The sequence below is a fragment of the Micromonospora sp. NPDC018662 genome, from assembly GCF_044391475.1.
Classification (GTDB): domain Bacteria; phylum Actinomycetota; class Actinomycetes; order Mycobacteriales; family Micromonosporaceae; genus Micromonospora.
On the sequence record NZ_JBISAC010000001.1, the window covers coordinates 902346 to 1017688 of the forward strand.

Sequence of the window (115343 nt, forward strand, 5' to 3'; positions counted from 1 at the left end):
CCCAGCGTGCGCGCGCACCTGCTGGAGACCGTCGCGTCGCCGGTGGGGCTGCGCGAGTTCCGCCCCGCGCACGTGGCCGAGCGGCGCGGCGGCGGCTACACGGTGCAGCCGTTGGCCGGTGGGCCGTACACGCTCTCCGGCCTGGCCGAGGCGAACGGCCTGCTGGTGCTCGGCGAGCGGGTCACCACCGCCGCCGCCGGCTCCACCGTGGACGTGTTGTTGCTGGACCGGCGTCGGTGATGTTCCGGCGGGCGCCGGGGTGGCCGGCGGTGCTGGTGGACGGTCCGGTGGTGCTGCGGCCGTACCGGCGTTCCGACGCGGTGACCTGGTCGACGATCCGGCGCGCGAACCGGGAGTGGCTGGCCCCGTGGGAGTCGCACGTGCCGGGCGGTTGGGACGCGACGAACTCGCCGGCCGCGTTCCGCCTGGTCCACGCCGACCAGCGGAAGTCGGCACGTACCGGTGACGGCATGCCGTTCGCGGTCTGCCTGCGCGAGGACGGGCAGGAGCGGCTGGTCGGGCACCTCAACGTGGGCAGCATCGTGCGGCGGGCGTTCTGCTCCGGGTACGTGGGCTACTGGGTGGACTCCCGGGTGGCCGGGCGGGGCGTGATCCCGACCGCTGTCGCGCTCGCCGTGGACCACGCGTTCGGCCCGGGTGGCCTGCACCGGATCGAGGTGAACATCCGGCCGGAGAACGTCCCGTCCCGGCGGGTGGTGGAGAAGCTCGGCTTCCGCGAGGAGGCCTACCACGTGCGGTACATGCACATCGACGGCGCCTGGCGGGACCACATCGGATACGCGATGACCGGCGAGGAAGTGGCCGCCGAGGGCGGTCTGCTGGCGCGGTGGCACCGCGTACGTGACAGCCGGCGCTGAGCCGTTCCGACCGTGACGCCCGGCGCGGCGCACGGTGAAGCGGGTCGGCGGCCCGTAACCTCAAGTAACTGCAAGCTGTGGCAAGCGCTGCCCGCCCGCATGATCTGCGCCGTTAACGAGAGTCGACGGAAGAAGTTGCGGCCGCGTGGCGCTCGCCCCGAACTTGGTGACGGGAGGGGTGAGGGTGCCGACGTCGGTGCTCCTCGCCGTCCTCGCCGCCGCCGGTCTGCTCGCTCTCGCTCCGGCGCTGGTCCGCCGGTACGACGCCACCGAGCGGCTGGTGGCGGAGCGGGCGCAGTCGACGGCGCGGGTGCTCCAGCGCCAGCGTCGTCGGCGCACCGTGCCCGGACGCCAGCCGGTGCATCCACCGCGTACCCTCGTCGTCACCTTGAGTGAAGATGCCGACACGGGCGGTCTGGCTCGTCCGGTCTCCGCGCCCCCCGTCCGGCGGCGCTCCGGCCGGCTCCGGCCCGTTTCGGCGGTCCCCGCGCAGTCCCGCCGACGGCACCCGCCCCGGCGCCGGCACACCCCGGCCGTCTACCGCCGACGTCGGGTGCTCGCCGCGCTGCTGCTGCTCAACCTGGTCGAGCTGGTCGGCGTGATGCTGGTCGGGCCCGGGTTCTGGATCAGCGTCTCGGTCACCGGCGCGCTGCTCGTCGCGTACGTCGTACACCTGCGGCAGCGGGCGCTGGCCGAGCGCCGGCGGCGGCGCGCGGACGCCCGGGAAGCGGCCTGGCTGGCCGCCCGCCAGGCCGAGGTGCGCCGCGAGCAGGCCCGGCGCGCGGCGGCCCGGCGGGAGGCACAGCGCCGGCTGGCCGCCCAGCGGGAGGCGGTCCGGCGTACCGCGATGGGCCTGGACCGGCCCGCGGACCTGCCGCCGGCCGCGAGCGGCGGCTCGGTGTCCTACCGGCGGGCCGGCGGCCTGCGCGGTCGTCCCTACCAGTCCGGCCGGGGCGCTTGACCGTCCTCGCCCCTGGCTTTTAGATCTTGGAAGATTTGGGCCCCTCCGGGGGCCGTTTCCTTCCAAGATCGCGGTGGGCGGCGGGGTGGTTCGCGTGGTGGGTGGGCAACCTGTTAGCCTTGTGCCGGCCCGCCCGGTGCAAGCCGGGTGGGACCGATGCTGGTTCGCCAGCGGAGGGGCTGTGGCGCAGACTGGTAGCGCACCTCGTTCGCATCGAGGGGGTCAGGGGTTCAAATCCCCTCAGCTCCACCCAGTTCGAAGGCCGTTTCCGCTCGTCGGAGACGGCCTTTCTCCGCATCATGGCGCGGGTGGGCCGGGTGAGGGTCAGTCGAACAGCCGGTCGAGCGCTTCCTGTTCGAGGTCGCGCCAGCGCTGGCAGTCCTTCAGCGCCTTGGCGATCTCCTTCTCGTCGAGGTGGTGGGCGCCTTCCTCGCGGATGCACGCGACGCTGAACGGGCCGCCGACCGACGGCGAGGTCTGCGCCAGCGCCTCCAGCACCCGCACCACGCCGTACTCGACGGCGCGCGTGGTCATCCGGAAGTGGGACAGCAGCGCGCCGGCCTGCTGGGCCATGGGCGCGCCGGAGCCGATGGCGTGGAAGCCCACGTCCTCGTAGCGGCCGATGAGCCCGTTGGGGTTGATCTCCACGATCCACGGCCCGCCCTGGCTGTAGCCGGCCGCGAGCAGGTACGCCGACACCCCGCCGCCGCTGCCCTCGCCGGGTACGTCCGGGATGTAGTTCGCATAGTGCTTCTTGAACACGGGCAGGACGCGCTCCTGCAACTCGTCGCCGATGTCGGGTGCTTCGAGGATGGCGGTGGCCGAGTCCTGGAGGAGGGGGCGCAGGTCGTTGAGCACTCCCCGCGCGCCGCTGCCGCCCCAGGCGGCGCAGGATCCCAGCGGGTGCAGCTTCTGGGCGGGGAAGCTCAGACCGCGGTCGCTCTCGGTGATCTGGGAGTCCGCGCCGATCACCACCCCGTCGCTGCAGACAACGGCGAGTACGACGGTCATGGGTCCTCCTGAGCAGGGGGTACGGGGTTGGGCCCGAGGTACCCGGCACCCCGCCCGCCTACACCCCGACAGGTGTCGGCCCGCCGTCAAGGCGTCGTCGCGCGTTCGGTCAAAGGCCGTCTCCCTCGTGGGAGACGGCCCTCTTCGACGGTGGGGTGAGCCAGGCGAGTGGTTGGCCGGTCAGTGCTGCGTCGGCGAGTCGCTGCGCGGAGGCGGTGGTGAGCGCGGCTCGACTGCTGTCGATCCACCGTTGGACGTTGTCGATGCCCTGGTGGCGGTATTCGACGGCTTGAACGAGGCATTCGAGTTTGTCGGCGTCCCGGGCGACAACGGCTTCGAGGGTTTCGCCGGCTTCGTACTCGGCTACGGCCGCAGTGATGGTGTCGGTGACGGCGGGCGGGCAGCCGGCCACCTGGTCTGCGGTGACTGCGGTATTCGGTGCGGCCTTGAGGTAGCGCTTGGCGATGTGTGGAATATCCGTGATGCGCGTTTCCTGAGTGTCGTGCAGAACGCAGAGCATGGTGGTCCGGGCGGGATCGGCTCCCTCCATGGCGGCGAGGACCATGCCGATCAGGGCGGTGCGGTGCGAGTGTTCGGCGATCGACTCGGGGTGCTTGACCCCGGCGAACCACCAGCCGGTACGAGCGGCGCGTTTCAGGACGCCGGCTTCGAAGATGAACCTCATCGCTGCGGCGTACTGGTCCTCGCTCATCTGCCCGTCCCTGTGCCGGTGATGCCCTCTGTACGCAGGCTGTAGACGACAGAGGTTAGTTCCTGGCGGGACTGCGCGGAGATCTGGGCGCTGTCGAGGACGGCGCCGGCACGGCTTGCGAGCACTTGTTCGGTCCTCGAGATGGGCGGCGCTCGGCGTCACGTAGCGTGGGCGTGGGTGTACCGTCCGATGTGGTGACCCGTTGGGGTGAAAGCTGGCGGGACCGCTGCCCAGTCCTCTACCTGGGAGTACGCCGTGTCGCCCATTGCTGACCCGCGCTTCGGTGCGGAGCTGCGCCGGCTGCGTACCGAGGCGCGGATCTCGCTTCGCGTTCTCGCGCAGGTGGTCTATCAGAGCAAGAGTCAGCTTCACGACCTGGAGGTTGGGCGACGGCGACCGAGCGAGGACATGGCGAGACGGCTGGATGACGCGCTCCACGCGGACGGCCGGCTGGTCGCGTTGGCGTGTCCGCCCGAGTTGCCGGAGGACGGTGCCCACCGCATTGCCTTCGCCGCTCGTCATCCCACCCGGACTGACCCGGCTACGGTCGATGCGCTCGCGGATCTTCTGGCCAGTCAACGCCGTCTTGACGATGTGCTTGGTGCTGCCGCTGTCATGCCGGCGGTCCGGGCGAACCTCGATCTCGTCAGCCACCTGGCCCGTGAGGCGCACGACGATCTGCGCGGCCGGCTGGTCGATCAGGCTGCGCAGTGGGCGCAGTTCGCCGGTTGGTTGGGTATCGCCGCTGGTGATCACAACTGGTCCCGGTACTGGCTGAATCAGGCGTTGGAGTGGACCGTGGAGAGCGGGCAGGACGCGTTGTTGGGCACGGTGCTGTCCTTTCGTGCCTATCTGGCCGGGCAGGTGGGGGACACCGGCACGCTGCTCGGAATGACCCGGGCGGCCCTGACCAAGCCGGGGATGTCGCCGGGGCAGTTCGCGTACGACCACTACCAACTTGCCCGCGCATGTGTCCTCGCTGACGATCGGCAGGCGGCGATCGACACTGCGGCGGCGGCCGACGAACGGGCGATAGCCGCCCTGGAACACAGGGGTGAGATGCCGCCGTGGGACTACTACCGCGACCGGGCGTTCTTCGACCTGGAGGCCGGCACCACTCGGGCCGCGCTTGGGCAGCATGAGCAGGCGGTGGCGTTGTTGACCGCCGGCCTCGACGGGTTGGACGCCGAATCGGCATCGGCCGACTGGACCGGCACCTATGTGTGCCATCTCGCCGGTGCGCAACTGGCCGTCGGTAAGCGGGACAGCGCAGCTCGGTCCGTGGAGCGGGCACGGTCGATCGCTGCCCGGAACCGGTCCGGTCGGTTGTCCGCTCTTGTCCGCCACCTGTCCGCGTCTGTGGACAACTGACCGGACGCGCCCTTCCTGGAACGTGATCGCCTGATCACCCGATGCTGTGACCAGCGGGTTCGCCATGCCCATCGGTATCGGTCAGGCATGACCCGCTTGGAGCCGGGTGCGGCGGTGTCGGTCCTTCCACGAGGACGCCGTCGTGCCCCTGCCAGCGGAGGTGGGCATGAGCGAGGCCCACGCCGACGATCCCGGCGGGGTCGGGTGCCGCTGGTGGAGGCGTACCGCGTGACGGCCGCGTTGCTGGTGAAGCTCGGTGCCCCCGACGTGGCGTGGCTGGCGGTGGACCGGGCGATGGCCGCCGCCACCGGTGACCGGGTGCTGGTGGCGGCCACTGCCGTGCAACTCGGTGAGGTGTTGCGCGCCTCGTCGCGGGCGCGGACGGCGAAGGCGGTGATGCTGGCCGCCGCGTACCGCATCGCCCCGCCGGTGGTCGAGTGCGGCGACCCGGCGGAGCTGTCGCTGTGCGGGACCCTGCTGGTGCAGGGCGCGCTGGCCGCTGCCCGCGACGGTGACGACCGCGCCGCCGCCGACCTGGTCGACGAGGCCGCGGAGATGGCGGCGCGGGTGGGGGACGGTCACGACCACCACCGGACCGGGTTCGGGCCCACGGCGGTCGAGCTTGCCCGGATCGCCGTCGCGGCGGTACGCGGTGACGCGGAGGAAGCCGTGACCCGGCACGAAGGGGTGATCACGCGGGACGGGTGGCGGTGGCTGGCCGCCGAGCATCGCGCCGCGTACCTGATCGACGTCGCCCGCGCGTACCTGCATGCCGGCGACGCGGTCGGTGCCGGCCGGATCCTGGTGGAGGCCGACCGGGTCGCACCGGCCGAGATCCGCCACCGACCGGGCGGCCGGGACGTCCTCGCCGAGGTTGCGCGTGATCTGCGCGCCCCGGCCACGCTCATCCATCTCGCCGCCGCGCTCGGGGTGGGCTGACCATGACCGCGCCGTTCCTGTCCCTGGCCCAGATCCGCAACCGGCTGGTCCTCACCGCCCGGTGGATCCTCCGCGATCACCGGCCCGGCTCCGACGGTCGCTGCCCGGTCTGCCGGACGGCGGGCTGCGCGGTGGCCGCTGCCGCCCATCGTCCTCCGCGCAGCCGTCTGCTGCCCGGGCTGGATCTCGCGGTAACGGCCTCGAATCGATTCGGGTCCTCCCGAGGAGCTCACGCATCAATACCTGCCGATTGACAATGTTTGGAATCCAAACTTACTCTCGCGCCGGGCGGGTGCGTGCCCCGCCTGACCCGTCCGCGCGCACACCACCACCCCGAAGGACCCACCATGTTCGGCTTCTTCCGTACCGCGAAACGGGCCCGACTACGTGTCGGCCTGGTCGCGGCCACCGCCGCGACGCTCGTGGCCGGCACCGCCCTGCTGGCGACCAACGCCCAGGCGGCGGCCGGCTGCCGCGTGACCTACACGACCACCAGCCAGTGGGCCGGCGGCTTCACCGCCAACGTCGACGTCACCAACCTCGGTGACCCGGTCAACGGCTGGACCCTGCGCTGGACGTTCCCGTCCGGGCAGCAGGTCACCCAGGCGTGGAACGCGACGGTCAGCTCCGCCGGCGCCCAGGCCACCGCCACCAACGTCAGCTACAACGGCGCGCTCGCCACCAACGGCAGCGTCTCGTTCGGCTTCAACGGCTCCTGGTCCGGCGCCAACACCGCGCCCACCTCGTTCGCGCTCAACGGCGTCACCTGCACCGGAAGCGTCGGCGGCACGACGCCGCCGCCCACCAGCACCACGCCCTCGCCGACCACCTCGCCGACCACCCGGCCGCCCACCACGCCGCCGCCGGCCGGCAACGCGATGGCCGCGGTCGCCGCCATGCAGCCCGGCTGGAACCTCGGCAACTCGTTCGACGCGGTCGGCGCGGACGAGACCGCGTGGGGCAACCCGCGGGTCACCGAGGCGCTGCTGGACAACGTGCGGGCGCAGGGCTTCAACAGCATCCGGATCCCGGTGACCTGGAGCAACCACCACGGTGGCGCGCCGAGCTACACCATCGACGCCGCCTGGCTGAGCCGGGTACGCGAGGTGGTCGGCTGGGCGCTCGCGGACGGCTTCTACGTCGTGATCAACATCCACCACGACTCGTGGCAGTGGATCAACACGATGCCCACCGACCGCACCACGGTGCTGAACCGCTACAACGCGCTCTGGACGCAGCTCGCCGCCGCGTTCCGCGACAGCTCGTCGAAGCTGGTGTTCGAGAGCGTCAACGAGCCGCAGTTCACCGGCAGCTCCGGTGACGCGCAGAACGCCACGCTGCTCAACGAGCTGAACACCTCGTTCCACCGGATCGTCCGCCAGTCCGGCGGCACCAACGCCACCCGGCTGCTCGTGCTGCCCACCCTGCACACCTCCGCCGAGCAGGCCCGGGTCGACGAGCTGGTCAGCACGTTCAACGCGCTGAACGACCCGAACCTGATCGCCACCGTGCACTTCTACGGCTACTGGCCGTTCAGCGTCAACATCGCCGGCGGCACCACGTTCGACGCCACCGTGCAGAAGGACCTGACCGACCAGTTCGACCGCGTCCACAACGCGTTCGTCTCGCGGAACATCCCGGTGATCATCGGGGAGTACGGCCTGCTCGGCTTCGACCGCCACACCGGCACCATCGAGCAGGGCGAGAAGCTCAAGTTCTTCGAGTTCCTCGGCTGGTACGCGCGCAGCCGCAAGCTCACCACCCAGCTCTGGGACAACGGCCAGCACTTCGACCGCACGTCCTTCGGGTGGAAGGACCCGGAGCTGTTCGCCCAGATCAGGTCGAGCTGGACCACCCGCTCCGGCACCGCGTCCAGCGACCAGGTGTACGTGCCGCGCACCGGCACGATCACCGCCAAGAGCCTGACGCTGAACCTCAACGGCACCACGTTCCAGGGGCTGCGGCAGGGCACCACCGACCTGGTCAACGGCACCGACTACACGGTCTCCGGCACCACGCTCACGCTGACCGCCCCGGCGCTGACCCGGCTGGTCGGCGCCCGCGCCTACGGGGTGAACGCCAACCTCCAGGCCCGCTTCTCCGCCGGCGTGCCGTGGCGGATCAGCATCATCACGTACGACCCGCCGGTGCTCGGCAACGCCACCGGCCCCACCAGCGGGTTCGACCTGCCGGCGCAGTTCCGCGGCGACCAGCTCGCCACCATGGAGGCGACGTACGCGGACGGCAGCAACGCCGGCCCGCAGAACTGGACCCCGTTCAAGGAGTTCGACGTGACCTTCGCGCCGAACTACAGCAGCAACACGATCACGCTGAAGCCGGAGTTCTTCGCCGAGGTCAACGACGGCCAGCGGGTCACCCTGACGTTCCACTTCTGGAGCGGCACGAAGGTGACCTACCACGTCACGAAGTCCGGCAGCACGGTCACCGGCACGGTCGGCTGACGACGACGGCGCGGCTCGCGGCGGTGGGCGTCGACACCGCCGCGAGCCGCCCCGGCATGGGAATCCCGGGCGGACCGATGACTTTCCGGGCCGACCACGGTCGACCGGAGCATGACCACACAGACACTTGACCTGCCCGACGTCGACCTCGTCTACGACGTGCACACCCCGGACACGACCACCCGCGGGCACCGGCCCCTCTTCATGATCGGCCAGCCGATGTGCGCCGACGGCTTCGGCGCGCTCGCCTCGTACTTCCCGGACCGGACCGTGATCACCTACGACCCGCGCGGGCTCGGCCGGAGCGTACGCCGGGACGGCCGTACCGACTCCGTACCCGAGGTGCAGGCCGCCGACGTGCGGGCCGTCGTCGATGCGCTCGGCGCGGGCCCGGTCGACATGTTCGCCAGCAGCGGCGGGGCGGTGACCGCGCTCGCCCTCGTCGCGGCGTACCCGGGCACGGTGGCCACGCTGGTGGCGCACGAGCCGCCGCTCGTCCCGCTGCTGCCCGACGCCGAGGCCGCCGCCCGGGCCATGGCGGCCTGCCAGGAGGCGTACCGGAAGAATGGCTGGGGCGCCGGCATGGCCGCGTTCGTGGCCATGACGTCGTGGCGCGGCGAGTTCACCGACGACTACTTCGCCCGGCCCGCGCCCGACCCGGCGGCGTTCGGGATGCCGGTCGAGGACGACGGCTCCCGGGACGACCCGCTGCTCTCCGAACGGTCGGCGGCGGTCATCAGGTACCGGCCGGACGTCGACGCGCTCCGCGCGACGCGGACCCGGCTCGTCATCGCGGTGGGCGAGGAATCGGCGGACACGTTCACCGGCCGCACGTCGGTGGCGACGGCCGAGCTGCTCGGCGGGCGGCCGGCGATCTTCCCGAGCCACCACGGTGGCTTCGTCGGCGGGGAGGGCGACTACGCCGGGCAGCCGGAGGCGTTCGCCCGCCGGCTGCGCGAGATCCTCGACGGACCGGGCTCCACGGGCGTCGCCGGGACTCAGACCCGGCGCAGCTCGGAGACCATCACCGGATAGGGGCCGGCCGGGGTGTCGGGGCCGGCCTGGTCCGCCGGGACCACGTTCTCCATCCGCAGCCGCAGCGTCGCCGGGTCGGCCGCGTCGAGCGTGATCCGCCACCCCCAACCGCCGGCGTACTCGGCGGCCAGCTCGACCACCGCCGGCCCGCCCGTCGCGCCGCTGAGGGTCATCGCGGTGGGCTGCTGGTGCCACGAGTCGCCCCACCAGGCGGCCAGCGAACCCGGCTGCTCGCCGACGGCGATCACGAGCAGGCCGTCCTGCGGCCCGTCGTCCGGATGCGCCCACGAGTACGCCACAGTGGTCAGGTGACCGCCGGCCGCGGTCGCCACGGTCAGCGTGGCCGGTGACTCGGCGAACGGCTCGGCCGGCAGCATTCGGAAACCGTTGGTGCCGGCCCAGGAACCGGCGGCGTCGGCGAGGATCACCGGCCCAGCATAGGGGCGCGAGGGCTGTCCCTCACGCCCCGTGCCGGCACGCCGGGGAGCCGTCAGTCGTCGCAGCCCACCCCGTCGCCGTCCCGGTCCAGGTCGTAGATGTCGCTGCCGATGACCCGGACCGGGCCGTCGACGTACGCGGGACCGTTGCCGCTGCCCCCGGAGCAGTCCACATCGCTCGCGATCGGCACGCAGGCCCCGCTGTAGTTCGGGTCGCACCTGCGGGTCTGCTTGGTGCCGACGGCGACCACCTGCGTGACCGGCTGCCGGGTGACCACCGAGCGGATCAGCTTCCGCGCGGTCGGCACGCCGTCGGTGACCGTCACCCGATAGGTCAGCGTGCGCACCCCGGCGACGCCGCGCGTGCGTACCTTCTTCGTCCCCTGCGGCAGGGTGGCGTCCTTCACCGTCCGGGTGGCGTAGGCGATCTTCGTGGTCGAGGTGACGGTCGTGGTCCGGACCTCGGGCGACGGTGGCGCGCTCGGGCTCGGGCTCGCCTCCGTCGGCGACGCGGCCGGGGGCGAGACGGAGGTCGCCGACGCGGCGACCGGCAGGGCCGGTGATGCCGCTGCCTCGACACCGGTCGTCGCGGACGTGGCCGGTGCGGCCTTCTTCCCGGCCGGGGCCGAGGGGGAGTCGCGGCCGGCGCCGATCGCCACGCCGCCGCAGCAGCACAGCACCAGCACGATCGAGGCCACGACCGCGACCTTCCCGCCACCGGGGAGCCGGCGCCACCAGGACTGCTTCGGAGCGGGGTACGCCGGGCTGTGCGGTGATGGGTTCGTCACGCACCACAGTCTGCTTGCGTACGCAACGATTGCCAGCGGTAAATCGGCGCGCTCCACATCGACGCTCCGACAGCGTCCGGCGACGACGAGTCGCGGGATTCGGACCACCCGGCGGGACCCGCCGGGCCGATCGGCCGGGCGCGACACTGCCATAGATCTTGGTACCTCGAGGGAGTGGCGGGACCACCCGAACGGCGTGGGGGCCGGTCCCGGGCGGGACCGGCCCCCACGTGCGGGGTCGCGCGGGGTCAGGGCTTCCAGGACCCGGCGGTACGCAGGTGGTGCTCGTACTCGACGACGCCGTTGCGGTCCTTGACGTCGAAGACGAGCTGACCGCTGCGCTTGGAGCCGACCGGCAGGTTGTTGCCGGAGGTCATCAGCTTGCCGCAGCCGGAGAACGCGCCCGCGATGCCGCTCTCCTCGGTGCCGTCCGCGCCCTTCCAGGTGAAGAAGAACGGGTTGATCGAGGCGGTGCCCTTGGTGACCTCGGCGGACACGTCGGCGATCAGGAACGTGCCGTTCTTCGGGCCGGACGCGTACTCCCGGCAGGCGGCGTCCTTGGTCCGGAAGTTGCCGACCGTGATCTCCAGCGTGCCCTCGTCGTCGCTGACGATCAGCTTGTCGCCGGCGGGCATGTTGAACGTCTCGTCGTCGGTCGTGCCCGGCTGCGGCGTGGCGGGCGGGGCGCCGGTCGGCGGAGGGTCGACCGGGTTGCTGTAGGTGATGCCCGGGGTGGGCAGCGTGTCGATCGCTTCCTTGGTCTTCTTCGCGCCGCTGTACAGCGCGAAGATGCCACCGCCGCAGCAGAGCAGCAGCAGGACCACCGCCACGATGCCGATCGTGAGCCAGACGTTGCGGCTGGACTTCTTCGCCGGCGGCCCGAACGGCTGCCCCGGGGGCGGCGGATACGGCCCGGGTGCCCCGTACGCCTCACCGCCCGGCGGCGGGTACTGCCCGCCCGGCGGCGGATACGGCGCACCGGACGTGGGCGGATACGGCGGCTGTGCGCCACCCGGCGGCGGGTAGCCGCCCGCCTGCGGGTACTCCCCACCCGGTGGCGGGTACCCCGCACCCGCCTGCGGGTACGCCCCGCCCGGCGGATACGGCGCGCCCGACGTCGGTGGCGCCGGCGGGAACGCCTCGGTGGACGGTGGCGGCGGGAACGCCTGGGTCGGCGGGGCGGGCGGGAACGCCTGGGTCGGCGGGGCCGGCGGGTACTGCTCGCCCGGCGTCGGCTGCGACGGGTAGGACGCCCCGAAGGCCGGCTGCGGCGGGAACGCCTGGGTCGGCGGCGCCGGCGGCCGCGGCGCCCCGGAGGTCGGCTGCGGCGGGAACGCCTCGGTCGCCGGGGCCGGCGGGAACGCCTCGGTCGGTGGGGTCGGCGGCTGCGGCGCACCCGAGATGGGGGCCGTCGGCGCGTCCGGGGCCGGCGGCGGCGCCCAGGGGCTGCCGGACACCGGCGGCATCGGCGCGGTGGGGAACGCCTGCGTCGGCGGTTCCTGCGGCTGCTGGTCCGGGTCCTGCGACCCGGAGGGAGGCTGAGGGTGGCTCACCGTACTCCTTGGGCACCTTCGGGAGATTTCAGTCGGGACGACGGTACAAGCCGGCCACAACGCCGCCGTCCGGCCCTCACCGACGTGCCAGGACGGCGGCGGTACGGATCAGGTCGTCGTCCACCGCGAACCGTCCGGTCATCGACGACGGCGGATCGGGCACCGGGGCGGCAGCGAGCCGGGCCGGTGCGATCTCCGCGTGGAACGTGCCCGCGTCGGGGTCGAGCGTGATCCGCGCGTCCGGGAAGCCGAGCCAGGTGCCGACGAGCGGGTACCAGACCTTGTAGACGGTCTCCTTGGCGCTGAACAGCACGGTCGGCCAGGGCAGCCCGGACGGCAGCCGGGCCAGGTCCGCCTCCTCGTCGGGGCGGCACACCTTCCGGCGTACCCCGGGGGTGAGCGGGCGGTGCCGCTCGGCGTCGATGCCGACCGCGCGGACGTCGGCGGCGTGGGCGACGGCCGCGGCGCAGTAGTCCCGGGTGTGGGTGATCGCCCCGACGACGCCGGCCGGCCAGACCGGGGCGCGGTCCGCGCCGGCGGGCACCGGCGTGGCCGGCAGGCCGAGCACGGTGAGCGCCCGGCGGGCGCAGACCCGGCCGGCGGTGAAGTCGCGCCGGCGGCTGGGCACCGCGCGGTCGCCCAGGGCGGCCCGCTCGGCCGGCAGCAACGCGCCGGACCAGTCGGCCGGGCCGGCCACCGCCACGGCGACGGCGGACGGCAACAAATCACGCACGAGCGTCAGTGGGTGACGGGAACACGCGGTGACCGTACCGTAACGGCGGAGCGCAGCGTGGCGCGGAAGGAACGTTGCGGGGGGAGGCAGCGTCGACATCGATGGAAGGAGTTGCCGATGGCCCCCGGTGTGGAGGCGTCGGAACCACGGTCCGGCGAGCACGTCCCCGTGACGCCCGACTGGACCTGCGGCTCGTGCGGCGACGACTGGCCCTGTGCCACCAAACGCCGGCACCTGCTGATCGAGTACCGGGTGGACCGGGCGTCGCTGAGCGTCTATCTCGGCTCCTGCCTGGCGGCCGCCACGCACGACCTGCGCACCGCGCCGGTCACCGCGTTGCAGGACCGGTTCATCGGCTGGGTGCCGCGCGGTCCGCGTACCGCCTGAGCCCCGCGCTTCCGGTGGCCGCCGCGTCGGGTTCACGGCGGCCACCGGAAGCGGTCTCAGCGGCGGCGGGGCCGCCGGGTGAGGGCGAAACCGACCACGCCGGCCACGGCGGCGAGCACCCCGCCCACGCTGGTCCACACCCAGCGCGAGCCGGCTTCGGGCAGCCAGCCGGTCAGGTCGGTCTCCTCCTCGGCGGCCGGCTCGGGCGTCGGCTCTGCGGTCAGCACCGTCCCGGCCCGGGTGTTCGGCACCAGCGGCGCCGCCAGCTCACCGTCGTCACCGGAAGCGCCGCCATCGTCGGTCACGCCGGCCAGCAGGTCCACCTCGATCGGCAGGCCCAGGTCCGGCTCGGGCAGGTCGGTGACGGAGAGCCGGACGTAGTAGGTGCCGGGCAGCGGGTCGCCGGACCACGGCTCGGCCCACGGCCGCACCCGGCGCAGCGTGCAGCCGAGCGTCACCCCGGTCGCCGCCGCGTCCGCGGTGGGGGTCTGCGCGCCGGCCGTGCACGCCTGCCGGCGGCGCAGCCCGTCGAAGACGTCGACCGTCCAGGTGGACGCGCCGGTGCGCGGCTTTCCGAAGGTGACCGTGACGCCGATCTCGTGCACCTGGCCGGCCTCGGCCCGGAACGACCAGTACAGGTGGTCGCCGGTCGAGGCGCCCACCCGTACCGGCTGGCCGGCGGTGATGGTCGTGGCGGTGAGGAACGAGGTGCCGGCCTTGGTCACGGTGGTCGCGCCCGGTGACGGGCTCGGCGCGGCGAGGGCCGCGCCGGGCGCGAGGGCGAGGCCGGCGGCGGCGGTCGCCGCGGCGACGCGGGTGAGGGTACGCATCCTCAGTTCTCCCTCCAGGTGGCGACCCACCAGCGGGTGAGCAGCCCGGCGACCAGCCCGGTGACGAGTCCGGCCAGGGTGAGCAGGAGCAGCAGGGCCCAGCCGCGGCCGAGGTCCGGCCCGTCCGGCGCGGGGGAGGCGGCGACCACGTCCACGGTCAGCTCCACCGGCATGCCCGGTTCGGCGCGGGTGCCGGCGCGGGCCGCGAAGGAGTTGCTGACCACCAGGCAGACGGTCCGGGTCGCGGACGTGCCGGTCGGGGTCGGCGTCGGGCTCGCCGCGTCCTCCTCCTCGGCGGCCGACCAGCGCAGGCCGGCCGAGACCACGTCGGTACGCCCGCTGCCGGCGTCGACGCCGCGCACCAGTTCCCGCCCGTCCGGCGCGGTGGCCCGCAGCAGCACGCCGTAGTCCGGGTTCACCGGCCGGTCCAGCGCGACGCTGACCGAGGCGCGCAGCTCCTGTCCAGGACGCACCGGCACCCGGTACCAGCGGTGCTCGGAGAACGCCTCGCGGTCGGTGTAGACGCCGGGGGCGAGCAGCGGCGCGTCCGCGCACGCCGCCGTGCCGCCGACCACCGCCGGGGCGACCGTGTACGTGTCGCGGGCCCGGTCGACCAGTTGCTTGATCCGGCCGGTCAGCTCGTCGGCGCTCTGCGCGGCGGTGTAGGTGCCGCCGGTGGCGCCGGCGATGCAGAGCAACTGCCGGCGTACCTTCTCGTCGGGGGCGAGGCCGAGCGTGTCGACCACCAGCCGGGTGCCCTGCGCGGCCAGCTCGCGGGCCACCTCGCACGGGTCGGGCGGGGCGCAGGTGTCCTCGCCGTCGGTGATCAGCACGATCCGGCGGGCGGTGCTGCCGGTGCCCAGGTCCTGCGCGGCGGAGCGCAGCGCCAGCCCGACCGGGGTGAAGCCGGTGGGGCGCAGCCCGGCGACGGCGGCCTTGGCCCCGGTCCGGTCCACCGGGCCGACCGGCACGATCTGCTGGGTGTCCCGGCAGCCCTGCTTCTTGTCCTTGCCCCGGTAGGTGGCGCCGAGCACCCGGATGCCGAGCTGCGTCTCGTCGGGCAGCCCGTCGACCACCTCGTTGAACGCCTGCTGGGCGACGCTGATCCGGCTGCGCCCGTCGATGTCACGGGCCCGCATCGAGCCGCTGACGTCGAGCACCAGCTCGACCTTGGGTGGCTCGGCGGCGGGTTCGGTGGTCTCGTCGTCGGCCCCGGCCGGGCTCGGACCGATCAGCGCGGTCGCCGCCAGCAGTCCCAACAGGACGGCCGTCGATCGTCTCTTGTTGATCACCGGGCGAAGTGTAGTGAGATCCACAGTGGAAGATCATCCGGGTGGGGGTCGGCCGGTGGGCCGGTCGACGATGATGTCGAAGTCGTAAGGTTCTCGGGGGATGACCCACCGTTAGCTGCCCGATGTAAACCTTTCGGGGGGTGGTGCGTCGGTCGGAAATCCGACTCGGCTGCACCCGTTGTGCGGTTGGCGCAGTGTGGTTAAGCTCTTCTTGCGCGCCCCAATCGCCCGCTTCCCCCGTGGCAGGCGATCGGGGCGCGCTTTTTTCTTGCCCCGGCCCGCCATGCAGATCGGCGGCGCGGACGCAATCGAATTACGGCCCGGTGGGGTGTCCCCACCGGGCCGTCGCGTGCGCGGCCACGCTCAGATCCAGCGACCGTCCAGCCACATCCGGGCGGACCAGTCCGCGTACGGCAGCAGCTTCCCCACGAAGATCGGATAGAAGTAGCCGAAACAGAGCGCGACCAGCAGCACGTAGGCGCCCGCGATGATGCCGCCCACCAGGCGGCGGTCACCGGTCTGCTCCTCGGTCGGCGGCGCGGACGTGCCGGTGACCGGCGCGGGGGTGACGATCGCGCCCAGCACGTAGACCACGGCGAGCACCAGGAACGGCACCGCCGGCGCGGCGTAGAACGAGAACATCGTCCGGCCGTCCAGGGCGAACCAGAACCAGGGCAGCAGCCCGGCGGCCGCGCTCAGCAGGATCGCCCCGGCCCGCCAGTCCCGCCGGGCCAGGCCCAGCCAGACGGTCGCGGCCAGCGCCGGCAGGAACGACCACCAGAGCAGCGGGGTGCCCAGCAGCAGCACCTCGGAGGCGCAGCTCGCCGCGCCGCAGTTGCCGTCGCCGGACCAGGAGAACGCCACCGGCCGGCCCAGCAGCAGCCACTGCCACGGCCAGGACTGGTATTTGTGCGGGTCGTCGAGCTGGGTGTGGAAGCCGTACGCGGCCTTGTGGTATTCCCACAGGTTGATCAGCGCGCCGATCACCGGCGTGTCGCTCAGGCCCTCGACGTTCGGGTAACGGGCGGCCAGGCGGTAGTAGCCGTCGTCGCTCAGCAGCCAGCCCGACCAGGTGGCCAGGTAGGTCACCACCATCAGCACGCCGGCCGCGAGCAGCCAGGGCAGCTCGTCGAGGACGGCGTCCCGCCACGGGTGGCGGACCCCGGCCGACCGGCGGACCCCGACCTCCCAGAGCAGCACCAGCAGCGCGAACGCCGGCACGAAGTAGAGCCCGCTCCACTTCACCGCGCAGGCACAGCCGAGCAGCACGCCGGCGAGCAGCCGCCACCACGGCCAGTTCCGCCAGCCCGACGCCGGCCGGCCGGCCCGCCCCCGCACCGTCGGGTCGAGCCCCGCCTCCAGCGCCCGCGCCCAGCGTCGCCGCCGGGCGTCCCGGTCGAGCACCAGCGCGCCGAACGCGGCCAGCACGAACAACAGCAGGAAGATGTCGAGGATCGCGGTGCGGGACAGCACCAGGTGGAAACCGTCCAGCGCGAGCAGCAGGCCCGCCGCGCAGCCGAGCGTGGTGGAGCGGAACATCCGCCGGCCGATCCGCACCAGCAGCAGCACCGACAGCGTGCCGCAGATTGCGGCGCCGAACCGCCAGCCGAACTCCGGGGCGGTGGTCATCAGGTGCCCCGGCACCGAGATGTTGGTCTCGGCGTCCTGGTAGCCGAAGGCCCACTCGCCGAGCCCGATCAGCCACTTGCCCAGCGGCGGGTGGACCACGTACGACGGGCCGTTGTCCTTGTAGTTCCACTCGACGCCACGGTCGATGAGCCCGTACGCGTCCTTGGCGTAGTAGGTCTCGTCGAAGATCTTGCCGGACGGGTGGCTGAGCCCGACGAAGCGCAGGATCGCGGCGATCGCCACCACCACGGCGGTGGCCAGCCACGCCTGCCCCCGCCCGAGGTGGTCGTCGACGGTGGCGAGCCGGCGTCGGACCGCGGCCGGGATTCCACCCCCGCCGTCATCGCCCGGCGAGCCGGCGGCCCGGTCGGTGGTGGAGGGCTCCTGTGCGGTCGAGGCACTCGTCACCCGGCGATCGTAGGCTGCGAGGGTGCCCGGTGGCGTCCATCGTCCCCGAAATTGGTACGACCATCGATGAAGGAGCGCACGCCGTGGGGGAAATGTCCGAGGTGGGACGGTTGGTGCTGCTCGGTGCGCCGCTGGGCAACCCGGCCGACGCGTCCGCCCGGTTCCGCGAGGTGCTCGCCACCGCCGACGTGGTCGCCGCCGAGGACACCCGCCGGCTCACCCGGCTGGCCCGCGACCTCGACGTCACCGTGCCCGGACGGATCGTCTCCTACTTCGAGGGCAACGAGGAACGGCGTACCCCGGAACTGGCCGAGGTGCTCACCGCCGGCTACACCATCGCCCTGGTCACCGACGGCGGCATGCCGAGCGTCTCCGACCCCGGCTACCGGCTGGTCCGGGCCGCGCTGGAGGCCGGCGTCCCGGTCACCGCCGCCCCCGGGCCGAGCGCGGTCACCACCGCGCTGGCGCTGTCCGGGCTGCCCTGCGACCGGTTCTGCTTCGAGGGCTTCCTGCCCCGCACCCCCGGCGCCCGCCGCTCCCGCCTGCGCGCGCTGGCCGGCGAGGAACGCACGCTGGTGCTCTTCGAGGCGACCCACCGGATCGCCGGGGCGCTCGCCGACCTCGCCGAGGCGTTCGGCCCGGACCGGCCCGCCGCGCTCTGCCGCGAGCTGACCAAGACCTACGAGGAAGTGGTCCGCCGACCCCTGGGCGAGCTGGCCGAGTGGGCCGCCGCCGGCGACGTGCGCGGCGAGATCACGCTGGTGGTGGCCGGCGCGTCACCGGAACCCGCCGCCCGGCCGGACGACGACACGCTGCGCGCCGCGGTCGACGGGCGCGAGGCGGCCGGGATGTCCCGGCGGGACGCGATCACCGAGGTCGCGACCGCGTACGGGCTGCGCCGCCGTGAGGTCTACGCCGTCGTGCACCGCTGAGCCTGGGCCTGGGCCTTGGCCTGGGCCTTGGTTAGGCGGGGGCCCCGCTTAACACCTCGCTGTTAAGCGGGGCCCCCGCCTCTACCGGAAGCGTTAAGCGGGGCCCCCTCCTTACACGCTCACCAGGCGGCGGTGAGGAAGCCGACGGTGATCAGCAGCGGGCCGGCCACGGCCAGGCCGACCGCCCAGCGCCGTTGCCGCGGGTCCGCCAACCGGGTCGCGCCGGTCCACCGGGCGATCCCGGCGGCGCAGCCCGCCACCAGCGCCAGCCCCAGCAGCCAGCGCAGGTGCCGCCCGACGCCCGAGTCGGCGTACGCGGTGGCGCCGCCCGGCCCGGTCATCCGGGCCGGCAGCGTGCTGCCGGTGGCGGTGTGCCCCGTCGGCACGCCGCTGACCCGTACGCCCTGGGCCTGGAAGCGGTCACCGTCGGCCTCGAAGATGCCCCGGCAGCGCTGGGTGAGTCCGCCGCCGACGCACTCGGTGATCATCACGGTGCCGCCGGTCGAGTGCCCCACCGCCAGCCAGAACGGGCCGGCGCTCACCCAGGCGAAGAACGCGGCGAGCAGGCTCAACGCCACCAGCACGGCGAGGCCGGTGGGCGGGTCCGGCGGGTGGACCGGGCGGGCCGTTTCCCGCCGGACGCGGATCCGGTCGGTCCGGCGGCGCGGCTCGTCGCGCAGCGGCGTGCCGTCCCAGTGCACCTCCTCGATCGGCGCCCAGCCGGTCGCCTCGTCGCCGGCCGGGGCGGACCGCCGCTGCCAGCGTGGCTGCCGGACCGGCACCCGGCGCGGCACGGCGTCCACCGGCGCGCCGGTGGTCGGCTCCACCTCCACCGGCGGGTCCGCCGGGTCGGCCCGGGGTTGCGGGGCGACCGGCGTGCCGCGCGCGGCGCGCGCGGACGCGGACGGTTCAGGCGCCGCTGGTCTGCTGGTCACGACGTTCATTCCACACCGGCATGCCGGGCCAGCCGGGCAGCTCAGGCCGCGTGTCGGCGACAAATCGGGCGTACGCCGGGCGCGCTCGCCCTATTGGTTCGCGGGCCGCCCGCGCCAATCACTAGGCTTGGCGCTCATGAGTCACGTTCTCGCCGCGGTCGCCTGGCCCTACGCCAACGGCCCGCGCCACATCGGCCACGTATCCGGATTCGGCGTTCCCTCCGACGTCTTCGCCCGGTACATGCGGATGGCCGGTCACGACGTGCTCATGGTCTCCGGCACCGACGAGCACGGCACCCCGATCCAGGTGCAGGCCGACGCCGAGGGGGTCACCCCGCGCGAGCTGGCCGACCGCTACAACCGGGTGATCGCCGAGGACCTCCGGGCGCTCGGCCTGTCGTACGACCTGTTCACCCGCACCACCACCCGCAACCACTACGCGGTGGTGCAGGAGCTGTTCACCGGGCTGCACCGCAACGGCTACATCGTCCCGAAGGTCACCACCGGGGCGATCTCCCCGTCCACCGGCCGCACCCTGCCGGACCGCTACATCGAGGGCACCTGCCCGATCTGCGGCTACGACAGCGCGCGCGGCGACCAGTGCGACAACTGCGGCAACCAGCTCGACCCGATCGACCTGATCGACCCGAAGTCGAAGATCAACGGCGAGACGCCGGAGTTCGTGGAGACCGAGCACTTCTTCCTCGACCTGCCCGCCCTCGCCGACGCGCTGCGGCAGTGGCTGGACACCCGGGAGGGCTGGCGTCCCAACGTGCTGCGGTTCTCCCGCAACCTGCTCGACGACCTCCAGCCCCGGGCCATCACCCGGGACCTGGAATGGGGCGTGCCGATCCCGCTCGACGGCTGGCAGGACCGCGCCGACAAGCGGATCTACGTCTGGTTCGACGCGGTGATCGGCTACCTGTCCGCCTCGATCGAGTGGGCCCGCCGCACCGGCGACCCCGAGGCGTGGCGGAAGTGGTGGTCGGCGGACGCCGAGGGGAAGGACGCGCTCGGCTACTACTTCATGGGCAAGGACAACATCGTCTTCCACTCGGTGATCTGGCCGGCGCTGCTCGGCGGCTACTCCGGCGCCGGCGCCCGCGACGGCGAGCCCGGCGCGCTGGGCCGGCTCAACCTGCCCACCGAGGTCGTCTCCAGCGAATACCTGACCATGGAGGGACGCAAGTTCTCCTCCTCCCGCAAGGTCGTCATCTACGTCCGGGACTTCCTGGAGCGGTACGACGCCGACGCGCTGCGCTACTTCATCGCCGTCGCCGGCCCGGAGAGCAACGACACGGACTTCACCTGGGCGGAGTTCCTCCGCCGCAACAACGACGAGCTGGTCGCCGGCTGGGGCAACCTGGTCAACCGGTCCGTCTCGATGGCGGCGAAGAACTTCGGCGCGATCCCGCCGGTCGACCCGGCCGGGCTCACCGACGCCGACCGGGCGCTGCTCGACGTCGCGCAGGCCGGCTTCGCCACCGTCGGCGACCTGATCGCCCGGCACCGGCAGAAGCAGGCCATCGGCGAGGCCATGAAGGTGGTCGCCGAGGCCAACAAGTATCTGTCCGAGCAGGCGCCCTGGAAGCTCAAGGGCGACGACGACAAGCCGCGGATGGGCACCATCCTGCACGTCGCGCTCCAGGTGGTCAGCGACGCCAACACGCTGCTCACCCCCTTCCTGCCGCACTCCGCCCAGAAGATCCACGAGCTGCTCGGCGGCACCGGCACGCACGCGCCGATGCCGGTGATCGAGGAGGTCGAGGACCTCGACGGCGGCCCGGCGTACCCGGTGCTGACCGGTGACTACACGGTCGGCGCGCGCTGGACGTCCGTACCCCTGGAGGCGGGTCGGCCGCTCGCGGCGCCCAAGCCGGTGTTCCGCAAGCTCGACCCGTCCATCGTCGACGAGGAACTGGCCCGCCTCGCGGGCTGACCACCGACGCGACGGCGGCCCCGGGGAACCCCCGGGGCCGCCCGTCGTCCGGGGTCAGGCCCGGGCCATGCTCGGCTTGCCGATGAACTCCATCAACGCGTTGTTGACCTCGGTCGGATGGGTCCACGGGATGCCGTGCGGGGCGCCCTTCAACGTGACCAGCTTGGCGTCGGACAGCATGTCCACCAGCCGCTGACCCGTCTTCGGGTACGGCAGCACCATGTCCTTGTCGCCCTGGATGATCAGCACCGGCACCCGGATGTTCGGCAGGTCGCCGCGGAAGTCGGTCTGCCAGGCGTCCACCGAGTCGTGGGTGCCCTTCGCGGACGCCTGCGCGCCGATCTGCCAGTGCGCGTGGTACGCCTCGTCGCTGACCAGCTTGCCCTTGTTCTCGCTGGCGTTGAAGAACGCGTCGCAGAACTGCGTCAGGTAGGCGAACCGGTCGGCGATGATCGCCTGCTGGAACCCGTCGAACAGGCTCTTCTCGACGCCCTCCGGATTGTCCGCGGTCTTCAGCAGGAACGGCGCCAACGGCGCCATCAGCACCGCGCGGTCCACCCGGTCCGACCCGTACGCGCCCAGGTAGCGGGTGACCTCGCCGGTGCCCATCGAGTGCCCGACCAGGATCGCGTTCCGCAGGTCCAGCTCGGTCATCAGCACGTCCAGATCGGCGGCGAACGTGTCGTAGTCGTAGCCGAACGCCGGCTGGGCGGAACTGCCGAACCCGCGCCGGTCGTACGTGATCACCCGATATCCGGCGGCGAGCAGCGGACCGCTCATCTTCTCCCAGGTCGCCCCGTTGAACGGGAAACCGTGGATCAGCACGATCGGCTGACCGGAACCGTGATCCTCGTAGTACAGGTCGATGGGTGCGGAGTTCTCCGTACCGACGGTGACGAAAGGCATGTCGGAATTCCCCCTCGCGTGGGTCTCGGACGCCCACGCCTTCCCGACCCGCCGCCGGCTATGCGTCGCGGCGTGGGTACGGCACGTCCACCACCCGGTCGTCGGTCAGCTCGCCACCCGGCGCCCACACCTCGTAGACACCCCGTTCGTGACACTGCGCCCCGGTCACCGCCACCGCGTCCGGATCCGGTCGTCGCAGCCGCAACCGCAGCCAGCCCGCCTCCTCCCGCAACACCAGACAGGGCACCCCGCGCCAGGTGGCCGTGCGCAGCCGCCGGGCCGCCGCGTCCACCGGATACCGGGCCGACCGGGTCATCGCCAGCACCCGGAACCCGCCGGGCTGGTCGGCCACCGCCTCGTACTCGGCCCCGGCGTACGCGCCGACCAGCCGGGTGGAGCGCGGCGCGTCACCGGTCGGCACGTACTCCTGGTCGGCCGCCAGCCCCGGCACCGCCGCCAGCAGGTGGCGCCACTGCGGGCCGGCCAGCCGCAGCCAGCCGCGCTGCTCCGCCTGATAGGTGTAGAGCACCACCTCCACCCCCTCCGCCGGGTAGGCGAGCAGCGTGGCGTTGGCCGGCATCGGCAGGTCGGCGAAGTCCCGGGTGACGAACTCCGGGACGAGCTGCCCGTCGCTCGGCACGAACCCGGTGCCCAGCACCGGCGGCCCGATCCGGTCGCGCGGCGGCAGGGCGGTCAGCCCGCGGTGCGCCGGGCCGACCGGGACGTCGTAGTCGGCCGGGTCGGCGGCCCGCCAGCGCAACGCGTACGCCACGTCGCCGCCCTCGGAGTCGCCCCGCAGCACCGCCAGCCCCGCCGGCGTCCGCAGGTGCGCCACGTCGTGCTCCCGGTAGCAGAAGCCGTGCGGCAACCAGCCCCGCACGTAACCGGCGAGCTGCCGGGCGGAGAGCACCTTCACCATCCGGGTGCCCGGCCGGATCACCGCCGACGCCCGCACCGCGGCCAGCGTCGGATCATCCGCCGCCGACGGCCGCTGGCTGAGCCGGTGCACGTACGCCCAGCCCCGGTCCCGGTGCACCGGCATCAGCAGCGGCGGGTCGGACTCCTCGGTCGGCTCGGCCGCCCCGTGCACCGCGTCCACCTCGGTCGCGTGCACGAACCGTCGCCACGGGTGGCCGCCCCCGGGCCGGGGACACCACTCGAAGCCGGGCGCCTCGTCGGCGCTGAACAGCTCGTACGCCGCGCCCCGGGCGAGCTCCTCGGCCGGGTGCACGCGCCCGTCGTACGTCACGCGCAACCCGGTCCGCTCGGAGGCGGCGCCGCCGGCGTGGTCGGTGACGGTCATTTCCGGGACGCTAGGCCGGCCAGATGTGGGGCGTGTGAACGGCCGGTGGCGGTCCGGGAACGCGGCCCGGCGCGGGTGTGTGATGCTGGCCGCGATGACCGAGCAGACCGAGACCCGCAAGCAGCGCGCCGCCCGCCGGGCCGGCGAGTTCCCGCCCGCCCCCGAGCCGCTGCCCGTGCCCGTGCTGGACAGCCACACCCACCTCGACATCACCGTCGGCGAGTACGGCACGCCACCGGGCGGCGCGGGCGGCGGCGACCCGGTCGCCGCCGCGATCGCGGTGGCCGCCGACGCCGGCGTGGACCGGCTCGTCCAGGTCGGCGTGGACGTCGCGTCGTCCGAGTGGAGCGCCGACGTCGCCGACCGGTACCCGGCGGTGCTGGCCACCGTGGCGCTGCACCCCAACGAGGCGCCCCGCCTCGGTGACCTGGACGAGGCGCTGCGCCGGATCGAGGCGCTGGCCGGGCAGGACCGGGTCCGTGGCGTCGGCGAGACCGGGATGGACTTCTTCCGCACCGGCGAGGCGGGCCGGGCCGCGCAGGAGGAGAGCTTCCGGGCGCACATCGCCATCGCCAAGCGCCACGGCAAGGCGCTCGTCATCCACGACCGGGACGCGCACGCCGACGTGCTGCGCATCCTCGACGACGAGGGCGCGCCGGACACCGTGGTGATGCACTGCTTCTCCGGCGACGCCGACTTCGCCCGCGCGTGCGTCCGCCGCGGCTTCCTGCTCAGCTTCGCCGGCACTGTCACGTTCGGCAGCGCCGCCGCGCTGCGGGAGGCCGCCGCCGTCACCCCGATCGAGCAGATGCTGGTGGAGACCGACGCGCCGTACCTGACCCCGATGCCGTACCGGGGCCGGCCGAACGCGTCGTACCTGATCCCGCTGACGGTCCGGTTCCTCGCCGACACCACCGGCACCGACCTGGACGAACTCTGCGCCGCCATCTCCGCCACCGGCGAGCGCGCGTTCGGCCCGTGGTGAAAGGATGCCCGGCGTGACCGGACTCCTCGGCCCGGCGGAGATCCGGGAACTGGCCGCGCGGCTCGGCGTCACGCCGACCAAGAAGCTCGGCCAGAACTTCGTGCACGACCCGAACACGGTGCGCCGGATCGTCACCACCGCCGGGCTGGCCCCGGACGACGTGGCGCTGGAGGTCGGGCCCGGGCTCGGCTCGCTCACGCTGGCGCTGCTGCCGGTCGCCGCGCACGTGCACGCCGTGGAACTCGACCCGGCGCTCGCCGCCGCGCTGCCCGGCACCGCCGACCGGTTCGCCGGCCCGGACGCCGCCCGGCTCACCGTGCACCCCGCCGACGCGCTGCGGATCGGCGCCGCCGACCTGGGCGACCCGGCGCCGACCGCGCTGGTGGCGAACCTGCCCTACAACGTGGCCGTGCCGGTGGTGCTGCACCTCCTCGCCGAACTGCCCACGCTGCGACACGGCCTGGTGATGGTGCAGAAGGAGGTCGCCGACCGGCTCGTCGCCGGTCCCGGCTCCAAGGTGTACGGCATCCCCTCGGTCAAACTCGCCTGGTACGCCCGGTCCCGCGCCGCCGGCAAGGTCCCGCCGAACGTGTTCTGGCCGGTGCCGAACGTCGACTCCGGGCTGGTCGCGTTCACCCGCCGGGAGCCGCCCCGCCCCGACGTGGCCCGCACGGCGGTCTTCGCGGTGGTCGACGCCGCGTTCGCCCAGCGCCGCAAGACGCTGCGCGCCGCGCTGGCCGGCTGGGCCGGCGGCGCGGACCGGGCCGCCGCGGCGCTCACCGCCGCCGGCGTGGACCCGGGCGCGCGCGGCGAGTCGCTCACCGTGGAGCAGTTCGCCGCCATCGCCGCGTCGGCCCCGGACGGCTCCGCCGGAGCCCAGTAGGCTGGCGCCGTTGCCCGACCCCGCCGAGGAGCTGACCGTGCAGAAGCCGTTCGACACCCGCCTTCGTCCACGGGAGCTCACCCGGTGACCGAGGCCTGGCGACCGGAGGACGAGGACGGGCAGCGGCGCGGGGCCAGCGGTCCGGTCAAGGTGCGGGTGCCCGCCAAGGTCAACCTGCACCTCGGGGTGGGGCCGCTGCGGCGGGACGGCTACCACGAGCTGAACACCGTCTACCACGCGATCTCCATCTACGACGAGCTGACCGCCCGCCGCGGCGACACGCTCGCGCTCACCATGGAGGGCGAGGGCGCCGGCGAGCTGGCCCTGGACGACACCAACCTGGTGCTGCGTGCCGCGCACGCCCTCGCCGGCTACGCCGGCGTCGCCCCGCACGCCCGGCTGCACCTGCGCAAGCACATCCCGCTGGCCGGTGGGCTGGCCGGCGGCAGCGCCGACGCGGCCGCCGCGCTGGTGGCCTGCGACGCGCTCTGGGGCACCGGCCTGTCCCGCGACGAGCTGGCCGGCATCGCCGCCGACCTCGGCTCCGACGTGCCGTTCCTGATCCACGGCGGCACCGCGCTCGGCACCGGCCGCGGCGAGGCGGTCAGCCCGGTGCTGGCGCGTCCCACCTCCTGGCACTGGGTGGTGGCCATGGCCGACGGCGGCCTCTCCACCCCCGCCGCCTACCGCGAGTTGGACCGGCTGCGTGACACCGGGGCCGCCGGCACGCCGCTGGGCAGCACCGACGCGCTGCTCGGCGCGCTGCGCCAGCGGGACCCGCGGGTGCTCGCCGCCACGCTCGGCAACGACCTCCAGGACGCCGCGCTCGCCATGCGCCCGGCGCTGGCCGGGACGCTCAAGGCCGGCGAGGCCGCCGGCGCGCTGGCCGGCATCGTCTCCGGCTCCGGGCCCACCTGCGTGTTCCTCGCCGCCGACGCCGCCGACGCGGAGCGGATCGCCGACGAGCTGACCGCCGCCGGGGTGTGCCGGGAGGCGCGGGTCGCCCACGGCCCGGTGCACGGCGCCCGGATCGTCTGAGGCCCCGTACCCTTGACCCAGGCGTCCCGGCCCCCGGGGCGCCTGAGTCATGAAAGGTGGGTCCGTGGCCAACATCGTCAACCTGGACCGGGTGTCCAAGGGGTACGGCGCCGCCGGGCCGCTGCTCACCGACGTCTCGCTCGGTCTCGACGACGCCGACCGGATCGGCGTGGTCGGCCTCAACGGCGCCGGCAAGTCGACGCTGCTGCGGATGCTCACCCGCACCGAGGAGCCCGACGACGGCCGGGTGACCCACCGCCGCGACCTGCGGGTGGCCTGGCTGCCGCAGCGCCTGGACCTGGCCGGAGACCTCACCGTGCGGGACGTGGTGCTCGGCACCGCGTGGCTCGGCGAGAGCATGGGCGCCGAGCACGAGTGGGCCGGCGACGCCGGGGTCCGGGCCATCCTCGACGGCCTCGGCATGCCCCACCTCGGTCTCGACGCCCCGGTCGGCACCATGTCCGGCGGGGAACGCCGCCGGGTCGCGCTCGCCGCGCTGCTGGTCCGCGACGCCGACCTGCTCGTCCTCGACGAGCCCACCAACCACCTCGACGTCGGCGGCGTCGACTGGCTGGCCCGGCACCTGGTCACCCGCAAGGGCACGCTCGTCGTGGTCACCCACGACCGCTGGTTCCTCGACGCCGTCTGCACCACCACCTGGGAGGTCGCCGACCAGACCGTCCGGGCGTACGAGGGCGGCTTCGCCGCGTGGACGCTGGCCCGCATCGAGCGGCAACGCATCGCCGCCGCCACCGAGGCCCGCCGGCAGAACCTGCTCCGCAAGGAGATCGCCTGGCTGCGCCGGGGCCCGCCGGCACGCACCTCCAAGCCCAAGTTCCGCATCGACGCCGCGAACGCGCTCATCGCCGACGTGCCGGAACCGCGCGACACCATGTCGCTGCAACGGCTCGCCACCGCCCGGCTCGGCAAGCAGGTGTACGACCTGGAGCACGTCACGCTGCACGCCGGCCCGAAGGAGATCCTGCGCGACACCACGTGGCAGGTCGGCCCCGGCGACCGGATCGCCGTCCTCGGCCGCAACGGCGCCGGCAAGACCACGCTGCTGCGGCTGCTCGCCGGCGTGACACGCGCCGACGGCGGGCGTTTCGCCGCCGGGCAGACCGTGCGGCCGGCGTTCCTCTCCCAGGAACTCGCCGAACTCCCCGGCCACCTGCGCGTGCTGGAGGCCGTCGAGGAGGTGGCCCGCCGGGTGCAGTTCGGCGACCGGGAGATCAGCGCGTCCCAGCTCGCCGAGATCTTCGGCTTCGACGACCGGCGGCTCTGGACCCCGGTGAGCGACCTGTCCGGCGGCGAGCGCCGCCGCCTCCAGATGCTGCGGCTGCTCGCCGGCGAGCCCAACGTGCTGTTGCTCGACGAGCCCACCAACGACCTGGACACCGACACGCTCGCCGCGCTGGAGGACCTGCTCGACTCCTGGCCCGGCACCATCGTGGTGGCCAGTCACGACCGCTACCTGATCGAGCGGGTCACCGACGTCGCGTACGGCATGTTCGGCGACGGGCGGCTCGTGCACCTGCCCGGCGGCGTCGACGAGTACCTGGCCCGCGCCGCCGCGGCCGGTGGCCCGGCGCCCGCCGACCTGACCCCGGGCACGGCCGCGCCGGCCCGCGACGGCATGTCCGCCGCCGAGGTACGCACCGCGAAGAAGGAACTCAACCGGCTGGAACGGCAGATCGCCAAGCTCGAACAGAAGGAGGCGAACCTGCACGAGCAGCTCGCCGCCAACGCCACCGACTACGCCCGCGTCGCCGAGCTGGACGCCCAGCTCAAGGAGGTGCGGGCCGAGCGGGACCGCACCGAGGAGACGTGGTTGGCACTGGCCGACGAGCTACCCGCCGGCTGAGGCGTGGGGGGTGTGCGGCGTCACTGACCGCCGTACGGGACAATCACCGGAGGAACCCTCATCCGAACGGTCTTGGAGACGCAGAGATGGCCCACACCCCCGTCAACCACCCCGCGCGGCCGATCTACCGGGCGATCGGCGGGCTCGTTGGTCTGTACTTCGTCGTCTTCGGCGGCCTCGGCATCATCGCCAGCGCCGGCAACGACTTCTTCGCGCAGGACGACACCAAGGTGCTCGGCCAGGGCACCAACATGGCCTACTCGTTGCTGTCGATCCTGATCGGCGTGGTGATCCTGGTCGGCACCGCGATCGGCCGCAACCTCGACGTCGCGATCAACCAGTGGCTGGCGTACACCCTGATGGTCGTCGGTCTGGCCGCGCTGGCGTTCCTCCAGACGGACGCCAACGTCCTCAACTTCTCGATCATGACCGACATCGTGATCCTGACCCTGTCGCTGGTGCTCCTGATGGTCGGCATGTACGGCAAGGTCGGCAGCACCGACGAGCAGGAGGCCTGGCAGAAGGCCCGCCTGGTGCTCTGATCCGATCTGTCCCGATGGCCCGGCGCGGTGCGCCGGGCCATCGGCGTTTTCCGGGACGGGAGCGGATGGCTCGGGCGACAATTGCCCCGAATCAGTCAGGCGACTGGAGGGCACCATGGCGCACTTCCCGGTGAACCACCCCGCGCGACCGCTCTACCGGCTGCTGTCCGGGCTCATCGGCCTCTACATCCTGGCCTTCGGCGTCTGGGGAGTGTTCGAGACCTGGGGTGACGGGTTGTTCAGCCGGGCGGACACCTACGCCCTCGGGCTGCGCACCAACCTGGCCTTCTCGCTGGTCTCGGTGGTCTTCGGCGCGGTCCTGATCGTCGGCGCGTCCCACCGCGACAACCTCGGGCACTACATGAACCTCACCGCCGGCGCGGTCTTCCTGGTCACCGGCATCCTGATGATGTCCGTGCTGCAGACCTCGGCGAACTTCCTGAACTTCTCGATGTCCACGGTCATCGTGTCGCTGCTGTTCGGGCTGATCCTGCTCGCCACCGGGCTCTACGACAAGGTCGGGCCGCCCGAGCACGCCGAGGAGGAGCGCCGCCGCCGCTACCACCCGCTCGCCGGGGGGAACCGCTAACCCGTGATCGGGCCGGGCTTCGACGCCAGGTGCGACAGGCCGTTCCAGGCCAGGTTCACCAGGTGCGCCGCCACCGTCTCCTTGCGTGGCTTGCGCACCTCCAGCCACCAACGCCCGGTCAACGCCACCATGCCGACCAGCGCCTGCGAGTAGAGCTCCGCCAGCTTCGGGTCGTACCCCCGGCTGGAGAACTCCGCGCCCAGAATGTGCTCCACCTGGTGCGCGACGTCGTTCATCACGCTGCTGAAGTTGCCCGTCGCCGACATCAGCGGCGACTCCCGGACCAGCACCCGGAACCCGCTGGTCTCCTCCTCGATGTAGGTCAGCAGCGTCAACGCGGCCTGCTCCAGCAGCTCCCGGGGATGCCCGGCGGTCAGCGCCGTGGTGATGCGGTCCAGCAGCGAACGGACCTCCCGGTCCACCACCACCGCGTAGAGCCCCTCCTTGCCGCCGAAGTGCTCGTAGACCACCGGCTTGGAGACCTTGGCCCGCGACGCCACCTCCTCGATCGAGGTGGCGTCGAACCCGCGCTCGGCGAAGATCTGCCGGGCGATCGAGATCAACTGCTCGCGCCGCTGCGCCGCGGACATCCGCACCCGGGGCTTGGCCGCCGGGACGGCCCGCCGGCGAGCGCGGTCGCTGCCGGGAACGTCGGTCACCCACCCCATCCTGCCAGGCCCGGCCCGCGCCGGCCGGCCGGCGACCAGTGTCGTACGTCTGTTCTAATCTTTCGTGCATGGTGGCCCGTGACGAACCTCCCGACGCGCCGACCTATCGCGGCTGGAAGACGGAGTTGTACGCCGAAGCGCTCGCGTTGCGGCGATCCGGCTCCCCGGTGGGGGAGATCGCGGAGCGGCTCCGGGTGTCCAAGTCGACGGCCTACCTCTGGACGCGGCATCTGCCGCTCGATCCCGAGGTGGTGAGCCGGCGGCGCCGGGTCGCCCAACGCGCCCGTTCCGATGCCCAGTGGGCGGCGCATCGCGCGGCTCGCGACGCGGCCCGCGCGGAGGGGGTCGCGGCGGCTGCCGGATGGGTGCGGCGGCTGGATCGACGCGAACTCCTGCTGGTCGGCGCGGCGATCTACTGGTGCGAGGGTGGAAAGGCCAAACCGTGGCGTCCGCATGACTGCCGGATCAAGTTCGTCAACAGTGATCCCATGCTGGTCGGGCTCTTCCTGCGCTTCCTGGACGCCGTCGAGGTGCCGCCCGACGACCGTCGCTTTCGCGTCAGCATCCACGAGACGGCGGACGCCGCCGCCGCGGTCCGGTGGTTGGCGGGGCAGGTCGGGGTGCCGGCGGAGCGTTTCCAGCGCACCACGATCAAGAGGCACCGCCCGACGACCACCCGTAAGAACGTCGGCGCTGGCTATCACGGTTGCCTGACCGTGCACGTGGTGGGCGGCAGTCGGCTCTACTGGCGGATCGAGGGGATCATGAAGGGAATGAGCAATGAAGATCCACCTCTCGACCGGTAAGGTGTAGGCAGCCGCCGGGCAGCGCCCTTTCTGCCCGTTTTCGACCATCCCGGGTCGTCTAATGGCAGGACGTCAGGTTTTGGTCCTGATTATAGGGGTTCGAATCCTCTCCCGGGAGCTTCTGCTCTTTGCCCTTCGTCGCGTGGTTAGCATGACCGCGAGACTGTCGCCGTCCCGACGGGAGCCACGTCGTGTCCCAGCCCCACCTCCGCACCGTTGTCGTGCTCGCCGCCGGTGAGGGCAAGCGGATGAAGTCGTCCGTGCCCAAGGTGCTGCACCCGCTGCTCGGCCGTACCCTGCTCGGTCACGTCCTGGCGGCGGCCGAGCCGCTCGGCGCGGACCGCACCGTGGTGGTGGTCGGCCACGGCGCCGACCAGGTGCGGGCGCACCTGACCGAGGTGGCCCCGGCGGCCACGCCGGTGCTCCAGGAGCGCCAGCTCGGCACCGGGCACGCGGTCCGCATCGCGCTGGACGCGGTGCCGGACGCGACCGGCACGCTCGTGGTGATCAACGGGGACGTGCCGCTGCTGCGGCCGGAGACCGTCGCGGCCCTGGTCGAGGCGCACGAGGGCGCCGCCGCCGCGGCGACCGTGCTGGCCGCCGAGGTGCCGGACCCGACCGGCCTGGGCCGGATCGTGCGGGACACGCAGGGACGGCTGGCGCAGATCGTCGAGGAGCGCGACGCCACGCCGCAGCAGCGCGCGCTGCGCGAGATCAACGCGGGCATCTACGCGTTCGACGCGACCCGGCTCCGGGCGGCGCTGGGCAAGCTCTCCACCGACAACGACCAGGGCGAGGAATACCTCACCGACGTCTTCGCGCTGCTCCGGGACGCGGGCGAGCCGGTGGCGGTGCACCGCGCGGCCGACCACGTGGAGACGCTGGGCTGCAACGACCGGGTCGAGCTGGCGGGGTTGCGCCGGCTGCTGCGCGACCGGGTGAACGAGGGTTGGATGCGTACCGGCGTGAGCATCCTCGACCCGCACACCACCTGGATCGACGTGACGGTGACGCTGGAGCGGGACGCCGTGATCGACCAGAACACCCAGTTGCAGGGCACCACCTCGGTCGGTGCGGGCGCGTCGGTCGGCCCGGACACCACGCTCGTCGACACCGCGGTGGGCGAGGGCGCGAGCGTGGTGCGCAGCCACGCGGTGGGCGCCGAGGTGGGCCCGCAGGCCAGCGTCGGTCCGTACGCGTACCTGCGGCCGGAGTCGCGGCTGGCCCGCAAGGCGAAGGTCGGCACGTTCGTGGAGACGAAGAAGGCGACGATCGGCGAGGGCTCGAAGGTGCCCCACCTGTCCTACGTCGGGGACGCGACGATCGGCGAGCACAGCAACATCGGCGCCGCCACGGTGTTCGTCAACTACGACGGGGTGCGCAAGCACCACACCACGATCGGCAGTCACGCGCGCACCGGGGCGGACAACATGTTCGTGGCGCCGGTGCGGGTGGGCGACGGCGCGTACACCGCGGCCGGTTCGGTGATCATCGCGGACGTGCCGGCGGGCGCGATGGCGGTGGCGCGTGGTCAGCAGCGCAACGTGGAGGGCTGGGTGCTGCGCAAGCGCGCCGGCACGGCGGCGGCGGACGCGGCGCGGCAGGCCCGGGAGGGTGCGTCGGAGGCGGGCGGGGCCGCAAGCGAAGGTGACTGAATCCACGGGGACCGCCGGGCCGTGGGTGGATCGGTGAACCCGGGGGATACTGCAACCGAACAGTCCCCGGCCCCGCCGGGCACCACCGACATACGGGAGCAGACGGGCCCATGGGCAGCATCGTCGCCGAGAACCGCAAGAGCCTGATGCTCTTCTCCGGAAGGGGTTTTCCGGAGCTGGCCAAGGAGATCGGTGAGGTGCTCGGCGTCGCGCCGACGCCCGCCGACGCGTACGAGTTCGCCAACGGTGAGATCTTCGTCCGGTTCAAGGACTCGGTCCGTGGTTCGGACGCCTTCGTGGTGCAGTCCGTGACGCACGGGGTGAACACGTGGGTCATGGAGACCCTGATCATGGTGGACGCGCTGAAGCGTGGTTCGGCCAAGCGGATCACCGTGGTGTTGCCGTTCTATCCCTACTCCCGGCAGGACAAGAAGCACCGGGGTCGGGAGCCGATCTCGGCGCGGCTGGTGGCCGACCTGCTGAAGACCGCGGGCGCGAACCGGATCCTCACCGTGGATCTGCACACCGCGCAGATCCAGGGCTTCTTCGACGGCCCGGTGGACCACCTGTTCGCGATGGACATCCTGGCCGAGTACGTGGAGCACAAGTACGCGGGCCGGCCGATGACGGTGGTGGCGCCGGATTCGGGCCGGGTGCGCGTGGCGGAGCGCTGGACGGACCGGCTGGGTGGTTGCCCGTTGGCGTTCATCCACAAGACCCGGGACCCGTTGAAGCCGAACCAGGTGGTGGCGAACCGCGTGGTGGGCGAGGTCGAGGGCCGGGTGTGCCTGATCGTGGACGACATGATCGACACCGGCGGCACGATCTCCAAGGCGGCGGACATCCTGAAGGAGTCGGGGGCGGCCGAGATCGTGGTCGCGTCGACGCACGCGCTGCTGTCGGACCCGGCGACCGAGCGGCTGAAGAACAGCCCGATCAGTGAGGTCGTGGTGACGAACACGCTGCCGCTGCCGCCGGAGAAGCAGCTCGACAAGTTGACAGTGCTGTCGATCGCCCCGCTGCTGGCGCGGGCGATCCGGGAGGTCTTCGACGACGGTTCGGTGACCACCCTCTTCGGTGGCCTGAGCTGAGCACTCCGGTCCGGTCGCCGGCATCGTCCGGCGGCCGGGCCGTTGCGCTGCGGACCGGCCGGCGCGGTGATAATGGGGGACTGCCGGCAGGCGCGGAAATCGCTCGGGTAGACTGGTGCGGTTGCCACGGCGAGGGTGCCCGGCGGGCTGCTGAATAGCACCGCGCGGAGGCGCCGTCATCGACGCGGTGCTCCGGGCGGTCGTTCATGACCTTGAGCCCCAGCGAGCCCCTCGCCCAGCACCGCCAGACGACAAGCCGCCGCAGCGAAGCATCAGGAGTTTCCCCGTGTCCGAGGTAAAGATCAGCGCCGAGCCCCGTACCGAGTTCGGCAAGGGTGGTGCCCGTCGTACCCGCCGGGCCGGCAAGGTGCCCGCCGTGCTGTACGGCCACGGCGAGAAGCCCAAGCACATCGCGTTGCCGGCCCGGGAGTTCGCCGCCGCGATCCGTAAGGGCGGCGCGAACCAGCTCTTCGCGATCGAGGTCAGCGACGGCACCCAGGTGCTGGCGCTGCCGAAGGCGATCCAGCGCGACCCGATCAAGGACACCTTCGAGCACGTGGACCTGCTGCTCGTCCGTCGTGGCGAGAAGGTCACCGTCGAGGTCCCGGTTCAGCTGACCGGTGAGGCCGCGAAGGACACCCTGATCGTGCACGACCACGACACGCTGTCGGTGACCGCCGACGCCACCAAGGTGCCGGACCACCTGGAGGCGTCGATCGAGGGCGCCGAGCCGGGCACCACGATCACCGCCGCCGACGTCGAGCTGCCGGCCGGCGTCGAGCTGGCCACCGACGACGAGACCGCTGTCGCCTCGGTGACCGCCGCCCCGACCGCCGAGCAGCTCGAGGCCACCCTCCCCGAGGTCGAGGAGGCCACCGAGGAGGCCGAGGCCGAGACCGGCGAGGAGACCGCCGAGTCGCCGGAGGGCGCTCCGGCCGGCGAGGGCGCCGAGGCCCCGGCCGAGGCGAAGACCGAGGCCTGATCGGTCCGCAGGCTGTGCGACAGGCGTCCCCGGTGTCCGGGGGCGCCTGTCGGCGTATCGGGGCGGGTCGTCGGGGAAGCGAGCGGGAAGGGGTGTCTCAGGTGACGGACGAGGCGGGGCCGTGGCTGGTGGTCGGCCTGGGCAACCCCGGTCGGGAGTACGCGAACAACCGGCACAACGTCGGGTTCATGGTGGCTGACCTGCTGGCCGCCCGGCTGGGCGCGAAGTTCGGCCGGCACAAGCGGGCGGTGGCGGAGGCGGCCGAGGGGCGGCTCGGGTTCGGCGGCCCGAAGCTGGTGCTGCTCAAGCCGTTGACCTACATGAACCTCTCCGGCGGCCCGGTGGCCGGGCTGGCGCAGTTCCACAAGATCCCGCCGGCCCGGGTGATCGCGGTGCACGACGAGCTGGACATCGGCTACGGCCAGGTGCGGGTGAAGTGCGGCGGCGGCGAGGGCGGCCACAACGGCCTGCGGTCGATGTCGAAGTCGCTGGGCACGAAGGACTACGTCCGGGTGCGGTTCGGCATCGGGCGGCCGCCGGGTCGGCAGGACCCGGCCGACTACGTACTCTCGGATTTCTCCGGCGCGGAGCGCAAGGAGCTGGAGTTCCTGGTCGACCGCGCGGCGGACGTGGTGGAGTCGGTGGTCACCAAGGGTGTGGAGCCGACGCAGAACCTGTACCACGGGGCTTGACCGGCGGGCCCCGCGCCGGCCGGTAGTCTGCGCCTCGCGACGTGAGCGAAGCCGGCGACGGGAGCGGTGACACCATGGGCAGTCCTCCGATGATCGACGGCGCGTTCGCCCGCTGGTTGGCGTCGCGGGCGGGGCAGGCGTTGACGGGTCTGCGCGCGGAGCTGGGCTTCGCGGACGCCGGGGCGCTGACGTCGGCCGGGGACAAGGTCTCGCACGACCTGATCCGGACCGAGCTGGCCCGGTGGCGCCCGGCGGACGCGGTGTTGTCGGAGGAGGACGAGGGCTCGCGGCTGGCCTGGACGGCCGAGGTGAGCCGCGAGGCGATGTCCCGGCTGACCGCGGACCGGGTGTGGATCATCGACCCGTTGGACGGCACCCGGGAGTACGCGGAGGAGGGGCGCGCGGACTGGGCGGTGCACGTGGCGCTCTGGTCGCGGCACGCGCCCACGCCGCACGGGCTGGTGGCGGGCGCGGTGGGCCTGCCGGCGCAGCACCGGGTGCTGGGCACGGACTACCCGCCGGCGTACCCGCCGATGACCTTGGAGGCGGCCACGGCGGGCAGCGGGCGGGCCATCCGATTGGCGGTCAGCCGTAGCCGTCCGCCGGTTTTCCTGACCGATCTGGCAGAGGACGTCGGCGCTCATCTGGTTCCGATGGGCTCGGCGGGTGCGAAGATCGCCGCGGTGGTGACCGGCGAGGTCGACGCGTACATCCACGCCGGCGGCCAGTACGAGTGGGACTCGGCCGCTCCGGTCGCTGTGGCGACGGCCACCGGACTGCACGCTTCCCGGATCGACGGTTCTGCGCTGAAATACAACGAGGCCGACCCGCGCCTACCCGATCTGCTGGTCTGCCGCAAGGATCTCGCGAGTCGGTTGCTTGCCGCGTTGCAGCGCCGTTCCGGGTAACCTGAGCGTTCTTCTTCACGACTCCGACCGGAAAGGTCTGGAATCCGATGTACGGATCCGAGCGAATCGAGTTCGTGTCATGACGGCCCCCGCCGCGTACCAGGTGTCGCACCTCGACGCGCTCGAGGCGGAGAGCATCTTCGTGATGCGCGAGGTCGTCGCCGAGATGGAGCGGCCGGTCCTGCTCTTCTCCGGTGGCAAGGACTCGATCGTGATGCTCCGGTTGGCGCAGAAGGCGTTCGCGCCGGCCAACATCCCGTTCCCGGTGATGCATGTGGACACCGGGCACAACTTCCCCGAGGTGCTCGACTACCGCGACCAGCGGGTGGCCGAGTTGGGCCTGCACCTCATCGTGGCCAGCGTGCCGGAGGCGCTGAACAAGGGCATGGTCCGCGAGTCGGCCGACGGCATGCGCAACCGCATCCAGACGCCGGTGCTGCTCGACGCGGTGGAGAAGCACCGCTTCGACGCGCTCTTCGGCGGCGCCCGACGGGACGAGGAGAAGGCCCGGGCCAAGGAGCGGGTGTTCAGCTTCCGCGACGAGTTCGGCCAGTGGGACCCGAAGAACCAGCGTCCGGAGCTGTGGTCGCTGTACAACGGCCGGCACCACCCCGGCGAGTCGATCCGGGTGTTCCCGCTCTCCAACTGGACCGAGCTGGACGTCTGGCACTACATCGCCCGGGAGCGGATCCCGCTGCCGGCGATCTACTTCGCGCACGAGCGCGAGGTGATCGAGCGCGACGGCATGTTCTACGCGGTCAACGAGTTCTTCCGGGCCCGCGCCGGTGAGCAGCCGTTCAAGGCCCAGGTGCGGTACCGGACCGTGGGTGACGCCTCCTGCACCGCGGCGGTCCGCTCGGACGCCGACACGGTGGAGAAGGTGATCGAGGAAGTGGCCGCCACCCGGATCACCGAGCGCGGCGCGACCCGCGGCGACGACCGGGTCAGCGAGGCCGCCATGGAGGACCGCAAGCGAGAGGGCTACTTCTGATGAGTGTCGACACCTGGGCACCGGCCGACGGGGAGACCGCCGCCCGGCCGATGGACCTGCTGCGGTTCGCCACCGCCGGCAGCGTCGACGACGGCAAGTCGACCCTGATCGGCCGGCTGCTGTACGACACCAAGTCGCTCTTCAGCGACCAGCTCGCCGCGGTCGAGGCGGTCAGCGCGGCGCGCGGCGACGAATACACCAACCTGGCGCTGCTCACCGACGGCCTGCGCGCCGAGCGGGAGCAGGGCATCACCATCGACGTGGCGTACCGCTACTTCGCCACGCCGCGGCGGAAGTTCATCATCGCCGACACCCCGGGGCACATCCAGTACACCCGGAACATGGTCACCGGCGCGTCCACGGCCGACCTGGCGCTGATCCTGGTGGACGCGCGCAAGGGCCTGGTGGAGCAGTCGCGCCGGCACGCGTTCCTCTGCTCGCTGCTGCGGGTGCCGCACCTGGTCCTGTGCGTCAACAAGATGGACCTGGTCGACTGGTCGCAGGAGGTCTTCGAGCGGATCGCCGACGAGTTCACCGCGTTCGCCGCGAAGCTCGACGCGCCGGACCTGACCGTGGTGCCGATCTCCGCGCTGCGCGGCGACAACATCGTCACCCGCTCCGAGAACATGCAGTGGTACGAAGGCCCCTCGCTGCTGCACCACCTGGAGCGGGTGCACATCGCCTCGGACCGGAACCTGGTCGACGTCCGGTTCCCGGTGCAGTACGTGATCCGGCCGCAGTCCACCACCGTCACCGACTACCGGGGCTACGCCGGTCAGGTGGCCTCGGGCGTGCTCAAGCCGGGTGACGAGGTGATGGTGCTGCCGTCCGGCTTCACCAGCCGGATCGCCGCGGTGGAGACGGCCGACGGCCCGGTGGACGAGGCGTTCCCGCCGATGTCGGTGACGGTCCGGCTGACCGACGAGATCGACATCTCCCGCGGTGACCTGATCTGCCGGCCGAACAACGCCCCGATGGTCGCGCAGGACATCGAGGCGATGATCTGCTGGATGGACGAGAGCCGGCCGTTGCAGGTCGGCGGCCGGTACGCGATCAAGCACACCACCCGTTCGGCGCGGACGATCGTGCGGGAGCTGCACTACCGGCTGGACATCAACTCGTTGCACCGGGACGAGACGGCGGCCGAGTTGAAGCTCAACGAGATCGGCCGGGTCCGGCTGCGCACCACGGTGCCGCTGCTCGCCGACGAGTACCGCCGCAACCGCACCACCGGCGGCTTCGTGATCATCGACGAATCCACCAACCGCACGGTAGGCGCCGGCATGATCGTCGAAGCCGCCTGACACCTCCCCGTCGCCCCCGTCGCCCTCGTCGCGCCCGTCGCGCTGATTCACGGAAAGAGTGGCCATCCGAGCGTGGATGGCCACTCTTTCCGTGAATCAGGGGCGTAGACCGGGGGAGACTGGGGGAGGGCGGGGGAGGGCGGGGAGGGCGGGGAGGGCGGGGAGGGCGGGTCAGGGGAGGCGGGTGACGCCGGGGGCGGGGAGGACGGTCAGGGTGCGGGGGGCGGCGAAGCCGCGCTCGGCGTAGGCCGCCGCCACGGCACGCGCCACCTCGTCGGCGGCGTCCGCGTCGACCAGGGCGAGCACGCAGCCGCCGAAGCCGCCGCCGGTCATCCGCGCGCCGTGCGCCCCGGCCGCCAGCGCCGCCTCGACCGCGGTGTCGATCTCCGGGACGGTGATCTCGAAGTCGTCGCGCATCGAGGCGTGCGAGGCGGTGAGCAGCGGACCGGTGTCGCGGACCCGGTCGGCGCGCAGCAACGCGACGGTGTCGAGCACCCGCTGGTTCTCGGTGACCACGTGCCGGACCCGGCGTCGGGTCTCGTCGTCGTCGAGGCGGGCCAGCGCCGCGTCGAGGCCGTCGGCGGGCACGTCGCGCAGGGCGGCCACCCCGAGCGTCGCGGCGGCCCGCTCGCAGCTCTTCCGCCGGGCCGCGTACTCGCCGTCGGCGTGCCGGTGCGGCGCGCGGGAGTCGACCACCAGCACGGCCAGCCCGGCCGCGTCCAGGTCGAACGGGATCTGCTCGACCTCCTCGGTGCGGCAGTCGAGGAACAGCGCGTGACCCGCGCGGCCCCGGACGACAGCGGACTGGTCCATGATCCCGGTGGGCGCGCCGACGTAGTCGTTCTCGGCGCGCTGGGCGAGCCGGGGCCAGCGTTCGGTGGGCAGGTCGAGCCCGCCGAGGTCGACCAGCGCGGCCAGCACCGCCGACTCGATGGCGGCCGACGAGGAGAGCCCGGAGCCGACCGGGACGTCGGAGGCGACGGCGAGCCGGGCGCCGGGCACGTCGAGGCCGGCGGCGCGCAGCGCCCACACCACCCCGGCCACGTAGGCCGCCCAGCCGTCGACCCGGCCGGGCTCGTCGGCCTCCGCCGCGCCGAACTCCACCGGTGCCTCGTCCAGCTCCGACCAGACCGTCCAGCGCCCGTCCGGGCCGGGCGCCGCGGCGACCACGGTACGCAGCGGCAGCGCGAAGGGCAGCACGAAGCCGTCGTTGTAGTCGGTGTGCTCGCCGATCAGGTTGACCCGCCCGGGAGCCGCCCAGCGGCCGACCGGCTCGGCGCCGTACCGCTGCCGGAAGCCGGCGGTGGCGCGCTCGGCGACGGTCACGACGGCTGTCCCGCGACGTGCGCCCGGTAGAACGCCCAGGCGTCGCCGACCATGTCGTGCAGGGTCGGCTTGGCCGGCACCCAGCCCAGCTCGTCGCGGGCCAGCGCGGACGACGCGACCAGCTCGGCGGGGTCGCCCTCGCGGCGTGGCGCCACCTCGACCGGCACCGGGTGGCCGGTGACCTCACGGACCACGTCGACGACCTGGCGGTTGGTGAAGCCGCTGCCGTTGCCCAGGTTGTAGATCCGGTGCCGGCCGGGCGTGGCGGCGTCGAGCGCGAGCAGGTGCGCGCGGGCCAGGTCTTCCACGTGGATGTAGTCGCGGACGCAGGTGCCGTCGACGGTCGGGTAGTCGTCGCCGAAGAGCTGGAGCTTCTCGCGCCGGCCGGCGGCCACGTCGAGCGCGATCGGGATGAGGTGCGTCTCCGGGTCGTGCCGTTCGCCGATCGCCGACCCGTCGCGCAGGTACGCCCCGGCGACGTTGAAGTAGCGCAGCGAGACGGCGCCCAGCTCGTGCGCGATCGCCTCGGACGTGAGCGCCATGTCGACGGCCAGCTTGGTCGCCCCGTACGTGTTGGTGGGGGCCTTGACGGCGGTCTCCGGGATGGGCAGCTCGATGGGGTTGCCGTAGACGGCGGCGGTCGAGGAGAAGACCATCCGGGGCACCCGGGCGGCGCGGACGGCGTCGATCAGGGCGATCGAGCCGACGGTGTTGGTGTGCCAGTAGAGCTCGGGGCGGATCATCGACTCGCCGGCGGCGATCAGGGCGGCGAAGTGCAGCACCCCGTCGAACCCGGCGTCCGGGGTGAGCACCCGGGCGGCCTCGTGCACGGGCAGGTCGACGTGGGTGGCGTCGGGGGCGAGCGCCTCGCGGTGGCCGGTGCGCAGGTCGTCCAGCACGGTCACCTGGTGGCCGTGGTCGAGCAGCATCCGGGTCACCACGCTGCCGATGTAGCCGGCGCCGCCGGTGACGAGCAGTTTCACGTCGATCCTCCTGCCTGGCCGCGTCCGTGTCGGCCGTCCGTGATCACCCTACGGCCGGCGGCGACGGCGCGACGGTCGAGTGAGCGTCACTCCATTCCATCACGATCCATCAGGATTGAACAGATCCGCACATCGGGCCGGCCGTGCGGCGGTCGCTGTCTACCATGCTTGTCATGCGGGAAGCGGGTGGTCCCGGGCCCCGGCGGCGACCGTCGGGGCGGTCCCGACGCGAATCCGGCCCGCTCGCCCGGGCCGTGGCCCGGCTCGTGGTGCGGGCCGCCGACGGCGCCACCCGGGTGGTGACCGACCTGCTCGGGGCCAGTCCCACCGCCGGGCGGGAACGGATCAGCGAGGCCGACCTGCGCGACCTGGTCGCCGCGAACACGCTGCTCGACCCGGACGAGCGGCGGATCATCGACGAGGTGCTGGTGGCCGGCGCGCGGCTGGTCCGCGAGGTGATGGTGCCCCGCACCGAGGTGGTCTTCCTCGCCGCCGGCCTGCCCGTGGCCGAGGCGCAGCGGCTGGTCCGGGCCGACCCGCACACCCGCTACCCGGTGGTGGACGGCACGCACGACGACGTGGTCGGCCTGGTGCACCTGCGGGACGTGCTGCTGCGCCCGGAACCGGCCGGCCGGGTCGCGGTCGGTGAGCTGACCCGCGAGGTGAAGCGGTTGCCGGGCAGCAAGCGGGTGCTCGCGGCGCTCACCGAGATGCGCCGGGAGGGGCACCACCTGGCCGTCGTGGTCGACGAGTACGGCGGCACCGCCGGCATCGTCACCTGCGAGGACCTGGTGGAGGAGCTGGTCGGGGAGATCCACGACGGGCGTCACGGCCCGCCCGACCCGGGGCCGGCCGGCCTGCCCGCCGTGGTCGACGGCCGGCTCAACCTGGCCGACTTCGCCGAACGCACCGGGGTGCCGCTACCCGCCGGCCCCTACGAGACGGTCGGCGGGTACGTGATGGCCGCGCTGGGCCGCCTGCCGGTGGTCGGCGACGAGGTGCCGGTGCGGGACGACCCGGCCGACGGTACGGATGCCGCCGATCCGGAGGGCTGGCTGCTGCGGGTGCTGGCGCTCGACGGCCGGCGGGTGTCCCGCCTGGCGGTCTCCGTACGCCGGCTGCCCGAGCCCCGGCGCGAGGTCAACGGCCCGCGCCCGCCCGTACCCGCCCGACCCGCCGGCCCGTCATGACGGACCCGGGGGCTTGCTGACAGAATTGCCGCCATGTCCGACGTACCCGCCCGCCCGCGCGTCTTCTCCGGCATCCAGCCGACGGCCGACTCGTTCCACCTCGGGAACTACCTGGGCGCGCTGCGGCACTGGGTGGCGCTGCAGGACAGCCACGAGGCGTTCTACTGCGTGGTCGACCTGCACGCGATCACCGCGGGGCACGACCCCGAGCTGCTCAAGCGACGCAGCCGGGTGGCGGCCGCGCAGCTCTTCGCGCTGGGCATCGACCCGGAGCGCAGCATCCTCTTCGCCCAGTCGCAGGTGCCCGAGCATCCGCAGCTGGCCTGGGTGCTCGGCTGCATCACCGGCTTCGGCGAGGCCGGCCGGATGACCCAGTTCAAGGACAAGTCGCAGAAGCAGGGCAGTGAGCGGGCCAGCGTGGGCCTGTTCACCTACCCGATCCTCCAGGCCGCCGACATCCTGCTCTACCAGGCGCACGCGGTGCCGGTCGGCGAGGACCAGCGGCAGCACCTGGAGCTCTCCCGCGACCTGGCCCAGCGGTTCAACTCGCTGTTCGGCCCGACCTTCACCGTGCCGGCGCCACACATCGTGAAGGACACCGCCAAGATCGTCGATCTGCAGGACCCGACGGCCAAGATGTCGAAGTCGTCCTCCTCCCCGGCCGGCATCATCGACCTGCTGGAAGATCCGGCCCGCTCGGCCAAGAAGATCCGCTCGGCGGTCACCGACACCGGCCGCGAGATCGTCTTCGACGCGACCGGGAAGCCGGGCGTCTCCAACCTGCTCACCATCTACTCCGCGCTCTCCGGCCGGAGCATCGACGACCTGGTCGCGGCGTACGACGGCAAGGGCTACGGCGATCTCAAGAAGGACCTCGCCGAGGTGGTGCGGGAGTTCGTCACCCCGGTCCAGGAGCGCACCAACGCCTACCTGGACGACCCGGCCCAGCTCGACAAGCTGCTCGCACAGGGCGCGGAGAAGGCCCGGGCGGTGGCGGCCGGCACCCTGCGCACCGTGTACGAGCGGGTCGGCTTCTTCCCCCCGGTGCGGTTCGAGTAGCGGCCCGGGGCGGCAACGGTGACGGTGACCGGAGGGATGGCGCGCAACGTGGCGGGCAGTGACGCAGCGCCGGGCGGCGGGGACACGATCCAGATCGGGATCGCGGTCGACGTGCCGGAGCCGTGGGGCGGGCTGCTCACCCGCCGCCGGGTCTCCGCCGGCGACCCGCAGGCCGTCCCGGCCCACGTCACCCTGCTCGGGCCCACCGAGATCCCGGTCCGCGCGCTGCCCGCGGTCGAGGAACACCTGAGCCGGGTGGCCGCCACGCACCTGCCGTTCACGCTGCACCTGCGCGGCACCGGCACGTTCCGCCCGGTCACCCAGGTGGTCTTCGTGACGGTGGCGGCCGGGATCAGCGAGTGCGAGCTGCTCGCCGCCGCCATCAACTCGGCCCCGGAGCTGCGGCGCGAGGCGCGCTTCCCCTACCACCCGCACGTCACAGTGGCCCAGGACGTGCCGCCCGAGGTGCTCGACAAGGCGTACGAGGACCTGGCCGACTTCTCCGCGCTGTTCGAGGTGGAGGCGTTCACGCTCTTCTCGCACAGCGGGGCGACCCGCTGGCAGCCGCGCCGCGACTTCCGGCTCGGCGGCCCGCGCTGAACACCCGGCCGGCCGGGCCGCCTCCGCCGGGGGCGGCGATCGGCGAGGATGACGGGGTGAACGTCTTCGGCCGGATCGAGGCGGCGATCGGGCGCCGGATCGACGCGGCCCGCGGTCGCTCGTCCGCGTTCGACCACCTCTGGCTGGCCGGGACGCTCTACGCCGACCTGCTCGCCGGGCGGCTCGCCGCCGCCATCGCCTACTACGGCTTCTTCGCCGTGTTCGCGCTCGCGCTGGTCGCGTACTGGATCTTCGGCGCGGTGCTGCGCGACAACGAGGAGGTCAGCCGCGCGGCGGGTGATTTCCTCCGGGAGAACCTGCCCTTCCTCGACCCGGCGCAGATCGCCGAGAGCAGCAACACCGTCGGCGTGGTCGGCCTGGTCATCCTGGTCTTCACCGGGATCGGCTGGGTGGAGGCGATCCGCTCGTCGCAGCGCCTCATGTACGGCTTCAACCAGCAGCCCGGCAACCTCGTGGTGCGCCGTTTGGTCGACCTGGGCGTGCTGGTCGCGGTCTTCGTGCTGCTCTTCGTCTCGGTCGCCGCCGTCGACGCGCTGGAGTCGCTGCTGCGTTTCCTGCTGCGCAGCACCGGCTCGGTCGGCCTGACCACGGTCAGCGCGGTGCTGAGCGTGCTGGTCAACGCCGTGCTCGCCGCCGCGTTGCTGCTGGCCGTGCCCCGGCTGCGGATGAGCCGCCGCCGGTTGCGCCCGGCCGTGCTGACCGTCGCGGTCGGCATCACGCTGCTCAACACCGTGGGGCGCTACTACGTGGTGCGCACCGAGCGGAATCCGGCGTACACGGTGGTGGCGACCGCCGTGGGCCTGCTGCTCTACCTCTACCTGCTCAACCAGATGGTGCTCTTCGGCGCCGCGCTGGCCGCCACCAGCCGCTACGGGCGGGTGGTCGACCTGGCCGAGGGCGGCGCGCGCGAGGTGGACGTGGAGGCGGACGTGCTCGACGAGGAGACCGACCCGGGCACCCCCGGGGGTGGGGGATGAGCCCGCGGATCCGGGTGGACGCGGAGTCGGCGACACCCCCGTACGAGCAGGTGCGCGCGCAGCTCGCGAGCGCCGTCTCCGACGGGCGGCTGGCGGTGGGCACCCGGCTGCCGGCGGTCCGGCAGCTCGCCGCCGACCTGGGGCTGGCGGTGAACACGGTGGCGCGGGCCTACCGCGAGCTGGAGGCCGCCGGGCTGGTGCAGACCCGGGGCCGGCACGGCACCGTGGTGGCCCCCGGACGCGACGACGCCACCGACCGGCTGCACCGGGCCGCCGCCGACTACGCGGCCGAGGCGCGTCGCCTGGGTGTGCCGCCGGAGCGGGCGGTCGCGCTGGTCCGGGCGGCGTTGGACGCCGGTACGCGTGGCTGACGGCGGTCGCCTGAGCGGGGAGACTCGGGGGATTGCGGTCCCCACGCGGGCGCGGAACGACGATGATGGGCCGGTGGGCGCACTCGTGACACTGGACCTGCCGGACGACTCGCCGATGCTGGGCCTGCCCTGGATCATCACGTTCGGCCCGCTGGCCGCCGAGGACGAGTGGGAGCCGGTGGTCTGCGGCCCGTACGAGCGGCCGCACGCGCTGGCGCTGGCCGAGGCGGTGGTGGCCGAGGAGCAGCTGATGGCGGTCGTGGAGCCGCTGCTGCCGGCGCTGACGCCGGAGGAGATCCGCGGCGAGATCGCCGCCGCGCAGATCGCCGCCACGGACGAGACCGACCAGGCCGACCTGTACGGCGACTTCGAGGACGTCATCGACGACGAGTTGGAGCTGGCCGCCGAACGTCAGCCGGAGCCGCAGCCGGCGAACCCGCCGGACTCCGACGAGGTCCGCGCCGGCTTCGCCCGGATCGCGGCGCTGCTCACCGCCAAGGGCGCCTGACCTCCGGCGCGGTTCCCGGACGGACATCGGCCCCCGGGAGCGGACTCCCGGGGGCCGGTGTCACCTCACCCCCCACCACAAGGGGTCGGCAGCCCAGCCGCCCGTCGGCGCGGAGCACAACGGACGACCAGGTCGTTGGCGGGTTACCCGGCTCAGCGCCGTTCGAACCACGCGGCTGCGTCCACCGGCAGGACGTGTCCGTCGCCCCGCTCGGTGAGGTCGGCGCTGGCGACGAGCGGCCGGCCGTGGCCGGCGACCGTCACGTCGGCGCCGCTGAGGTTGACCACGCAGGTCAGCTCCGTGTCCCCGGCGGCGCGGCGGAACGCCAGCACGCCCGGTTCGGTCTCCAGCCAGGTGATGCCGCCGAGGCCGGCCAGCGCCGGGTGCTCGCCCCGGATCCGCAGCGCCGCCCGGTACAGCTCCAGCGTCGAGCCGGGCACCCCGGACTGGGCGGCCACCGAGAGGGCCCGCCAGGTCGCCGGCGCCGGAAGCCAGCTCAGTTCGCTGCCGTCCGGCCCGAAGCCGTACGGGGCCAGCTCGCCGCTCCACGGGATCGGCACCCGGCAGCCGTCCCGACTCTCGCCGGTGCGCAGGAACGACGGGTCCTGGCGCAGCTCGTCCGGGAGGTCCAGCACCTCCGGCAGGCCCAGTTCCTCGCCCTGGTAGACGTACGCGCAGCCGGGCAGCGCGAACATCAGCAGCGCGGCGGCCCGGGCGCGGCGCAGGCCGACCTCGCCGTCGCCGTACCGGGTGACGTGGCGCTGCTTGTCGTGGTTGGAGAGCACCCAGGTGGTCGGCGCGCCGACGATGGTCGCCTCGGCCAGCGCCGTGTCGATCACCTTGCGGAACGAGTCGGCCGACCAGGTGGCTTCCAGGAAGTCGAAGCTGAATGCCTGGTGCAGCTCGTCCGGGCCGATGTAGCGGGCCAGCCGCTGCGGCGTCTCGGCCCAGGCCTCGGCGACCGCCATCCGGCCGCCCGGGTAGCTGTCCAGGATCGGCCGCCAGGCGCGGTAGATGTCGTGCACCTCGTCCTGGTCGAAGTAGGGCAGTCGGCCCTTGCCCAGCAGATCCGACTGGCGTTGCCCGGTGGTCATCGTGCTGAAGCCGACGTCCGGCAGGCCCTCGGCCTTGATCATCCCGTGTGCCACGTCGATCCGGAAGCCGTCGACGCCGCGGTCCAGCCAGAAGCGCAGGACGTCCTCGAACTCGGCCCGCACCTCGGGGTGGCGCCAGTTCAGGTCCGGCTGGGCCGGGTCGAACAGGTGCAGGTACCACTGGCCGTCGACCACCCGCGTCCAGGCCGGGCCGCCGAAGATGCTCTCCCAGTCGTTCGGGGGCAGCTCGCCCTGCTCGCCCTTGCCGTCGGCGAACAGGTAGCGCTCGCGCTCGGGTGAGCCCGGGCCGGCGGCGAGCGCCGCGGCGAACCAGGGGTGCGCGCTGGAGGTGTGGTTCGGCACCAGGTCGACGATGATCCGCAGGCCCAGGGCGTGCGCGTCGGTGATCATCTCGTCGAAGTCGGTGAGGTTGCCGAACAGCGGGTCGACGTCCCGGTAGTCGGCCACGTCGTAGCCGGCGTCGACCTGCGGCGAGGTGTAGAAGGGCGTCAGCCAGAGCGCGTTCACGCCCAGCTCGCGCAGGTAGGGCAGGCGCCCCCGGATGCCCTGGAGGTCACCGACGCCGTCGGAGTTCGCGTCCGCGAAGCTGCGGACGTAGACCTGGTAGACGACTGCGGACCGCCACCAGTCGTCGTCGGTGGCCAGGGGGGTGGGGGTGGGGGCGGAGGTCATCGGTGTCGATTCCCGTTCTGTGGCGGCGCAGGGTGTGTGAGCAGAATGCCGCGCCGACGCTGCAAGAGTCAAGCATTCCTTGCGCAAGAAATGACGCCGGTCACCCGTCAGCCCGCGCGGTCCCCCGTCACCCCCCGTCCCGCATCCCGAGACGCCCCCGGCCTTCCCCGCCCGCCCCTGCGCCCTCGATCTTGCACTTTCGGCCCCGGCTGCGGGCGATTCATCCCTTTCGCCGGGGCCCAACGTGCAAGATCGCCGGGATGGGGCGGGCGGGGTGGGTTAGGCGGGGATGGGGAGGGAGGGGGTGGGGGTGGGGCGTTGGCGTTTGGGGGTGGGGGTTGGTCTCGCCACGGCGGTGGAGCCGCGCACCACCAGCTCCGGGCGGAACAGGTATTCGGAGTTCGGGGACGGGTGCCCGTTGATCTCGTCGACCAGGGCCCGGACGGCGGCCACCGCCATCGCCGCGACCGGCTGGCGCACGGTGGTCAGCGGCGGGTCGGTGAAGGCCATCAGCGGGGAGTCGTCGTAGCCGACCACCGAGACGTCCTCGGGAACGGACCGGCCGCGCTGGCGGGCGGCCCGGATCGCGCCGAGCGCCATCAGGTCGGAGCCGCAGACCAGGCCGGTCACCCCGCGTTCGAGGAGCCGGCCGGCGGCGGCCTCGCCGCCCTCCACGCCGAACAGGGACAGCTCGGTCAGCTCGGTCAGGTCGTCGTCGGCGACGTCGGTGAGGCGCCGCATCGCGGCCTTGTAGCCGGCGACCTTGCGCTGCACCGGGACGAACCGGTCCGGACCGGTGATCAGGCCGATCCGCCGGTGCCCGAGCGCAACCAGGTGGGCGACCGCGAGTTCGGCGGACTCCCGGTCGTCGCAGGAGACGAACGGCGCGGGGATGCCCGGGGCGTACCCGTTGATCATGACGATCGGCAGCGGCCGGGCGAGCAGCGTGCGGTACCGGTCGTGGTCGGCCGCGGTGTCGGCGTGCAGGCCGGAGACGAAGACGATGCCGGAGACCTGCCGGTCCAGCAGCATCTCCACGTACTCGTCCTCGCGGACGCCGCCGGGCGTCTGGGTGCACAGCACCGGCGTATAGCCGGTGGGGGCCAGCGCGGACTCGATGATCTGGGCGAACGCCGGGAAGATCGGGTTGTCCAGCTCGGGCACGACCAGGCCGACCAACCCGGCGCTGCGTTTGCGCAGCCGGGCCGGACGTTCGTAGCCGAGCACGTCGAGGGCGGTGAGGACGGCCTGCCGGGTCTCCGGGGCCACTCCGGGGCGGTCGTTGAGCACCCGCGACACCGTGGCCTCGCTGACTTCGGCCTGTTGGGCGATGTCGGACAGTCGAGCGCGCATGGCGGCACTTTAGCTCAACGGCAAAGTCTTGCGTACACTTCTGCAAGCCCTTCCATTCTCTGCAACCTCTTGCTAACGTCCCCGCAACATGCGAGAGCAGCGGCGCAGCACCCCCGCGCCGGTCAGCAAGAAATTTCAGAGGTTCCCACTGGCGGTCGCCCTTCCCCCGGCGTGCCGCCATGACGACAGGAGTACCGATGCGCATCCGTACCGCGGGTGTGGTCGCCGTCCTCGGCCTGGCGCTCGCCGCGTCCGGCTGTGGTGACAGCGGCAGCGACAAGCCGGCCGCCGAGCAGTCCGCCACCAAGGCGACCGGCGGCAAGCTGGTCATCTGGGCCGACGACAAGCGCACCGCCGCCCTCAAGCCGTTCGCCGAGGAGTTCGGCAAGGAGAACGGCGTGACCGTCGAGGTGCAGGCCGTCTCCAAGGACCTGCAGACCAACTTCGTCACCGCCTCCCAGCAGGGCAGCGGCCCGGACGCCGTGGTCGGCGCGCACGACTGGATCGGCAACCTGGTCCAGAACGGCGCCATCGACCCGGTCCAGCTCACGGCCGAGCAGAAGGCCGGCTTCAACGAGACCGCGGTCAAGGCGGTCACCTTCAACGGCCAGCTCTACGGCGTGCCCTACGCCACCGAGAACCTGGCGCTGATCCGCAACACCGAGCTGGCCCCCGAGGCGCCGAAGACCATCGAGGACCTGGTCACCGCCGGCAAGAAGCTCAAGGCGGAGAAGAAGGCCAGCGAGATCCTCTGCCTCCAGTCCGGCCAGAACGGCGACGCGTACCACATCTACCCGCTGTACTCCTCGGCCGGCGGCTACCTGTTCGGCACCGCCGCCAACGGCGACTACGACCCGAAGGACCTGGGCGTGGGCAAGCCGGAGTCGATCGCCGCGTTCCAGAAGATCGCGAAGCTCGGCGAGAAGGGCGAGGGCGCGCTCAAGCGGTCCATCACCGGCGAGAACTCCATCGCCACCTTCACCGGCAAGAAGTGCGCCTTCCTGGTCTCCGGCCCGTGGGCCGTGGCCGACGCCAAGAAGGCCGGCATCAAGTACGACATCTCCCCGGTCCCCGGCTTCGCCGGTGGCAAGGAGGCCCAGCCGTTCGTGGGCGTCCAGGCGTTCTACGTGGCCGCCAAGGGCAAGAACAAGGCCCTGGCCCAGGAGTTCGTCACCAACTACGTGACCAAGCCCGAGCTGGCCGTCGCGCTGTACCAGGCTGAGCCGCGCCCGCCGGCGCTGACCGCCGCCTTCGACCAGGTCAAGGGCGAGGACCCGGACCTGGCGAAGTTCTCCGAGGCCGGCAAGAACGGCCAGGTGCTCCCGGCGATCCCGGCCATGGCCGCGATCTGGGACCCGTTCGGCAAGGCCGAGGCCGCCATCATCGGTGGCGCTGACCCGGCCAAGACGATCACGGCCGCTGGCAAGACCATCCAGGGTCAGATCAAGTAATGAGCGCGCCGCTGTCCGGCCCGGGGTCCGCCACGCGGACCCCGGGCCGGGAGCCCGCTCGTCCCGGGCTCCCGCGCACCTCGCGTACCGCGCGGAACCACGCGCCGATCACCGCGACCGGCCTCGTCGTCAAGGTGGTCCTGCTCGGCCTGGTGGCCGGGATCGCGCTCTGGGCGGCGTTCCCGCTCATCGAGGCCGAGCACTGGATCGGGCTGGGCGTCCTGGTGGCCACCACCGCCGGCCTGTTCTACCTCTACCTGGGCCGCCGGCACATCCCGGCCAAGTACCTGGTCCCCGGCACGCTCTTCCTGATCGCGTTCCAGGTGCTCCCGGTGCTCTTCACCGCGAGCACCGCGTTCACGAACTTCGGCGACGGCCACCGCGGCAGCAAGGACGACGCGGTCGTCGCCATCCAGACCTCCTCGGTGAAGCAGGTCCCCGGCTCGACCGAGTACGCGCTCACCATCGCCACCACCGGCGACCCGGCGACCGGCCCGCTGACCTTCCTGCTCAGCGACCCGAAGACCAAGGAGGTCTTCGCGGGCGACGCGGGCGGGCTGCGCCAGCTCGACGCCGGTGCCGTCACCGTCAGCAGCCTCAGCGGCAAGATCACCGCCGCGGACGGCTACACCGTGCTGAACATCGGGCAGGCCAGCAGCCGCAGCGACGCCGTCACCGCGCTGATCGTGCCGACCGACGACGGCGCGATCCGCTCCAACGGCCTCACCCGGGCCTACGAGGGCAAGGCGGCCCGGGCGTACGACGCCGGCTGCGACTGCATCACCGACAGCGAGAGCGGCAAGACCTGGACCGCCGACGAGAAGATCGGCTCCTTCGTCGCCGCCGACGGCGAGCGGCTCACCCAGGGCTGGAAGGTGAACGTCGGGCTGAAGAACTTCGGCGCGGTGCTCACCGATTCGAACATCTCCGGACCGTTCTTCGGCACGCTGGCGTGGAACTTCGCGTTCGCGGTCGGCTCCACCGGCTTCACCTTCCTGCTCGGCATGGCCATCGCGCTCGCGCTGCACTCGCCCCGGATGCGGGGCACCAACTTCTACCGGGTGCTGCTGATCCTCCCGTACGCGATGCCGTCGTTCGCGATGCTGCTGGTCTGGCGGGACATGTTCAACACCGACTTCGGCCTGCTCAACAACCTGTTCGGGCTGGACGTCGACTGGTTCGGCGGCGCCTGGTCGGCCCGCGTCGCGGTGCTGCTGGTGCAGCTCTGGCTCGGCTACCCGTACATGTTCCTGGTGGCCACCGGCGCGCTCCAGGCCATCCCGCGCGAGCTGACCGAGGCCACCTCGGTCGACGGGGCCAGCCCGTGGCAGTCGTTCAAGGCGGTCACCCTGCCGCTGCTGCTGGTGGCGCTCTCGCCGCTGCTGATCGCGTCGTTCGCGTACAACTTCAACAACGTCAACGCGATCCTGTTCACCACCGAGGGCGGGCCGTTCGCGCCGGACAACCCGCGCAACGGCGCCACCGACCTGCTGATCACCTACACCTACCGGCTGGCGTTCGGCGCGCAGGGCGCCGAGTACGGCCTGGCCGCCACCGTCTCGATCTTCATCTTCGCGATCGTGGCGACCGTCTCGGCGATCAGCTTCCGGCGTACCCGTAAGCAGGAGGAGGTGTACTCGTGACCAGCATCGCGGAAACACCGGCGGTCCGCCGCTCGCGCAGCCGGTGGTTCGCCCAGGTGGGTTGGCGGCATCTGGTCGGGGTGCTGGCGGTGCTGTTCAGCCTCTTCCCGATCATGTTCGTGATCTCCGCGGCGCTCAACCCGCTCGGCACGCTCTCCTCCACCGAGCTGCTGCCGACCGGGGCGTCGCTGGAGAACTTCACCAACCTGTTCGACCGGACCGCGTTCGGCCACTGGTTCCTCAACTCGCTGCTGCTGGCGGGCGTGGCCAGCTTCGCGTCGATCTTCCTGTCGGCGCTGGCCGCGTACGCGTTCTCCCGGATGCGGTTCGCCGGGCGGCGGATCGGCCTGCTCACGCTGCTGCTGATCCAGATGTTCCCGCAGTTCCTGGCCATCGTGGCGATCTTCCTGATCTTCACCACGATCACCGACCTGTACCCGTCGATCGGCTTCAACACCCCGTGGGGCCTGTTCCTGCTCTACATGGGTGGCGCGCTGGGCGCGAACACCTGGCTGATGAAGGGCTTCTTCGACACCCTGCCGAAGGAGCTGGACGAGTCGGCGACCATGGACGGCGCGTCGCACGTGCAGGTCTTCTTCCGGATCATGCTGCCGCTGGTGGCGCCGATCCTGGCGGTGACCGGCCTGCTCGCGTTCATCGGGTCGATCAACGAGTTCATCATCGCCAACGTGTTCCTCACCAACACCGAGTCGAAGACCCTCGCGGTCGGCATGTTCGGCCTGGTCGCGGGCGAACGCAACAACAACTTCGGGATGTTCGCGGCGGGCACGCTGCTCACCGCGATCCCCACCGTGCTGGTGTTCCAACTGCTCCAGCGCTACATCGTCTCCGGCCTCACCTCCGGAGCTGTCAAAGGCTGAGCCTCCTCGGCTCACGCTGCGGCAAGGGCGTCGTGTCGGCGTACACCGGAGCGGTTTGGAGGGCGGACCGCCGCGGTCGGGTGACCGATCGCGGCGGGCGCCCCACTCACTGTCGGTACGACGCGAAAGGCCGCACCATGTCCCTACAGCCGCACCACGACGGATCCGCCACCTACGTCCCGGAGCAGGAGCCCGCGCTCGGGCAGACCGTCCCCGTGTTCGTCCGGGTGCCGGCCGGCGCCGGCGTCGACCAGGTGCACCTGCGCACCACCGGCGACGGCGAACCACACTTCACCGAGGCGGTGGTCGACCGCACCACGAACGGTGACGTGTGGTGGCGGGCCGACGTCGAGGTCCGCAACCCGGTCAGCAACTACCGTTTCCTGCTCGACGGTGAGGCCGGCCCCCGCTGGCTCAACGCGGCCGGCATCGCCGACCACGACGTGCCGGACCACGGCGACTTCAAGCTGGTCAGCTACGCGCCGCCGCCGGCCTGGGCCCGGGACGCGGTGATCTACCAGATCTTCCCGGACCGGTTCGCCCGCTCGGCCGCCGCGGACGGCCGCACCACCCCGGACTGGGCCATCCCGTGCGACTGGGACACCCCGGTCATCGGCCGCGGCCCGGAGACGCCCCGCCAGTTCTACGGCGGCGACCTGGACGGCATCACCGAGCGCCTGGACCACCTGGACCGGCTCGGCGTCAACACGGTCTACCTCACGCCGATCTTCCCGGCCCGCTCCAACCACCGGTACGACGCGTCCAGCTTCGACACCGTCGACCCGCTGCTCGGCGGCGACGCGGCGCTGGTCCGGCTCGCCGACGCGGTGCGCGCCCGGGGCTGGCGGCTGCTCGGCGACATCACCAGCAACCACACCGGCGACGCCCACCGCTGGTTCACCGACGCGATCTCCGACGTCGACGCGTTGGAGCGGGACCTGTACTACTTCGACCTCGCGGGTGGGGACTACGAGTCGTGGAACGGGGTGAAGTCGCTGCCGAAGCTCAACTGGGGCAGCGCCGAACTGCGCCGCCGGTTCGCCACCGCCGAGGACTCGCTGCTGCGCCGCTGGCTGCGCCCGCCGTACGGGCTGGACGGGTGGCGGGTGGACGTGGCGAACATGACCGGCCGGCGGGGCGCCGACGCGTACACCCACGAGGTGGCGCGGCTGCTGCGCCAGGTGGTCGCCGAGACCCGGCCGGACGCGCTGCTGCTCGCCGAGCACGGTCACGACCACACCGGCGACCTGGACCGCGACGGCTGGCACGGGACGATGAACTACGTCGGGTTCACCGACCCGGTGTGGTCCTGGCTGCGCCAGGGCGACGACCCGGTGCCGAACTTCCTCGGCACCCCGGGCGGGGTCCGGCGGCGGGACGCGGACGCGGTGCTGGCGACCATGAACGCCTACCGGTCGCTGGTCTCCTGGCGGTCGTACACGCACTCGTGGCAGCTCCTCGGCTCGCACGACTCGGCCCGGATCCGCACCGTCGTCGGCGACGCGGCCCGGCAGGAGGTCGCGGCCGGGCTGCTCGCCACCATGCCGGGCACCCCGGTGATCTTCGCCGGTGACGAGCTGGGCCTGACCGGCCGGAACGGGGAGGGCTCGCGTACCCCGATGCCGTGGCACCGGCCGGAGAGCTGGGACCGGCGCACGTTCGACGCGTACCGGTCGCTGCTGGCGCTGCGTCGCGACGAGCCGGCGCTGCGGCACGGCGGCCTGCGCTGGGTGCACGCCGACGCGGACACGCTGGTCTTCCTCCGGGAGACGCCGACCGGCTCGGTGCTGGCGCTGGCCCGCCGCGCCCCCGGCGCCCCGGTGCACCTGGCCGGCCTGCCCGCCGCCGACAACATCTACGGCGGCGCCCCCGCCCTGCGCCCGGGTGCCGCGACCCTCCCCGCCGACGGCCCCACCTTCCAGCTCTGGCGCTGGTGAAAGGCGGGGGCCCCGGTTAACGCATTCTGCATAACCGGGGCCCCCGCCTAACACCTCAGCGCAGCAGCGCGCGGACGCCGGCGAGGTAGGTGGCGCGGTCCGGGGAGCCGGTGAGGATGCGCTGGGTGAAGTAGCCGGGCACCAGCCCGAACAGTGCCGCGCCGACGGCCGCCGGGTCGGCGTCGGGGGGCAGCTCACCGGCGTCGCGCGCCCGGGTCGCGGCGGTCACGAAGTGGCCGCGCAGCCGGGTGTACGTGGCGGCGACGAACTCGGCCAGCGCCGGGTCCCGCTGCGCCTCGCTCCACACCTGGAGTGCCAGCGGCAGCACGCCGTCCGGGCCGAGTTGGGTGTCGACGAAGGTCAGGGCGCGGTCCAGCACGTCGGTCAGCGGCAGCGGCGGCTCGGCGGTGGACAGGTCGGCGAAGGTCGCGTCGGCGGTGCCGATCACTGCCTGGGCGATGGCCGTGATCAGGTCGTTCTTGCTGGGGAAGTAGCGGTAGACCGCGCCGACCGAGAGCCCGGCCTCCTTGATCACGTCCTGCATCGAGGTGTGGTGGAAGCCGTCGCGCACGAAGCAGCGCCGGGCCGCGTCGAGGATCTGCTGGCGCCGGGCGGCGAGGTGCTGTTCGGAGACGCGTGGCACGACACACATGCTAAAGCGAACGTTCGTTCTTGACGAACGTTCGGCCGGCGCGCACGCTCAGCTCAAGAGAACGAACATTCGTTTTAAGGAGATGGCGATGCTGCGCTCCCGCTCGCCCTGGACCCTCACCGCGCTGCTCGTCGGCCTGGCGGTGGTGGTGCAGGCGCTGCTCGTACCGCTGTTCGCGGCACCCGCCGCGCACCTCGCGCCGCGCGACCTGCCGGTCGCCGTCGCCGGCCCGTCCCCGGCCGTCGCCGAGCTGACCGCCCGGCTGGCCGCCGTCGGCCCCGGCGCCTTCGCGGTCACCGCGCTGCCGGACGCGGCGGCGGCCGACCGGGCGCTGCGCGACCGGGAGGTCTACGCCGCGTTCGTGGCCGGCCCGGACGGTGTCGCGCTGCACACCGCGCCGGCCGCCAGCCCGACCGTGGCGGCCCTGCTCACCGACGCCGCCGGCCAGCTCGCGGCCGGCCGCCCGGTGCCGGTGACGACGGTCGTGCCGACCGACCCGGACGACCCGCGCGGGGCCGGGTTCGCGGCCGGCTTCCTGCCGCTGGCGCTCACCGGCATGCTGGCCGGCGCGCTGCTCACCCTGCTGGTCGCCGGCCGCCGCGCGCGGCTGGCCGGCCTGATCGGGTACGCGGTGCTCGCCGGCGCGGCCGGCGCCGCGGTGCTGCACGGCTGGCTCGGCCTGCTCGACGGCGACCCGTGGCGGGAGGCGGGCGCGATCGGACTGTTCTCGCTCGCCGCCGCCGGCACCGTGGCCGGTCTCGGCGCGCTGCTCGGCCGCGCCGGCCTCGGGCTCGGCGCGCTGCTGGTCTTCCTGGTCGGCAACCCGCTCTCCGCGGTCGCCGCCGCGCCCGAGCTGCTGCCGCAGCCGTGGGGGACGGTCGGGCAGTTCCTGCCGGTCGGCGCCGGCGGCACGCTGCTGCGCTCGGCGGCCTTCTTCGACGGCGCGGGCGCCGGCCGGCCGCTGGCGGTGCTGACCGGCTACGCGCTGGTCGGCCTGGCCCTGGTTTTGGTCGGTCGGCGGGCCGGGGCCGCCGGGGAGGTGACAGTGCCACCCGAGCCGGCCCAGGTCACGGTATGACGGCACCTGGGCGAGCTGACTACTACGCGGCGTCGTTGATGGGGGAGGATGGCCGGCGTGGAAGCTCTTCGACTGATCCTTCTCTACGTCCATCTGATCGGCTTCGCGCTGCTGCTCGGCGGCGGGATCGCCCAGTACGTCACCGGTCGCCTGCGGATCAACGCGGCCATGCTGTGGGGGGCGGTGATCCAGATCCTGACTGGTCTCGGACTCTCCGCACCCCTGCGCGACGGCGACGAACCGGCCCCGGCGAAGCTTGTTACCAAGTTGGTGCTCGCGCTGCTCATCTTCGTCATGGTCTTCTTCTCCCGTAAGCGGGAGGCCGTGAACCGTGGCCACTTCCTCGCGATCATCGGGTTGACGCTGCTCAACGCCGCGGTCGCGGTGTTCTGGCGGTAGCTCGCCGGCCACCGGGAGGGGCCCGGAAAACGGACGTTCGCGACACCTCAGCGCAGGTCTGTCGACACGAAAAGTGATCTGCCCCACCCAAGGGTTACACCGGGGTAACGGACGCTCAACAGTCGTGCACGATTGTCGGCCGGTGGGTGGGCGCGGGCGTACGCTCCCGTCCGTAACGTGGGACGCCGGCCGCATACCGCAGGCCGGCGCAAGGGCATGCGTACCGCGCACGACGCGGGCGCAATGGGAAGGAGACGTCTTGCGCTCTGTGCGTGGGATGCGGATCGCCTCCGCCTTCGTGGCGGGTGGCCTCGTGCTGGGCGCCGCCGCGTGTGGTGAGGCTCCGGACGACAGCAACGACAACGCCGGCGGCAACGGCGGCAAGAAGTACAGCGCCTGCATGGTGACCGACGTCGGCGGCATCGATGACAAGTCCTTCAACACCTCCGCCTGGAAGGGCCTTCAGGAGGCGAAGAAGGAGAACGACAACATCGAGATCAAGAACGTCCAGTCGAAGGCCGAGGCGGACTACGAGGTCAACCTCACCGGCTTCGTCAACCAGAAGTGCGACTTCATCCTGGCCGTCGGTGGCCTGATGCAGGACGCCACCAAGAAGGCCGCCGCCGCGAACCCGAACCAGCAGTTCGCGATCGTGGACGCCAACCCGGGCGTGGCGAACGTCTACCCGATGCAGTTCGACACCGCGCAGGCCGCGTTCCAGGCCGGCTACCTGGCCGCCGGGATGAGCAAGAGCGGCAAGGTGGGCACCTACGGCGGCCTGCCGATCCCGCCGGTCACCATCTTCATGGACGGCTTCGCCGACGGCGTGGCGTACTACAACAAGGCCAAGAACAAGAACGTCCAGGTGCTGGGCTGGGACAAGGCCACCCAGAAGGGCTCCTTCACCAACGACTTCGTCAAGCAGGACGAGGGCAAGAAGGTCTCCGACGCGCTGGTCGCCCAGGGCGCCGACATCGTGATGCCGGTCGCCGGTGGTGCCGGCCTCGGCACCACCGCCGCGGCCAAGGCCTCGGGCGGCAAGTACTCGGTCGTCTGGGTGGACGTCGACGGCTGCGAGAGCACCCCGGACTGCTCGGCGATCGTGACCACGGTCGTCAAGAACATCCCGGAGGCCGTCAAGGAGGCCGTGGTGAAGGCCGCCGGTGGCGAGAAGCTCCAGGCGCAGCCGGGCTTCGTCGGCACGCTGGCCAACACCGGTGTCTCGATCGCGCCGTACCACGACTTCGACAGCAAGGTCCCGGCGGACCTGAAGGCCGAGGTCGACAAGATCAAGGCGGACATCGCCGCCGGCACCATCACGGTCACCTCGAAGGCCCAGCCGACCAAGTGACCGCTCCGCCGGCCGCCGCGGTGAGATCATCGGCAGCGGGGCCGGCGGGCACCAGGTAGCACGATCCGGCCGTCCCGGGCGTACGGGGTCCGAACCCCGCGCCCCGGGGCGGCCGGTCACCTTCATCCCCCCACACCCCACCCGGCGCGGTGGCGGCGCGGCAGTAGCTACGCTGCACCATCGCTCGCACTCCAGGAGGTTGCGCTGAGACTCGAACTGCGCGGCATCACCAAGCGGTTCGGTGATCTGGTCGCCAACGACCACATCGACCTCACGGTGGAGCCTGGAGAGATCCACGCCCTGCTCGGCGAGAACGGCGCCGGCAAGTCGACCCTGATGAACGTGCTCTACGGGCTCTACCAGCCGGACGAGGGCGAGATCCTGGTCGACGGCAAGCCGCTGAAGCTGAAGGGGCCGTCGGACGCGATCGCCGCCGGGATCGGCATGGTGCACCAGCACTTCATGCTGGTGCCGGTCTTCACCGTGGCCGAGAACGTGATGCTCGGCGCCGAGCAGGTCAAGGTGCCCTTCGCCGGGTTCCTCGACCGTCGGCGGGCCCGGCGCGAGGTGGCCGAGGTCTCCGAGCGGTACAACCTCCGGGTCGACCCGGACGCGGTGATCGAGGACCTGCCGGTCGGCATCCAGCAGCGGGTGGAGATCGTCAAGGCCCTCACCCGCGACGTCGACCTGCTGATCCTCGACGAGCCGACGGCCGTGCTCACCCCGCAGGAGACCGACGAGCTGCTCACCGTCATGCGGTCGCTCAAGGCCGCCGGCAAGTCGATCGTGTTCATCACCCACAAACTGGGCGAGGTGAAGGCGATCGCGGACCGGATCACCGTGATCCGGCGCGGACGGACGGTCGGCACCGCCGAGCCGACCGCCAGCCGAGACGAGCTGGCCGCGCTGATGGTCGGCCGCAACGTCCGGCTGACCGTGGAGAAGCAGCCGGCCCAGCCGGGCAAGCCGATCCTGGAGGTCACCGGCCTGGTCGTCGACGACGACCGGCAGGTACGCGCCGTCGACGGCGTCGACCTGACCGTGCACGCCGGTGAGGTGCTCGGCGTCGCGGGTGTGCAGGGCAACGGCCAGACCGAGCTGATCGAGGCGATCATGGGCCTGCGCCCGGTGCTCGCCGGCACGATCAGCCTGGACGGCGAGGCGACGCAGGGCTGGTCGACGAAGAAGGTGCTCCGCGCCGGCGTCGGCTACGTGCCGGAGGACCGCAGCGTCGACGGCCTGGTCAAGGAGTTCTCCGTGGCGGAGAACCTGGTGCTGGACATCTACGACCGGCCGCCGTTCGGCAAGGGCCTGTCGCTGAAGCCGGACGCGATCGCGAAGTCGGCGAAGGAGCGGATCGAGCAGTTCGACGTCCGCACCTCGTCGGCGGACGCGGCGGTCGGCACGCTCTCCGGCGGCAACCAGCAGAAGGTGATCGTGGCCCGGGAGCTGTCCCGGCCGCTGAAGCTCTTCATCGCCGCCCAACCCACCCGGGGCGTGGACGTCGGCTCGATCGAGTTCATCCACAGCCGGGTCATCCGCGAGCGGGACGTCGGCACCGCGGTCATGGTGGTCTCCAGCGAGCTGGACGAGGTGATCGGCCTGGCCGACCGGATCGCGGTGATGTACCGCGGCCGGGTCATCGGCATCGTCGGCCCGGACACCCCGCGTGAGGAGATCGGCCTGCTGATGGCCGGCATCACCCCGGACACCGCGCCCGCGACCCCGCACGACGGCGACGCCGCGGCCACCCCGCGCGAGGGCGACGCCGCCCCGGCCCCCGAGGGCCCCGGCAACGAGGACGAGGCATGACGAACCCGAACCCGGCGTCGGGCTCCCCGGACAAGGAGCCGGCGACCGAGGCGCTCCAGGCGCGCGAGGAGGCTCGGGCGACGCCGACCGCGCCGGCCGGCGACACCGTGACGAAGCAGCCGCCGGTCGAGGAGCCCCGGCCCAGCCTGGGCAAGCTCTTCCTGGACAACCTCTGGGCGGCCAACACGGTCACCGTGACCGTGCTCGCGGTGGTGCTGGCGATGCTGGTCGGCGCGGTGCTGATCATCGTCTCCGACCCGGAGGTGCTGGCCACCTACGGCTACATCACCGCCCGACCGGCGGACGCGTTGAACGCGAGCTGGACCGTGGTCAGCGAGGCGTACGCGAACCTGTTCAAGGGCGCGGTCTTCGACCCGGACGCGGTCGGCTTCACCGCCGCGATGGGTCCGATCTCGGAGACGCTCACCTACACCGCGCCGCTGGTCTTCACCGGCCTGTCGGTGGCGCTGGCGTTCCGCGGCGGCCTGTTCAACATCGGCGCCCAGGGGCAGGCGACCATCGGCGTCATCCTGGCCGCGGTCGCCGGCTTCGCGCTGCCGCTGCCGCCCGGCGTGCACCTGCTGGTGGCGTTGATCGCCGGCGCGCTCGGCGGTGCGCTCTGGGGCTTCGTCCCGGGCATCCTCAAGGCGCGCACCGGCGCCCACGAGGTGATCAACACGATCATGCTGAACTACGTGGCGGTCTACTTCCTGTCCTGGATCATCGTCCAGAGCGGGGTGCAGAACCCGAACCGGTCGGACGCGATCAGCAAGCCGGTCGACTCCTCCGCGCAACTGCCCCGACTGCTCGGCGACAACCTGCGGGTGCACGCCGGCATCCTGCTCGCGGTGCTGGCCACCTGGTTCATCGCCTGGCTGCTCAACCGCTCCACGCTCGGCTTCGAGCTGCGCGCGGTGGGCGCGAACCCGGACGCCGCCCGGACCGCCGGCATCAGCGTCACCAAGACGTACGTGCTGGTGATGGTGATCGCGGGTCTGCTGGCCGGCCTCGGCGGCTCGAACATGGTGCTCGGCTCCACCGCCAACGCGCTGACCCCGCTCGTGATCGCCCAGATCGGCTTCGACGGCATCCTGGTCGCCCTGCTCGGCCGCGTGAAGCCGTGGGGCGTGCTGCTGGCCGCGCTGCTGTTCGGCGCGCTCCAGGCCGGCGGCAACCGGATGCAGTCGTACTCCGGGATCTCGCTGGAGCTGGTCACCGTGCTCCAGGCGCTCATCGTCATCTTCATCGCCGCGCCCGCCCTGGTGAAGGCGATCTTCCAGCTCCGGGCGGCCCGCGCCGCCCGGCTGCAGACGAGCCTCGCGAAGGGCTGGTGAGCATGTCCACCACCGCTGTCCCCGACGTCGCGGTCACCGCTGTCGACGAGGGTTTCTGGACGCGGGCCCGCAAGGCCGGCGCCGTCCTGCTGGCGCTGGGCGTGGTCGCGGCGGTGCTGTTCGGGGCGCTCGCCACCGACCAGCAGGCCCGCTTCACGCTCAGCGAGACCGAGGGCGGCGCCGCCCTGGAGATCAACGGTACGGTCGGCGCGATCCTGTTCGGCGTCATCGCCGCCGCCGCCGGGGCCGCGCTGCTGGCCGGCGTACCGAAGCGCTGGTTCACGCTGCTGCTCGGCGCCGGGCTGGTCGCCTTCGTGCTGAGCTTCCTGTGCTGGCAGGTCTCCGCCGCCCCCGAGGGGCGCAACTTCATGCCGCTGGTCAACATCGTGCGAGGCACGTTCATCCTGGCGCTGCCGCTGATCTTCGGTGCGCTGGCCGGCGTGCTCTGCGAGCGCTCCGGCGTGGTCAACGTGGCGATCGAGGGGCAGTTGCTGATGGGCGCGTTCTCCGGCGCGCTGTTCGGCAGCATCTCCGGCAGTGTCTGGGTGGGTCTGGTGGCCGCGGCGATCGGCGGCGCGTTCATCTCGCTGCTGCTGGCCGTGTTCGCCATCCGCTACCTGGTCGACCAGGTGGTCATGGGCATCGTGCTCAACCTGCTGGCGGTCGGCGTCACCGGCTTCCTCTACGAGCGGTTGATGGCGACCGACGCGGCGAAGTACAACAGCGCGCCACGCTTCAGCAACTGGGAGATCCCGCTGCTGAAGGACATCCCGCTGATCGGTCCGGCGCTGTTCCGCGGCAACATCTTCCTCTACCTGGGCCTGCTGCTGGTGCTGGTCATCCACCTGGCGCTGTTCCGGACCCGGTGGGGTCTGCGGACCCGGTCGGTGGGTGAGCACCCGACCGCCGCCGACACGCTCGGTGTGAAGGTGCTGCGGCTGCGCTACCGCAACGTGATCATGGCCGGGCTGGTGGCCGGCATCGGCGGGGCGTCGTACACGCTGGCGCTCTATTCGTTCACCAAGAACATGATCGGCGGTAAGGGCTTCATCGCCCTGGCCGCGCTGATCTTCGGCCGGTGGAGCCCGACCGGGGCGCTGCTCGCGGCGCTCTTCTTCGGCTTCGCCGACCAGCTCGCCACCTACCTGGGCGCGATCGGCAGCGGCATCCCGAGCCAGTTCCTGGCGATGCTGCCCTACCTGGCGACGATCCTGGCGGTGGCCGGGCTGGTCGGCCGGGTGCGGGCACCGGCCGCCGACGGCAAGCCGTACGTCAAGGGCTGACCTCGGTCCTTCGGTCCGCCCGCATCGAGCGGGCGGACCGAAGGAGGGTCAGCTGCTCATCGCCGCGGGCGGTGACGCCGGACCAGTGACGCGACGGCGGCGAGCGCGCAGGTGAACGCCGCGACCAGGGCGATGACGATGAGTGGGTTCACGAAGCCCGGGACCATGTCGACGAACTCCGAGCACCTGCGCTCCAGGGGCCAGTAGCGGCCGTGGCCGTACCGGCTGTCCCAGCTGCGGTAGTAGGAGAGGCACTTGTCTCTAGGGCTGTTGCCCCAGAACGTACTCATCTTCAAGAAGCCGTACAGGTAGGTCTGCCCGGCGGCGAACAGGAGGTAGGCGGCCGCGCGCGACCATCGCCGTACCCAGGTGCTCAGCTGTGCGGTCGCCAGGTGGACGAACAGGGCCTGCGGCACGACCGTCACGGGGGCGACGATCAGCATGAGGATGACCGGAAGCACGGGCCGATCCTTGCGCCTGTCGTCGGCCGGCGGGTAGCCGCACCGGCCTGGTGTCCTGATCGACGGGATTGTGCGGGTTGTCGAGCCGACCACGACCTGGTCGGTAGCTGGGTGAACCCGACCGTGGCGGTGCTGTCGGTGCTCGTGGCGGCCAGTCTTGGCGGCCTCGGACGGGCGGTGGTCCGCCGGCGTCGGTCGTCGGGCCGCCCGACGGAGGAAGCCCAGGTGAATGGGGCAGAATCGGTGCAATGAACGTTGACTGGGAGCAGCTGCGGGCCGCCGCCACCGAGGTGATGCGGCACGCGTACGTGCCGTACTCGAAGTTCCCGGTCGGGGCCGCCGCCCTGGTCGACGACGGCCGGATGGTGGTCGGCTGCAACGTGGAGAACGCCGCGTACGGAGTGGTGCTCTGCGCCGAGTGCGGCGTGGTCTCCTCGCTGCACGCCACCGGCGGCGGCCGGATCGTGGCGCTGTCCTGCGTCGACGCGACCGGCGAGCCGCTCATGCCGTGCGGCCGGTGCCGGCAGCTGCTCTGGGAGCAGGGCGGGCCGGAGTGCCTGATCGAGGCGAAGGGCGGCCCGCTGCGGATGGCCGAGCTGCTGCCGCACGCGTTCGACGTGGCGGACATCGAGGCGGTGACCGGCGAGCACCCGGTGCCGGTGGTGCCGGACCGGCTGGCCGCCTGGCGGGGACGCGGCACGGTGTTCGTGCACCCGGACCTCTCGGCCGGGCAGCAGGTCTGGACGGCGTACTGGGAGCGGTCGGCCGGGGACACCGAGGGCGCCGAGACCGGTGTGCTGGAGGAGGGCCCGACCTGGGACGATCCGGCCGGCGCGATCGAGTGGGGGGCGGCGCGGACGCCGCGCGTGGTCGTGGTGGACGCGTCGGGCGCGATCTTCTGGGCCGGTGAGGGTGAGCCTCCGTTGGAGATCCCTGGCCGTTGGGGTGGTTGAGGTGGGGGCCTGGGCCGACCGTGCCCGGCTCCGGGCGGACGCTCCTATGCCGCGTCAAGTGGTGGGGGTGGGTTTTCGAGGCGTCGGTAGAGGTCTCGGGCGACGTAGCGTTTGAGGCAGCGTTTGATTTCGCGGTCGGTTTTGCCTTGGGTGCGGCGGCGCTCGGCGTAGGCGCGGGTGTGTTCGTCGTGTTGTAGGCGGGTCAGGACGATGGTGTGCAGGGCGCGGTTGAGTTGGCGGTCGCCGGAGCGGTTGAGCCGGTAGCGGATGGTCTTGCCGGAGGATGCGGGGATCGGGGCGGCGCCGGCGAGCATGGCGAACGCGGCGTCGTTGCGGCAGCGTCCGGGGTGGGACCAGCTGGTGAGGATCGTGGCGGCGACGATCGGTCCCACGCCGGTCAGTTGCAGCAGGTCTGGGCGCCAGGATCGGACGATCGCGCGGATGGCCTTTTCGTGTTCGGTGGCTTCGGCTTCGAGGTAGCGGACGCGGCGGGCGAGGTCCCGTAACACGGTCAGGCTGGTGAACACGTCTACGTCGGCGCTGGTGGTGGGGCGGAGTCGGGTGGCGGTGGTGAGCATGAGTCGGGTGCTCTGGCCGCGGAAGCGGGCTCGCACCGTCTCGGGTGCGGTGATCACCATCGCGTGTAGTTGCCGCTGGGTGGTGGCGCTGGCTTCCACGGCGGCGCGACGGGCGGTCAGGCGCATCTGTAGTGCCGCCCGTTGTGAACCGGTTTTGGGCTGCGCCAGCCGGGTGCGGGCGAGGGCGTCGCGGGCGGCGCGTTCGGCGTCGATCGGGTCGGACTTCGCTCCGGTACGACGGGCTGGGCGCTGCGGTCGGTCCAGCTCGACGACTAGCTCACCGGCGTCGGCCAGGTGGCGGGCCAGGCCGGCGCCGTACCCGCCGGAGCCTTCCAGGGCCCAGGCCCGCAGCCCTGAGTGTCCGTCGGCCAAGGCCACCAGCTCGGCGTAGCCGTCGGGGTCGGCGCTCACCGTGGCCCGGGCCAGGACCCCGCCGGTGCGGGTGTCCAGCAGCGCGGCGGTGTGGGTGTCTGTGTGGGTGTCGACGCCGATGACGACCTCGACCAGATCTGCCAGCATGGACATGCGTTCTCTCCAAACCGTGGGGACGCAAGGGTCCGGTCCGGTGCGGAGATGGCAGGACTGTGATGAGACACGCCAGCCGCTAACTGGCGGTCAAGCTCCTGATCAGGCCAACGTCTCCCGCCGGGCCGGGTGCCGGCAGCAGCAGACGGACAAGTCCCGCCAAAGGCACAAAGCCAGTCAGGGTTGGAGTCACCTCTGCTGCTACCAGCCATCAGCCCATCACTTCCGGGAAGACCCGGCTAGCCTCACAGGCCGACCCGGCTAGCCTCACAGTCAGGCTTGATCCCTCCGCCGGGCACGGTCGGCCCAGGCCTGACGTGGTCACCGTTCGCGGGTCGGTGCGACCACGCGCGATTACTGATTGGATCTTGTGGTGAGTGCTTTTACGGCGGTTGACGTCATCCGGGCGAAGCGGGACGGGGGTGTGCTGAGCGACGGGCAGATCGACTGGGTGGTCGACGCGTACACCAAGGGGTTGGTGGCCGACGAGCAGATGTCGGCGCTGGCGATGGCGATCCTGTTGCGCGGCATGACCGGCCCGGAGATCGCCCGGTGGACCGCGGCCATGATCGCCAGCGGCGAGCGGCTGGACCTGTCGCCGGTGGCCCGGCCCACCGTCGACAAGCACTCCACCGGCGGCGTCGGTGACAAGATCACCCTGCCGTTGACCCCGCTGGTCGCGGCGTGCGGCGCGGCCGTCCCGCAGCTCTCCGGCCGGGGCCTCGGTCACACCGGCGGCACGCTGGACAAGCTGGAGTCGATCCCGGGCTGGCGGGCGGCGCTGAGCAACGACGAGTTCATCGCCCAGCTCCGCGACGTGGGCGCGGTGATCTGCGCGGCCGGCGACGGGCTCGCCCCGGCCGACCGCAAGTTGTACGCGCTGCGCGACGTCACCGGCACCGTCGAGGCGATCCCGCTGATCGCCAGCTCGATCATGAGCAAGAAGATCGCCGAGGGCACGGGCGCGCTGGTGCTCGACGTGAAGGTCGGCTCCGGCGCCTTCATGAAGAATGCCGACGACGCCCGCGAGCTGGCCCGCACCATGGTCGAGCTGGGCGGCGCGCACGGGGTGCGCACGGTCGCCCTGCTCACCGACATGTCCACCCCGCTCGGCCTGGCCGTCGGCAACGCGGTCGAGGTGACCGAGTCGGTGGAGGTGCTGGCCGGCGGTGGCCCGGCCGACGTGGTGGAGCTGACGTTGGCGCTGGCCCGGGAGATGCTCGACGTGGCCGGCCTGCCGGACGCCGACCCGGCCGCCGCGCTGCGCGACGGGCGGGCCATGGACGCGTGGCGCGCGATGATCCGGGCGCAGGGCGGCGACCCGGACGCCCCGATGCCGACCGCCAACGAGGTCGAGCTGGTCACCGCGGACGAGGACGGCTGGGTGGCCGAGGTCGACGCGTACGCGATCGGGGTGGCCGCCTGGCGGCTCGGCGCCGGCCGGGCCCGCAAGGAGGACCCGGTCAGCGTCCCGGCCGGCGTGGTGCTGCACAAGCGCCCCGGCGACCCGGTGCGCGTCGGCGACCCGCTGTTCGAGCTGCGCGCCGAGCACGCCGAGCGGATCCCGGCCGCGTTGGCGCAGGCGCGTGGGGCGTTCCGGGTGGCATCGGCGGCCCCGGCCACGACGCCGCTGGTCATCGAGCGGGTCGGTTGACCGGCCGCCATGGTGCCCGGCCGGTCGGAGCCGCTATCCTCGCAGGCCAGGGGGATCGGCCGGCGGCGAGCCGGGGCGAGCAGACAGGGACTGAGACGTTGCGCGTATCCGCTCCCGACCCCCGGGCCGTCCGTGAGGCGAGCCTCGACGAGCTGTCCCGGCTGGGTCTTCCGCTGCCCCCACCGCAGTTCCCGCTGGTCTGGGAGCCGGGCGACGAGATCGAGCTGCGTCCCACGCCGGAGATCGAGGCGCGCATCGCGGTGCTGCACCTGATCCTGGCCCGCTGTTTCGGGATGCCGCCGCAGGCCGCGATGAGCTGGCTGCTGGAGTCGCACCTGGTGGAGATGCTGACGCCACCGGAGTGGCAGTTCGTGATGGGCGGCCGGGGCGACCACCGGTCGTTCGTGCTGCACCACGACGCGCTCTTCTCGCTGGCCTGGGTGCTCGGCCTGAGCAAGCAGCTCGACCCGACAGTGCCGGTGGACGAGCGGTTGGTCGAGCGGATGCCGAACCTGGTCACCGGCGAGACGTTCGCGCAGTGGCGGGCCCGGATCCTGGCCGCCCCGCAGCATCCCGCCGACGCGGCCGCGCTGCTCGACCTGCACTACTGCCTGGACTGGGCCTATCTGGAGACCGAGCGGCTCGGTGGCACGCTGCCGGGGCTGGTGGACGCCAACGCGATCGGGCAGCGGCGGTGGGCGCTGGAGTGGGCGGTGGTGCTGCGCGGGCCGTACCACGACGAGCCCCCCGGTTGGGAAGAGGTCGACCTCTCCACCTAACGCGGGCGGTGCGTGGCGAGCCGGACGGCGAGCGTGACCGGCACCGGTTCGGGCAGCGCGGCGATCCGCGCGGCGAGCCGTTCCGGGTCGGCGTGCCAGGCGCTGGGACCCATCCCGACCAGCGTGGTGACCTCGGCGCGGGTCAGCGCCAGCCGGGCCCGGTGCTCGCCGGCGGCCTCCTCGACGAAGTGGCCGCCGAGGCTGCCGGCGACCCGGTCGGCCTTGGTCGGGTCCACCCGCAGCAGGCCGAGCGCGTCGACCAGTTCGGTGAGGTGGTCGGCGGCCGGGGTGACCACCAGCAGCGCGCCGGCCGGGTCGAGCACCCGGTGGAACTCCGGGCCGTTGCGCGGCGCGAACACGTTCAGCAGCACGGCCACGGACCGGTCGGCCAGCGGCAGCCGCTGCCAGGTGTCGGCCAGCGCGGCGGCGGCCCGCGGGTGGGCCCGGGCGGCGCGGCGCAGCGCCGGCTTGGAGACGTCCAGGGCCAGGCCGGCGGCGTCCGGCAGCGCCGCCAGCACCGCCGCGAGATAGTGCCCGGTTCCCGCGCCGGGCTCCACCACCAGCGGGTACGGCTGACCGGACGCGATCGGAGTCGCGGCGGCGGCCAGCGCGGCGGCGACCGTGTCGTAGTGGCCGGCGGCGAGGAAGTCGGCCCGGGCGGCGACCATCTCGGCGCTGTCCCCGCTGTGCGGGGCGCGGCCGGCGAGCAGGTTGACGTATCCCTGCCGGGCGGTGTCGAAGCTGTGCCCGCGTGGGCAGCGCAGCACGCGGGTGGTGCCGGCGGTGGATTCGGCCAGCGGCTCGCCGCAGACCGGGCAGCGCAGCCGGGTCAGCACCGGTGGGAGCAGGGCGGGAGCGGGTTCGGCCACCGGCAGATCCTATTCCGGTGCCGAGCGGATGGATCTAGATTGATGGCATGACGACGGATGCGCGGCTGTGGGAGCTGTTCGGTGGGCACGGGCGCGGTGTGCTGGTCACGCTGCGCCGGGACGGCCGCCCGCAGCTGTCGAACCTCGACTACCTGGCCGAGCCGGGGCTCCTCCGCTGCTCCACCACGGCCGGCCGGGCCAAGGTGCGCAACCTGCGTCGGGACCCCCGGGCCAGCTTCCACGTGACCACTGCCGACGGCGGGGCGTACGCGGTGGCCGAGGGCACGGTGACGCTCACCCCGCCGGCCGCCGCGATCGACGACGCGACGGTCGACGAGCTGGTCGAGGTCTACCGGGGCATCCGCGGCGAGCACCCGGACTGGGCCGACTACCGGGCCGCGATGGTGGCCGACGGCCGGCTGGTCGTGCGCCTGGCGGTGGAGCGGGTGTACGGCTGGCGTCCCTGAGCCGGTCCGGTGCCGGGCCGGCACCGCCGGTGACTAGGGTCTGAGCATGGTCGCAATCTCGTACCAGGACATCGTCAAGGCCCCGAAGGCGCTGCTGCACGATCACCTCGACGGCGGCCTGCGGCCCGCGACGATCGTCGAGCTGGCCGCCGAGGCCGGCCACGAACTGCCCACCACCGAGCCGGACGCGCTGGGCCGCTGGTTCGCCGAGGCGGCGAACTCCGGCTCGCTGGAACGCTACCTGGAGACGTTCGCGCACACGGTGGCCGTGATGCAGACCGCGTCCGCGCTGCGTCGGGTCGCCCGGGAGTGCGCGCTCGACCTGGCCGCCGACGGCGTGGTCTACGCCGAGGTCCGGTTCGCACCCGAGCAGCACCTGGAGCGCAACCTCACGCTGGACGAGGTGGTCGACGCGGTGGTGACCGGCTTCCGGGAGGGCAGCGCGCTGGCCGGCGAGGCGGGCACCCCGATCCGGGTCGGCACGCTGCTCACCGCGATGCGGCACGCCGCCCGCTCGCAGGAGATCGCCGAGCTGGCGGTGCGGCACCGGGACACCGGCGTGGTCGGCTTCGACATCGCCGGCGCGGAGGCCGGGTTCCCGCCCACCCGGCACCTGGACGCCTTCGAATACCTCCAGCGGGAGAACTTCCACTTCACCATCCACGCCGGCGAGGCGTTCGGGCTGCCGTCGATCTGGCAGGCGATCCAGTGGTGCGGGGCGGACCGGCTCGGCCACGGCGTCCGCATCGTCGACGACATCACGCCGGGCAGCCCGCCGGTGCTGGGCCGGCTGGCCGCGTACGTGCGGGACAAGCGCATCCCGCTGGAGCTGTGCCCGTCGTCGAACGTGCAGACCGGGGCGGCGGCGTCGATCGCCGACCACCCGATCGGGCTGCTGCGCGACCTGAGGTTCCGGGTGACGGTGAACACCGACAACCGGCTGATGAGCGGCACCTCGATGTCCCGCGAGATGGCCCTGCTGGTGGACGCGTTCGGCTACGGCTGGAAGGAACTCCAGTGGTTCACCATCAACGCGATGAAGAGCGCCTTCATCCCGTTCGACGAGCGGCTGCGGATCATCGACGAGGTGATCAAGCCGGCGTACGCCGAGCTGATCGGCTGATCACGGCCGGCGGGGGTGGCCGGCGAGCAGGGCGGCCACCCCGCGCAGCACCTCCCGGGCGCGGGCGGCCTCGGCGCCCAGCCCGGTCTGGCGGCGCAGCACGGCCGGCTCGGTCCGCAGCAGGGTGATCCCGCGCCGGATCAGCACCCGCGGGGCCTTGCGCTGTTCGGCCAGGTCACGGGCGAGCCGGCGGAGGAAGGTCGCGCCACGCGGGCGGCGCAGCGCGTACGCCCCGGCGAGCAGGCCCCGGCGCCGGCACTCGGCGACGATCTCGGCGGCGAAGATCCCTTCGGCGACGAAGAATGGCGATCCGTCGACGTCGAATGGCCGGGTGGCCACCCGTCGGTCCGCGCCGATCGCATAAACCGGCACTTCGGCCTTGCCCTCCCGAGCCAATCGGGCAATTGTTTCCACCGCCGTGTCCGCGTCCCAGGACAGGGGAGACTCCCAGTCCACCTGTCCGTTTCGGCGTGGGCACGTAGGGTCATCGCCGTCCTTGTAGAAGTCGTCCAGACAGAGCACCGGAAGTCCGGTTCGGTGCGCTATGTACGACTTTCCGGAGCCGGATGGGCCGGCGAGGAGGACGACGCGGTGCGGGTGTTCCATTACCTTCAGTGACTCCGGCCAGACGGATTGCTATCAAATTGCATCAACATCTCATCACACCTCCGGTGAGGGACAACCTGGGCTTTCTCTTTGCGGGGCGGCGTGATGGAATCTCGGAGGTCCGACCCGCCGGGTCGGACGCTCGGCGTTGCCCGCAGGTGACGCCGGACGCGGTTTTGCGAGGGCGGTGACGTGAGCAAACGGCCAACGACGGCGGGCTCCTTCCTGTCGCGCCTGCGCCGGCCGGCGAGCCGGCTGCGCGACATGCCGATCTGGTCCAAGCTCGGTCTGATCATGATCGTGCCGACCATCGCCACGGTCGTGGTGGGCACCAGCGGTCTGGTCGACCACCTGGAGACGCTCAACAATGCCAACCGGGCCGGCGACCTGGCCAGCCTGATCGGCTACTCGGGCGAACTGGCCGACACCATGCAGGACGAGCGGGTCGGCTCGGTGCTCTTCCTCGGTGCGAAGGAAGTCCAGACCCGGGCGCAGTACCAGGAGGCCTACAACCGGGCCAACCAGCGGGTGGACCAGGCGAAGGGTCCCTACCTGCGACAGCGGGGCGAGATCGACGACCTGCCGCGCAACTTCGCGGTCCGGCTGAACGAGATCGACGACCAGCTCAAGGACCTGCCCGCGACCCGCAGCCAGGTGCTGAACGGCAAGCTCAAGATCGACGAGGCGGAGAAGGCGTACGAGCGCCTGATCAACGACCTGCTGTCGATCCGCGACTCGGGCACCCAGCTCGCCGGTGACAACGACCTCAGCGACCGGATGCGCGCCGCGGGCGCGGTGGCCCGGCAGAAGGAATACCTGGCCCAGCGTCGGGTGGTCGTGCACCAGGCGCTCACCCAGGGGCAGTACAGCCCGGCGCTGCGCGAGCAGTTCATCGCCAGCGGCACCGCCCAGGCCCAGGCGCTCGCGACCTTCCGGTCCGTCGCCACCCCGGCCGACTCCGAGTTCTTCGACCAGACCGTCGAGGGCCCCGACCTGCGCAAGGCGGACAACCTCACCGGCTTCATGTCGGCGAACAACAGCGGCTCGATGAAGAACGTGCCGTTCGGGCCGGACCAGTGGGACCAGGCCATGGTCGGCAACGCCAAGCTGCTCCGCGCCGTCGAGTCCCGCCTCGACGGCAACGTGGTCCGGCAGGCCGACCAGCTGCGCTCGGACACCCAGCGCCAGGTGTTCCTGGAGACCGGCCTGCTGCTCACCATGCTGCTGCTGGCCATCCTCTTCGCCTACCTGGTCGCCCGCTCGATGGCCCGCTCGCTGCGCGACCTGCGCCAGGGCGCCCTGTCGGTGGCCCAGTACGGCCTGCCGCAGGCGGTGGCCCGGCTGCGCGACCCGCAGGTGACCGGTCAGCTCTCCCCGGTGCAGCTGGCCAACCAGATCGCCGAACCGCTGCCGGTGCGCAGCAAGGACGAGTTCGGCCAGGTGACCGAGGCGTTCAACGCCGTCCACCTGGAGGCGGTCCGGACCGCGGCCGAGCAGGCCGCCCTGCGCGCGTCCGTCGCGACCATGTTCGTCAACCTGGCCCGCCGCTCGCAGATCCTGGTCGACCGGCTGATCGGCCACCTCGACCGGCTGGAGCGCGGCGAGGAGGACCCGGACCGGCTCGCCGAGCTGTTCCAGCTCGACCACCTGGCCACCCGGATGCGCCGCAACGACGAGAACCTCCTGGTGCTCGCCGGCGCGGACTCCACCCGCGTGCAGCGCGAGCCGGCCGCCCTGATCGACGTGCTCCGCGCCGCCCAGTCCGAGGTCGAGCACTACACCCGGATCGAGTTCGGCGTGATCGACCGGGACATCGAGGTCGCCGCGCACGCGGTCAACGACCTGGTGCACCTGGTCGCCGAGTTGTTCGACAACGCCACCGCGTTCTCGCCGCCGGACTCGCACGTGATGGTGGAGGCCCGCCGGGTCGGCGACCGCGCCTCCCTCTACGTCGAGGACCGGGGCATCGGCATCAGCGCCGACCAGCTCCACGACCTGAACGAGCGGCTGGCCACGCCGCCGCAGGTGGACGTGGCCGTCTCCCGGATGATGGGCCTGGTCGTGGTGGCCCGACTGGCCGCCCGGCACGGCGTCCGGGTCGAGCTGCGTCCCGCCGCCGACCGGGGCACCGTCGCCGACGTGACGCTGCCCACCACGGTCCTGGTGCCGCGCGCTCTCGCCGGCCGGAGCGGCCCGACGCCCGCCCTTCCCGCCGCCGGTCCGCAGCAGCCCGGCCCGGCGCCCGCCTTCGGTCAGCCGGGCGGTGCGTTCGGTCAGCCCGGCGGTCCCGCGCCGGCCTTCGGCCAGCAGGGCGGCCCGGCGCCGGCCTTCGGCGCGTTCGCCGCGCTCGGCAACGGCCCGCACACCCCGCCGCCCGCGCCGCACCCCGGCACCTCCGGCAACCAGGTCACGCTCGGTGGGCGGTCCTTCGACCCGGCGCACCGCAACGGCGCCGGCACGCCGGCCAACGGCGGTCGCGCCATGCCGGCCTGGTCCGACCTGACCGGGGCCAACGCGAACGCCGGCGACGGCTACCCGCCGCGGTCGTCGAACGGCCAGCCGGTCGACCCGCTGCCCCAGCGGCGTCACCCGGGCGAGGGCGACCCGGGCACCAGCGGCCAGCAGCCGATGATCCCGCGGCAGCTGCCCAGCAGCCCCGAGGCGCGGCAGTACACGCCGCCGCCGGTGTCCGCGCCGCCGGTCCCGCCGGTGTCCGCGCCGCCGCTGCCACCGGTCTCCGGCGCCCCGGTGTCGGGTAACCCCTACCCGGGCCGCCCGGTCTCGGCCGTGCCGGTCTCCGGCCACCCGGTCTCGGGCGACCCGTACCCGGGCCGTCCGGTGTCGGGCGACCCGTACCCGGGGCGTCCGGCCTCGGGGGACGCGGACCCGTACCCGGGCCGTCCGCTGTCGGCGGCGCCGGTCTCCGGCCACCCGCTCCCGACCCGTCCGGTGTCGGCCGTGCCGGTGTCCGGCCAGCCCGAGGGTGGGAACCCGGTCTCCGCGCCGCCGGCCGGCCAACTGCCGTCGCGTCCGGCGCCCGCGCCGCACGTCGGCGCTCCGCCGGTCTGGCCACCGGTCGCCCCGGCCACGCCGGCTCCGGCTCCCGCGGTGCCCGAGCAGCTCTCCGCCGGCCTGGACATGACCACCGAGCTGCCGCGGGTTCCGCGGGCGGAGACGCCGTCCGCCGCCGCCCAGCAGCCCGCGGCCCAGCAGCCCGCCGCCCAGCAGCCGGCACCCGCGCCACGTCCGGCCGCGCCGCAACCGCAGCAGGCCGGCAACCGCCAGCGGTACGCGGACGAGACGATGGAGCTGCCGATCTTCCGGGAGCTCGAGTCCGCCTGGTTCCGCACCCGCCGGCCGGGCCCGACCGACGAGGCGGCGGCCCCGGCCACACCGGCGAACGGCGCCGCGACCCAGCAGTTCGCCAAGGTGGACACCGCCGGCCGGCCCGTGCCGCAGACGACATCCGCAACGACAGGCAACACACCGATGGCACCGACTCCGACAACCGGCGGAGCGCCGCGGGACAACCGGTCGGCGAACGGCACCGGTCGTCCCGCGTACGCCGGCGGGTTGCCCACCCGGCAGCCGACGGCGCCGCAGCAGTCCTCGCCCTGGCAGACCGCGGCCGACGACGGCTGGCGGGCCGCCTCGGCCGCGACCGAGGTGCCGGTGGCGGAGACCACCCGGAAGGGCCTGCCCAAGCGGACGCCGATGGCGCAGCTCGTGCCGGGCAGCATCGACAAGCCGTCGCCGGTGGCCCAGCGGCGGACGCCGGAGGCCGTCCGGGGTCTCCTCTCGGCCTACCATCGGGGCGTACAGCGGGGGCGTAACCACCCGACCGACAGCAACACGACCGGCCCGGAGGGCACTCCGGGGCGGCAGCAGTCCTCGCAGTCTGGCTCAGGCCCGGTGGCCGGGAGCGGGCAGAAGGAGCAACAAGGATGACTAGTACGCAGGATCTCGGATGGCTGCTCGCCAACTTCGCCGACCGGGTGCCCGGTGTGGCGCACGCGGTCGCGGTCTCGGCCGACGGCCTGCTTCTCGCCTCGTCCCGTGACCTTCCGCGGGACCGCGCCGACCAGCTCGCGGCGATCGCCTCCGGTCTGGTCAGCCTGACCCAGGGCGCGGCGCGCTGCTTCGAGGGCGGGGCGGTGCTGCAGACGGTGGTCGAGATGGACAACGGCTTCCTGTTCCTGATGTCCATCTCCGACGGCTCGTCGTTCGCGGTCCTCGCCGCGCGCAGCTGCGACGTGGGCCAGGTCGGCTACGAGATGGCCCTGCTCGTCGACCGGGTCGGCGACGCCCTGACCCCACAGCCGCGTACGGCTGTGGGGATGATGGGCTGAATGACGCGCTGGCCGGTGGGTCAGGAGCGGGAACAACCAGGACAGCGACGGATGTCACCGGGGCGAGCCGGTGCCGGGTGCGAGGGAGGTGAGCGGCGACATGGCGGATCGTGACGAGCCGACCGGAGCGTTGGTCCGGCCGTACGCCGTGACCCGTGGTCGTACCCGTCCCCGGCTCGACATCGCCCTGGAGGCACTCGTCGAGACGACGGTGCGCGGCCGAGCGATGGCCACCGGCAACGGTGGCCAAGGCCGTGAACACCAGTACATAGCCGCGTTGTGTGACGGACGCGTGCAGTCGCTCGCCGAGATCGCGGCGCGGATGCAGCTTCCGCTCGGCGTGGCCCGGGTGCTCATCGCCGACATGGCGACGGATGGCCTGGTCGCAGTCCACGAGCCGACCATTCTGGACGACTCTGACGACGCGGTGGGCACTGAATTGCTGGAGAGGGTGCTGAGTGGACTTCGCAGGCTCTGACATGTCGCACCGGCCGCCGGCCCCGAGCGGGCGCGTGACGTCGGCGAAGATCGTTATCGCCGGTGGTTTCGGCGTCGGCAAGACGACGCTGGTCGGCTCGGTCTCGGAGATCACGCCGCTGACCACGGAGGCGATCATGACCTCCGCCGGCGTCGGCGTCGACGACACCCGGCAGGTGCCGGGCAAGACGACGACCACGGTGGCGATGGACTTCGGTCGTATCTCGATCGACCGTGACCTGATCCTGTACCTGTTCGGTACGCCGGGTCAGACGCGGTTCTGGTTCATGTGGGACGAGTTGGTCCGGGGAGCGATCGGCGCGGTGGTGATGGTCGACACCCGTCGGCTCGCCGACTGCTTCGCCGCCATCGACTTCTTCGAGCACCGGCGGCTGCCGTACCTGGTGGCCATCAACTGCTTCGACGGCATGCAGTACCACGACCCGCAGGACGTCCGGGACGCGCTGGCGATCTCCCGCGACGTGCCGGTGGTGCCCTGCGACGCCCGTAACCGGGAGTCGACGAAGCACGTGCTGATCTCGCTGGTCGAGTACGTGCTCACCATGCGGCGTTCCCGGGCCGTCGCGCCCGCCTGACCGACGCGCGGAAGCGCCCGATGGCCGTGGGCCACCGGGCGCTTCCTGCCGTCCGCCGCCGGACGTGGGACGAGGCCACCCCGCACCGTCCTGCCGGGACCGTGCGGGGTGAGCGGTCAGGCGTACCGGGTCCAGCTGCCCTGGGACACCCGGTAGATGCCGAGCGAGTCGACCTCCATGCCCCCGTGCCGGTCCGCGCTGAACGCGTACCCGCCGGCGATGCCCTCGGTCATCTGGGTCTGCAGGAACGCCCGCAGCCGGCCCCGGTCGAGGCTGGTCGCCTTCCGGGCCGCCGCCGCGAGGAGTTGGAGCGCGTCCGCCGCGTACGGGGCGAAGCCGACCGAGGTGCCGTGCCGCTGGGTGTAGCGGTAGTCGAAGTCCCGCCGGGCCACCTGTGCGCCGCTGGTGGCGGTCAACGCGGAACCGCCCAGGCAGGCCGGGTGCACGGCGTACGCCCCCTCGACCGCCTTCGCGTTGGCGCCGCGCAGCGTGTCGTCCACCACCGCGCCGGCGTCGAAGAAGATCGTGCCGCGGTGACCGGCCCGCCGCAGCTCCCGGGCCGCGTCGCCGGAGTCGGGCGCGGTGCCCCAGACGATGACGGCGTCCGGGTCGCCGGCGGTGGCGCGTTCGGCGGCGGCGCGGAAGCTCTGCCCGGTCTCCGGCAGCCGCAGCGCGCGCGTCAGCTCCACGGTGCTGTTGCCCAGGGCCTCCCGCAGCGCCCGTACGCCCGAGTCGCCGTGCGGCCCGTCCGAGGCCAGCAGGGCCACCCGGCGGATCCGCTGGGACTCGAGCAGGTCCGTCATCCGGCGGGCCACGTCGATGCCGTCCGGAGTGAGCTTGAAGCTGAACGTGCGGTCGGCGAGCGGCAGCACGATGCGGTCGCCCTGGCCGAGCGCCAGGAACGGCGTCTTGAGCCGCTGGGCGGCCGTGGCGAGGGCCGTCGCCGTCTCCCCGAGGACGCCGCCGATCAGCGCATGCGCCCCGGCGCGGGTCAGGTCGGCGGCGTGCCGCGCGGCGACCTGCGGGTCGCTGCCGTTGTCCCGGATCTCCAACCGGACCGTCCGGAGCAGATTCCCGACCGGGATACCGGACCGGTTCAGCGACTCCGCCGTGATCTCCAGGGCCCGACGCTGGACCACGCCGAGCGCCGCGCCGCGACCGCTCAGCTCCAGGCTGACGCCGACGACCAGGTTCTGGTCACCGGGCGCGCTGCTGCTTCCGCCCTCGTCCGGCCGCTGCCCCTGCGGCCCGCAACCCGCGAGCAGCAGGCTGCCGGCCGCGCCCGCCAGGACGCCCCGACGGGTGAGCACGGTGGAGTCGAATGCCGGTGTCGCCAATGGAGTCGCCTTCCCACCCCGGCGAACAGGCGCCGCCGCTGGTCCGCCGGGTATGTTCCCGGCCGGCCGGACCCGACGTCAAATCGTCCGGGTGTGGGTAGGAACACGCCACCGGCGGCCCGGGTCAGGACCGGTAGCCCGCGGAACGGAACTCGTATTCCCGCTCGTCGTCGCGGTCGCCGGTGTCCCGGCTGAAGTCCCAGCCGCCGGCCGCCTCGCGACCGGGGCGACCGCCGACGGCGAAACCGCCGATCTCCTGGCCGCGACGCCAGCCCCGGAAGTAGCCGGTGGTGTTCTCGGCGAGGCTGGCCGCGTTGCGCACGATCCGCAGTGGACGCTCCTCGCGCAGCGGGGAGCCCGGCACCAGGTTGGCCTGCGGGACCCGCTTGGGCAGGCCCGCCTTCGTCTCCGCACCGATCGACGGGCGGGCCGCCTGCTCGGCGGCCTGCCAGCCGGTGTCGGCGGTGGACGTCCACTCCAGGTCGGCCTCGTCGCCGTGCCCGACGAACCAGGCCGACTTGGCCTGCGCGAAGATCAGCAGGTCGCCGTCACCCTCGTCGGAGACCGGCGGCGGCCGGTGCTCCTTCGGCGCGGGACGCCGTTCCAGCGGGGCGGGCAGCTCGGCGCGGGGTGCCGGCCGGCCGGCGTTGCCCCGGTCCACCAGCCGCAGCGGCGGATTGTCCAGCCCCGGGTCGGTCGGCCGCTCCGCCTCGGCGCGCTGCGCCCGGTCGGCCAGCGGCGGGCGCTCCGGCTCGCCGCGCAACGCCCGGTCGGCCAGCGGCGGCGGCTCCACCAGCCGCAGCATCGGCGGCTCCGGCGGCAGGTCGTCGGCGAGCCACGGTGGCGTGACGCGACCCGGGTCGCTCGGCGCGTCCACGCTCCGCCCGTACGGGTAGGCGGGTGCCTCCCGCTCCCGGTCGGCCTGGTCGTCGCTGTTGTTGACCAGCGGCCAGTTGGCGCGGGAACCCGGCGGGGCGGGCTCCGGCGCCGACGGACGCGCGGTCGGCACCGGAATGCTCAGATCGGTGGCGCTGAACCCGCCGGTCGGCGGCTCCGCGGCGGTCGGCCTGGGGCGCGGCGGGATGACGGTGCGCTGCCGCTCGGCCCGGGCCTTGTTGATCGCCGCGGTGGTCAGCGTCGGCCGGAACGGCTCGCCGGCCTCGGCCGGAGGCACCGTGCCACGCGAGGACGGGGGGATCGGCGTGATCCCCGGCGGCGGCGGGGGCGGCGCGGAGACCGGCCGGTTGGTCGGCCCGTCCACCCGCGACGGCAGGGGCGCGCCGGTCGGCTCGGGACGGCTCGGCGGCGCGGAGGTCGGCCGGCCCAGCGACGCGGCCGGGGCGACGGGGGTGACGGGTGCGGGGGCGACCGGCGGCGGCGTGACCGGCGCGGGCGCCACCGGCGGCGGGCCGAGCGGGCGGGGCACGGTCGGGCCGGTCGGCCCGGAGACCGGTTCCGGGCGGCTGCGCCGGCCACCGGGGACCGGCTCGGGGCGGCTGCGGCGGCCCGCCGGCTCGGTGGCGTCGAGGTCCGGCTCGGGGCGGCTGCGGCGGCCCGCCGGCTCGACGAGCGGCTCGGCCTGGGCCGGGCGGACCGGGCGCAGCCCCGCGGGCTGCGTCACGGCCAGCTCGTCGACCTGCTCGCCGCGGCGGGCGGCGGCCCGCCGACCGGTCGCCGGGGTCGGCGTGGTGCGCTCGGCCAGCGCGCCCACCAGCGCGTCGCAGCCGGCGTCCAGGGCGCGGACGGAGGCGACGGCCTGCCGCACCGTCTCGGCGACGGCGGCGGTGAGCGACCGGTTGACGGTGGCCCGGCGGGGCGTCTCGGAGATGGCGACGCGGAGCGCGGTCACCGCCTCGGTGACGGTGTCGGCGTCGGCCAGGCCCTCGGCGGCCAGGTGCGCGGAGACCGCGTCGGCGGCGGCGCCGAGGTCACGGCCCCGGCCCGAGGTGCCGGTCAGCATGCTCGGCTCGGGCAGCGCGTCGAGGACCGCCAGCGCGACCGGCTCGGCGGGATCGGGGTACGCGCGCAGCGCGGCCGGGTAGAGCTCGCGGAGCACCTCGCGCAGCGTCACCGCGGCCGAGTGCCGCCCGCTGGCCAGTGCCGCGTGGGCGGAGAGGACCTGCTTGTAGCCGGCCAGGTCACGCGGTGCCGGGAGCGTCACCGCGGAGAGCGCGCCGGCCTGGAGCGCCCGGGCCAGCCCGACCGCCCGGCGCTCGGCCGGCGGGGACTGCATCTCCTCCAGCGAGTCGTCGTCGGCGAACCGCTCGGCGAAGTCGTCGACGGAGTCGTCGTCGGCGATCGCCAACGGCCGACCGGCGGCGCTGAGCAGCGAGGTGACGGTGTGGTCGTCGCTGTCCGCGGCGATGGCCACGCCGCTCGGTCCGCCGGACCGCTCCACCAGCAGCGTGACCAGCCGGGCGTAGCCGGCGGGCTCGTCACCGATCTCACAGACGTGCAGCAGACGGCCTGCGTCGTCGACCACAGCGGACGTCAGCGTCGTTCCGGCCGAAGCCGTTCGGTCGGCCGGATCTGCCGAGGCCAGACCGCAGTACACGCGCACGAGCGCCACAGCGTCGTCCTCCTCCCGGGACACAGGTTGCTCTGCCAGAGACTGATGCTCCCCGGTCCGGGTCAGTCGCGCCAGTCCACAACGGCAGAGATCTTGCCGACAATGGTGCGCCAACCCAGACTTGCGGTTTGTGCCCCGATTTTCTTCAGCCGGCGACGACCCAGGAAACCACCGACCCCGCCGTTGACGGAAGCGCGCAGCGCCTCGTCCAGATCGTCCAGGCTGGAGCCGGCGGAGAGCATGTCCAGGACGGCCGGTAACCGCAGGGCGTACGCCAGGTCACGGGCGACTTCGCCGGCCTCGATCAGCAGCGCCGGATCCCACGCGTCGTGCCCGCCGCGCAGGTTCTCCACCACCAGGTCGAGCTCGTACGTGTCCTCGTCCAGCGGGGCCACGTCGGCCGGTTCGAGCCGTTCGGACAGTTCATTCCAGCTGTCCAGTTGAGAGAGGTCGTTGGGCGCGCCGGAACGGATGAAGGTGACGAGCGATTCCGGGGTCTTGAAGAGCAGCAGCCGCCCCTTGTGGGTGAGGAAGACCGGCACCTCCTCGTCACCCGCGGCGTCGTCGTCCTCGTCCGCCTCGTCGTCGTCCTCGGCCTCGGCCTCGGCGGCGGTGTCGGCGGCATCCGGGTCGGTGTCGGCGTCGGCCTTGCCGCGGCGGCGCTCCCCGTCGGGCTTTCCGTCCTCGTCGTCCTCCTCGGCGGAGAGGGCGGCGAACTCCTCGTCGAGGATCACCACCTCGTCGTCGTCCTCGGTCTCGACGACCTGGCGGCGGGCCAGGAAGGGGTCGTCCTGGTCGCGCTCGGCGACGTCGGTCGGGGTCAGCTCGCGCGCCGGCCGGTAGGCCCGCAGCGTGAAGCCGGTGCCGGCGGGCAGGGCGATCTCCACCGGGTCGATCCGCACCTCGTCCCAGAGGGCGCGGTCCGCCGCCGGGCGGTCGACCTCGACCTCGTCTGCTGCGGCCGAGGCGTCGGTGTCGTCGAGCTCGGGCTCGTCGGCGTCGGGCCGTTGGGGCGACTGGCGGGCCACGCTGACCTCCGTGTGCGTTCGGTTGCCCACCCGACGGCGTCGCGCCGCCGAGTGACTCTGCGCACATACCCTAGTGGGCAACCGGTTCCCACCGGGAGCCGCACCCCGGTGGCGTCCCGAACGCCCGACAAGTAGGCTTTCTACGCATGAAGGCGCAGGCGCTGCACGGACACCTGGACGCGCTGCTGCTGGCCGTGCTGGAGCAGGGCGCGCAGCACGGCTACGCGATCATCGAGGCGTTGCGGGCGCGCAGCGGCGGCACGCTGGACCTGCCCACCGGCACCATCTACCCGGCGCTGCGCCGGCTGGAACGCGCCGGCCTGGTGGCCAGCACGTGGAGCACCGTCAACGGCCGGGACCGCCGCACCTACCAGCTCACCGACGCCGGCGGCCGGGCACTCGCCGGGGAACGGGCCGGGTGGCGCGAGTTCAGCGCCACCGTCGGCCGCTTCCTCGGCCCGGCCGAGCCGCCGGCGACGCCGGCCTGAGCCGCCATCGTCACCCGCTGGCGAACCGCGGGGCGCGCGCGCTGAGCAGCCACCAGCGGGCCGACCGGGCCAGCGAGAACCAGGCCGCCGACGCCAGCACCGCCCCGATGATCATCGGTGGCCAGGTCAGCGCGGCATCCCACAGCCGGACCGACCAGCCGAACAGGACACCGCCGGCGAGCGCGCCGACCAGCAGCCCACCGGTCAACCCGAAGCCGGCCGCGCGGGCCGACCGGACGAGCCCTGGCGAATCCCGTCGGGCGGCGAGCGCGCCGAGCGCCAGCCCGGCCAGCGCCAGCCCCGCGATCACCCCCCAGATGCCGTGCATCGACGTGGCGAGCAGCAGGTAGCCCGCCGGCGGTCGGGGGCCGCCGCTCCAACTGGACCCGTGCCAGGTCAGATCACCGGCGGCGATCAGCACCACCGCGACCGCGAGCGTGCGCAGCGCCAGCCCGCGCAGCGCGCCGGCGGCCAACTCGGCCTGGAAGCCGGGCGCGAGCTGGGCGACGGTGCCGAACTCGGCCACCGCCCGCCGCTCGGCCTCCACCCGCGGCAGACCCCCCTCCCGGTACGCCTCGGCGGCGTCCTCCAGCGCGTGCCGCGCCTCGGTCAGCAGGTCGGCCTTGAGCCGGGTCGGCCCGTGCAGCCGCCCGGACAGCTCACGCAGTCGGTCCTCGACCCGTGCCGCACCGTGCTCCACCCGCATGGCACCAGCCTGCCACCGCCGGTCGACCGCCGCGTCGGGGAAATCCCCGGAGCCGGCTCAGGACGTGAACGCCAGATAGCCGCGCTCGGCCGCCTCCTGGCGCAGCCACTGGTCGCGGTACCAGCCGGGGCGTGCCACCAGCTCTTCGTGCCGGCCGCGCTGCACCACGCCGCCGCCCTCCAGCACCACGATCTCGTCCAGCCCGGCCAGGCCGCTGAGCCGGTGGCTGATCAGCAGCACCGAGTGTCCGGCCGGGGTGGCGGCCAGGGTGGAGGCGAGCACCGCGTCCGCCGCCGCCGGGTCGAGGCCCTCGGTCGGCTCGTCCAGCACCAGCACCGGCGGTGCGGCCAGCAGCGCCCGGGCCAGCGCCAACCGCTGCCGCTGCCCGCCGGAGAGCTGTGCGCCCTGCTCGCCGACCACGGTGTCCCAGCCCTCGGGCTGGTCGCGTACCCAGTCCAGCAGCCCGGCCGCCCGGGTCGCGTCGGCCAGCTCCGCCTCGCCGGCGTCCGGGCGCCCGAGCAGTAGGTTCTCCCGCACCGTGGCGTGGAAGACGTACGCCTCGGCGAGCAGGCCGCCGACCACCCGGGGCAGGTGCCCGGCCGGGTGGTCCGCCACCGGCACGCCGCCGACGGTGACCCGGCCGGCGTCGGGGCGGACCGCGCCGGTGAGCACCGCGGCCAGCGTGCTCTTGCCGGCCCCGCTCGGCCCGACCACGGCCACCCGGCGACCCGCCGGCAGGTCCAGGTCGAACCCGGCCAGCGCGGGCGCGGCGCCGGCCCGGTAGCGGACCGTCACCCCCTCGAACCGCACGTCGTGGCCGTCCGGTGTCGGTGCCGGGACGCCGGACGCGGCCGGGGTCGCGGGCTCGGTGAGCAGGTCGGCGACCCGGGTCAGCCCGGCCCGGAGCTGGGTCCGTTGCCGGGCGGCGGCGATCAGCCCGAGAGCCACCTCGACGGCGGCCAGCGTGCCCACCGCGAGCACCCCGACCAGCACCCCGCCCACGCCGGCGCGCAGCGCCACGACCACCACGGCGGCGGCGGTGAGGCCGCCCACCAGCACGCCGGTCCCGTCCACCGCGAAGCCGACCGCGGCGAGCCGGCGTTCCAGCCGGGCCAGCCGCCCGGCCCGCCCCTGCGCGGCGGCCAGCGCGGCGGCGGTCGCCCCGAACGCGGCCAGGTCGGCGGCGCCGTGGGTGAGGTCGACCGCGTCCACCGCGAGCGCGCCGCGCAACGGGGCCACCTCGTCGGCGGCCCGGCGGGTGAGTCGGGTGGCCAGCGCCGGCAGCGCCACCCCGGCCACCAGCAGGCCGGCCGCGAGCACCCCGGCGGCCGGCGGTGAGATCAGCGCGGCGGCACCGACGGCGAGCAGGCTGACCAGCGCCGCCGCCGCTCCCGGCACGAGCACCCGCAGGAGCAGGTCCTGCGCCGCCTCCACGTCGGACACCAGCCGGCTCAGGGCGTCGCCGGTGCGCCGGTCGGTGGCGTCGCGCCGGGCCGCGAGCGTGGCGAACACCCGGGCCCGGACGTCGGTGATCATGCGGAGTACGGCGTCGTGCCCGGCGAGTCGTTCGGTGTAGCGGAACACGCCCCGGCCGACCGCGAGCGCCCGGACCGCGACGATGGCCACGGTGAGCCGGTCCAGCGGCGGCCGGCCGGCGGCGCTCATCAGCAGCCAGGTGGCGGTGGCCATCAACGCCAACCCGGCGAACTCGGTGGCCGCGGCGAGCAGCCCGGCGCCCAGCAGCCGGCCCAGGTACGGCCGGGCCAGGCGCAGCACCGCCCGCTCGGCGCCGGGACGGATCGGTGCCGGCGGCTCCGGCGAGCCGGACGGCTCCACCGGGACCCCGGTCGGCCCGGCGGGCACCCGCCCCACCGGCGTGACGCCGTCGCCGGCGGTCACCGGGCCACCGCCGTGCGGGCGTCGCGGCCGGTCACCGTCGTGCGGGCGCGCGGGGTCACCGGGTCACCGCCGGGCCGGTGGCGGTCGGGCGCAGTTCGGTGACCCGGCCGTCGGAGACGCGCAGGATCCGGTCGGCGTCGGCCAGCAGCGCGGGCCGGTGCGCGACCAGCAGCGCGGTCCGGCCGGCGACCAGCCGGCGGGTGGCGTCCAGCACCACCGCCTCGCTGGCGCTGTCCAGCCGGGCGGTCGGCTCGTCGAGCAGCACCAGGGGGGCGTCCCGGAGGAACGCGCGGGCCAGCGCGACGCGCTGCCGCTGCCCGCTGGACAGGCCGTGGCCGTGCTCGCCGAGGCGGGTGTCGAGCCCGTCGGGCAGCGCGGTGACCACCTCGTCCAGCGCGGCGTCGGTGACGGCGGCGGCCAGCGCGTCCGGCGGCGTGTCCGGCGCGCCGAGGCGGATGTTGTCGGCGAGCGAACCGGCGAACAGGTGCGCCCGCTGCGGCACCCAGGCCACCTCGCGGCGCCAGGCGGCCAGGTCGGCGCCGGCGAGGTCGACGCCGTCGACGGTGACCCGCCCGGCGGTCGGCGCGACGAAGCCGAGGAGCAGGTTGAGCAGCGTGCTCTTGCCCGCGCCGCTGGGGCCGATGATCGCCACCCGGTCGCCGGGCCGGATGGTCAGCGTGACGTCGCGCAGCGCGGTCGTCCGGTCGTACGCGACTGTCACGCCCTCGAAGCGGATCTCGCCGCGGCCGTCCGGCGTCGCGGCCCCGGCGGCGGCCGGCGTGGTGGTCGCGGACAGCGTGAGCGCCTCGTCGAGCGCGGTGAGCCCCTCCATGCTGGCGTGGAACCGGCTGCCGGCGGCCCGCAGCGGCAGGTACGCCTCCGGGGTGAGCAGCAGCACCAGCAGCGCGGTGGAGAGCGTGATCCCGCCGCCGAGCAGCCGGAGCCCGACCGGCACCGCGACCAGCGCGACGGAGAGCGTGGCGATCAGCTCCAGCACCAGCGCGGAGAGGAACGCGATCCGCAGCGTCCGCATGGTGGCCTCGCGGTGGCCGTCGGCCATCCGGCGCACCACGTCGACCTGGGCCCGGGCCCGGCCGAACGCGCGCAGCGTGGGCAGCCCGGCGACCATGTCGAGGAAGTGCCCGCCGAGCAGCGACAGCCGCCGCCACTGCCGTTCCGTGGCGGCCTGCGCCTGCCAACCGAGCAGCGCGCCGAAGATCGGGATGAGCGGGAGGGTGAGCGCGATGATCAGCGCCGAGCTCCAGTCGGCGAACACGACCCGGGCCAGCACCGCCGCCGGCACTGTCACGCTCAGCACGAGCTGCGGCAGGTAGCCGGTGAAGTAGCTGTCGAGCGCGTCCAGACCGCGCCCGGCCAGCGTGGCGAGCTGCCCGGCCCGCCGGCCGGCGACCCAGGTGGGGCCGTGCCGGCCGACCGCGCGGAGCAGGTCGGCCCGGAGCGCCGCCTTGACCGTCGCGGCGGCCCGCGCCGCCACCGTGCCCTGCGCCCAGCTCACCAGCGCCCGGGCCGCGACCGCCGCCAGGAAACCGGCCAGCGCCGGCCGGTGCAGCCGCCCGTCGATCGCGGTGGCCAGCAGCGTGGCCAGCGCGGTGGCCTGGGCGACCACCAGCAGCGCGGTCAGGCCGCCCAGCACCGCGAGCACGGCGAGGTCGCGCCGGGCCGCGGGGACCCGGCGCAGCAGACGCGGATCGAACGGGCGGCGGTTCACCAGTACACCGGTGCCCGGCCGTCGATTCGTCCTCGGAACACCCACCAGCACATCGCCTGAAAGCCTAGTAGGGCCGGCACGAGCGGCAGCACGAGCCAGCCCAGCAGCGCCAGCGTCGGCCGGCTGGCGGCGGCCCCGGCGACGGTCAGCGAGGCCGCCGGGTCACCGGTGGCCACCAGGATCCGGGGCCAGAGCGCGGCGCCGACCAGCGGCGCGGGCAGCGCCAGCGCCGTCGCGGTCGCCGCGAACGCCACCGCGGCCCGGCCCCGGCGCAGCGCCGCGCGGGCCACCAGCAGCGCCGCCACCAGCGCCAACGGCAGGAGTACGGCGAGCGCCGGTCGCGCCACGGCGGCGCGTACCCGGTCGGAGAGCAGGCCCAGGACGGTGGTCGTGGCGACCGCGGTGAGCGCGGCGGGCACCAGGCCGCGGGCCAGCCGGGCGAGGGCCGGTGCGTCGGCGGGCGGCAGCCGGAGCGTGAGGAACGTCGCACCGTGCACCGCGACCAGGGCGAGCAGTGTCAGCCCGGCGGCGGCCACGAACGGGGTGACCACGTGGCCGACGCCGGCCACGTGCCCGTCGGCGGTGAGCGGCACGCCCTGGAGCAGGCCGCCGAGCAGCGCGCCCCAGCCCAGCGCCGCGAGCACGCTGCCGACCACCACCACCCGGTCCCAGCCGGCCCGGGCGGGGCCGCCGGTCGGTCGGCTGCGCAACTGCACGCCGGCGGTCACCAGCACCACCCCGGCGAGCGCGCCGAGCACCACCGGGTAGAAGCCGGCGAGCAGTTCCCCCTCCAGCGTGGGGAAGGCGCCGAACAGGATGCCGACGGCGGCCACCAGCCAGACCTCGTTGCCGAGGAAGAACGGCCCGACCGCGGTGAGCGCGGCCCGACCGGCGCCCGCTCCCGTGCGCCGGGCCAGCAGCAGGCCGACGCCGTAGTCGTAGCCGCCGAGCACCAGGTAGGCGGCGAAGAAGAGGCCGAGCAGGGCGTACCAGGCGAGTTCCACGGCGGGCTCCCTCAGGCGAACACGGGCTGGTGGTGGGCGTCGGTGTCGGGCGCGGGCGGGCGGCCCAACGCGGGATCGACCGCACCCCGGGCGGCGTGCCGGGCCAGCAGCGTCCCGTTGGTGACCGCGAGCGCGCCGAGCAGCAGGCCGAACCCGATCAGCGAGGTGAGCATCAGCCCGGGCGACACCGGCGAGACGGCCTGCGACGTGGGCAGCAGCCCGTACGCCACCCAGGGCTGGCGGCCCACCTCCCGGGCGATCCAGCCGAGCAGCACCGCCACGAACGGCAGCGGCAGGCCGAGCAGGACCAGCCAGAGCGGGAACCGCAGTCGGATGATCCAGTCGCGGAAGAGCAGCGGCAGCAGCAGCCAGACGCAACCCAGCGCGAAGCCGATCAGGATCATGAAGCCGAGGCCGACGCTGGACAGCACCGGCGGCTCCCAGTCGCCGGGGCCGAACCGGGCGGTCCAGTCGGCCACCATCGCGTCCCGCCCCGGGCCGCCGCCGAACTTGGTGGGCTGGAGCTGACCGACCGGGCCGAACTGGGCGAAGCCGAAGCCCTGTAACGCGCTCACCGCGAGCGCCGCGGTGACCAGGCCGAGCCGCAGCGAGGTGCGGAACAGCAGGAAGTCGGGGGTACGCCGGAGCAGGTGCCACGCGCTGACCGCGGCCATCAGCAGCCCGCCGGTGACCAGGCTCGCGGACACCACGTGGCCGAACGCGAAGCCGAACGTGGGGTTGGTGACCAGCGCGCCGAAGTCGGTGAGGTGGGCGACGCCGTCGCGTACCTCGTAGCCGACCGGGTGCTGGAGCCAGGCGTTCGCCACCATGATCCAGAACGCCGAGGCGTACGCGGTGAGCGCGACGCCCCAGAGCAGCGCCAGGTGCACGCCGCGCCGCAGCCGGTGCCAGCCGAAGATCCACATCCCGAGGAACGTGGACTCCAGGAAGAACGCGACGAGCGTCTCGATGGCCAGCGGCGCGCCGAACACGTTGCCCACGTAGCGCGACAGGCCGCTCCAGTTCAGCCCGAACTGGAACTCCATCACGATGCCGGTGGCGATGCCGAGCACGTAGTTGATCACGTAGAGCTGGCCCCAGAAGCGGGTCAGTCGCTCGTAGACCGGCTTGCCGGTGAGGTAGCCGGCGGTCTGGAGCCCGACCAGCAGGGTGACCAGGCCGAGCGTGACCACCACGAAGAGGAAGTGGATCGAGGTGGTGGTGGCGAACTGGAGGCGGGCGAGGAGCAGGGGGTCCATGGCGCGTTCTCCCACGGGTTGGCTCGCTTGTCGTAGTGAGGCTACACGTAGTTTTACTACCTATCAGGGCACCCGGACCCGGAGATGGCCCGTAGGGGTCCTCAGCTCAGGAAGAGGGAGATCGGCAGCGCCACCAGCGTGCCGGCGACCGCCAGCGCGGTGGCGCCCAGCACCCGGGGCGGGCGGTCCGCGACCAGCAGCCGCTGCACCCGTACGTCGAGATCACGGTCGCCGATGCCGAGCGTGCCGGCCGGCGTCACCCGGTGCCCGGCGGCGGCGAACCGGCGCAGCGCGCCGGCCAGCGGCTCGTCCGCGTGCAGCTCCCGCGCCTTGTCGTCGGCGCGCATCTCGACCAGCAGCGCCACCCGCGCGTGCGCGTCGCGCACCCAGCGGAACCAGGGCAGCGCCCGGCACAGCGCGGTGAACGGCAGCAGCACCAGATCGTGCCGCTCCTGGGCGTGCGCACGCTCGTGGGTGAGCACCGCCGCCAGCTCGGCCGGAGCCAGCAGGTCGACCGTGCCGGCGCTCACCACCACCCGGGGACGCACCCCGGGCAGGCAGTATGCCGCCGCGCTCGGATGGTCGAGCACCAGCGCGCCGGGCACCGTCGGATCGCGCCGGGCGACCAGGCTGAGCAGCTCCCGGTGCCGACGCTGGGCGCGAACCGCACCGTGCACGGCCCGCACGGTGGTGGTGACCAGCACCGCGCCGATGCCGAAGCCGACCCCGACGAGGCTCAGGTGCACCGCGCCCACCCCCGCCGGCAGCGTGCCGTGGGCCAGGTCGTCGCCGAGCGCCAGCAGCGCGCTCCCGGTCGGCCGGCGGTAGGCGGTGAGCCCGACCGCCATCGGCAACCCCATGGCGGAGAGCCCGAGCGCCAACCCGACCGCCTGCCAGCAGACGATCGCCACCCGCGGCGCGCGCCACGTCCACCGCGCGGCGGCGAGGACCTGCGCGGTCAGCCAGCAGGCCAGAATGGTCGCGGCGAAGTGCACGGCGTACGCCACGGCGGTCGCCCTACCGGTCCGTCGCCTCGTCGAGCGCCGGCCCACCAGCCCGCGGCTCCTCGATCCGCCCGCTCGCCCCGGCGCCGGCGGACCGGGCCGGGCCGGCGTCGGCGAGTCCGGCCTCGGCGGCGAGGGCGGAGCGGAGCACGTCCGCCTCCGTCCCGGTCACCGAGCGGGCGAAGCGCACCAACGCCGCGTCCCGACTGCCGCCGAGATCGAGCGCGTCGAGCATGAGTTGGGCGATGTGCGCCTCCCGGGTGGCGGCCGGCCGGTAGCGCCAGGCCCGCCCCTCCCGCTCGCGCTGCACCATGCCCTTGCCGGCGAGCCGGTCGAGCACCGTCATCACCGTGGTGTAGGCCAGCTCGCGCCCGTCCAGCGCGTCCGCGACCTCGCGCACGGTCACGCCGTCCGACGCGGCGGGCACCGCGTCCCACAGCACGTCCATCACCGCACGCTCAAGGTCCCCCAGCCGAGTCACCCGTCAATCCTACCCCCCGTAGTAGACCCGCCCACGCCCCCTCACCCCCCGCCCTGCTCTCCCCTGATTCACGGAAAGAGTGGCCATCCAGGCGCGGATGGCCACTCTTTCCGTGCATGTGCGCGGATCGTTCGAGGGATGCGGCGGGGTCAGACGCCCTTGGGGTGCCAGACGGTCTTGGTCTCCAGGAGGGTGGTCATCCGGGTCAGGCCCGGGTCGGCGTGCCAGTCGTGGTCGGCCGGGGCCGGCCGGAGCACCCGCTTGAGGTTCTCCGCGGCCTTGACCTCCAGCTCCGTCGCCAGGTCGGCGTCCGCGACGCCGGTCAGGTCGATCGCGTTGACGTCCATGTGCGCGGCCAGCGTCGGCGCCGTCTCGGTGATCCTCCCGGTGAGGATGTTCACCACGCCACCCGGCAGGTCGGAGGTGGCCAACACCTCGGCCAGCGTGACCGCCGCCAGCGGCGCCGCCGGGGAGGCGACCACCACCACCGTGTTGCCGGTGACGATCGCCGGGGCGATCACGCTCACCAGGCCGAGCAGCGCCGGCGCCTCGGGCGCCACCACGGCCACCACGCCGGTCGGCTCCGGCGCGGAGAGGTTGAAGTACGGCCCGGCCACCGGGTTCGCGCCGCCGTAGACCTGCGGGAGCTTGTCGGCCCAGCCGGCGTACCAGACCCAGCGGTCGATGGCCGCGTCGACCTCGTCGGCGGACGCGCCCAGCGCCACGAACTGGTCGCGCCGGCCCTCCAGCATCTCGGCGACCCGGTAGAGGATCTGACCCCGGTTGTACGCGGTCGCCCCGGCCCAGCCCTTCACCGCGGCCCGGGCGGCGACCACCGCGTCCCGCGCGTCCTTGCGGGAGGCCAACGACACGTTCGCGGATTGCACGAGATACGACCGTCCCGACTCGCTGCGCGGGAACTTCCCGCCGATGAAGAGCTTGTACGTCTTGCGTACCGCGACCCGCTCAGACATTGAGGTACGCCTCCAGCCCCTGCCGGCCGCCCTCGCGACCGTAGCCCGACTCCTGGTAGCCGCCGAACGGTGAGGTCGGGTCGAACTTGTTGAACGTGTTGGCCCACACCACCCCGGCGCGCAGCCGGTCGGCCACCCACAGGATCCGGGAGCCCTTGTCGGTCCAGACCCCGGCCGACAGCCCGTACGGCGTGTTGTTGGCCTTCTCGACGGCCTCCGCCGGGGTGCGGAACGTCAGCACGGACAGCACCGGGCCGAAGATCTCCTCGCGGGCGATCCGGTGCGCCTGGGTGACCCCGGTGAAGATGGTCGGCGCGAACCAGAACCCGCGGTCGGGCAGCTCGCACGGCGGCGACCAGCGCTCGGCCCCCTCGGCGGCCCCGACGTCGGACAGTTCGCGGATGCGGGCGAGCTGCTCGGCCGAGTTGATCGCGCCGATGTCGGTGTTCTTGTCCAGCGGGTCACCGACCCGCAGTCGGGCCATCCGGCGCTTGAGCGACTCCAGCACCTGGTCGGCGACCGACTCCTGGACCAGCAGCCGGGAGCCGGCGCAGCAGACGTGCCCCTGGTTGAAGAAGATGCCGTTGACGATCCCCTCGACCGCCTGGTCGATCGGGGCGTCGTCGAAGACGATGTTGGCGGCCTTGCCGCCCAGCTCCAGGGTGAGCTTCTTGCGGGTGCCGGCGACGGCACGGGCGATGGCCTTGCCGACCTCGGTGGAGCCGGTGAACGCGACCTTGTCCACGCCCGGGTGCTCGACCAGCGCGCGGCCGGTGTCGCCGGCGCCGGTGACGATGTTGACCACGCCGGCCGGCAGGTCGGCCTGCTGGCAGATCTCGGCGAACAGCAGCGCGGTCAGCGGGGTGGTCTCGGCTGGCTTCAGCACCACCGTGTTGCCGGCGGCGAGCGCCGGGGCGATCTTCCAGGCGAGCATGAGCAGCGGGAAGTTCCACGGGATGACCTGCGCGGCCACGCCGAGCGGCTTCGGGTCGGCCCCGAAACCGGCGTGCCCGAGCTTGTCGGCCCAGCCGGCGTAGTAGAAGAAGTGCGCGGCGACCAGCGGCAGGTCGACGTCGCGCGACTCCCTGATCGGCTTGCCGTTGTCGAGCGACTCCAGCACGGCCAGCTCGCGCGAGCGCTCCTGGACGATCCGGGCGATCCGGAACAGGTACTTGGCCCGGTCCCGGCCCGGCATCGGGCCCCAGACCTTCTCGTACGCCGTCCGGGCGGCCCGGACGGCGCGGTCCACGTCCGCGCTGCCGGCCTCGGCGACCTCGGCCAGGACCTCCTCGGAGGCCGGGTTGATCGACTTGAAGGTGCCGCCGTCGGCCGGGTCGACGAACTTTCCGTCGACGAAGAGCCCGTACGAGGGCTTGAGGTCGACCACCGAGCGCGACTCGGGGGCGGGTGCGTATTCGAACATCGCGTTCAGTCCAGGGTGAAGTAGTCGGGGCCGGCGTAGACACCGGTCGTCAGCTTGGTGCGCTGCATGAGCAGGTCGTTGAGCAGGCTGGACGCGCCGAACCGGAACCAGTCCGGGTCGAGCCAGTCGGCGCCGACCGTCTCGTTGACCATGACCAGGTACTTGATCGCGTCCTTGGTGTTCTTGATGCCGCCGGCCGGCTTCACGCCGACCTGCCGCCCGGTGGCGGCGCGGAAGTCGCGGACCGCCTCCAGCATCACCAGCGTCACCGGGAGCGTGGCCGCGACCGGGACCTTGCCGGTGGAGGTCTTGATGAAGTCGCCGCCGGCCAGCATGGCGAGCCAGGAGGCGCGTCGCACGTTGTCGTAGGTGGCCAGCTCGCCGGTCTCCAGGATCACCTTGAGGTGCGCGTCCCCGCACGCCTCCTTGGTGGCCACGATCTCGTCGTACACCTCGGCGTAGCGGCCGGCCAGGAACGCGCCGCGGTTGATCACCATGTCGATCTCGTCGGCGCCGGCCGCGACGGCGGCCCGGACGTCGGCGAGCTTGATCTCCAACGGCGCCTGCCCGGACGGGAACGCGGTCGCCACGCTGGCCAGGTGCACGCCGCTGCCGGCCAGCACCTCGGCCACGTACGGGACCATCGCCGGGTAGACGCAGACCGCGCCGACGTGCGGGCAGGACGGGTCGGACGGGTCGGGGCGCAGCGCCTTGGCGGCCAGCGCCCGCACCTTGCCCGGGGTGTCCGCCCCTTCCAGGGTGGTCAGGTCGACCATCCGGATGGCCAGGTCGATCGCCTGGGCCTTGGCGGTGGTCTTGATGGAGCGGGTGCCGAGCTGGGCCGCCCGCTGCTCCGCGCCGACCTGGTCCACGCCCGGCAGGCCGTGCAGGAAGGTCCGCAGAGCGGTTTCGGATCGTCCCAGCTCGGAGAGGTCCGACCGGGCCGACGTCGCTGTCGCCGTCATGCCCCGAATAGTACGCACCCGCGAGTCGAGTGATCTTGGTCACGGCGAAGCGGTCGTGGGTGCCGCACGTGAGCGGCGTCGCTGGTCCGCCCGCACCCGCCGTACGCCGGGCCGGGGACCGGTAGGTTGAGCGATCGTGGACGTACACGTCATTGACCATCCGCTCGCCCAGACGCGGCTGACCGCCATGCGGGACGCTCGGACCGACTCGTCGTCGTTCCGGGCGGCGCTGCGCGAACTCACCACCATGCTGGTGTACGAGGCCGCGCGCTCCTTCCCCGTCGAGAACTACTCGATCCAGACCCCGGTCACCGCCACCGAAGGCACCCGGCTGGCCAACCCGCCGCTGCTCGTACCGGTGCTGCGAGCCGGTCTCGGCATGGCCGACGCCGCGCTCGCCCTGGTGCCCGAGTCGTCGATGGGTTTCGTGGGCCTGGCCCGCGACGAGGAGACGTACGAGCCGCGGGCGTACATGGAGTCGCTGCCCCGGGACCTCAGCGGCCTGCCGGTGCTGGTGCTCGACCCGATGCTGGCCACCGGGGGCTCGCTGGAGCACTGCTGCCGGCTGCTCGCCGACCGGGGCTGCACCGACATCACCGTGCTCTGCGTGCTGGCCGCCCCGGTCGGCATCGAGCGGCTGAAGCGCAGCGGCCTGCCGCTGCGCCTGGTGACGGCGAGCATCGACGAGGGCCTGAACGACCGCATGTTCATCGTCCCCGGCCTGGGCGACGCCGGCGACCGCCAGTTCGGCGGCATGCCCCGCTTCTGACCCCCACCCACCCATTCCACCCCGCCCCACCCCGCCCTCACGTCGCCTGATTCACGGAAAGTGGCCCCATTCCCCCTCGAATAGGCCCTCTTTCCGTGAAACAGGCGGGGGGAGAGCGGGGGAGAGCGCGGGGGGAGCGCGGGGGGAGGGGGCGACGGCGGGGAGTTGGTGCGCGAGGGTGCGGGGAGGCGCTAGCGTTCCGGGCCATGACTGGTGTTGCGCTCGCCGAGGAGTTGCTCCTCCTCGCGTATGACGACGAATCCGGCAAGGCCGCCATGCCGCGGATCAGCCTGGACCTGGGCATGGCCGCGGCGGTGCTGGTCGAGCTGGCCCTGGCCGGCCGGGTCGCGTACGCGGACGGGAACCTGGCGGTGGTCGACCCGGCGCCGACCGGCGAGCCGATCGCGGACGCGGTGCTCGCCAAGATCGCCGCGGACACGCCGCACACGCCGTCCTCGTGGGTCCAGCGGCTGCGACACGGGCTGCGCGACCGGATCCTCGGCGACCTCTGCGAACGGGGCGTGGTCCGCGACGTCGACGAGACCGAGCTGGGCTTCATCCACGTGCACCGCTACCCGGTGGCGGACGGCTCGGTCGAGGCGGACATCCGGGGCCGGCTGGCCGACGCGCTGACCAGCGGGCAGCTCCCGGACGAGCGGACCGCCGCGCTCGCCACGCTGGTCGCGGTGCTGCGGATGGAGCCGGCGCTCGGGCTCACCGGCGCCGCCGCGGACGACGCCGGCAGGCGGCTGGAGGAGATCGCGGCCGGCGCCGGGTTCTCCGGCACGGTGAGCCTGGACGACAGCGTGGTACGCCCGTCGGTGAGCCTGGTCATCGCCGCGCTCGCCCAGGCCGTCGACGCCGCCCTCGGCAAGCGGCCCGTGCAAGGCGGGGGCCCCGCTTAACGTTTTCGGTAGAGGAAGGGGCCCCGCTTAACACCTGGTGTTAAGCGGGGCCCCTTCCTTGCATCCGGTTACAGGCCCAGGGCGGCGGCGATCTCGGTGCGCAGCTCGGTGACGGCCGCGCGGGCCCGGCGCCGGGCCGCCGGGACGTCGCCGTCGGTCACCGGCGCCACCACCTCCAGGTACGCCTTGAGCTTCGGCTCGGTGCCGGAGGGCCGGATCACCACCCGGGCGGCGTCGGTGCGCAGGATCACCACGTCCGCGTCGGGGAGCAGGTCGGACGCCTCGGCGACCGGCTGCCCGAGCAGCGCGGTCGGGGTGGCCGCCCGGATCCGCGCCATCGCGTCCGCGATCACCCGCAGGTCCTCCACCCGCACCGAGAGCTGGTCGGTGTGGTGCACGCCGAACTCGGCGGCCAGCTCGTCCAGCCGGTCGGTGAGCGTACGACCCTGAGCCTTCAGGCCGGCGGCCAGCTCGGCGACGGTCAACGCGGCGGTGATGCCGTCCTTGTCCCGGACGTGGCCGGGCGCGACGCAGTAGCCCAGCGCCTCCTCGTAGCCGTACACCAGCGGCTCCCGGCCGCCGCCGGCCCGGACGATCCACTTGAACCCGGTCAGCGTCTCGTCGTAGGGCAGCCCGCGCGCCTCGGCCATGGCCCGCAGCAGCGTCGACGAGACGATGGTGGTGGCGTACAGGCCGGTCACGCCGCGCCGCATCAGGTGGTCGGCGAGCAGCGCGCCCACCTCGTCGCCGCGCAGCATCCGCCAGGACCCGGCATCGCGTACGGCCACCGCGCACCGGTCCGCGTCCGGGTCGTTGGCGATCGCCAGGTCCGCGCCGGTGCGGTCGGCGAGCGCTACCAGCAGGTCCACCGCGCCCGGCTCCTCCGGGTTGGGGAAGTTGACGGTCGGGAACGCCGGATCCGGTTCCGCCTGCTCGGGCACCACCCCGGGCACGCCGAAGCCGGCCCGCGCGAACGCGGCGGTCAGCACCGCCGCGCCCACCCCGTGCAGCGGCGTGTACGCCACCTTCAGGTCGCGCGGCCCGGCCGGGTCCACCACCGCGGCGGCCCGGTCCACGTACGCGGCGACCAGCTCGTCGCCGAGCACCTGGCCGGCCGCGCCGAGCGGCACCTGGGCGAGCGGGCCGACCGCGCGGATGGCCGCCTCGATGCCGGCGTCGGCCGGCGGCACGATCTGCGCCCCCGCGCCCAGCTCACCGCCGAGCTGCGCGCCCAGGTAGACCTTGTAGCCGTTGTCCTGCGGCGGGTTGTGGCTGGCGGTGACCATCACGCCGGCGACGGCGCCGAGCTGCCGCACCGCGAACGCCAGCACCGGCGTGGGCAGCGGGCGGGGCAGCAGCAGCGCCGGCCGACCCGCGCCGGTGGCCACCTGCGCGGTGCGCTCGGCGAACGCCCGCGAGCCGCGCCGGGCGTCGTACCCGATCACCAGCGGGCCCTCGCCGCCCTGGGCGGCGAGCCAGCCGACCAGCCCGGCGGCGGCCCGAGTGACCACGGCGAGGTTCATCCCGTTGGGCCCGGCGCGCAGCGGGCCGCGCAGGCCGGCGGTGCCGAACGTCAGCGGGCCGGCGAACCGGTCGGCCAGCTCGGCGGCCGTGCCGGGCAGCCCGTCGAGGACGGCGCGCAGCTCGTCCCGGTCGGCCGGGTCGGGGTCGTCGGCGAGCCAGCGCTCGGCTGAAACGCGAAGGTCGTCAAGGTCAGTGGTGTCCGCCGCCATGGCCTCTTGATAGCACGGCGGCGGATCACCACAGGTCGTCGGCCTCGACTCAGTTGTCGGCCGGGAGCCGGAACGACCCGGCCATCGCGTCGAAGATCGGCTTGCTCTCGGCGAACCGCGCGTCGGTGGAGGAGAGGTAGAACGAGTAGACCTTGCCGTCGGAGACCAGTCCCCGCCAGATGCCGTGCCGCATGGCCTCGCCCTCGCCGCAGGTGTATTCGAGCTGGCCCGCGGTCTGGCCGGCGAGCGGCTGCTCAGAGACCGAGACCTCGGTGTAGGGGGCCGGGCAGGTCTTGCTCTTGGCGGTCTTGCTCTTCAGGTTGCGCGAGGCGAACTCGGCCCAACTGATCGAGGTGCCGCCCCACTCCTCGGCGATGACTCGCACCTTGCGGCCCTCGTCGTTCGGGTCGACGTAGTCGACGAAGAGGCCACCGGTCTGCCGCTGCCAGCCCTTCGGCACCTGAATGGTGATGCCCTTGACGGTCTGCTCCTGCATCTCCGGCGCGGCGGCGGCCGAGTTCGACGGCAGCGTGCCCACGATCGGCGGCGGCGCGTCGTCACCGCCCCCGCTGGTCAGCGCGATCACGCTCACCAGCAGCACCACGGCCAGGCCGCCGGCGGCGGCGAGCTGGACCTTGCGGGGCCACGCCTTGACCTTGCCGAGCAGACCCGAAGCCTTGCCACCGCCGACGGCGGGCGCGGTGGCCGGCGTGGTCCACGGCTGGCCGGTGCCCGGCACCGACCACTGCGCGCCACCGCCGTACACCGGCTGGGTGGCGTCGGCGCTGCCGCCGTAGGTGGCCGGCGCGCGGGTGGTGGTGGGGACATGCTGCGTGGCGTCCGAGCCCGACCCCAGCCGGACGGTCGGGTCCGGGGAGATGCGCTGGGTGGCCTCGGGCGCGTCCGGCCCGGACATCGCGCCGGTGGGCGTGTGCAGCGGGCCGGCGAGCGCGTCGGCGCTGGTCTCGTCGAGCGCCGCGGCGCCGGTCGCCGGCTTCGCGGCGGGGCGCTCCCCGCGTCGCAGCGCGGCGAGGCGGTCGGTGAGCGACTCGCTCGGGCCGATCATCGCCCGGCCGCCGATCTGCCCGCTGGGCTTCGGCTCCGGCGCGGCCGGCGGCGGCGTGGTCGGGCGCGGCACCGGCACCACCGCGTACGGGTCGGTGACCGAGTTGACCGCGGTGGCGGTGCTGGTCAGCGGCCCGGCGAGCAGCTCGCGCAGCATGGCCCGGGCCCGGTGCACGTCGAGGCGGCGGGCCGGGTCCTTCTCCAGCAGGCCCATCAGCACGCCGGTGAGCGCGCCGCTGCGCTGCGGCGTGGCCGGTGGGTCCTCCACCACGGCGTGCATGGTCTCGATCGGGTCGCCCTTGTCGAACGGGGGCCGGCCCTCGACCGCGGTGTAGAGCGTCACGCCGAGCGAGAACAGGTCGCTGGGCGGCCCGAACTCCTGGCCCATGGCCCGCTCGGGGGAGATGAAGTGCGGCGAGCCGAGCACCATGCCGGGCGTGGTGAGCTGCACGTCGGTGGGCATCCGGGCGACGCCGAAGTCGGTCAGCACGCAGCGCCCGTCGGAGCAGATCAGCACGTTGGCCGGCTTGACGTCGCGGTGCAGCACGCTGAGCGCGTGCGCCACCTCCAGCGCGCCGAGCAGCGCGATGCCGATCTTGGCGACCGCACGCGGCGCGACCGGGCCGTCCTCGATCACCATGTCGGCCAGGCTGCGGGCGTCCAGCAGCTCCATCACGATCCACGGCCGGCCGCCCTCGGTGACCACGTCGTAGACCTGCACCACGGCCGGGTGCTGGATCGCGGCGGCGGCGCGGGCCTCGCGCAGCGTCCGCTCGTAGAGCGCGTCGCGGTCGCTGGGGGCGAGCCCCGGCGGGAGGACGACCTCCTTGACCGCCACGTCTCGGCGCAGAAGTGTGTCTGTGGCCCGCCAGACCGTGCCCATGCCGCCGTTGCCCACCGGGGAGCGCAGCGAGTAGCGACCACCGATGGTGGTGCCGGGCGCCGCGCGTCCAGTGGGGGGACTGGCCGGTCCGCCGCTCCACGTCGGAATCTGAGTCACAGAAAAGCCACCGGGGGATATCGAGGGGGCTGGGACACAACCCCTCTATCTTGCTGGTTCCGACGCCCGATGCGAAACCCGACGCGGCGGGCGTTTACCTACTCGACGGTATGTGGCCAGCTACTCACCTCCGGTGGGCCGCCGGCTCCCGGTGTGCGGTATCCCTCACCCATCGGGCGGCGGTCGCGTCCTACCATCCGGTAATGAGCGATGCGCGGTCAAGCGAGTCGGGTTTCCCGATCAAGGGCGTCTACACGGCGGCCGACCTTCCGGCGGACCTGGACTCCCGACTCGGCGAGCCGGGCGACTACCCGTACACCCGCGGGGTCTACCCGACGATGTACACGTCCCGGCCGTGGACCATGCGGCAGTACGCCGGCTTCGGCACCGCCACCGAGAGCAACGCGCGCTACCACCAGCTGCTGCGGGCCGGCACCATGGGCCTGTCGGTCGCGTTCGACCTGCCCACCCAGATGGGGTACGACTCGGACGACCCGATCGCGCACGGCGAGGTGGGCAAGGTCGGCGTCGCCATCGACTCCATCGAGGACATGCGCACGCTCTTCGGCGGGATCCCGCTGGACAAGGTCTCCACCTCGATGACCATCAACGCGCCCGGCTCGGTGCTGCTGCTGCTCTACCAGCTCGTGGCGGAGGAGACCGGGGTGCCCGGCGCGGCGCTCAACGGGACCATCCAGAACGACATCCTCAAGGAGTACATCGCCCGGGGGACGTACATCTTCCCGCCGAAGCCCTCGCTGCGGCTGGTCGCCGACACCTTCGCCTACTGCCGGGCCGAGGTGCCGAAGTGGAACACCATCTCCATCTCCGGCTACCACATGGCCGAGGCCGGCGCCTCGCCCGCGCAGGAGATCGCGTTCACGCTGGCCAACGGCGTGGAGTACGTCCGGGCGGCGCTCGCGGCCGGGCTGGCCGTGGACGACTTCGCGCCCCGGCTGTCGTTCTTCTTCGTGGCCCGCACCACGCTGCTGGAGGAGGTCGCCAAGTTCCGCGCGGCCCGCCGCATCTGGGCCCGCCTGATGCGCGACGACTTCGGCGCGAAGAACCCGAAGTCGATGATGCTGCGGTTCCACACCCAGACCGCCGGCGTGCAGCTCACCGCGCAGCAGCCGGAGGTCAACCTGGTCCGGGTGGCGGTGCAGGGCCTGGGCGCGGTGCTCGGCGGCACCCAGTCGCTGCACACCAACAGCTTCGACGAGGCGATCGCGCTGCCCACCGAGAAGGCAGCCCGGCTGGCGCTGCGGACCCAGCAGGTGCTGGCGTACGAGACGGATCTCACCGCCACCGTCGACCCGTTCGCCGGGTCGTACGTGATCGAGGCGATGACCGACGAGCTGGAGTCGGCGGCGGTCGAGCTGATGGACCGGGTGTTCGACCACGGCTCGGCGGTGGACGCCATCGAGGCCGGCTTCCAGAAGCGGGAGATCGAGCAGTCCGCGTACCGGATCGCCCAGGAGATCGACGCGGGCGAGCGGGTGGTGGTCGGGCTCAACCGGTTCCGGGTCGACGAGGAGGAGCCGTACGAGCCGCTGCGGGTGGATCCGTCGATCGAGGCGGCCCAGGCGGATCGGCTGGCCAAGCTGCGTGCGGAGCGTGACTCGGGCGCGGTCGAGCGGGCGCTGGCCGAGCTGCGCGCCGCGGCCGAGGGCGACACGAACGTGCTCTATCCGATGAAGGAGGCGCTGCGCGCCCGGGCCACGGTCGGCGAGGTCTGCGGGACGCTGCGCGCCGTGTGGGGGATCCACCGGCCGAGTGACCGCTTCTGACCCGATCCCGGAGCCGGCGGCCGGGCAGCGGGATGCCCGCGCTCGCGGCCTTCACCCAGCGTTACCGCTGGGAAGAAGAGTCCGCTCGTGAACGGTATGCCTCTCAGTCATATTTATGACTGAGAGGCATACCGCTTCTGTCGTGGACATGTTTCCGAGCCGACACGCCCGGCGTCGGCGCGCCGCACCGGGCGTGTCGGGTCGTCGGCGTCGCGGGCCCGCCTCGCGCCCGGGTGTGCGATTTCGGAATGCGGGTAACCCGATCGGGTGAACGGGACGGACAGCATGTGCGGTCGGTCGGCGGACGGTCATGTCACCGTCGGGAGCCGCCCGGCAGCCGACTGTTGTCGGGCAAGTGTCGGAGCGGCAGTTAATTGCCGCGACTAATGCGACAATTCGGAACGACCACTCGACTTTTGGTAATCGATGAATCGGTTACGCGTTGTAGGAGGTGGGGGGCAGATGACGGCGTCCGACCGCGATCTACCTGCTGTCCCGCAGATATTCGAGCGCTCCCACCAGGGCATTCGTGACGCTGCGCGGTCCGACCGCTACCAGAAAGACGTTGCGCAGCGTCACCGTCGGGGGTCTAGGCTGTCTGCTGTCCTACCCGATGATCCATCCCTCTCAAGTGATCGAGAATTCGACGTGACGAGTGCGTTGACGCTGCCCTCGGGCGGCCCGCTGGCGTCGTCCCGGCCCGAGGCGCCGACCGGTTCCCAGCCCCTGCCCTTCGAGCTCGACCATCTGCTCGCGCTGCGGGTGCCCGGCCTCATCGCGACCCGCCGTCACATCCACTCCCACCCGGAACTGTCGGGCGAGGAGTTCGAGACGGCCGCCCTGGTGCACCGGGAGCTCTCCCTCGCCGGGCTGAGCCCGCGCATGCTGCCGAAGGGCAACGGCGTCATCTGCGACGTCGACGGTCGCCCCGACGGACCGGTGGTGGCGCTCCGCGCCGACATCGACGCGCTGCCGCTGAGCGACCCGAAGGACGTGCCGTACCGCTCCACCGTGGACGGCGTCTGCCACGCCTGCGGCCACGACGTGCACACCGCCGTGCTGCTCGGCGTCGGCATGCTGCTCGCCCAGCTCGCCGACCTCGGCCAGCTCGACGGTCGGGTGCGGCTCATCTTCCAGCCGGCCGAGGAGATCCTGCCCTGCGGCTCGCTGGAGGTCATCGAGGCCGGCGGCCTGGACGACGTGGTGCAGATCTTCGCGCTGCACTGCGACCCGAACCTGCCGGTCGGCAAGGTCGGCCTGCGGGTCGGCCCGATCACCGCCGCCGCCGACAACGTCACCGTCCGGCTCACCGGGCCGGGCGGGCACACCGCCCGGCCGCACCTGACCGTCGACCTGGTCGACGCGCTCGGCCGGCTGGTCACCGAGGTGCCGACGCTGATCAGTCGCCGGGTGCCGGCCAACAGCGGGCTGCTGCTGGTGTTCGGCCACGCCTCGGCCGGCACCCGCTACAACGTCATCCCCTCCGAGGCGTCCGCCGCCGGCACGCTGCGGGTGATGGACCGGGAGACCTGGGACCAGGCCCCCAAGATCGTGGCCCAGGTGGTGCGGGACGTGCTCGCCCCCACCGGCGCCACCGTCGACCTGGAATACCTCCGCGGTCGCCCGCCGGTGACCAACGACGCCGGGGCCATCGGCGTGCTCACCGCCGCCACCGCGTCGGCGCTCGGGCCGGAGGGCATCGCCGAGACGCCGCAGAGCATGGGTGGCGAGGACTTCTCCTGGTATCTGGAGCACGTGCCCGGCGCGCTCGCCCGCCTCGGCGTCGGCCGGAGCGGTCCCAACGTGGACCTGCACCGGGCCTCCTTCGACGTGGACGAGCGCGCCATCGAGGTGGGCGTACGCCTCATGGTCCAGACCGCGCTGCGGGCACTGGCGGCGGCGCGCTGACCGGGCCGCCGCCCGGCCCGACCGGCGGCGGTCCCATCGGGTACGGGCCGGGCGGCGGCGTCCGCCGGGCCCGCACCCGCCGCCGCCAGCGCAGCAGCAACCACAGCGGTACGCCGATCACCACCGCGAACGGCAGCACGGCGCCGAGCACGGTGAGCAGTACGCGAACCGAGGTGAGGAACACCGCCCAGCCGCCACCGAGGCCGGAGAGGAAGCCGAGGTCGGCGTCCTCCTCGGCGGTGCTGGCGTCCTGGCCCAGGAACGTCACCGTGATGGTGGAGAGCGCGGTCAGGTCGGCCAGCCGGCGCTTGCGTGCCTCCAACGCGGCCAGGTCCGCCTGCCGGGTGCCCACCTCGTTCTCCAGCGTCACGAGCTGGTCCACGGAACTCGCCTGGGCGAGCAACTTGCGGGCGCTCTCCACCCGGGCCCGCTGGGTGGCGATCCGGGCGTCCAGGTCGACCACCTGCTCGGTGACGTCCTCGGTGCGGATCTCCCGGCGTTCCTGCCGGCCGTAGCCGGCCAACTGGTCGATCACGCCGGCGAACCTGTCCGCCGGCACCCGCAGCGTCAGCACCGCCCGGGCGTCCGCGGACGAACTCGACCGGCGGTCACCGCCGACGAAGCCGCCGACCGCCGCCACCGCGGCGGTCGCCTCCCGCGCCGCGCGGTCCACGTCGTCCACCCGTACCTGCATCGTTCCGGTGTAGATGATGGACCGCTGGTCCACCCGCAGGTCGGCACCGCCGGTCCCGCCCGGCGCCGCCTGGTCGCGATCCGCCCCACCCTCGGCCGCCTGCGGCGCCTTCGCCGCCGAGTCGCCACCGCTGTCCCCACCGGCGCTGCACGCGCCCACGGCCAGCATCGCGGCCAGGCCCACCGCCACCAGGGACCCGCCCCGGAGTCGTCGTCCGCCCATTCCCCGCTCCGATCGTCGTCGGCCCCGCCGGTCGGGGCCGATACCTCGGACGCGACGCGTGGTCGCGCCGGTTCCGGCAGACTGCGCTGAGGACGTCACGATTCGATATTGGAGGAGTCACGATGCGGCTCACCAAGTACGCCCACTCCTGTCTCCGGCTGGAGCACGACGGGGGAGTGCTGGTCGTCGACCCCGGGGTCTTCAGCGACGCGGCCGAGGCGCTGGACGGGGCGGACGCGGTGCTGGTCACCCACGAGCATCCGGACCACGTGGACGTCGCCGCGCTGACCCGGGCGCTGGAGCGGCGGGCGGTGCCGGTGCACGGCCCGGCCTCGCTCGCCGGCGTGCTCGGCGACGCCGCCGAGGCGCTCGTGGTGGTCGCGCCGGGGGAGTCGTTCACCGCCGCGGGCGTGCCGGTGCGCGCGTACGGGGGCCAGCACGCCGTCATCCACCCGGACATCCCGGTGATCCCGAACCTGGGCTACCTGTTCGACGACACGGTCTACCACCCGGGCGACGCGTTGTTCGTCCCCGACGACATCCAGGTGGACACGCTGTTCGCCCCGATCCACGCGCCCTGGTCGAAGTTCTCCGAGGTGCTCGACTTCATCCGCGCGGTCGCCCCGCGCCGGGCGTACGCGCTGCACGACGGGCTGCTCAACGCCAACGGCTTCGGGATCCTGGACCGGCAGTACACCGCGATGTCCGGAACCGACTACCGCCGTCTGGAGCCGGGCACCCGGATCGATGCCTGACGTTCCGGCCGAGGTGGTCCGGCGGCTCTATGCCACGCCGCCGGAGAAGTTCGTCGCGGCCCGGGACGCCGCCGTCGCCCAGGCCCGCCAGGCCGGCGATCCGCGTACCGCCCGGGAGATCGGTCGGCTGCGCCGGCCCACGGTCGCGGCCTGGCTGGTCAACCTGCTCGCGATCCGGCGACCCGAGCTGGTCGCCGACCTGGCCCGGCTCGCCGAGTCGCTCCGCGCGGCGCAACGCGACCTGCGCGGCGGCAAGCTCCGGGAACTCTCCGCCCAGCGCCGCGCCGTCGTGGGCGCGCTGGTCGCCGAGGTACGCGAGCTGGCCGCCGCCGAACCCGCCGCGCCACCGGTCGGGAAGCTGCCGCTGGGCGAGGTGGAGGCGACGCTCAACGCCGCGCTCTCCGACACCGAGGTGGCCGAGCAGGTACGCGCCGGCCGGCTGCTGCGGGCCAGCCACTACGCCGGGTTCGGCGAGGTGCCCCGTCCGCAGCTCCGACTGGTGACCGGCGGCGAGGAGGAGACCGCCGGACCGGAACGGGCCGGGAGGTCCGGCGTACCGGACGGGGCCGGCAGGTCCGGCGTACCGGACGGGGCGACCGCGCGGGCCGACGCGCGGCGGGCCCGCGACGAGCGGGCGGCGCGGGCCGAACGGGCCGCCCGGCGACGGGCGGCGACCCGGGAACTGGCGAAGGCCCGCGCGGACCTGGACCGGGCCGAGCAGGAGCTGGCCGGCGCGGGCGCGGCCGAACGGGACGGCATGGCGACGCTGGACCGGATCGAGACCGAGCTGGCCGAGTTGGAGCGCCGCCGGGCCGTGGCCGAACAGGAGCTGAGCCGGGCCCGGCTGGCCCGTCGGGGCGCGGAACGGACGCTCACCGCCGCCCGTCGGCGGGCCGGCGAGGTGGAGGCCGTGTTGGAGGCGCTCGACGCCGAAGAGGGGGATGCCGAAGACGGTGACGACCGGGCAGACTGAGCGTGATGAACGGCCACGGTGGACGGACGGCGGACCGCCGATGACTCCCGAGCAGGTCGTCGCCGCCAGCAAACCACTGGTGCTGGAACTCGGGGAGGCGTTCTCCCGCTGCCCGTCCACGCTGCGCCGGGCCCGGCTGCTCGGCATCTCCGGGTGGGCCTTCTACATCACCGGGCGGGCCGGCGCGCTCGGCGACGTCCGCGCCGAGACGGTGGCCGCGACGCTCGGCTTCATCGCCCCGGAGGCGGTCGCGGACGGCTGGGACGCCTCGGCGCGGACGGTGCCGCCGCTGGAGGTGGCCGCCGCCAACCTGGCCGAGTGCTGCCGGTGGGGCGCGACCCGGCTGGGCGACGCACCCGGGGTGTCCCGGCTGGCCGGGCTGCTCGGCCGGGCCGTCGACGCGGCGGACGGCAGCGCCATGCCGCTCTTCGCCGCCTGGCGGGCCATGTCGATGCCGGCGCCCGACCCGTCCGCCGGCGCCCGCGCGGCCGTCGGCCTGCTGCTGCTGCGCGAGCACTTCGCCGGGGCGTACCTGCTGGCGGTGCGGGCCGCCGGGCTGACCCCGCTGGAGGCGGTGCTGGCCGGGCCGGAAGGGGAGGCGGGCGCCGCCGCCTGCGGGTGGGCGCCGCCGTACCCGCCGGTCGGGCCGCTGGTGCGGCGCCGGATCTGGGCCGAGGCGGTGACCGACCGCCTGGTGTCCCCGGCGTTCCACGCCCTCGGCCCGGCCGGCGGCACGGAACTGGTCGAGTTGCTCACCGCCGCGCGGCGGCACGCCCGGCGCGGATAATTGAGAGGCGCGACGGCCGGCCCGGCTGCCAGGATCGGCCGCGTGACGCTCCCCGCCGGTTGGACGGCCCGCCGCCCCACCCTCGACGACGTCCCCGCGATCCTGGCGGTGGTGCACGCCGCCGACACGTTCGCCGTGGGATACCCGGACTTCGACGCCGACGACGTGCGGGACGCGCTGACCGCGCCCTTCGTCGACCCGGCCGAGGATTCCTGGCTGGTCACCGACCCGGACGGGACGGCGGTGGCCTGGTCGATCCTGAGCAACCCGAGCGGCGTGGGCCGGGAGTGGGTGGACGTGCTCGTCGACCCGGTCCGGGGCGTCGAACTGCGTGCCCCGCTGCTGGCCCGGCTGCTCGACCGCGTCGCCGAACGGGCCGCCGCGCGCGGCGTGCCCGCGCTGACCGCGCGCACCGGCGCGTGCGCGCCGGAGACCCGCTGGGCGGGCGAGCTGGTCGAGGCCGGGTTCCACCGGGTCAAGCGGTACGTCCGGATGAGTCGCTCGCTGGCCGACCTGCCGGCCGAGCCGCCCCCGCCGACCGGGGTGACGGTCCGGCCGCTGCGCCCCGACGACGAGGCCGACCTGCGGCTGTTCCACCGGATCCACGACACCGCGTTCCGCGACACGCTCGACTACGAGCCGCTCGACTTCGCCCGCTGGCGGGAGCTGATCCCGGCGTACGGCAGGGTCTGGGACGAGTGGTTCGTGGCCGCTGTCGACGGCGAGCCGGCCGGGGCGTTGCAGTCCTCCGACCAGGCGGTGGACCAGGGCTCGGGCTGGGTCCGGACGCTGTCCGTGCTGCCGGCCCACCGGCGGCGTGGGGTGGGTGCGGCGCTGCTGCGCCGGGCCTTCGCGGTCTACGCGGCCAAGGGTCGCGTCCGGGCCGGGCTGGGCGTGGACCTGGCCAACCCGACCGCCCCGGTCACGCTCTACCGCTCGGTCGGGCTGGTGGAGGAGCGCTGGACCGACATATACGAGCGGACCGTGACCGCCCCGGGGGTGTGACCCGGGCCCCCCGTGCCGGGGTCGCCGAGCGGCCGGCCGGTCGTTCGGCGCACACTGTCGGGGTGGGAGACGCGCTACGCGGACGCCGTGCCGGTGGGGCGGGACCGCAGCTCGGTGACGTAGTCGTCCGGCGCGCCCGCCTTCTCCGCCGCGTTCGCGATCTCCGACAGATACCAGGAGGTCGGCAGGCCGCCCTCGTAGCCGTCGAAGACGTAGACCCACGCGGTCACGTCCCCGTCCAGCGTCGAGATGCGGACGGTCAGCTTGCGGTACGTCCCGGCGGTCACGCCCTCGATCTCGTCGAGCTGGGCGGCGTCGTACGGGTGGATGTCGTAGAGCGCCACGAAGACCCGGTCGCCCGGGGACTCGACCACGGTGCTGACCGAGCCCTCCCAGCCGATGACGTCCTCGCCCGCGAAGGTGAGCCGCCACCCCTCCAACCAGCCGGTGCCCACCATCGGCGAATGCGGGCAGTAGGCGCGCATGCGAGCGGGGTCCAGGTTTGAGCCGTAAGCGGCGTAGAGACGCACGGCGACGACGATAGCCCGGTCAGCGGGTGAGGGAGAATACGACGGTGCGTGTCGGGCACGACGGGGAGAAGAAAGTCACTGTGAGCACGGACGAGGGGCTGAAGCTGTGAGCCAGATCGTGATCATCGGCGGTGGGCCGGCCGGGTACGAGGCGGCGCTGGTCGCCGCCCAGCTGGACGCCGATGTCACAGTGGTCGAGGCGGAGGGCGCCGGCGGCGCCTGCGTGCTCTCCGACTGCGTGCCCTCCAAGACCTTCATCGCCAGCTCGGAGGTGGTCACCGGCTACCGGGACACCGAGGAGTTCGGGATCCACTCCGACGGCCTGGAGGCGGTCACCGTCGACGCCACGGCGGTGCACGAACGGGTCAAGCGGCTCGCCCTGGCCCAGTCCGCCGACATCCACGCCAAGCTGGTCAAGGCCGGGGTGGAGTTCGTCGCCGGCACGGCGCGGCTCGGCGAGGACACGCTCGGCCACACCCACCAGGTGATCGTCACCCCGGCCGACGGCTCGGCCGCGTACCCGGTCGGCGCCTCCACCGTGCTGGTCGCCACCGGCGCGACCCCGCGCCAGCTCCCCACCGCGCGGCCCGACGGCGAGCGGATCCTGACCTGGCGGCAGGTGTACGACCTGCCCGAGCTGCCCGAGCACCTGATCGTGGTCGGCTCCGGCGTCACCGGCGCCGAGTTCGCCAGCGCCTACCTGGCCATGGGTGTCCAGGTCACGCTGGTCTCCAGCCGGGACCGGGTGATGCCGCACGAGGACGCCGACGCCGCGATGGCGATCGAGCGGGTGTTCCGCAACCGGGGCATGAGCATCCTCAACAACTCCCGGGCCGAGGAGGTCCGCCGGGTCGGCGACGGCGTGGAGGTGGTGCTCTCCGACGGTCGGCAGGTCACCGGCTCGCACGCGCTGATCGCGGTCGGCTCGATCCCGAACACCGCCGACCTGGGCCTGGCGGAATATGGCGTCGAGCTGGCCCGGGGCGGCTACGTCACGGTCGACCGGGTCTCCCGCACCAACGTGCCGGGCGTCTACGCGGCCGGCGACTGCACCGGCGTGCTGCCGCTGGCCAGCGTCGCGGCCATGCAGGGCCGGATCGCGATGTGGCACGCGCTGGGCGAGGCGGTGCGGCCGCTGCGCCTGCGTACCGTGGCGGCGAACGTGTTCACCGACCCGGAGCTGGCCACCGTCGGCGTGTCGCAGGACGAGGTGGACGCCGGCAAGACCCCGGCCCGCCAGGTGATGCTGCCGCTGTCCGGCAACGCCCGGGCGAAGATGGACGACCTGGCCGACGGCTTCGTGAAGCTGTTCTGCCGGCCGGCCAGCGGTCAGGTGATCGGCGGCGTGGTGGTGGCGCCGAAGGCCAGTGAGCTGATCCTGCCGATCACCATGGCGGTGGAGAACAACCTCACCGTCAACGAGCTGGCCCAGACCATCACGATCTATCCGAGCCTGTCCGGCTCGATCACCGAGGCCGCCCGCCAGCTCATGCTGCACGAGCTGGAGTAGCGCGGCAGGGCCTCAGAGGTGCAGCTCGCCGGTCGCCGCCAGCGCGCAGCGACCGGTGAGGATGAGCAGGCGCGCGGTCAGGCCGATCACGGCGGGCACCGCAGCCAGGGCTATCTCGCCGAGGGCCAGCAGGCCGCTGCTCCGGGTTCCAGGCACGCGTCCAGCGTGTCGCTGGAGCGGGCCCCAGACGGATTCGGGACCACCACCCACCTCGATCCCCGGGTCACCCCTACCGGGGCGTCGGTGGAAGGCGTCAGGCCACGTCGAGCCGGATGTTTCCGATTCGGGCCACCACGTCGAGGTGGCCGCCCAGCCCGGTGACGTAGGCGCGCAGGATCTCCAGGTTGACGCTCTCTCCGTGCTCGATCTGGCTGATCCGGGCCTGAGACAGGCCTGCTGCTTCCGCCAGCTGAGCCTGTGTCATGCCCAGCTGTTTACGGATCTCCGCCAACTGCGCGCCGCTGACCGAGGCCAGCATCTGTTCCCTGAGCCGGCCGCGTCTGGCCACCCGATCGGCGTCGTCCCAGGAGGGGTCGACCTCCCGAGCCTTCGCCTTGACGTCCCGCCAGTTCGCCCAATCGGTCATGTCCGGTCTTCCTTCGAGCTGATCAAGTGTTCCTGGAACCGCTCGTCCGCCAACGGGATGGCGATCCGGTACCAACTCTGCCACCGCCCCGACTTGTCCCCGGCTACCAGGAACACGGCTTCGCGGAAGGGGTCGAACGCAAAGATCATGCGGACCTCCGACGAACCACTCGATCCTGGTCGTAACTCCTTCATGTGGTGATAGATGCTGCCCTTCAGCCGATCGACCAACGGCCGGCCAAGGGCCGGGCCGTGCTCTGCCAGCAGGTCGAGCGCCTCTTCGACGAGTTCGGCGGTGGTAAAACTTATGCTATTCAGGTTGCGGCGCACCGATGTTCTCGGAAATCGCGTGACTCAGTCGACCGGAGCCTCGGTCCGGGAGGGCGGCGGGTCCGACTCCTCGCCGGCCCGGTCGGGCCGTGCGCCGTCGACCGCGGCCAGCATCTGCTTCCTGAGCTGCCGGCGTCGGGCCACCCGCTCGGGGTCGTTCCAGGTGGGATCGAGCCGCCGGGCCTTCGCCCCGACGTCGCGCCAGTTCGTCCCGTCATTCATGATCGATTCTCCTCCGCTGTGGTCACGTGCTCGTGGCGTCGCTCCGGACGGCTGGGGCTGGCGGGTGCTGAGCCAGGTCATTCCCCAGCCGGCCGCCGCGAACCCGGCCGCGGCCAGGCCCGCGATCAGCAGCAGCCGCCACCCCGACCTGGTGAGCGCCGTGCCGCCCAGGTGACCGACGAGCGTGCCGTAGCCGGCCCAGCCGATGGCCGCCACCGCCTCGTAGCCCAGGAAGAGGCGGTACGGGTAGCGGCTGCGGCCGGCCGAGAAGCAGGCCGCCATCCGGCCACCCGGCACGAACCGGCAGAGCAGGATCACCAGCGGTCCGGGCTCGCGTAGCCGGCGGGTGGCCCGGGTGACGGCACGACGGGCCCGCCCCGGCGTCGCGTGCCGGGCCGCCCGCCGGGCCGGCGTGGTGCGGCCGAGCAGATAGCAGGCCAGATCGCCGACGAAGACGCCGGTCGCGCCAACCGCGATGGTGAGCGGCAGGCTGAGCCCGCCGTAGACGGTGAGCGCACCGCTGGTGATCATGACGACCTGGGTCGGCACCACCGGGACGAAGGCGTCGGCGACCAGCAGCGTCAACAGCAGCGCGTACGCCCACATGGGCGACGCGACGTGGGCGATGAGGTCAGCCATGACCGCCACCGGGCATCGGCCGGGGCGGCGGATCCGTGCGCACCGGCGTACCGTTGACGGGACGCGGCACCGGCGCCGTCGGGTCCCCCGTTCCCGATGCCCGAGCCGCCGCGGGTCGCCGGCAGGTCCCGTGCCGGCGACCCGCACCCCGCCTCCGCTGTTGGGCCTGCGACAGCACGCCTCCCGGAGCGCCCTCCCTCGATACGATCTTGGGCGCTAACAGCAATCCCGCACAGGAGGCTCCTCGATGGTTTCCACCCTGCTCCGGGGCGTGCTCGCCCTGACCCTGGCGGTCGGCGGCGGCGCGCTCGCCGTGGCCGGCCCGGCCGAGGCGGCGGCGGTCAAATACAAGAACTGCACCGCGCTCAACAAGACCTACAAGCACGGCGTCGGCAAGAAGGGCGCGAAGGACAAGGTGCGTGGCACCACCAAGCCGGTCACCAACTTCACGGTGTCCAACACCGTCTACGCGAAGAACACCCACCTCGACCGGGACAAGGACGGTGTCGCCTGCGAGAAGCGCTGACCCGCCACCGGCGGCGCGGACCGGAAATACGGTCGCGCCGTCCGGTCGGCCGGCCGTACGGTCACCGCATGCGCAGCGCGGTGAGGACCACGACGCCGGGGATTCCCGGCGCGCCGCACTGACGTTTCCGTCGACGAGGCCCCGGGGCGATCCGCTCCGGGGCCTCGCGGCGTTCCGGACCAGCTCGCCTCCGGGTCGTACCCGATCAAGGAGAGCGACATGATCGACCACCGCAGGCTCGGCCGGGACCTGGAGCTGTTCGTCTCCGATCCGCTCGCGGGCGCCGGGCTGCCGATCTGGCTGCCGGCCGGCGCCGCCGCCCGGCACGCCGTCGAGGAGTACGTGCGGGAGCTGGAGCGCCGGGCCGGCTACCGGCACGTCTACTCGCCGCCACTGGGCAAGCGGGAGCTGTTCGAGCGGTCCGGCCACCTGGGCTACTTCGCCGACGACATGTTCCCCCCGATGCGGCTGAGCGCCGACGACGAGTTCGTGCTCCGTCCGGCGCTCTGCCCGCACCACGCGCTGGTGTTCCGCGCCCGCGGCCGGTCCTACCGGGAGCTGCCGCTGCGGGTCGCCGAGCTGGGCGGGATGTATCGGGCGGAGCGTTCCGGCGTGCTCGGCGGGCTGTCCCGGGTGCGCGCCATCTCGCTGAACGACGCGCACAACTTCTGCGCGCTGGAACAGGTCGGCGACGAGGTCCGGGAGATCCTGCGGCTGATCCGCGAGGCGCACGCCGCGCTCGGCGTCCGGCCGGCCGGGTTCCGCCTGTCGCTGCGCGGGCCGGGGCAGCGGTACGTCGGCGACGACGCCGGCTGGGCGCGGGCCGAGGAACTGCTCCGCGCCGCGCTCGACGGGGTGGACGCCGTCGAGGCCCCCGGCGAGGCCGCGTTCTACGGTCCGAAGATCGACATCCAGATCGTGGACGCGGCCGGCCGGGAGTCGACCATCTCCACCGTGCAGCTCGACTTCGACAAGCCGGAGCGGTTCGACCTGTCGTACACCGACTCGGACGGGCGCCGGAAACGACCGGTGATGGTGCACCGGAGCCTCGTCGGCAGCATGGAGCGGCTGTTCGCGTACCTGATCGAGGTGCACCAGGGCGCGTTCCCGGCCTGGTACGCCCCGGTGCAGTTGCTCCTGCTCCCGGTCGACGACGCGCAGGCCGACGCGGCCCGGCGGCTGGGCCGGGAGGCGGAGGCGGCCGGCCTGCGGGTCGAGGTCGACGCCGGCGGCTCGCTCGGCGCCCGGATCCGGGACGCGTCCCGCCGGGGCGTCCCGTACGTCGGGGTGGTCGGCGCCCGGGAGGCGGCCGACGGTTCGGTGTCGCTGCGCCTGCGCGACGGGCGCGGGTTGGACCCGATGCCCGGCGCGGACGCGCTGGCCCTCATCGGCGCCGTGGTGGCGAGCCGGTCGGCCGGCCTGCTCCCGCCGGCCTGACCCGTCCGCGCCGCCCGGGTGACGGGCCGTCACCCGGGCGGCGCGTGATGTCCGGGCTGTCGCGGGATCCACGTCAGTTCCCGGCCGGCGTGCCGGCGGGACGCATCCCGGCCGGCGTGCCGGCGGGACGCATCCCGGCCGGCGGGCCGGCGGGTGCCGGCGCCGGCACCTCGTCGGAGATGACCGCGCCGGTGAACTGCGCCCGGTAGAGCCGGGCGTACGCGCCGCCGGCGGCCACGAGCTGGTCGTGGGTGCCCTGCTCGACGATCCGGCCCCGCTCCATCATCAGGATCAGGTCGGCGTCGCGGATGGTGGACAGCCGGTGCGCGATGACGAAGCTGGTCCGGTCCGAGCGCAGCGCCGCCATGGCGCGCTGGAGCAGCACCTCGGTCCGGGTGTCCACCGAGCTGGTCGCCTCGTCCAGGATCAGCAGCGACGGTTCGGCCAGGAACGCCCGGGCGATGGTGATGAGCTGCTTCTCACCGGCGCTGACGTTGCTGCCCTCCTCGTCGATCACGGTGTCGTAGCCGTCCGGCAGGCTGCGGACGAACCGGTCCACGAACGTCGCCCGGGAGGCGGCCAGGATCTCCTCCTCGGTGGCGTCCGGCCGGCCGTAGGCGATGTTGTCCCGGATGGTGCCGCCGAAGAGCCAGGTGTCCTGGAGCACCATGCCGATCCGGCCGCGCAGGTCGTCCCGGCGCATCGTGCTGATGTCCACCCCGTCCAGCGTGATCCGCCCGGCGTCCAGCTCGTAGAAGCGCATGACCAGGTTGACCAGGGTGGTCTTGCCGGCGCCGGTGGGACCGACGATGGCCACCGTGTGGCCGGGCTCGGCGACCAGGGAGAGGTCGTCGATCAGCGGCTTCTCCGGGTCGTAGCGGAAGGAGACGTGCGAGAACTCCACCCGGCCGTGCGGGTCGGCGATCCCGGCCGGCTCGGCGGGGTCGCGGGTCTGCTCGTCGGCGTCCAGCACCGCGAAGACCCGCTCGGCCGAGGCCACCCCGGACTGGAGCAGGTTGGCCATCGACGCGACCTGGGTGAGCGGCTGGGTGAACTGCCGCGAGTACTGGATGAACGCCTGCACGTCGCCGAGACTCATCGCGCCGGAGGCCACCCGCAGGCCGCCGACGACCGCGATCGCGACGTAGCTGAGGTTCCCGATGAAGAACATCGCCGGCATGATGATCCCGGAGACGAACTGCGCGCCGAAGCTGGCGTCGAACAGCTCGTCGTTCTTCCGGCGGAAGGCGGCCTCGACCTCCTTCTGCCGGCCGAACACCTTGACCAGCTCGTGCCCGGTGTACGCCTCCTCGATCTGCGCGTTCAGCTCGCCGGTGTGGGTCCACTGGGCGATGAACTTGCGCTGCGACCGCTTGGCGATCTGGCCGGTGACGATCACCGACAGCGGGATCGCGACCAGCGCCACCGACGCCAGCAGCGGCGAGATCCAGAACATCATCCCGAGTACGCCGACGACGGTGAGCAGCGAGGTGAGCAACTGGCTCAGCGTCTGCTGGAGCGTCTGCGAGATGTTGTCGATGTCGTTGGTGACCCGGCTCAGCAGCTCGCCGCGCGGCTGCTTGTCGAAGTAGGGCAGCGGCAGCCGGTTGAGCTTGTCCTCCACGTCGGCGCGCAGGCGCAGCACGGTGCGCTGCACCACCCCGTTGAGCACCCAGCCCTGCGCCCACATCAGGACGCTCGCGAGCACGTAGAGCGCGACCGCGAACGCCAGCACCCGGCCCAGCCGGGGGAAGTCGATGCCGGCGCCGGGCACCACGTCCATCCGGGCCAGCATGTCGGCGAAGTTGCCGTTGCCCGAGGCCCGGGCCGCGGCCACCGCCGCCTCGGTGCTGGTGCCGGGCGGCAGTTGCCGGCCGATCACGCCGTTGAAGATCAGGTCGGTGGCATGGCCGAGCACCTTCGGGCCGACCACGCTGAGCCCCACGCTGGCCAGCGCCAGCGCCAGCACGCCGGTGAGCTGGACCCGGTGCGGTCGCAGCCGACCCAGCAGCCGGCGGGCGGACGGCCCGAACCGCATCGCCTTCTCGGCCGGCATGCCCATGCTCATGTGCGGCGGGCCACCGGGCCGCCGCCCGGCCGCCGGCAGCCGCTTCGGCTCGGCCTGCTGCGGTACCGACGACCTAGTCATGCCGTGCTGATTGGGCATGCCCTCACGGCCCTCGCTCCGCTCGGTGCGTTCGCTCATGCCGTGCTGATTGGGCATGCCCTCACGGCCCTCGCTCCGCTCGGTGCGTTCGCTCATGCCGTGCTGGCCGGGCATGCCCTCACGGCCCTCGCTCCGCTCGGTGCGTTCGCTCATGCCGCCACCCCCGCGGTTTGCTGCGACGCCACGATCTCGGCGTACGTCGGGCAGTTCTCCAGCAGTTCGTCGTGTCGTCCCATGCCGACGACACCCCCGTCCTCGAGCACGATGATCTGGTCGGCGTCCACGATCGTGGAGACCCGCTGGGCCACGATCACCACCGCCGCGTCCGCGGTGACCGGCTTGAGCGCGGCCCGTAGCCGGGCGTCCGTGCCGAGGTCGAGCGCGGAGAAGGAGTCGTCGAAGAGGTAGATCTCCGGCTTGCGTACCAGCGCGCGGGCGATCGCCAGGCGTTGCCGCTGGCCGCCGGAGACGTTCGTGCCGCCCTGCGCGATCGGCGCGTCCAGCCCGCCCGGCATCTCGGCGACGAAGTCGCGCGCCTGGGCGATCTCCAGCGCCGTCCACAGGTCGGCGTCGGTGGCCTCCGGGTTGCCGTAGCGCAGGTTGCTCGCCACCGTGCCGCTGAACAGGTACGGCCGCTGCGGCACCAGCCCGATCCGACGCCACAGCTCGTCCGGGGCCAGTTCGCGCACGTCCACGCCGTCGACCAGAACCGCACCGGCGGTGGGGTCGACCAGCCGGGGGATCAGCGTCAGCAGGGTGGTCTTGCCGGCGCCGGTGGACCCGATGATCGCCGTGGTGCGGCCCGGCCGGGCCCGGAACGTGATGTCGTGCAGCACCGGCGCAGTGGCGCCCGGGTACTGGAAGCCGGCGCCGCGCAGTTCCAGCTCACCGCGGCCGGAGACCTCGGTCACCGGGTCGGGTGACGGCACCACCGACGAGTCGGTGTCCAGCACCTCCTGGATGCGTTCCGCGCACACCGCGGCGCGGGGCACCATCATCAGCATGAAGGTGGCCATCATGACCGCCATCAGGATCTGCATCAGGTAGGCCAGGAAC

105 protein-coding genes, 2 tRNA genes and 1 pseudogene (2 of these 108 cut by a window edge) are annotated in these 115343 nt (G+C 73.2%); 63 read left to right on the forward strand and 45 right to left on the reverse strand.

Features of this window, described 5'->3' with window-relative positions; genetic code table 11:
- The 4 genes from glp to ACH495_RS04500 form a co-directional block, all read left to right on the forward strand.
- Positions 1-240: the final stretch of a gephyrin-like molybdotransferase Glp gene (glp, locus tag ACH495_RS04485; RefSeq protein WP_396856326.1), read on the forward strand. Its footprint begins 1074 nt before the window's first position; only the last 240 of its 1314 coding nucleotides appear in the window; its start codon lies beyond the left edge, outside the window; its stop codon occupies positions 238-240.
- Positions 240-878, forward strand: coding sequence for a GNAT family N-acetyltransferase (locus ACH495_RS04490; RefSeq protein WP_396856327.1), 639 nt, complete (start codon positions 240-242; stop codon positions 876-878). The genes glp and ACH495_RS04490 overlap by 1 nt, the downstream gene beginning before the upstream one ends.
- A gap of 178 nt (positions 879-1056) precedes the next feature.
- On the forward strand, positions 1057-1839 hold the full coding sequence (locus tag ACH495_RS04495) for a hypothetical protein (RefSeq protein WP_396856328.1): 783 nt from the start codon (positions 1057-1059) through the stop codon (positions 1837-1839).
- Positions 1840-2014: 175 nt separating this feature from the next.
- A tRNA-Ala gene (locus ACH495_RS04500) sits at positions 2015-2088 on the forward strand.
- Positions 2089-2163: 75 nt separating this feature from the next.
- On the opposite strand, the gene ACH495_RS04505 is transcribed toward ACH495_RS04500, so the two are convergent.
- Positions 2164-2850: a proteasome protein gene (locus tag ACH495_RS04505; protein WP_396856329.1), complete on the reverse strand. Its 687-nt coding sequence runs from the start codon at positions 2848-2850 to the stop codon at positions 2164-2166.
- A gap of 109 nt (positions 2851-2959) precedes the next feature.
- Positions 2960-3562 carry an HD family hydrolase gene (locus tag ACH495_RS04510; RefSeq protein ID WP_396856330.1) on the reverse strand — a complete coding sequence of 201 codons (603 nt, stop codon included), beginning with the start codon at positions 3560-3562 and terminating at the stop codon, positions 2960-2962.
- Positions 3563-3817: 255 nt separating this feature from the next.
- On the opposite strand from ACH495_RS04510, the gene ACH495_RS04515 reads away from it, so the two are divergent.
- The 4 genes from ACH495_RS04515 (at position 3818) to ACH495_RS04530 (ending at position 9369) form a co-directional block, all read left to right on the forward strand.
- On the forward strand, positions 3818-4933 hold the full coding sequence (locus ACH495_RS04515) for a helix-turn-helix domain-containing protein (protein WP_396856331.1): 1116 nt from the start codon (positions 3818-3820) through the stop codon (positions 4931-4933).
- A 213-nt stretch (positions 4934-5146) separates the two neighbouring features.
- On the forward strand, positions 5147-5872 hold the full coding sequence (locus ACH495_RS04520) for a hypothetical protein (RefSeq protein WP_396856332.1): 726 nt from the start codon (positions 5147-5149) through the stop codon (positions 5870-5872).
- A gap of 347 nt (positions 5873-6219) precedes the next feature.
- A complete protein-coding gene (locus tag ACH495_RS04525; protein ID WP_396856333.1) occupies positions 6220-8334 on the forward strand; it encodes a cellulase family glycosylhydrolase in 2115 nt (704 codons plus the stop codon).
- 111 nt (positions 8335-8445) lie between these two features.
- Positions 8446-9369 carry an alpha/beta fold hydrolase gene (locus tag ACH495_RS04530; RefSeq protein WP_396856334.1) on the forward strand — a complete coding sequence of 308 codons (924 nt, stop codon included), beginning with the start codon at positions 8446-8448 and terminating at the stop codon, positions 9367-9369.
- Here the strand turns inward: ACH495_RS04530 and ACH495_RS04535 are convergent.
- The 4 genes from ACH495_RS04535 to ACH495_RS04550 all read right to left on the reverse strand — a co-directional run bounded on the left by ACH495_RS04535 (position 9333) and on the right by ACH495_RS04550 (position 12880).
- Positions 9333-9797, reverse strand: a complete 465-nt coding sequence (locus ACH495_RS04535; protein WP_396856335.1) for a hypothetical protein — start codon at positions 9795-9797, stop codon at positions 9333-9335. The two genes, ACH495_RS04530 and ACH495_RS04535, sit on opposite strands and share 37 nt — an antisense overlap.
- A gap of 62 nt (positions 9798-9859) precedes the next feature.
- Positions 9860-10594: a G5 domain-containing protein gene (locus ACH495_RS04540; protein WP_396856336.1), complete on the reverse strand. Its 735-nt coding sequence runs from the start codon at positions 10592-10594 to the stop codon at positions 9860-9862.
- 248 nt (positions 10595-10842) lie between these two features.
- On the reverse strand, positions 10843-12147 hold the full coding sequence (locus ACH495_RS04545; RefSeq protein WP_396856337.1) for a hypothetical protein: 1305 nt from the start codon (positions 12145-12147) through the stop codon (positions 10843-10845).
- A gap of 76 nt (positions 12148-12223) precedes the next feature.
- Entirely contained in the window at positions 12224-12880 is a 657-nt protein-coding gene (locus tag ACH495_RS04550; RefSeq protein ID WP_396856338.1) for a 4'-phosphopantetheinyl transferase, read from the reverse strand.
- Positions 12881-12997: 117 nt separating this feature from the next.
- On the opposite strand from ACH495_RS04550, the gene ACH495_RS04555 reads away from it, so the two are divergent.
- Positions 12998-13267, forward strand: coding sequence for a hypothetical protein (locus tag ACH495_RS04555; protein ID WP_396856339.1), 270 nt, complete (start codon positions 12998-13000; stop codon positions 13265-13267).
- Between the two features lie 56 nt (positions 13268-13323).
- Here the strand turns inward: ACH495_RS04555 and ACH495_RS04560 are convergent, their stop codons facing one another.
- From ACH495_RS04560 to ACH495_RS04570, 3 genes are all read right to left on the reverse strand, one after another.
- A complete protein-coding gene (locus ACH495_RS04560; RefSeq protein WP_396856340.1) occupies positions 13324-14097 on the reverse strand; it encodes a peptidase in 774 nt (257 codons plus the stop codon).
- A 2-nt stretch (positions 14098-14099) separates the two neighbouring features.
- Positions 14100-15389 carry a VWA domain-containing protein gene (locus ACH495_RS04565; protein ID WP_396856341.1) on the reverse strand — a complete coding sequence of 430 codons (1290 nt, stop codon included), beginning with the start codon at positions 15387-15389 and terminating at the stop codon, positions 14100-14102.
- 363 nt (positions 15390-15752) lie between these two features.
- A complete protein-coding gene (locus ACH495_RS04570) occupies positions 15753-17426 on the reverse strand; it encodes a dolichyl-phosphate-mannose--protein mannosyltransferase (protein WP_396856342.1) in 1674 nt (557 codons plus the stop codon).
- 92 nt (positions 17427-17518) lie between these two features.
- Between ACH495_RS04570 and rsmI the strand changes: the two genes are divergently transcribed.
- Complete coding sequence (gene rsmI / locus ACH495_RS04575) at positions 17519-18358, forward strand: 16S rRNA (cytidine(1402)-2'-O)-methyltransferase (protein ID WP_396856523.1); 840 nt, start codon at positions 17519-17521, stop codon at positions 18356-18358.
- 119 nt (positions 18359-18477) lie between these two features.
- Here the strand turns inward: rsmI and ACH495_RS04580 are convergent, their stop codons facing one another.
- Positions 18478-19302 (reverse strand): hypothetical protein, encoded by an 825-nt coding sequence (locus ACH495_RS04580; protein ID WP_396856343.1) that lies wholly within the window; start codon positions 19300-19302, stop codon positions 18478-18480.
- Between the two features lie 127 nt (positions 19303-19429).
- Between ACH495_RS04580 and metG the strand changes: the two genes are divergently transcribed.
- Positions 19430-21232, forward strand: coding sequence for a methionine--tRNA ligase (gene metG / locus ACH495_RS04585; protein WP_396856344.1), 1803 nt, complete (start codon positions 19430-19432; stop codon positions 21230-21232).
- Between the two features lie 54 nt (positions 21233-21286).
- On the opposite strand, the gene ACH495_RS04590 is transcribed toward metG, so the two are convergent.
- Positions 21287-22138, reverse strand: coding sequence for an alpha/beta fold hydrolase (locus ACH495_RS04590; protein ID WP_396856345.1), 852 nt, complete (start codon positions 22136-22138; stop codon positions 21287-21289).
- Positions 22139-22196: 58 nt separating this feature from the next.
- Positions 22197-23441, reverse strand: a complete 1245-nt coding sequence (locus tag ACH495_RS04595; RefSeq protein WP_396856346.1) for a hypothetical protein — start codon at positions 23439-23441, stop codon at positions 22197-22199.
- A gap of 82 nt (positions 23442-23523) precedes the next feature.
- Here ACH495_RS04595 and ACH495_RS04600 point away from each other — a divergent pair, with 82 nt between their 5' ends.
- From ACH495_RS04600 to ACH495_RS04625, 6 genes are all read left to right on the forward strand, one after another.
- Complete coding sequence (locus ACH495_RS04600; RefSeq protein WP_396856347.1) at positions 23524-24426, forward strand: TatD family hydrolase; 903 nt, start codon at positions 23524-23526, stop codon at positions 24424-24426.
- Between the two features lie 13 nt (positions 24427-24439).
- On the forward strand, positions 24440-25309 hold the full coding sequence (gene rsmA / locus ACH495_RS04605; protein WP_396856348.1) for a 16S rRNA (adenine(1518)-N(6)/adenine(1519)-N(6))-dimethyltransferase RsmA: 870 nt from the start codon (positions 24440-24442) through the stop codon (positions 25307-25309).
- Between the two features lie 84 nt (positions 25310-25393).
- A complete protein-coding gene (locus tag ACH495_RS04610; RefSeq protein ID WP_396856349.1) occupies positions 25394-26347 on the forward strand; it encodes a 4-(cytidine 5'-diphospho)-2-C-methyl-D-erythritol kinase in 954 nt (317 codons plus the stop codon).
- A 64-nt stretch (positions 26348-26411) separates the two neighbouring features.
- Positions 26412-28211, forward strand: coding sequence for an ABC-F family ATP-binding cassette domain-containing protein (locus ACH495_RS04615; RefSeq protein ID WP_396856350.1), 1800 nt, complete (start codon positions 26412-26414; stop codon positions 28209-28211).
- Positions 28212-28297: 86 nt separating this feature from the next.
- Positions 28298-28753 (forward strand): DUF4383 domain-containing protein, encoded by a 456-nt coding sequence (locus ACH495_RS04620; RefSeq protein ID WP_396856351.1) that lies wholly within the window; start codon positions 28298-28300, stop codon positions 28751-28753.
- A 115-nt stretch (positions 28754-28868) separates the two neighbouring features.
- On the forward strand, positions 28869-29342 hold the full coding sequence (locus ACH495_RS04625; RefSeq protein ID WP_396856352.1) for a DUF4383 domain-containing protein: 474 nt from the start codon (positions 28869-28871) through the stop codon (positions 29340-29342).
- Here the strand turns inward: ACH495_RS04625 and ACH495_RS04630 are convergent.
- Positions 29339-30001 carry a TetR family transcriptional regulator gene (locus ACH495_RS04630; protein ID WP_396856353.1) on the reverse strand — a complete coding sequence of 221 codons (663 nt, stop codon included), beginning with the start codon at positions 29999-30001 and terminating at the stop codon, positions 29339-29341. The genes ACH495_RS04625 and ACH495_RS04630 overlap by 4 nt on opposite strands.
- A gap of 77 nt (positions 30002-30078) precedes the next feature.
- Here ACH495_RS04630 and ACH495_RS04635 point away from each other — a divergent pair, with 77 nt between their 5' ends.
- From ACH495_RS04635 to ACH495_RS04675, 9 genes and pseudogenes are all read left to right on the forward strand, one after another.
- Positions 30079-30816, forward strand: a complete 738-nt coding sequence (locus tag ACH495_RS04635; RefSeq protein ID WP_396856354.1) for a resolvase — start codon at positions 30079-30081, stop codon at positions 30814-30816.
- 47 nt (positions 30817-30863) lie between these two features.
- A tRNA-Gln gene (locus ACH495_RS04640) sits at positions 30864-30934 on the forward strand.
- 73 nt (positions 30935-31007) lie between these two features.
- A pseudogene (gene glmU / locus ACH495_RS04645) lies at positions 31008-32531 on the forward strand (bifunctional UDP-N-acetylglucosamine diphosphorylase/glucosamine-1-phosphate N-acetyltransferase GlmU); the annotation flags it as partial.
- 50 nt (positions 32532-32581) lie between these two features.
- Positions 32582-33562: a ribose-phosphate diphosphokinase gene (locus ACH495_RS04650; protein WP_396856355.1), complete on the forward strand. Its 981-nt coding sequence runs from the start codon at positions 32582-32584 to the stop codon at positions 33560-33562.
- A 286-nt stretch (positions 33563-33848) separates the two neighbouring features.
- Positions 33849-34544 (forward strand): 50S ribosomal protein L25/general stress protein Ctc, encoded by a 696-nt coding sequence (locus ACH495_RS04655; RefSeq protein ID WP_396856356.1) that lies wholly within the window; start codon positions 33849-33851, stop codon positions 34542-34544.
- Positions 34545-34645: 101 nt separating this feature from the next.
- Positions 34646-35236 carry an aminoacyl-tRNA hydrolase gene (gene pth, locus ACH495_RS04660; RefSeq protein ID WP_396856357.1) on the forward strand — a complete coding sequence of 197 codons (591 nt, stop codon included), beginning with the start codon at positions 34646-34648 and terminating at the stop codon, positions 35234-35236.
- Positions 35237-35310: 74 nt separating this feature from the next.
- The gene (locus tag ACH495_RS04665) at positions 35311-36144 is read left to right on the forward strand and encodes an inositol monophosphatase family protein (RefSeq protein ID WP_396856358.1); all 834 of its coding nucleotides are present in this window, start codon (positions 35311-35313) and stop codon (positions 36142-36144) included.
- Between the two features lie 79 nt (positions 36145-36223).
- Positions 36224-37135, forward strand: coding sequence for a sulfate adenylyltransferase subunit CysD (cysD, locus tag ACH495_RS04670; protein ID WP_396856359.1), 912 nt, complete (start codon positions 36224-36226; stop codon positions 37133-37135).
- Complete coding sequence (locus tag ACH495_RS04675; protein ID WP_396856360.1) at positions 37135-38439, forward strand: sulfate adenylyltransferase subunit 1; 1305 nt, start codon at positions 37135-37137, stop codon at positions 38437-38439. The genes cysD and ACH495_RS04675 overlap by 1 nt, the downstream gene beginning before the upstream one ends.
- 171 nt (positions 38440-38610) lie before the next feature.
- Here the strand turns inward: ACH495_RS04675 and galK are convergent, their stop codons facing one another.
- Positions 38611-39765: a galactokinase gene (gene galK / locus ACH495_RS04680; protein ID WP_396856361.1), complete on the reverse strand. Its 1155-nt coding sequence runs from the start codon at positions 39763-39765 to the stop codon at positions 38611-38613.
- A complete protein-coding gene (gene galE, locus ACH495_RS04685; protein ID WP_396856524.1) occupies positions 39762-40694 on the reverse strand; it encodes a UDP-glucose 4-epimerase GalE in 933 nt (310 codons plus the stop codon). The genes galK and galE overlap by 4 nt, the downstream gene beginning before the upstream one ends.
- 227 nt (positions 40695-40921) lie before the next feature.
- On the opposite strand from galE, the gene ACH495_RS04690 reads away from it, so the two are divergent.
- The 6 genes from ACH495_RS04690 to ACH495_RS04715 all read left to right on the forward strand — a co-directional run bounded on the left by ACH495_RS04690 (position 40922) and on the right by ACH495_RS04715 (position 45474).
- Positions 40922-41938, forward strand: a complete 1017-nt coding sequence (locus ACH495_RS04690) for a hemolysin family protein (RefSeq protein ID WP_396856362.1) — start codon at positions 40922-40924, stop codon at positions 41936-41938.
- A gap of 33 nt (positions 41939-41971) precedes the next feature.
- Positions 41972-42997, forward strand: coding sequence for a tryptophan--tRNA ligase (gene trpS / locus ACH495_RS04695; RefSeq protein ID WP_396856363.1), 1026 nt, complete (start codon positions 41972-41974; stop codon positions 42995-42997).
- A gap of 36 nt (positions 42998-43033) precedes the next feature.
- The gene (locus ACH495_RS04700) at positions 43034-43597 is read left to right on the forward strand and encodes a 2'-5' RNA ligase family protein (protein ID WP_396856525.1); all 564 of its coding nucleotides are present in this window, start codon (positions 43034-43036) and stop codon (positions 43595-43597) included.
- A gap of 56 nt (positions 43598-43653) precedes the next feature.
- Positions 43654-44595 carry a YhjD/YihY/BrkB family envelope integrity protein gene (locus ACH495_RS04705; RefSeq protein WP_396856364.1) on the forward strand — a complete coding sequence of 314 codons (942 nt, stop codon included), beginning with the start codon at positions 43654-43656 and terminating at the stop codon, positions 44593-44595.
- Positions 44592-44966 carry a GntR family transcriptional regulator gene (locus ACH495_RS04710; protein ID WP_396856365.1) on the forward strand — a complete coding sequence of 125 codons (375 nt, stop codon included), beginning with the start codon at positions 44592-44594 and terminating at the stop codon, positions 44964-44966. The genes ACH495_RS04705 and ACH495_RS04710 overlap by 4 nt, the downstream gene beginning before the upstream one ends.
- 73 nt (positions 44967-45039) lie before the next feature.
- On the forward strand, positions 45040-45474 hold the full coding sequence (locus ACH495_RS04715) for a hypothetical protein (protein ID WP_396856366.1): 435 nt from the start codon (positions 45040-45042) through the stop codon (positions 45472-45474).
- 152 nt (positions 45475-45626) lie between these two features.
- Here the strand turns inward: ACH495_RS04715 and ACH495_RS04720 are convergent, their stop codons facing one another.
- Both ACH495_RS04720 and ACH495_RS04725 read right to left on the reverse strand, forming a co-directional pair.
- Complete coding sequence (locus ACH495_RS04720; RefSeq protein ID WP_396856367.1) at positions 45627-47261, reverse strand: glycoside hydrolase family 13 protein; 1635 nt, start codon at positions 47259-47261, stop codon at positions 45627-45629.
- Between the two features lie 279 nt (positions 47262-47540).
- Entirely contained in the window at positions 47541-48614 is a 1074-nt protein-coding gene (locus ACH495_RS04725; RefSeq protein ID WP_396856368.1) for a LacI family DNA-binding transcriptional regulator, read from the reverse strand.
- A gap of 197 nt (positions 48615-48811) precedes the next feature.
- Between ACH495_RS04725 and ACH495_RS04730 the strand changes: the two genes are divergently transcribed.
- From ACH495_RS04730 to ACH495_RS04745, 4 genes are all read left to right on the forward strand, one after another.
- Positions 48812-50065 carry an extracellular solute-binding protein gene (locus ACH495_RS04730; RefSeq protein ID WP_396856369.1) on the forward strand — a complete coding sequence of 418 codons (1254 nt, stop codon included), beginning with the start codon at positions 48812-48814 and terminating at the stop codon, positions 50063-50065.
- The gene (locus ACH495_RS04735) at positions 50065-51708 is read left to right on the forward strand and encodes an ABC transporter permease subunit (RefSeq protein ID WP_396856370.1); all 1644 of its coding nucleotides are present in this window, start codon (positions 50065-50067) and stop codon (positions 51706-51708) included. The genes ACH495_RS04730 and ACH495_RS04735 overlap by 1 nt, the downstream gene beginning before the upstream one ends.
- Complete coding sequence (locus ACH495_RS04740) at positions 51705-52589, forward strand: sugar ABC transporter permease (RefSeq protein WP_396856371.1); 885 nt, start codon at positions 51705-51707, stop codon at positions 52587-52589. The genes ACH495_RS04735 and ACH495_RS04740 overlap by 4 nt, the downstream gene beginning before the upstream one ends.
- Positions 52590-52726: 137 nt before the next feature.
- A complete protein-coding gene (locus ACH495_RS04745) occupies positions 52727-54526 on the forward strand; it encodes a glycoside hydrolase family 13 protein (protein WP_396856372.1) in 1800 nt (599 codons plus the stop codon).
- A 55-nt stretch (positions 54527-54581) separates the two neighbouring features.
- Here ACH495_RS04745 and ACH495_RS04750 read toward each other — a convergent pair whose 3' ends face one another.
- A complete protein-coding gene (locus ACH495_RS04750) occupies positions 54582-55169 on the reverse strand; it encodes a TetR/AcrR family transcriptional regulator (protein WP_396856373.1) in 588 nt (195 codons plus the stop codon).
- Positions 55170-55266: 97 nt separating this feature from the next.
- Between ACH495_RS04750 and ACH495_RS04755 the strand changes: the two genes are divergently transcribed.
- The 6 genes from ACH495_RS04755 to ACH495_RS04780 all read left to right on the forward strand — a co-directional run bounded on the left by ACH495_RS04755 (position 55267) and on the right by ACH495_RS04780 (position 62435).
- On the forward strand, positions 55267-56256 hold the full coding sequence (locus tag ACH495_RS04755; protein WP_396856374.1) for a hypothetical protein: 990 nt from the start codon (positions 55267-55269) through the stop codon (positions 56254-56256).
- Positions 56257-56313: 57 nt separating this feature from the next.
- On the forward strand, positions 56314-56655 hold the full coding sequence (locus ACH495_RS04760) for a hypothetical protein (protein WP_396856375.1): 342 nt from the start codon (positions 56314-56316) through the stop codon (positions 56653-56655).
- 277 nt (positions 56656-56932) lie between these two features.
- Complete coding sequence (locus ACH495_RS04765) at positions 56933-58006, forward strand: BMP family protein (RefSeq protein WP_396856526.1); 1074 nt, start codon at positions 56933-56935, stop codon at positions 58004-58006.
- Between the two features lie 264 nt (positions 58007-58270).
- Positions 58271-59818 carry an ABC transporter ATP-binding protein gene (locus tag ACH495_RS04770; protein WP_396856527.1) on the forward strand — a complete coding sequence of 516 codons (1548 nt, stop codon included), beginning with the start codon at positions 58271-58273 and terminating at the stop codon, positions 59816-59818.
- Positions 59815-61152, forward strand: coding sequence for an ABC transporter permease (locus ACH495_RS04775; RefSeq protein ID WP_396856376.1), 1338 nt, complete (start codon positions 59815-59817; stop codon positions 61150-61152). The genes ACH495_RS04770 and ACH495_RS04775 overlap by 4 nt, the downstream gene beginning before the upstream one ends.
- A 2-nt stretch (positions 61153-61154) precedes the next feature.
- Positions 61155-62435, forward strand: coding sequence for an ABC transporter permease (locus tag ACH495_RS04780; protein WP_396856377.1), 1281 nt, complete (start codon positions 61155-61157; stop codon positions 62433-62435).
- A gap of 56 nt (positions 62436-62491) precedes the next feature.
- Here ACH495_RS04780 and ACH495_RS04785 read toward each other — a convergent pair whose 3' ends face one another.
- Complete coding sequence (locus tag ACH495_RS04785; RefSeq protein WP_396856378.1) at positions 62492-62896, reverse strand: hypothetical protein; 405 nt, start codon at positions 62894-62896, stop codon at positions 62492-62494.
- Between the two features lie 248 nt (positions 62897-63144).
- Between ACH495_RS04785 and ACH495_RS04790 the strand changes: the two genes are divergently transcribed.
- On the forward strand, positions 63145-63849 hold the full coding sequence (locus tag ACH495_RS04790) for a cytidine deaminase (protein WP_396856379.1): 705 nt from the start codon (positions 63145-63147) through the stop codon (positions 63847-63849).
- 44 nt (positions 63850-63893) lie between these two features.
- Here the strand turns inward: ACH495_RS04790 and ACH495_RS04795 are convergent, their stop codons facing one another.
- Positions 63894-64952 carry an IS110 family transposase gene (locus tag ACH495_RS04795; RefSeq protein ID WP_396856380.1) on the reverse strand — a complete coding sequence of 353 codons (1059 nt, stop codon included), beginning with the start codon at positions 64950-64952 and terminating at the stop codon, positions 63894-63896.
- Positions 64953-65325: 373 nt separating this feature from the next.
- Here ACH495_RS04795 and ACH495_RS04800 point away from each other — a divergent pair, with 373 nt between their 5' ends.
- Both ACH495_RS04800 and ACH495_RS04805 read left to right on the forward strand, forming a co-directional pair.
- The gene (locus ACH495_RS04800; protein ID WP_396856381.1) at positions 65326-66606 is read left to right on the forward strand and encodes a thymidine phosphorylase; all 1281 of its coding nucleotides are present in this window, start codon (positions 65326-65328) and stop codon (positions 66604-66606) included.
- Positions 66607-66704: 98 nt separating this feature from the next.
- Entirely contained in the window at positions 66705-67385 is a 681-nt protein-coding gene (locus ACH495_RS04805) for a DUF4272 domain-containing protein (protein ID WP_396856382.1), read from the forward strand.
- On the opposite strand, the gene ACH495_RS04810 is transcribed toward ACH495_RS04805, so the two are convergent.
- Complete coding sequence (locus tag ACH495_RS04810; RefSeq protein WP_396856528.1) at positions 67382-68233, reverse strand: putative RNA methyltransferase; 852 nt, start codon at positions 68231-68233, stop codon at positions 67382-67384. The two genes, ACH495_RS04805 and ACH495_RS04810, sit on opposite strands and share 4 nt — an antisense overlap.
- 68 nt (positions 68234-68301) lie before the next feature.
- Here ACH495_RS04810 and ACH495_RS04815 point away from each other — a divergent pair, with 68 nt between their 5' ends.
- Positions 68302-68721, forward strand: coding sequence for a PPOX class F420-dependent oxidoreductase (locus tag ACH495_RS04815; RefSeq protein WP_396856383.1), 420 nt, complete (start codon positions 68302-68304; stop codon positions 68719-68721).
- A 46-nt stretch (positions 68722-68767) separates the two neighbouring features.
- Positions 68768-69844: an adenosine deaminase gene (locus ACH495_RS04820; RefSeq protein WP_396856384.1), complete on the forward strand. Its 1077-nt coding sequence runs from the start codon at positions 68768-68770 to the stop codon at positions 69842-69844.
- Here ACH495_RS04820 and ACH495_RS04825 read toward each other — a convergent pair whose 3' ends face one another.
- Complete coding sequence (locus ACH495_RS04825) at positions 69845-70183, reverse strand: hypothetical protein (RefSeq protein WP_343443549.1); 339 nt, start codon at positions 70181-70183, stop codon at positions 69845-69847.
- 459 nt (positions 70184-70642) lie between these two features.
- Between ACH495_RS04825 and ACH495_RS04830 the strand changes: the two genes are divergently transcribed.
- The 4 genes from ACH495_RS04830 (at position 70643) to ACH495_RS04845 (ending at position 75872) form a co-directional block, all read left to right on the forward strand.
- A complete protein-coding gene (locus tag ACH495_RS04830; RefSeq protein ID WP_396856385.1) occupies positions 70643-74398 on the forward strand; it encodes a nitrate- and nitrite sensing domain-containing protein in 3756 nt (1251 codons plus the stop codon).
- Positions 74395-74799 (forward strand): roadblock/LC7 domain-containing protein, encoded by a 405-nt coding sequence (locus tag ACH495_RS04835; protein WP_013731521.1) that lies wholly within the window; start codon positions 74395-74397, stop codon positions 74797-74799. The genes ACH495_RS04830 and ACH495_RS04835 overlap by 4 nt, the downstream gene beginning before the upstream one ends.
- Positions 74800-74899: 100 nt before the next feature.
- A complete protein-coding gene (locus ACH495_RS04840; protein WP_107157253.1) occupies positions 74900-75277 on the forward strand; it encodes a DUF742 domain-containing protein in 378 nt (125 codons plus the stop codon).
- Between the two features lies 1 nt (position 75278).
- Positions 75279-75872, forward strand: a complete 594-nt coding sequence (locus ACH495_RS04845; protein WP_107157178.1) for an ATP/GTP-binding protein — start codon at positions 75279-75281, stop codon at positions 75870-75872.
- 116 nt (positions 75873-75988) lie between these two features.
- On the opposite strand, the gene ACH495_RS04850 is transcribed toward ACH495_RS04845, so the two are convergent.
- From ACH495_RS04850 to ACH495_RS04860, 3 genes are all read right to left on the reverse strand, one after another.
- Entirely contained in the window at positions 75989-77209 is a 1221-nt protein-coding gene (locus ACH495_RS04850) for an ABC transporter substrate-binding protein (protein WP_396856386.1), read from the reverse strand.
- Positions 77210-77333: 124 nt separating this feature from the next.
- Positions 77334-79802 (reverse strand): transposase, encoded by a 2469-nt coding sequence (locus tag ACH495_RS04855; RefSeq protein ID WP_396856387.1) that lies wholly within the window; start codon positions 79800-79802, stop codon positions 77334-77336.
- A gap of 38 nt (positions 79803-79840) precedes the next feature.
- The gene (locus ACH495_RS04860) at positions 79841-80836 is read right to left on the reverse strand and encodes a DNA primase (RefSeq protein ID WP_396856388.1); all 996 of its coding nucleotides are present in this window, start codon (positions 80834-80836) and stop codon (positions 79841-79843) included.
- 116 nt (positions 80837-80952) lie between these two features.
- On the opposite strand from ACH495_RS04860, the gene ACH495_RS04865 reads away from it, so the two are divergent.
- On the forward strand, positions 80953-81294 hold the full coding sequence (locus ACH495_RS04865; RefSeq protein ID WP_396856389.1) for a PadR family transcriptional regulator: 342 nt from the start codon (positions 80953-80955) through the stop codon (positions 81292-81294).
- Between the two features lie 10 nt (positions 81295-81304).
- On the opposite strand, the gene ACH495_RS04870 is transcribed toward ACH495_RS04865, so the two are convergent.
- The 10 genes from ACH495_RS04870 to deoC form a co-directional block, all read right to left on the reverse strand.
- Positions 81305-82000, reverse strand: coding sequence for a permease prefix domain 1-containing protein (locus ACH495_RS04870; RefSeq protein ID WP_396856390.1), 696 nt, complete (start codon positions 81998-82000; stop codon positions 81305-81307).
- Between the two features lie 57 nt (positions 82001-82057).
- On the reverse strand, positions 82058-83836 hold the full coding sequence (gene cydC / locus ACH495_RS04875; protein WP_396856529.1) for a thiol reductant ABC exporter subunit CydC: 1779 nt from the start codon (positions 83834-83836) through the stop codon (positions 82058-82060).
- A gap of 118 nt (positions 83837-83954) precedes the next feature.
- Positions 83955-85628, reverse strand: coding sequence for a thiol reductant ABC exporter subunit CydD (gene cydD / locus ACH495_RS04880; RefSeq protein WP_396856391.1), 1674 nt, complete (start codon positions 85626-85628; stop codon positions 83955-83957).
- Positions 85625-86632: a cytochrome d ubiquinol oxidase subunit II gene (locus ACH495_RS04885; RefSeq protein ID WP_396856392.1), complete on the reverse strand. Its 1008-nt coding sequence runs from the start codon at positions 86630-86632 to the stop codon at positions 85625-85627. Before ACH495_RS04885 ends, cydD begins: the two co-directional genes overlap by 4 nt.
- An 11-nt stretch (positions 86633-86643) precedes the next feature.
- On the reverse strand, positions 86644-87891 hold the full coding sequence (locus ACH495_RS04890) for a cytochrome ubiquinol oxidase subunit I (RefSeq protein WP_396856393.1): 1248 nt from the start codon (positions 87889-87891) through the stop codon (positions 86644-86646).
- A 101-nt stretch (positions 87892-87992) separates the two neighbouring features.
- Positions 87993-88898, reverse strand: a complete 906-nt coding sequence (locus ACH495_RS04895; RefSeq protein ID WP_396856394.1) for a M56 family metallopeptidase — start codon at positions 88896-88898, stop codon at positions 87993-87995.
- A 10-nt stretch (positions 88899-88908) separates the two neighbouring features.
- The gene (locus ACH495_RS04900; RefSeq protein ID WP_396856395.1) at positions 88909-89376 is read right to left on the reverse strand and encodes a BlaI/MecI/CopY family transcriptional regulator; all 468 of its coding nucleotides are present in this window, start codon (positions 89374-89376) and stop codon (positions 88909-88911) included.
- 149 nt (positions 89377-89525) lie between these two features.
- On the reverse strand, positions 89526-90350 hold the full coding sequence (locus tag ACH495_RS04905) for an aldehyde dehydrogenase family protein (RefSeq protein WP_396856396.1): 825 nt from the start codon (positions 90348-90350) through the stop codon (positions 89526-89528).
- Positions 90343-91773, reverse strand: coding sequence for an aldehyde dehydrogenase family protein (locus ACH495_RS04910; RefSeq protein ID WP_396856397.1), 1431 nt, complete (start codon positions 91771-91773; stop codon positions 90343-90345). Before ACH495_RS04910 ends, ACH495_RS04905 begins: the two co-directional genes overlap by 8 nt.
- Before the next feature lie 5 nt (positions 91774-91778).
- Positions 91779-92738 carry a deoxyribose-phosphate aldolase gene (gene deoC, locus ACH495_RS04915; protein ID WP_396856398.1) on the reverse strand — a complete coding sequence of 320 codons (960 nt, stop codon included), beginning with the start codon at positions 92736-92738 and terminating at the stop codon, positions 91779-91781.
- 136 nt (positions 92739-92874) lie between these two features.
- Here deoC and upp point away from each other — a divergent pair, with 136 nt between their 5' ends.
- On the forward strand, positions 92875-93507 hold the full coding sequence (gene upp, locus ACH495_RS04920; RefSeq protein ID WP_396856399.1) for a uracil phosphoribosyltransferase: 633 nt from the start codon (positions 92875-92877) through the stop codon (positions 93505-93507).
- 206 nt (positions 93508-93713) lie between these two features.
- Positions 93714-94412, forward strand: coding sequence for a GPP34 family phosphoprotein (locus ACH495_RS04925; RefSeq protein WP_396856400.1), 699 nt, complete (start codon positions 93714-93716; stop codon positions 94410-94412).
- A 68-nt stretch (positions 94413-94480) separates the two neighbouring features.
- Here the strand turns inward: ACH495_RS04925 and ACH495_RS04930 are convergent, their stop codons facing one another.
- Both ACH495_RS04930 and ACH495_RS04935 read right to left on the reverse strand, forming a co-directional pair.
- The gene (locus ACH495_RS04930; protein ID WP_396856401.1) at positions 94481-96145 is read right to left on the reverse strand and encodes a phospho-sugar mutase; all 1665 of its coding nucleotides are present in this window, start codon (positions 96143-96145) and stop codon (positions 94481-94483) included.
- Between the two features lie 49 nt (positions 96146-96194).
- On the reverse strand, positions 96195-98210 hold the full coding sequence (locus tag ACH495_RS04935) for a serine/threonine-protein kinase (protein WP_396856402.1): 2016 nt from the start codon (positions 98208-98210) through the stop codon (positions 96195-96197).
- 203 nt (positions 98211-98413) lie between these two features.
- On the opposite strand from ACH495_RS04935, the gene ACH495_RS04940 reads away from it, so the two are divergent.
- The gene (locus tag ACH495_RS04940; protein WP_396856403.1) at positions 98414-99997 is read left to right on the forward strand and encodes a methylmalonyl-CoA mutase; all 1584 of its coding nucleotides are present in this window, start codon (positions 98414-98416) and stop codon (positions 99995-99997) included.
- A 648-nt stretch (positions 99998-100645) separates the two neighbouring features.
- A complete protein-coding gene (locus ACH495_RS04945) occupies positions 100646-101905 on the forward strand; it encodes an amidohydrolase (RefSeq protein WP_396856404.1) in 1260 nt (419 codons plus the stop codon).
- On the opposite strand, the gene ACH495_RS04950 is transcribed toward ACH495_RS04945, so the two are convergent.
- Complete coding sequence (locus ACH495_RS04950; protein WP_396856405.1) at positions 101862-102821, reverse strand: DUF4349 domain-containing protein; 960 nt, start codon at positions 102819-102821, stop codon at positions 101862-101864. The two genes, ACH495_RS04945 and ACH495_RS04950, sit on opposite strands and share 44 nt — an antisense overlap.
- 122 nt (positions 102822-102943) lie before the next feature.
- Between ACH495_RS04950 and ACH495_RS04955 the strand changes: the two genes are divergently transcribed.
- Genes ACH495_RS04955 through ACH495_RS04970 form a run of 4 tightly spaced genes read left to right on the forward strand, consistent with a single transcriptional unit; the run spans position 102944 to position 106341 of the window.
- On the forward strand, positions 102944-103576 hold the full coding sequence (locus tag ACH495_RS04955) for an MBL fold metallo-hydrolase (protein WP_396856406.1): 633 nt from the start codon (positions 102944-102946) through the stop codon (positions 103574-103576).
- Positions 103569-104549, forward strand: a complete 981-nt coding sequence (locus ACH495_RS04960; RefSeq protein WP_396856407.1) for a hypothetical protein — start codon at positions 103569-103571, stop codon at positions 104547-104549. The genes ACH495_RS04955 and ACH495_RS04960 overlap by 8 nt, the downstream gene beginning before the upstream one ends.
- Positions 104550-104589: 40 nt before the next feature.
- Positions 104590-105336 (forward strand): hypothetical protein, encoded by a 747-nt coding sequence (locus ACH495_RS04965; protein WP_396856408.1) that lies wholly within the window; start codon positions 104590-104592, stop codon positions 105334-105336.
- A 42-nt stretch (positions 105337-105378) separates the two neighbouring features.
- On the forward strand, positions 105379-106341 hold the full coding sequence (locus ACH495_RS04970; protein ID WP_396856409.1) for a GNAT family N-acetyltransferase: 963 nt from the start codon (positions 105379-105381) through the stop codon (positions 106339-106341).
- 74 nt (positions 106342-106415) lie between these two features.
- On the opposite strand, the gene ACH495_RS04975 is transcribed toward ACH495_RS04970, so the two are convergent.
- Complete coding sequence (locus tag ACH495_RS04975) at positions 106416-106871, reverse strand: gamma-glutamylcyclotransferase (protein WP_281942908.1); 456 nt, start codon at positions 106869-106871, stop codon at positions 106416-106418.
- Between the two features lie 106 nt (positions 106872-106977).
- Between ACH495_RS04975 and ACH495_RS04980 the strand changes: the two genes are divergently transcribed.
- Positions 106978-108381 carry an NAD(P)H-quinone dehydrogenase gene (locus tag ACH495_RS04980; RefSeq protein ID WP_396856410.1) on the forward strand — a complete coding sequence of 468 codons (1404 nt, stop codon included), beginning with the start codon at positions 106978-106980 and terminating at the stop codon, positions 108379-108381.
- Between the two features lie 12 nt (positions 108382-108393).
- Here ACH495_RS04980 and ACH495_RS04985 read toward each other — a convergent pair whose 3' ends face one another.
- The 4 genes from ACH495_RS04985 to ACH495_RS05000 form a co-directional block, all read right to left on the reverse strand.
- On the reverse strand, positions 108394-108537 hold the full coding sequence (locus tag ACH495_RS04985; RefSeq protein ID WP_396856411.1) for a hypothetical protein: 144 nt from the start codon (positions 108535-108537) through the stop codon (positions 108394-108396).
- A 97-nt stretch (positions 108538-108634) separates the two neighbouring features.
- Positions 108635-108967, reverse strand: coding sequence for a helix-turn-helix domain-containing protein (locus ACH495_RS04990; RefSeq protein ID WP_396856412.1), 333 nt, complete (start codon positions 108965-108967; stop codon positions 108635-108637).
- Positions 108964-109296, reverse strand: a complete 333-nt coding sequence (locus ACH495_RS04995; RefSeq protein ID WP_396856413.1) for a type II toxin-antitoxin system RelE/ParE family toxin — start codon at positions 109294-109296, stop codon at positions 108964-108966. The genes ACH495_RS04990 and ACH495_RS04995 overlap by 4 nt, the downstream gene beginning before the upstream one ends.
- 24 nt (positions 109297-109320) lie before the next feature.
- Positions 109321-110157, reverse strand: a complete 837-nt coding sequence (locus ACH495_RS05000) for a DedA family protein (RefSeq protein ID WP_396856414.1) — start codon at positions 110155-110157, stop codon at positions 109321-109323.
- A gap of 247 nt (positions 110158-110404) precedes the next feature.
- On the opposite strand from ACH495_RS05000, the gene ACH495_RS05005 reads away from it, so the two are divergent.
- Together ACH495_RS05005 and thrS are read left to right on the forward strand one after the other, a co-directional pair.
- Positions 110405-110683 carry an excalibur calcium-binding domain-containing protein gene (locus ACH495_RS05005; protein WP_396856415.1) on the forward strand — a complete coding sequence of 93 codons (279 nt, stop codon included), beginning with the start codon at positions 110405-110407 and terminating at the stop codon, positions 110681-110683.
- A gap of 204 nt (positions 110684-110887) precedes the next feature.
- Positions 110888-112120: a threonine--tRNA ligase gene (gene thrS / locus ACH495_RS05010; protein ID WP_396856530.1), complete on the forward strand. Its 1233-nt coding sequence runs from the start codon at positions 110888-110890 to the stop codon at positions 112118-112120.
- 73 nt (positions 112121-112193) lie between these two features.
- Here the strand turns inward: thrS and ACH495_RS05015 are convergent, their stop codons facing one another.
- Positions 112194-114287 carry an ABC transporter ATP-binding protein gene (locus ACH495_RS05015; RefSeq protein ID WP_396856531.1) on the reverse strand — a complete coding sequence of 698 codons (2094 nt, stop codon included), beginning with the start codon at positions 114285-114287 and terminating at the stop codon, positions 112194-112196.
- A gap of 149 nt (positions 114288-114436) precedes the next feature.
- A protein-coding gene (locus ACH495_RS05020) for an ABC transporter ATP-binding protein (RefSeq protein ID WP_396856416.1) crosses the window boundary here: on the reverse strand, positions 114437-115343 show its 3' portion. Its footprint extends 827 nt past the window's final position; only the last 907 of its 1734 coding nucleotides appear in the window; the start codon falls outside the window, past its right edge — the gene reads right to left on this strand; it ends in the stop codon at positions 114437-114439.

Coding starts and splice junctions, on each gene's coding strand:
- ACH495_RS04490 (WP_396856327.1), top strand. CDS start 240: ATGTTCCGGCGGGCGCCGGGGTGGCCGGCGGTGCTGGTGGACGGTCCG.
- ACH495_RS04505 (WP_396856329.1), bottom strand. CDS start 2,850: ATGACCGTCGTACTCGCCGTTGTCTGCAGCGACGGGGTGGTGATCGGC.
- ACH495_RS04510 (WP_396856330.1), bottom strand. CDS start 3,562: ATGAGCGAGGACCAGTACGCCGCAGCGATGAGGTTCATCTTCGAAGCC.
- ACH495_RS04525 (WP_396856333.1), top strand. CDS start 6,220: ATGTTCGGCTTCTTCCGTACCGCGAAACGGGCCCGACTACGTGTCGGC.
- ACH495_RS04530 (WP_396856334.1), top strand. CDS start 8,446: ATGACCACACAGACACTTGACCTGCCCGACGTCGACCTCGTCTACGAC.
- ACH495_RS04555 (WP_396856339.1), top strand. CDS start 12,998: ATGGCCCCCGGTGTGGAGGCGTCGGAACCACGGTCCGGCGAGCACGTC.
- ACH495_RS04560 (WP_396856340.1), bottom strand. CDS start 14,097: ATGCGTACCCTCACCCGCGTCGCCGCGGCGACCGCCGCCGCCGGCCTC.
- rsmI (WP_396856523.1), top strand. CDS start 17,519: ATGTCCGAGGTGGGACGGTTGGTGCTGCTCGGTGCGCCGCTGGGCAAC.
- ACH495_RS04580 (WP_396856343.1), bottom strand. CDS start 19,302: ATGAACGTCGTGACCAGCAGACCAGCGGCGCCTGAACCGTCCGCGTCC.
- metG (WP_396856344.1), top strand. CDS start 19,430: ATGAGTCACGTTCTCGCCGCGGTCGCCTGGCCCTACGCCAACGGCCCG.
- ACH495_RS04590 (WP_396856345.1), bottom strand. CDS start 22,138: ATGCCTTTCGTCACCGTCGGTACGGAGAACTCCGCACCCATCGACCTG.
- ACH495_RS04595 (WP_396856346.1), bottom strand. CDS start 23,441: ATGACCGTCACCGACCACGCCGGCGGCGCCGCCTCCGAGCGGACCGGG.
- ACH495_RS04600 (WP_396856347.1), top strand. CDS start 23,524: ATGCTGGCCGCGATGACCGAGCAGACCGAGACCCGCAAGCAGCGCGCC.
- ACH495_RS04620 (WP_396856351.1), top strand. CDS start 28,298: ATGGCCCACACCCCCGTCAACCACCCCGCGCGGCCGATCTACCGGGCG.
- ACH495_RS04625 (WP_396856352.1), top strand. CDS start 28,869: ATGGCGCACTTCCCGGTGAACCACCCCGCGCGACCGCTCTACCGGCTG.
- ACH495_RS04635 (WP_396856354.1), top strand. CDS start 30,079: ATGGTGGCCCGTGACGAACCTCCCGACGCGCCGACCTATCGCGGCTGG.
- ACH495_RS04650 (WP_396856355.1), top strand. CDS start 32,582: ATGGGCAGCATCGTCGCCGAGAACCGCAAGAGCCTGATGCTCTTCTCC.
- ACH495_RS04665 (WP_396856358.1), top strand. CDS start 35,311: ATGGGCAGTCCTCCGATGATCGACGGCGCGTTCGCCCGCTGGTTGGCG.
- cysD (WP_396856359.1), top strand. CDS start 36,224: ATGACGGCCCCCGCCGCGTACCAGGTGTCGCACCTCGACGCGCTCGAG.
- ACH495_RS04675 (WP_396856360.1), top strand. CDS start 37,135: ATGAGTGTCGACACCTGGGCACCGGCCGACGGGGAGACCGCCGCCCGG.
- galE (WP_396856524.1), bottom strand. CDS start 40,694: ATGCTGCTCGACCACGGCCACCAGGTGACCGTGCTGGACGACCTGCGC.
- ACH495_RS04690 (WP_396856362.1), top strand. CDS start 40,922: ATGCGGGAAGCGGGTGGTCCCGGGCCCCGGCGGCGACCGTCGGGGCGG.
- trpS (WP_396856363.1), top strand. CDS start 41,972: ATGTCCGACGTACCCGCCCGCCCGCGCGTCTTCTCCGGCATCCAGCCG.
- ACH495_RS04700 (WP_396856525.1), top strand. CDS start 43,034: ATGGCGCGCAACGTGGCGGGCAGTGACGCAGCGCCGGGCGGCGGGGAC.
- ACH495_RS04710 (WP_396856365.1), top strand. CDS start 44,592: ATGAGCCCGCGGATCCGGGTGGACGCGGAGTCGGCGACACCCCCGTAC.
- ACH495_RS04720 (WP_396856367.1), bottom strand. CDS start 47,261: ATGACCTCCGCCCCCACCCCCACCCCCCTGGCCACCGACGACGACTGG.
- ACH495_RS04725 (WP_396856368.1), bottom strand. CDS start 48,614: ATGCGCGCTCGACTGTCCGACATCGCCCAACAGGCCGAAGTCAGCGAG.
- ACH495_RS04730 (WP_396856369.1), top strand. CDS start 48,812: ATGCGCATCCGTACCGCGGGTGTGGTCGCCGTCCTCGGCCTGGCGCTC.
- ACH495_RS04735 (WP_396856370.1), top strand. CDS start 50,065: ATGAGCGCGCCGCTGTCCGGCCCGGGGTCCGCCACGCGGACCCCGGGC.
- ACH495_RS04745 (WP_396856372.1), top strand. CDS start 52,727: ATGTCCCTACAGCCGCACCACGACGGATCCGCCACCTACGTCCCGGAG.
- ACH495_RS04755 (WP_396856374.1), top strand. CDS start 55,267: ATGCTGCGCTCCCGCTCGCCCTGGACCCTCACCGCGCTGCTCGTCGGC.
- ACH495_RS04765 (WP_396856526.1), top strand. CDS start 56,933: ATGCGGATCGCCTCCGCCTTCGTGGCGGGTGGCCTCGTGCTGGGCGCC.
- ACH495_RS04775 (WP_396856376.1), top strand. CDS start 59,815: ATGACGAACCCGAACCCGGCGTCGGGCTCCCCGGACAAGGAGCCGGCG.
- ACH495_RS04780 (WP_396856377.1), top strand. CDS start 61,155: ATGTCCACCACCGCTGTCCCCGACGTCGCGGTCACCGCTGTCGACGAG.
- ACH495_RS04790 (WP_396856379.1), top strand. CDS start 63,145: ATGAACGTTGACTGGGAGCAGCTGCGGGCCGCCGCCACCGAGGTGATG.
- ACH495_RS04795 (WP_396856380.1), bottom strand. CDS start 64,952: ATGTCCATGCTGGCAGATCTGGTCGAGGTCGTCATCGGCGTCGACACC.
- ACH495_RS04815 (WP_396856383.1), top strand. CDS start 68,302: ATGACGACGGATGCGCGGCTGTGGGAGCTGTTCGGTGGGCACGGGCGC.
- ACH495_RS04820 (WP_396856384.1), top strand. CDS start 68,768: ATGGTCGCAATCTCGTACCAGGACATCGTCAAGGCCCCGAAGGCGCTG.
- ACH495_RS04835 (WP_013731521.1), top strand. CDS start 74,395: ATGACTAGTACGCAGGATCTCGGATGGCTGCTCGCCAACTTCGCCGAC.
- ACH495_RS04840 (WP_107157253.1), top strand. CDS start 74,900: ATGGCGGATCGTGACGAGCCGACCGGAGCGTTGGTCCGGCCGTACGCC.
- ACH495_RS04845 (WP_107157178.1), top strand. CDS start 75,279: ATGTCGCACCGGCCGCCGGCCCCGAGCGGGCGCGTGACGTCGGCGAAG.
- ACH495_RS04865 (WP_396856389.1), top strand. CDS start 80,953: ATGAAGGCGCAGGCGCTGCACGGACACCTGGACGCGCTGCTGCTGGCC.
- ACH495_RS04870 (WP_396856390.1), bottom strand. CDS start 82,000: ATGCGGGTGGAGCACGGTGCGGCACGGGTCGAGGACCGACTGCGTGAG.
- ACH495_RS04890 (WP_396856393.1), bottom strand. CDS start 87,891: ATGGACCCCCTGCTCCTCGCCCGCCTCCAGTTCGCCACCACCACCTCG.
- ACH495_RS04905 (WP_396856396.1), bottom strand. CDS start 90,350: ATGTCTGAGCGGGTCGCGGTACGCAAGACGTACAAGCTCTTCATCGGC.
- ACH495_RS04910 (WP_396856397.1), bottom strand. CDS start 91,773: ATGTTCGAATACGCACCCGCCCCCGAGTCGCGCTCGGTGGTCGACCTC.
- deoC (WP_396856398.1), bottom strand. CDS start 92,738: ATGACGGCGACAGCGACGTCGGCCCGGTCGGACCTCTCCGAGCTGGGA.
- ACH495_RS04925 (WP_396856400.1), top strand. CDS start 93,714: ATGACTGGTGTTGCGCTCGCCGAGGAGTTGCTCCTCCTCGCGTATGAC.
- ACH495_RS04930 (WP_396856401.1), bottom strand. CDS start 96,145: ATGGCGGCGGACACCACTGACCTTGACGACCTTCGCGTTTCAGCCGAG.
- ACH495_RS04940 (WP_396856403.1), top strand. CDS start 98,414: ATGAGCGATGCGCGGTCAAGCGAGTCGGGTTTCCCGATCAAGGGCGTC.
- ACH495_RS04950 (WP_396856405.1), bottom strand. CDS start 102,821: ATGGGCGGACGACGACTCCGGGGCGGGTCCCTGGTGGCGGTGGGCCTG.
- ACH495_RS04955 (WP_396856406.1), top strand. CDS start 102,944: ATGCGGCTCACCAAGTACGCCCACTCCTGTCTCCGGCTGGAGCACGAC.
- ACH495_RS04960 (WP_396856407.1), top strand. CDS start 103,569: ATGCCTGACGTTCCGGCCGAGGTGGTCCGGCGGCTCTATGCCACGCCG.
- ACH495_RS04965 (WP_396856408.1), top strand. CDS start 104,590: ATGACTCCCGAGCAGGTCGTCGCCGCCAGCAAACCACTGGTGCTGGAA.
- ACH495_RS04990 (WP_396856412.1), bottom strand. CDS start 108,967: ATGACCGATTGGGCGAACTGGCGGGACGTCAAGGCGAAGGCTCGGGAG.
- ACH495_RS05000 (WP_396856414.1), bottom strand. CDS start 110,157: ATGGCTGACCTCATCGCCCACGTCGCGTCGCCCATGTGGGCGTACGCG.
- ACH495_RS05005 (WP_396856415.1), top strand. CDS start 110,405: ATGGTTTCCACCCTGCTCCGGGGCGTGCTCGCCCTGACCCTGGCGGTC.
- ACH495_RS05015 (WP_396856531.1), bottom strand. CDS start 114,287: ATGCCCAATCAGCACGGCATGACTAGGTCGTCGGTACCGCAGCAGGCC.